Annotated in this window: 60 protein-coding genes, 2 tRNA genes, 1 rRNA gene and 2 pseudogenes; 35 read left to right on the forward strand and 30 right to left on the reverse strand. The window is 40.9% G+C overall.

What is annotated here, in order from left to right; all coding sequences use genetic code 11:
• Positions 1–1,077: 1,077 nt before the first annotated feature.
• Both C5471_RS06455 and C5471_RS06460 read left to right on the forward strand, forming a co-directional pair.
• Positions 1,078–2,445 (forward strand): pyridoxal-phosphate dependent enzyme, encoded by a 1,368-nt coding sequence (locus C5471_RS06455; RefSeq protein ID WP_133816266.1) that lies wholly within the window; start codon positions 1,078–1,080, stop codon positions 2,443–2,445.
• 21 nt (positions 2,446–2,466) lie between these two features.
• Positions 2,467–3,621: a trans-sulfuration enzyme family protein gene (locus tag C5471_RS06460; protein WP_133816267.1), complete on the forward strand. Its 1,155-nt coding sequence runs from the start codon at positions 2,467–2,469 to the stop codon at positions 3,619–3,621.
• A 95-nt stretch (positions 3,622–3,716) separates the two neighbouring features.
• Here the strand turns inward: C5471_RS06460 and deoD are convergent, their stop codons facing one another.
• The 4 genes from deoD to deoC all read right to left on the reverse strand — a co-directional run bounded on the left by deoD (position 3,717) and on the right by deoC (position 7,979).
• The gene (gene deoD, locus C5471_RS06465; protein ID WP_133816268.1) at positions 3,717–4,433 is read right to left on the reverse strand and encodes a purine-nucleoside phosphorylase; all 717 of its coding nucleotides are present in this window, start codon (positions 4,431–4,433) and stop codon (positions 3,717–3,719) included.
• 76 nt (positions 4,434–4,509) lie between these two features.
• Positions 4,510–5,733 carry a phosphopentomutase gene (gene deoB / locus C5471_RS06470; RefSeq protein ID WP_133816269.1) on the reverse strand — a complete coding sequence of 408 codons (1,224 nt, stop codon included), beginning with the start codon at positions 5,731–5,733 and terminating at the stop codon, positions 4,510–4,512.
• A 70-nt stretch (positions 5,734–5,803) separates the two neighbouring features.
• Entirely contained in the window at positions 5,804–7,126 is a 1,323-nt protein-coding gene (gene deoA / locus C5471_RS06475) for a thymidine phosphorylase (protein WP_133816270.1), read from the reverse strand.
• 73 nt (positions 7,127–7,199) lie between these two features.
• Positions 7,200–7,979, reverse strand: a complete 780-nt coding sequence (deoC, locus tag C5471_RS06480; RefSeq protein ID WP_133816271.1) for a deoxyribose-phosphate aldolase — start codon at positions 7,977–7,979, stop codon at positions 7,200–7,202.
• A 666-nt stretch (positions 7,980–8,645) separates the two neighbouring features.
• Here deoC and C5471_RS25260 point away from each other — a divergent pair.
• The 7 genes and pseudogenes from C5471_RS25260 to C5471_RS06510 all read left to right on the forward strand — a co-directional run.
• A pseudogene (locus tag C5471_RS25260) lies at positions 8,646–8,855 on the forward strand (contractile injection system protein, VgrG/Pvc8 family); the annotation flags it as partial.
• A 42-nt stretch (positions 8,856–8,897) separates the two neighbouring features.
• Positions 8,898–9,893 (forward strand): annotated as a pseudogene (gene tssI, locus C5471_RS24250) (type VI secretion system tip protein TssI/VgrG); the annotation flags it as partial.
• Positions 9,893–10,387, forward strand: coding sequence for a DUF4123 domain-containing protein (locus C5471_RS06490; protein ID WP_207627239.1), 495 nt, complete (start codon positions 9,893–9,895; stop codon positions 10,385–10,387). The pseudogene tssI and the gene C5471_RS06490, both read left to right, overlap by 1 nt.
• Positions 10,384–10,725 (forward strand): hypothetical protein, encoded by a 342-nt coding sequence (locus C5471_RS06495; protein ID WP_133816272.1) that lies wholly within the window; start codon positions 10,384–10,386, stop codon positions 10,723–10,725. The genes C5471_RS06490 and C5471_RS06495 overlap by 4 nt, the downstream gene beginning before the upstream one ends.
• 1 nt (position 10,726) lies before the next feature.
• On the forward strand, positions 10,727–11,503 hold the full coding sequence (locus tag C5471_RS06500) for a restriction endonuclease fold toxin 5 domain-containing protein (RefSeq protein WP_133816273.1): 777 nt from the start codon (positions 10,727–10,729) through the stop codon (positions 11,501–11,503).
• A 12-nt stretch (positions 11,504–11,515) separates the two neighbouring features.
• Entirely contained in the window at positions 11,516–12,238 is a 723-nt protein-coding gene (locus tag C5471_RS06505) for an Imm52 family immunity protein (RefSeq protein ID WP_133816274.1), read from the forward strand.
• Between the two features lie 45 nt (positions 12,239–12,283).
• The gene (locus C5471_RS06510) at positions 12,284–12,550 is read left to right on the forward strand and encodes a PAAR domain-containing protein (RefSeq protein ID WP_242688601.1); all 267 of its coding nucleotides are present in this window, start codon (positions 12,284–12,286) and stop codon (positions 12,548–12,550) included.
• A 501-nt stretch (positions 12,551–13,051) separates the two neighbouring features.
• Here the strand turns inward: C5471_RS06510 and C5471_RS06515 are convergent.
• From C5471_RS06515 to C5471_RS06555, 9 genes are all read right to left on the reverse strand, one after another.
• Entirely contained in the window at positions 13,052–13,453 is a 402-nt protein-coding gene (locus C5471_RS06515; protein WP_133816276.1) for a type II toxin-antitoxin system VapC family toxin, read from the reverse strand.
• Positions 13,453–13,698, reverse strand: coding sequence for a type II toxin-antitoxin system Phd/YefM family antitoxin (locus C5471_RS06520; protein ID WP_133816277.1), 246 nt, complete (start codon positions 13,696–13,698; stop codon positions 13,453–13,455). Before C5471_RS06520 ends, C5471_RS06515 begins: the two co-directional genes overlap by 1 nt.
• A 399-nt stretch (positions 13,699–14,097) precedes the next feature.
• Positions 14,098–15,366 carry a NupC/NupG family nucleoside CNT transporter gene (locus C5471_RS06525; protein ID WP_207627243.1) on the reverse strand — a complete coding sequence of 423 codons (1,269 nt, stop codon included), beginning with the start codon at positions 15,364–15,366 and terminating at the stop codon, positions 14,098–14,100.
• A gap of 301 nt (positions 15,367–15,667) precedes the next feature.
• Positions 15,668–16,441 carry a TatD family hydrolase gene (locus C5471_RS06530; RefSeq protein ID WP_133816279.1) on the reverse strand — a complete coding sequence of 258 codons (774 nt, stop codon included), beginning with the start codon at positions 16,439–16,441 and terminating at the stop codon, positions 15,668–15,670.
• A gap of 4 nt (positions 16,442–16,445) precedes the next feature.
• Positions 16,446–17,510 (reverse strand): DUF6363 domain-containing protein, encoded by a 1,065-nt coding sequence (locus C5471_RS06535; protein ID WP_133816280.1) that lies wholly within the window; start codon positions 17,508–17,510, stop codon positions 16,446–16,448.
• Between the two features lie 181 nt (positions 17,511–17,691).
• Positions 17,692–18,069, reverse strand: coding sequence for a BON domain-containing protein (locus tag C5471_RS06540; RefSeq protein WP_133816281.1), 378 nt, complete (start codon positions 18,067–18,069; stop codon positions 17,692–17,694).
• Positions 18,070–18,377: 308 nt separating this feature from the next.
• On the reverse strand, positions 18,378–19,967 hold the full coding sequence (gene prfC / locus C5471_RS06545; protein ID WP_133816282.1) for a peptide chain release factor 3: 1,590 nt from the start codon (positions 19,965–19,967) through the stop codon (positions 18,378–18,380).
• 156 nt (positions 19,968–20,123) lie between these two features.
• A complete protein-coding gene (gene rimI / locus C5471_RS06550) occupies positions 20,124–20,570 on the reverse strand; it encodes a ribosomal protein S18-alanine N-acetyltransferase (RefSeq protein ID WP_133816283.1) in 447 nt (148 codons plus the stop codon).
• The gene (locus C5471_RS06555; protein ID WP_133816284.1) at positions 20,539–20,952 is read right to left on the reverse strand and encodes a DNA polymerase III subunit psi; all 414 of its coding nucleotides are present in this window, start codon (positions 20,950–20,952) and stop codon (positions 20,539–20,541) included. The genes rimI and C5471_RS06555 overlap by 32 nt, the downstream gene beginning before the upstream one ends.
• Positions 20,953–21,090: 138 nt before the next feature.
• Here C5471_RS06555 and rsmC point away from each other — a divergent pair, with 138 nt between their 5' ends.
• From rsmC to C5471_RS06570, 3 genes are all read left to right on the forward strand, one after another.
• Positions 21,091–22,107 (forward strand): 16S rRNA (guanine(1207)-N(2))-methyltransferase RsmC, encoded by a 1,017-nt coding sequence (rsmC, locus tag C5471_RS06560; protein WP_133816285.1) that lies wholly within the window; start codon positions 21,091–21,093, stop codon positions 22,105–22,107.
• Between the two features lie 173 nt (positions 22,108–22,280).
• Positions 22,281–22,367: transfer RNA gene (locus C5471_RS06565), tRNA-Leu, on the forward strand.
• Positions 22,368–22,415: 48 nt separating this feature from the next.
• Positions 22,416–22,502, forward strand: a tRNA-Leu gene (locus tag C5471_RS06570).
• Positions 22,503–22,559: 57 nt separating this feature from the next.
• Here the strand turns inward: C5471_RS06570 and C5471_RS06575 are convergent.
• The 10 genes from C5471_RS06575 to C5471_RS06620 all read right to left on the reverse strand — a co-directional run bounded on the left by C5471_RS06575 (position 22,560) and on the right by C5471_RS06620 (position 42,917).
• Entirely contained in the window at positions 22,560–22,826 is a 267-nt protein-coding gene (locus C5471_RS06575; RefSeq protein WP_133816286.1) for a DUF1435 family protein, read from the reverse strand.
• A gap of 112 nt (positions 22,827–22,938) precedes the next feature.
• Positions 22,939–23,673 (reverse strand): aspartate/glutamate racemase family protein, encoded by a 735-nt coding sequence (locus C5471_RS06580; RefSeq protein WP_133816287.1) that lies wholly within the window; start codon positions 23,671–23,673, stop codon positions 22,939–22,941.
• 91 nt (positions 23,674–23,764) lie between these two features.
• A complete protein-coding gene (locus tag C5471_RS06585; protein WP_133816288.1) occupies positions 23,765–24,949 on the reverse strand; it encodes an MFS transporter in 1,185 nt (394 codons plus the stop codon).
• Between the two features lie 130 nt (positions 24,950–25,079).
• Positions 25,080–27,212: a hypothetical protein gene (locus C5471_RS06590; RefSeq protein ID WP_133816289.1), complete on the reverse strand. Its 2,133-nt coding sequence runs from the start codon at positions 27,210–27,212 to the stop codon at positions 25,080–25,082.
• A 28-nt stretch (positions 27,213–27,240) separates the two neighbouring features.
• A complete protein-coding gene (locus C5471_RS06595; RefSeq protein WP_133816290.1) occupies positions 27,241–29,013 on the reverse strand; it encodes a carbamoyltransferase family protein in 1,773 nt (590 codons plus the stop codon).
• A 166-nt stretch (positions 29,014–29,179) separates the two neighbouring features.
• Positions 29,180–37,333, reverse strand: coding sequence for a non-ribosomal peptide synthetase (locus tag C5471_RS06600; protein WP_166295725.1), 8,154 nt, complete (start codon positions 37,331–37,333; stop codon positions 29,180–29,182).
• A 185-nt stretch (positions 37,334–37,518) separates the two neighbouring features.
• Positions 37,519–38,274 carry a pentapeptide repeat-containing protein gene (locus C5471_RS06605; protein ID WP_133816294.1) on the reverse strand — a complete coding sequence of 252 codons (756 nt, stop codon included), beginning with the start codon at positions 38,272–38,274 and terminating at the stop codon, positions 37,519–37,521.
• A gap of 746 nt (positions 38,275–39,020) precedes the next feature.
• Positions 39,021–40,577, reverse strand: a complete 1,557-nt coding sequence (locus C5471_RS06610) for a tryptophan halogenase family protein (RefSeq protein ID WP_133816295.1) — start codon at positions 40,575–40,577, stop codon at positions 39,021–39,023.
• 433 nt (positions 40,578–41,010) lie between these two features.
• Positions 41,011–41,445, reverse strand: a complete 435-nt coding sequence (locus C5471_RS06615) for a hypothetical protein (RefSeq protein WP_133816296.1) — start codon at positions 41,443–41,445, stop codon at positions 41,011–41,013.
• Between the two features lie 266 nt (positions 41,446–41,711).
• A complete protein-coding gene (locus C5471_RS06620; protein WP_133816297.1) occupies positions 41,712–42,917 on the reverse strand; it encodes an MFS transporter in 1,206 nt (401 codons plus the stop codon).
• 368 nt (positions 42,918–43,285) lie between these two features.
• Here C5471_RS06620 and C5471_RS06625 point away from each other — a divergent pair, with 368 nt between their 5' ends.
• Complete coding sequence (locus C5471_RS06625; RefSeq protein WP_133816298.1) at positions 43,286–44,233, forward strand: fucose-binding lectin II; 948 nt, start codon at positions 43,286–43,288, stop codon at positions 44,231–44,233.
• Between the two features lie 424 nt (positions 44,234–44,657).
• On the forward strand, positions 44,658–45,689 hold the full coding sequence (locus tag C5471_RS06630) for a fucose-binding lectin II (RefSeq protein ID WP_133816299.1): 1,032 nt from the start codon (positions 44,658–44,660) through the stop codon (positions 45,687–45,689).
• A gap of 242 nt (positions 45,690–45,931) precedes the next feature.
• On the opposite strand, the gene C5471_RS06635 is transcribed toward C5471_RS06630, so the two are convergent.
• Positions 45,932–46,828 (reverse strand): hypothetical protein, encoded by an 897-nt coding sequence (locus C5471_RS06635; protein WP_242688602.1) that lies wholly within the window; start codon positions 46,826–46,828, stop codon positions 45,932–45,934.
• A gap of 431 nt (positions 46,829–47,259) precedes the next feature.
• Here C5471_RS06635 and C5471_RS25050 point away from each other — a divergent pair, with 431 nt between their 5' ends.
• From C5471_RS25050 to C5471_RS06665, 6 genes are all read left to right on the forward strand, one after another.
• A complete protein-coding gene (locus tag C5471_RS25050) occupies positions 47,260–48,960 on the forward strand; it encodes a fucose-binding lectin II (RefSeq protein WP_133816300.1) in 1,701 nt (566 codons plus the stop codon).
• A 102-nt stretch (positions 48,961–49,062) separates the two neighbouring features.
• Positions 49,063–50,082: a fucose-binding lectin II gene (locus C5471_RS06645; RefSeq protein WP_133816301.1), complete on the forward strand. Its 1,020-nt coding sequence runs from the start codon at positions 49,063–49,065 to the stop codon at positions 50,080–50,082.
• Positions 50,083–50,597: 515 nt separating this feature from the next.
• The gene (locus C5471_RS06650) at positions 50,598–51,185 is read left to right on the forward strand and encodes a hypothetical protein (RefSeq protein ID WP_339959227.1); all 588 of its coding nucleotides are present in this window, start codon (positions 50,598–50,600) and stop codon (positions 51,183–51,185) included.
• Between the two features lie 570 nt (positions 51,186–51,755).
• Positions 51,756–52,034, forward strand: a complete 279-nt coding sequence (locus tag C5471_RS06655) for a Tc toxin subunit A-related protein (RefSeq protein ID WP_166295729.1) — start codon at positions 51,756–51,758, stop codon at positions 52,032–52,034.
• 58 nt (positions 52,035–52,092) lie between these two features.
• On the forward strand, positions 52,093–56,559 hold the full coding sequence (locus C5471_RS06660; protein ID WP_133816303.1) for a SpvB/TcaC N-terminal domain-containing protein: 4,467 nt from the start codon (positions 52,093–52,095) through the stop codon (positions 56,557–56,559).
• A gap of 61 nt (positions 56,560–56,620) precedes the next feature.
• Positions 56,621–59,485, forward strand: a complete 2,865-nt coding sequence (locus tag C5471_RS06665) for an RHS repeat protein (protein ID WP_133816304.1) — start codon at positions 56,621–56,623, stop codon at positions 59,483–59,485.
• 149 nt (positions 59,486–59,634) lie between these two features.
• On the opposite strand, the gene C5471_RS06670 is transcribed toward C5471_RS06665, so the two are convergent.
• The gene (locus tag C5471_RS06670) at positions 59,635–61,239 is read right to left on the reverse strand and encodes a toxin (protein WP_133816305.1); all 1,605 of its coding nucleotides are present in this window, start codon (positions 61,237–61,239) and stop codon (positions 59,635–59,637) included.
• A gap of 888 nt (positions 61,240–62,127) precedes the next feature.
• Between C5471_RS06670 and C5471_RS06675 the strand changes: the two genes are divergently transcribed.
• Both C5471_RS06675 and C5471_RS06680 read left to right on the forward strand, forming a co-directional pair.
• Complete coding sequence (locus C5471_RS06675) at positions 62,128–62,337, forward strand: hypothetical protein (protein WP_133816306.1); 210 nt, start codon at positions 62,128–62,130, stop codon at positions 62,335–62,337.
• 8 nt (positions 62,338–62,345) lie between these two features.
• Positions 62,346–62,450, forward strand: a complete 105-nt coding sequence (locus C5471_RS06680) for a DUF3761 domain-containing protein (protein ID WP_339959228.1) — start codon at positions 62,346–62,348, stop codon at positions 62,448–62,450.
• Positions 62,451–62,526: 76 nt separating this feature from the next.
• Here C5471_RS06680 and C5471_RS06685 read toward each other — a convergent pair whose 3' ends face one another.
• Positions 62,527–63,195, reverse strand: a complete 669-nt coding sequence (locus C5471_RS06685) for an epoxyqueuosine reductase QueH (protein ID WP_133816307.1) — start codon at positions 63,193–63,195, stop codon at positions 62,527–62,529.
• 196 nt (positions 63,196–63,391) lie between these two features.
• Here C5471_RS06685 and C5471_RS06690 point away from each other — a divergent pair, with 196 nt between their 5' ends.
• The 13 genes from C5471_RS06690 (at position 63,392) to C5471_RS06750 (ending at position 80,781) form a co-directional block, all read left to right on the forward strand.
• Positions 63,392–64,585 (forward strand): benzoate/H(+) symporter BenE family transporter, encoded by a 1,194-nt coding sequence (locus C5471_RS06690; protein WP_133816308.1) that lies wholly within the window; start codon positions 63,392–63,394, stop codon positions 64,583–64,585.
• Positions 64,586–64,732: 147 nt separating this feature from the next.
• Positions 64,733–65,719: a hypothetical protein gene (locus tag C5471_RS06695; RefSeq protein WP_133816309.1), complete on the forward strand. Its 987-nt coding sequence runs from the start codon at positions 64,733–64,735 to the stop codon at positions 65,717–65,719.
• The gene (locus C5471_RS06700) at positions 65,719–66,864 is read left to right on the forward strand and encodes a BamA/TamA family outer membrane protein (protein WP_133816310.1); all 1,146 of its coding nucleotides are present in this window, start codon (positions 65,719–65,721) and stop codon (positions 66,862–66,864) included. Before C5471_RS06695 ends, C5471_RS06700 begins: the two co-directional genes overlap by 1 nt.
• Positions 66,861–67,982 (forward strand): DUF4056 domain-containing protein, encoded by a 1,122-nt coding sequence (locus tag C5471_RS06705; RefSeq protein ID WP_133816311.1) that lies wholly within the window; start codon positions 66,861–66,863, stop codon positions 67,980–67,982. The genes C5471_RS06700 and C5471_RS06705 overlap by 4 nt, the downstream gene beginning before the upstream one ends.
• Before the next feature lie 826 nt (positions 67,983–68,808).
• Entirely contained in the window at positions 68,809–69,387 is a 579-nt protein-coding gene (locus C5471_RS06710; protein ID WP_133816312.1) for a fimbrial protein, read from the forward strand.
• A gap of 67 nt (positions 69,388–69,454) precedes the next feature.
• Positions 69,455–70,156, forward strand: a complete 702-nt coding sequence (locus C5471_RS06715; RefSeq protein ID WP_133816313.1) for a fimbrial biogenesis chaperone — start codon at positions 69,455–69,457, stop codon at positions 70,154–70,156.
• A 22-nt stretch (positions 70,157–70,178) separates the two neighbouring features.
• Entirely contained in the window at positions 70,179–72,653 is a 2,475-nt protein-coding gene (locus C5471_RS06720; protein WP_133816314.1) for a fimbria/pilus outer membrane usher protein, read from the forward strand.
• Between the two features lie 11 nt (positions 72,654–72,664).
• Complete coding sequence (locus C5471_RS06725) at positions 72,665–73,744, forward strand: fimbrial protein (RefSeq protein ID WP_133816315.1); 1,080 nt, start codon at positions 72,665–72,667, stop codon at positions 73,742–73,744.
• Between the two features lie 1,278 nt (positions 73,745–75,022).
• Entirely contained in the window at positions 75,023–75,823 is an 801-nt protein-coding gene (locus C5471_RS06730; protein WP_133816316.1) for a protein bax, read from the forward strand.
• Positions 75,824–76,006: 183 nt separating this feature from the next.
• Positions 76,007–77,428 (forward strand): MBOAT family O-acyltransferase, encoded by a 1,422-nt coding sequence (locus C5471_RS06735; protein ID WP_133816342.1) that lies wholly within the window; start codon positions 76,007–76,009, stop codon positions 77,426–77,428.
• A complete protein-coding gene (locus C5471_RS06740; RefSeq protein ID WP_133816317.1) occupies positions 77,415–78,551 on the forward strand; it encodes an SGNH/GDSL hydrolase family protein in 1,137 nt (378 codons plus the stop codon). The genes C5471_RS06735 and C5471_RS06740 overlap by 14 nt, the downstream gene beginning before the upstream one ends.
• Positions 78,538–79,758 carry an SGNH/GDSL hydrolase family protein gene (locus C5471_RS06745; RefSeq protein WP_133816318.1) on the forward strand — a complete coding sequence of 407 codons (1,221 nt, stop codon included), beginning with the start codon at positions 78,538–78,540 and terminating at the stop codon, positions 79,756–79,758. The genes C5471_RS06740 and C5471_RS06745 overlap by 14 nt, the downstream gene beginning before the upstream one ends.
• Positions 79,759–79,857: 99 nt before the next feature.
• Positions 79,858–80,781, forward strand: coding sequence for a GNAT family N-acetyltransferase (locus tag C5471_RS06750; RefSeq protein WP_133816319.1), 924 nt, complete (start codon positions 79,858–79,860; stop codon positions 80,779–80,781).
• A 146-nt stretch (positions 80,782–80,927) separates the two neighbouring features.
• Here C5471_RS06750 and gntU read toward each other — a convergent pair whose 3' ends face one another.
• From gntU to rrf, 4 genes are all read right to left on the reverse strand, one after another.
• Positions 80,928–82,265, reverse strand: coding sequence for a gluconate transporter (gene gntU, locus C5471_RS06755; protein WP_133816320.1), 1,338 nt, complete (start codon positions 82,263–82,265; stop codon positions 80,928–80,930).
• The gene (gene gntK, locus C5471_RS06760) at positions 82,265–82,804 is read right to left on the reverse strand and encodes a gluconokinase (protein ID WP_133816321.1); all 540 of its coding nucleotides are present in this window, start codon (positions 82,802–82,804) and stop codon (positions 82,265–82,267) included. The genes gntU and gntK overlap by 1 nt, the downstream gene beginning before the upstream one ends.
• Before the next feature lie 167 nt (positions 82,805–82,971).
• On the reverse strand, positions 82,972–83,967 hold the full coding sequence (gene gntR / locus C5471_RS06765) for a gluconate operon transcriptional repressor GntR (protein WP_133816322.1): 996 nt from the start codon (positions 83,965–83,967) through the stop codon (positions 82,972–82,974).
• An 836-nt stretch (positions 83,968–84,803) separates the two neighbouring features.
• Positions 84,804–84,919, reverse strand: a 5S ribosomal RNA gene (rrf, locus tag C5471_RS06770).
• Positions 84,920–84,924 lie beyond the last annotated feature (5 nt).

Raw genomic sequence — 84,924 nt, forward strand, 5'->3', positions numbered from 1 at the left:
GGGAAAGCGCTTTAATATCCGTTTATTCGGGTGATGTTATTTTACGTGCGATTTCTTTTCAACTTTGGATTAATGGTTAATGATTTTCGATTAAATGCCATTAATGGTTATTTTTAAAGGTTGCATTTATTAAATTAAATCCGCTTTTGATATAAAAGTTTTAATGCTTTGGTATTCGCGTTTTTAAATGATTATGACAGTTAACCTGTTATCGGAAGTCGTTTTTTTACTCGATGGATTTAATGGGTATAAAGTTTTAACCGTTGTTTTTATCCCTTTTAACACCTGATTTTTGTTAAGTTTAATCATCATCGGATATCGTGTTTTATGTTTAACGAACACGGATCATATTCACTTTTTATCTTTTCTGATGCTGTTAAATAACTGGCGAGAAAGCGCTTTAATATCCGTTTATTCGGGTGATGTTATTTTACGTGCGATTTCTTTTCAACTTTGGATTAATGGTTAATGATTTTCGATTAAATGCCATCAATGGTTATTTTTAAAAGTTGCATTTATTAAATTAAATCCGCTTTTGATATAAAAGTTTTAATGCTTTGGTATTCGCGTTTTTAAATGATTATGACAGTTAACCTGTTATCGGAAGTCGTTTTTTTACTCGATGGATTTAATGGGTATAAAGTTTTAACCGTTGTTTTTATCCCTTTTAACACCTGATTTTTGTTAAGTTTAATCATCATCGGATATCGTGTTTTATGTTTAACGAACACGGATCATATTCACTTTTTATCTTTTCTGATGCTGTTAAATAACTGGCGAGAAAGCGCTTTAATATCCGTTTATTCGGGTGATGTTATTTTACGTGCGATTTCTTTTCAACTTTGGATTAATGGTTAATGATTTTTCGATTAAATACAATTAACTCTCCTGATGAAAAGTTGCATTTATTGAGTTAGGTAAATCCACACTTCTAAACGTCTACACCTCTTTACATCCAAAATAAAATTAACATATGCCATTTGGCTATATATGGTTGTTATTCATTCTTTCAAAGAAACATATCTACAGAGTTATCCTTTATAACTATCTGAATATAACGGATTATCTGGAGATGATATGACCACATCACGCTCTGTTCTCGATATGATTGGCAATACCCCGTTGCTGGAGTTAACGCATCTGAATACCGGCCCGTGTCAATTATTTATTAAGTTGGAAAATCAAAACCCCGGGGGTTCGATTAAAGACCGCGTTGCACTTTCAATGATCGAGCAAGCGGAAAAGCAGGGGCTGCTTCAACCTGGTGGGACGATTGTCGAAGCCACTGCCGGCAATACCGGTATCGGGTTAGCCCTGGTTGCCTCCCTGAAAGGTTATAAGCTGATTCTGGTCGTTCCAGATAAGATGAGCCGGGAGAAGGTGTTTCACCTGCGTGCACTAGGTACCGATGTGCGTCTGACTCGTTCTGATGTCAGCAAAGGCCATCCAGAATATTATCAGGATTATGCCCTGCGTCTGGCTCAAGAGATTCCCGGCGCTTATTACATCGATCAGTTCAATAATCCGGCTAATTCAGCGGCTCACACCGCTACCACCGGCCCGGAAATCTGGCAGCAAATGGATCACCACGTTGATGCAGTGGTGATCGGTGTCGGTTCAGGCGGTACGCTGGGCGGTCTGAGCAATTATTTTGCTCAAGTTTCACCGGAAACCGAGTTTGTTCTGGCAGATCCGAACGGTTCTATCCTGGTGGACTATATCGAACACGGTAAATATGGCGAGGCCGGGAGCTGGCAAGTGGAAGGTATTGGCGAAGATTTTGTTCCTCCTCTCGGCGATTTCAGCCGGGTGCACCATGCATATCGTGTCAATGATGCAGAAGCTTTCTCCAGTGCGCGTGATCTACTGCTAAAGGAAGGTGTACTGGCCGGCTCTTCCAGTGGCACTTTACTGGCGGCCGCACTGCGTTACTGCCGATCGCAATCTACACCAAAACGCGTGGTTACACTGGCCTGTGACAGCGGAAATAAGTATCTGTCAAAGATGTTTAATGATTACTGGATGCTGGAACAAGGGTTCCAATCACGTGTGCTACAGCACGATCTGAGCGACTATATCACCTACCGTTATCAGGATGGCGCTACGGTTTTTGTGTCGCCGGAAGATACATTGAAAACCGCTCATACCCGAATGCGCCTGTATGAGATTTCTCAGTTGCCAGTGCTGAGAGATGAACAAGTGACAGGCATTATTGATGAGTGGGATTTGATGCACACAGTGCAGGCTAATCCACTCAATTTTACCCTGCCCGTTAGCCACGCAATGACTCATCAAGTGAAAACGCTGGATAAAAACGCTTCTTTGCAACAATTGATGGCAACTTTCGATGCCGGGCATGTGGCGCTGATCGTCGATAATGGCGGTTTCCTTGGGCTGGTGACTCGCACAGATGTGCTGAACGCATGGCGTCAGCAACTTAATTGATCTTTTTGCAGGAATAATTCTATGACCAAGTTTGATACCAAGACTGTTCACGCCGGCTATACACCCGATCATACCGGCGCGGTAATGCCAGCGATTTATGCAACTTCAACTTATGCCCAGTCAGCTCCCGGCCAGCACACTGGTTATGAATATTCCCGTAGTGGCAACCCGACGCGTGATGCGCTGGAAAACGCTATCGCCGAACTGGAAAACGGTAAGCGGGGGTATGCGTTCAGTTCAGGTCTGGCTGCTAGCTCCACGGTGCTGGAACTGCTGGATAAAGACAGCCATTTGGTAGCAGTAGATGATCTGTATGGTGGTACCTATCGGCTGCTAGAAAAAGTACGTCGCCGTAGCGCGGGTTTGCGTGTCACTTATGTTGAGGCACATGACATTATTGGCCTTGAAGCCGCAATTCGTCCCGAGACAAAAATGATCTGGGTGGAGACACCCACTAATCCACTGCTGAAACTGGCCGATCTGGCTGCTATCGCGCAAATAGCACAACGACACGGTATCATCAGCGTGGCAGATAACACTTTCGCCTCCCCGTATATTCAACGCCCGCTTGATCTGGGATTTGATATCGTGGTGCACTCAGCAACCAAGTACCTTAATGGTCATTCCGATGTTATCGCAGGGCTGGCCGTCGTAGGAAAAGATGCAGACCTGGCCGAAAAGCTCGGTTTTCTGCAAAACTCGGTGGGTGGCGTGCTCGATCCATTTAGCAGTTTCCTGGTATTACGCGGAATGCGTACGCTTGCTCTGCGTATGCAGCGTCACATCAATAGTGCGGAAAAGATCGCACACTGGCTGGCGCAACAGCCGCAGATCGAAACTGTTTTTTATCCCGGTCTCCCTTCCCATCCTCAACATGAACTCGCAAAGCGCCAGATGAAGGGCTTTGGCGGTATGATTTCCGTTCATTTAAAGGGTGATGATGATTATGCCCGTCGACTGATTCAGGAGCTGAAATTATTTACACTGGCGGAAAGTCTGGGCGGAGTGGAAAGCCTGATAGGCCAACCATTTAGTATGACTCACGCTTCTATTCCGTTAGAAAAGCGTCTTGCTTCCGGGATTACGCCACAGTTAGTGCGGATTTCAGTGGGTATAGAGGATGCGGAGGATCTCATCGCAGATTTGGCTCAGGCATTAGAAAAAGCAGCTCAATAAAAGAGAGAAAAAGAGAAATGCCAGTCAATCGCTTAATTGACTGGCATTAGCTAAAAACCGTTCTTTATTATGCAACCGAAAATAAAGAGCAGGAGTTATTTATCACCCAACAGAACAGATTCCAGCGCGATTTCAATCATTTCATTGAACGTTGTCTGACGTTCTTCTGCAATAACGTGTTCACCTGTACGAATATGATCAGAAACGGTACAGATAGTCAGTGCTTTTGCGCCATATTCAGCAGCAACACTGTAGATACCCGCTGCTTCCATTTCTACACCCAAAATACCGTACTTTTCCATTACATCGTACATTTGTGTATCGGGTGTATAGAACAGTTCAATAGAGAAGATGTTGCCTACATGCGCTTTAATGTTTTTTGCTTTAGCGGCATCAACTGCATTACGGACCAGATCGAAATCAGCAATCGCAGCAAAGTCATGATCTTTAAAACGTATGCGGTTAACTTTGGAGTCAGTACAGGCACCCATGCCAATCACCACATCACGCAATTTAATGTCGTGACGTACCGAGCCACAGGAACCCACACGGATCAGGACTTTAACGCCAAAATCGGCGATCAGCTCTTTCGCATAGATAGAACAGGATGGGATACCCATACCGTGTCCCATCACAGAAATCGGGCGGCCTTTATAAGTCCCGGTGAAACCCAACATGCCGCGAACATTATTTACCTGCCGAACATCTTCCAGAAAAGTTTCAGCAATGTATTTTGCACGTAATGGATCACCCGGCATTAAAACAACATCTGCAAAATCACCCATCTCGGCATTAATATGAGGAGTGGCCATAATTAAGTTCCTTGTTTTTTATTTAATGATTATTTTAGTCAGCATATGACTGCCCGAAAGCAGCCAGCAATCAAACTCAAAACATAGATTTGCCGTATTCCATTGGCGACAGATCAAAATATTTAGCCACTGTCTGTCCAATATCAGCAAAAGTTTCACGGTGCCCCAGTGATCCGGGTTTCACTTTTTGCCCATAAATCAGCACCGGAATGTGTTCACGAGTATGGTCAGTACCAGGCCATGTTGGGTCACAACCGTGGTCTGCTGTCAGGATCAGGATGTCATCCTCTCGCACCAATTTCAGCATTTCAGGCAAACGACGATCAAACAGTTCCAATGCAGCGGCATAACCCGGAACGTCACGGCGATGACCGTAAGCAGAGTCGAAATCGACAAAGTTAGTGAAGACGATGGTGTTATCACCCGCTTTTTCCATCTCAACCAGAGTTGCGTCAAACAGTGCGTCAATACCGGTCGCTTTCACTTTTTGCGTAATACCGACGTTTGCGTAAATATCCGCGATCTTGCCGATAGAAACAACTTCGCCATTTTTCTCATCAACCAATTTTTTCAGTATAGTTGGAGCCGGTGGCTCTACAGCCAGATCATGACGATTACCAGTACGCTCGAAATGACCTGCTTTCTCACCAACAAATGGGCGGGCAATCACGCGACCGATATTATAATCACCGTCAGTCAGCTCTTCACGGGCGATTTCGCACAGTTCGTACAGGCGATCCAAACCAAAAGTCTCTTCGTGGCAAGCAATCTGGAATACCGAGTCAGCCGAGGTATAGAAAATCGGTTTACCGGTTTTCATATGCTCTTCACCCAGTTTATCCAGAATGACGGTACCGGAAGAGTGGCAGTTACCCAGATAACCCGGCAGGTTTGCGCGCGCGACCAGTTTATCCAACAATCCTTGTGGGAAGCTGTTTTCTTCATCTTTGAAGTAACCCCAGTCAAACAGAACCGGTACACCGGCAATTTCCCAGTGACCTGACGGTGTGTCTTTACCGGAAGAGAGTTCGCTGGCATAAGCGTAAGCACCGATAATGTCTGCGTCTTTATCCAAACCTACAGGGAAAGTTCCACAAGACTCCTCAGCCGCTTTACCCAAACCTAAACGGCTTAAGTTCGGCAAGTTCAGAACTCCTTTACGGCCAACATCGGCATCACCACGGGCACAGACTTCTGCAATGTGTCCCAGGGTGTTAGATCCTTTATCACCAAATTTTTCGGCATCTTCACTGGCACCAATGCCAAAAGAATCCAATACCATGATGAATGTACGTTTCATAATTTTCTCCTGCGTCAAGTCACGCTAACAATGCGGAAATGCCACCGTTATTTAATAATAAGTATGGTTATTACTCGCTGATTTGGCGATAAACCATTGGTGTGGCTGGTTTAGCATCCATGCCCAGAACGATAGCTTTACGTACTGCCGCCGCCGCTTCCTGCCATTCGTTTTCATTGTTGGCATGAATAATAGCTAAAGGGGTATCTGCATTCACTTCTGAACCCAGAGCAACGATATGACTCAGCCCCACACTGTAATTGATAAGATCTGTTGCCTTACGGCGTCCCCCACCAAGGGAAACCACAGACATTCCCAAAGCTCGGGTATCCATATCTGTGATAAATCCATGCTGTTCAGCCAATACCGGTTGGCTGAAAACAGCGGTTGGCAAATAACGGTCATAACGCTCAACGAAATCAACCGGGCCTTTTTGTGCAGCAACCATGCGACCAAAGATTTCTGCTGCTTTACCGTTATTTAATACAGACTGGAGTTTATTGCGGGCATCTTCACGATCTGTTGCCAGATTACCGGATACCAGCATTTCAACACACAGTGCCATTGTAACTTCGAGTAAACGTGGATTGCGATATTCACCCGTTAGAAAGCGAACGGCTTCACGAACTTCAAGCGCGTTACCCGCACTGGACGCCAGAACCTGATTCATATCCGTCAACAGCGCAGTCGTTTTGCAACCTGCGCCGTTTGCGACACTAACAATAGATTCCGCCAGTTGTTCCGATTCTTTATAAGTCGGCATAAACGCACCAGAGCCAACTTTGACATCCATTACCAATGCATCCAAACCCTCAGCCAGTTTTTTGCCGAGGATAGACGCGGTGATCAAGGGGATAGAATCCACCGTCGCGGTAATATCCCGAGTTGCATAGAAGCGTTTGTCTGCCGGCGCCAACGAATTGGTCTGGCCGATAATCGCGACACCAACGTCCTGAATAATGTTACGAAAGCGCTTGTCATCAGGAAAAATATCAAATCCTGGGATCGCTTCCAGTTTGTCCAGCGTACCACCGGTATGACCCAAACCACGGCCGGAGATCATCGGAACATAACCACCACAAGCCGCCACCATTGGGCCAAGCATCAGGGATGTGACATCACCGACACCGCCGGTTGAATGTTTATCCACAACCGGGCCATGCAGATTTAAGCTTTGCCAGTTCAACACCGTACCGGAATCACGCATTGCCAGAGTCAGAGCCACCCGCTCTCCCATCACCATATCGTGAAAATAGATAGCCATCGCCAGCGCAGCAATCTGCCCTTCAGAAACGGTATTGTCACGCACCCCATTAATGAAAAAGCGGATCTCTTCTTCACTCAGTGGATGCCCATCACGTTTTTTACGGATAATTTCCTGTGCCAGAAACAAAGCATTCTCCTTATCATGATTAAAATCGGGAAAGGTTCAGCCATTACGCACCAACGGGTACGGTGTATGATTATCAGTAATTGCTGCTTTGTTTTTGCCCCTGATGACCCAGAGTGTTCAGCAAACTCCCCAGCAAGCTGGAAGCACCAAAACGGAAATGGCGGGCATCAACCCATTTATCACCCATAATGCGATCAGCCAATGCCAGATATTGTGCTGCTTCTTCCGCGGTACGCACGCCACCCGCCGGTTTGAAGCCAACGGTTTCACCCACTCCCATCTCATGAATAACCTTAATCATGATTTCAGCACTTGCCAGTGTGGCGTTAACCGGTACTTTGCCGGTGGACGTTTTGATAAAATCGGCACCGGCTTTAATTGAAATTTCAGCCGCTTTACGGATCAGCGATGCTTCTTTCAGTTCACCTGTTTCGATAATGACTTTTAGCAAAACACCCGCTTCCGCGCAGGCTTCTTTACAGGCTTTAACCATATCAAAACCAATTTTTTCATTACCGGCCATCAATGCGCGGTATGGGAAAACCACATCAACATCATCCGCACCATAAGCAATCGCCGCACGGGTTTCAGCTACAGCGATCTCAATATCGTCATTACCGTGTGGGAAGTTTGTCACTGTTGCAATACGGATTTCAGGGGTGCCCTGTTCACGCAGAACTTTACGCGCCAGAGGAATAAAACGCGGGTAGATACAGATAGCCGCCGTGTTACCCGCTGGGCTTTTCGCCTGATGACAAAGCGCCGTCACTTTTTCATCGGTATCATCATCATTTAGTGTCGTTAAATCCATCAAAATCAGCGCACGCTGCGCTGCTGCGGTTAAATCGGTCATAAAACTCTCCAACGTTATTATCGCGGCCGGCTTCACGCCGAAACCCCACATTTTCTTAAACGATTGTTTGTTGGCGAGCGGACTTGGTTCCTTGAAGACGTAGCAGTGGTATGCCCACGGCGACGGTTGAACTCCTTCTCACCGCACTATGCTCTCTTCGGCTTATGGTCCTTAATGCGAGCTTCGCCTTTATTCATACAATATCGGCATATTATTATTTGAACATTTAAACGTTCAAATAATCGTGCTAAACATCACACTAACACAATGTAATTTGCAAGATAGCAATTTCATATGTGACACAAATCACATTAAAACAGATTTGCCCTCTGATTTATCTGCAAATTGAGCCTTCTTACCAGCAGATGATACACGATAAAAAATATAACTCACTCCCAGACAAAAATTTTGGATATGGAAACATGTTTTTTCATTATTAATTCAGCCGAGCTGTACTTTTTTCATTCAGCATCCAAATTGTTTATTGAGTTTTTCGATTAAAAAATAACACAATAGATCCTTTTTTAATCATTTAACTTGGGTTATATTGCAGTCTTATCACTCAATATTAGGTAATAGTTGCTTTTGGTTAATGATTTTGGTTCAGAACGAAGTGGACTGCTCTTTACGTTCACTGCGGGCGATCTCCCAGAAAAAACATTTGCGGTGGCTGAATTCTCTTTACAGGAAGAATTATCCGAACTGTTTACCCTCTCTTTAACTCTGGTCAGTAAACGGGCGGATATTGATCTGGGATCACTGCTATTACAATCGGTGAAGTTCCAGGTGATTTTCAACGGCGTTGAACAACGTCAGGTCAGCGGCATTATTGCCCAGGCGGTACTGGGTGATTCTCATACTCACCGCACAATTTATTATCTCACCGTCCGGCCTGCGCTCTGGCGGATGAACCTGAGTGGGGGATCAGGAGCTTATCTGCATAACGAATTCAGTTTTATTTCCGGTTATAAGGATTGGCGAGCGCTATATCGCTACAAACCGCTGGCGGATGGTGATGAAGTCGCCACCGTGGTGGGCCCGGCAGGGGAAGAGATTTATGTCAATGAAGACGGTTGTATCCGCATCCATTTTCACTGGGATCGTTATGATAAGGCCGATGAAAACGCGTCTTGTTGGGTACGGTTCGCATAGGGTTGGAATGGCAGCGGTTACGGTTTTATGGCGGTTCCCCGCATCGGTCAGGAAGTGATTGTCTCCTATCTGAACGGCGATATTGATCGGCCAATTGTCACCGGCTGCACCTACAACGGCTTAAACCGGCCGCCGCTGAATTTACCCGCCGAAAAAACCCGTACTACCTTTAAAACCCGGACTCACAAAGGGAAAGGTTTTAATGAATTGCGCTTTGAGGATGCAAAAGACCAGGAAGAGGTATTTATCCATGCTCAAAGAGATATGAAAACTCAAATTTTAAATGATGAAACAGTCGATATTGCAAATAATCGGCTTCATCATGTGAAACACGATGTCCATTTACGTGTTGATAATGAATATCGTGTTTTAGCTAATAATGATATCTCCGTTTCGACCGGGAAAAAATTGCATGTCAAAGCCGATGATGCGGTATTAATGCAGGGAGGAAATGAAATTCATCTGCGTTCAGGAACCACCTTGGTCATTGATGCAGGCGGTGAATTAACTCTCCAGGCGGCAGGGCATTTTATCAAAATCGATGCGGGCGGTATCAGCAGTAGTGCAGGAATTAATTTTGGTAGTGGGGCACCGGGTATAGGCTCTGGTTGGGGAGGGAAATTGCCCGATATGCTACAAAAAGAGATGGAACAGGTGAGTGTCGATATTCCTGCACAAATACCGGGCAAGGGGCTGTGCATCAGTTGTTTGCTGAAAGCAGAACTGGAAGGGGCAACAACGATTATCAGGAAGCAATCATAATGTTGGAATTAAATGAAAAGCTAATGAGCTATCAGAAAGAACACCCTGAAACCCGGCTTTATGCGCTGGTAAATGGCCTGCAATATGAGCGCTATTTTCAGGCGAAAATTAAATATATTGCTGGGGTAAATAATCCGTTATTTCGGCACTACCCTGATTCAAAAATTGCGTTTGCAGGCCCTTGGTTATTTGATCTGGAATACGAACATCATTGGCGTGATAAATTATCCATGCTAGCAGATACCTATCCTTCTGTATCGTGGATATTGACACCTTTATCATTAGATCAATTGACCCGGCATCTGGTGCCTTATTTAAATGTTCAGTTGCCGACAAAACAAACCGCACTTTTCCGTTTTTATGATCCTCGTGTTTTACATCGAATTCGTGACATTTTCGATGATGAACAACGAGTGGCGTTTACGCATGGAATTAATCAATGGATTTATCAACATGATACCGCTTATTATTCAGTAACAGGAGTAATGTTATGATTGAATTTACTCAGGTACAAATCGATAAATTCAATAAATTAGAAAAAGATGAATTTATTGAAAAAATAAGAAATCAAATTTTATCTGAACATACAGATTTGGTTTCCGAACACGAGTCTCTCAGTCACCGACTGAGAGCGGCTTATGATTATTTATTGGAATTAAACTTTCAAGAGCAAAATATGATCCAGTCTTATTTATATCTGGTGGCCTTTAATCCCGATTTTCAGTATGTCTCATCAATTAAATCGGCACTCGAATCCCCCGGTCAGAAGCCAGAGCAGCAATTTAAGGACTTTCTTCGTATTGCAAAAAACAAAATGAATAGGAGACATTAATATGCCAATACCTTTACTGGCCCCTGTCGTGGTGGGCGCGGCTGAATATGCTATCAGTGCCTGTGCCGGGGTATTAATTGCCGTTGGGGTGATGGAAGCGGGTAAAAAGAGTTCAGTGGAAGAGGATGACAGCATTATTCGGCATAAGAAAACGGATTTTGTGATAAGCCCTGAAATCACGGATGAAGATCGAAATATTGTCTGGAGCGAGGAAGCCCATGCGGACTTTTGGGAAGATGACGACCTGGATGAGGGGCCGGTTGATACCTCTGCGGTTCAAGCCAAAACTGCCGCCAAAACAGAAGCTTGTGAAAGCACAGAAAGGCAGAAAGTGTGTGAAGCATGTCTGGCTATTCCGGTGACCAGTGAAAAGTATCGCAAGGTCAGTCGCTGGAGCACCATCACCATTAACTATCAGCGATTCATTGCCAAAACCCGCTATGACCCAGCGGCGCAGATGATTCAGGAGTTTCAGTGCCTAAAAGTAACATTTGATGGTTGGCAACCTACACGTTGTTTGTTTCTGGAAGCTAAGGCGCGGTATGACCAGTTTTTTGATAATGAAGGTAAACCTAAAAGCTGGTGGAAGGGTGAACGTTCCGGAGAAAAACAAGGTGCCCGGCAACAAGGGGTATGTAATCTATTAAATGGCACGCCTCATGTGGAATGGCATTTTTTGCAACCCCTCAGTTACCATTATTTTCAAAGGATATTTTTTAGACATAAAAATATTAGTGTTTGTTATACGCCATGTCCTGAGCTGAATGATATTATTTAAAAAGAGGTTAAGATGACAATAATTCGTATAGAAATCAATGTCTATTGTGAGCATAGTGAATCTATTACCGTTGATGCAGCGTTAACAGATTTATTCCATATCACTCGACAACTCGATACTGTTTTTAATCAGGAAAAAACATGGCTCTTGCAAGGTTATTCCAGAAAAGAAGCCCTAAAATATAAAGTCTTTGATGAGACGGGACCAACTGAGGTTGCAATAAAAGATTTTGAAAAGTCCTATAAAAAAGATTTTCCTTTGTTGATTGAAGGAATGTGGGACGGTGAAAAGGATGAAGTGTCTAGCGGAATTAGTTATCGTAAGATGGCAATTGATTGCCCTAATTGGGTTTGGTTAGCGCTTAATCTGAGAATTGACCGTAATCAGCTTGATGTTTGTCGGTTAATTGATTTAATTAAATATCTGGCTGTGACCCGTTATTCACCTTATATCCAAGTAGAGACAAACGAATACACATTGCGGAATAAACAGGTTTTTCCCGACCGTCTCAGTGTTGGCTGGATGCTGTATCAACCGAGAGTCATTGATAAATACTACCTTCCTATGGCGGAAGACGTCCTTCCCGTTTATCAACATGATGAGCAAATCGGCACATTGATTATCACCAAAAAGGGTATTTTTAACGGTGAAAATCAGGACGATATTGATAAATCCAATGACATTGAAATTCAGTTAGTGGATCTGGGATTGCTACCATTAATGACTGAAATTTAATGGTAACGATATTATTTGCCAATGGTAAAACGACGGGGAGCGTTAATGTCAAAAACCGTTATCTTGCTGGGTGATATGACTGATCATGGCGGTAAAGTGATTACCGCTATTGAGCAATATACTTACAACAGTATTTCTATTGCAGGTAAAGGAGATTGGGTTGAATGTCCCCAATGCAAAGGGGCTTTTCCTATCATAGAGGGGAGCAACGCGCTGCAATATAAAGGCAAACCCATTGCGCTTGAAGGAATGCAAACAGCCTGTGGGGCCACATTAATTGCCAGCCAGCATGAATTTACGCTTATCAGTTAATGAGAATGTCATTCGGGACATTTAAATTTCTAACCAAAATCCATAACCATAGCTTAAAGATTTTCTTAATCTTGGCAAAACAAAATGAATAGGAGACGTTAATATGCCAACATACACTGAACCTTAAACATTAAGCCTCTCGAAAATACCCTCCAACTATTGTCTTTATTGGATTTTCTTTGAGGCAACTTCAACGCATTTCTGGAGAGATATTTCAGGGTCCAATCCAGACGGTGTTCTATTTCCGACCCGGCATGATGAATCATCGCGCCCAATATCGGTAACATTTGACGCAGGCAACCAATGGTACAGTGTTGAAATAGATACACCAAGGTTTTTGGCAACGTCCCTGGGAGAATAGAGGTTTGAGGAATAATAGAACCAAAAACGCCGTCAAGCGGTCATTTTAAATAGCCAAAAATTAACCAGCCAATTTACATCGCTGATTGCCGTTTTTAGCCGCCTCATTTACGATAGCCAAATGATCTATACTCATTTTGGCTATCTGTTAGGGATTACAGTAATGTAATCTTTGACAAAATCTATCAACTTGCTATCACTAGTGATTAGTGGGATCTTGTTGTGTTTCGCCTGAGCGACAATCAATCGGTCAAACGGATCTTTATGTAAATTTTCCGGTAAATCACATACAACGAGCGTATGATCGCTTTTAATGGGGATTTCAATCAATCCAGCTTCAAACAGTCCATCCCTGAACTGTTCGGGATCTACGGAAAAATTAGGCTTATTCAAATTGCTTTTAATGACCACTTCCCATATTGACGCGGCACTAAAACAAAGGGTTTTGTCGGTATCTTCCAGAAGAGCAACAACACCCGTTTTCAGTTTTTCCGGTTCATATGCCATAAACAGCAAGATATTGGTATCTAACAGCAATTCCATTAAGAGTATTTTCCTTCGAACATGTCAACAATTTCGGCTCTGTTCATATCGTCAAAATTGGTGGGAACACGACCTTTGCCTTTGAGGAAACCCAGTTTGCGCTTAGGCTTCTCTTCTCTGTATGCGATGATTTTAACCAGTGCATGACCATTCTTGGCGATTATCACGGGTTCTCCAGTGCGAGTAACTTCCTGAACAATTTTGGATAGGTTAGTTTTCGCATCGTAGATGTTGATTTTTTCCATGACATCCCCTCTTGATATAGACACTTTCAATATATTTGCTTTCATTGGTCTAGTCAACTTGGTTAGGACAAATTATAGTTTGTAGTAGGTTATCTCAATATAATGTTTTCCCCGATCGTCTCAGTGTCGGCTGGATGCTTTACCAGCCCAGAGTGATTGATACATCCAATGACATTGAAATTCAGTTAGTGGATCTGGGATTGCTACCATTAATGACTGAGATTTAATGGCAACGATATTATTTGCCAATGGTAAAACGATGGAGAACGCTAATGTCAAAAGCCGTTATCTTGCTGGGTGATATGACTGATCAGTTTCCCCAAGGAGATCGGATGAAGATAAAACCGGAAGGAAAATGGATTGCAGGCGGGATTATCCCACCTGCATGTTGCAACAAAGTTACAGCGCCAAGAAGAAACCCGCAATGGTTGCACTCATCAGGTTGGATAATGTACCTGCTATTACTGCTTTCATCCCCAGACGAGCGACATCCCCGCGACGACTTGGGGCCATACCGCCCAACCCACCCAGCAGGATAGCGACAGAAGAGAGGTTAGCAAAGCCACACAGTGCAAAGGAGATGATGGCTTTGGTGTGACCTGACAGAACCTGTAAACCCGCAGCCGCAACCACATCATCCGATTGCAAATATGGTTTGAAGTTCATAAAGGCAACGAATTCGTTCACAACCAGCTTTTGACCGATAAAGGAACCGGCAACTGTTGCTTCATTCCACGGAACACCAATCAGGTAAGCAATAGGCGCACAAACCCAGCCCAGTACCAATTCAAGAGAAAGTTGTGGGTAATTCCACCAGCCGCCAACACCGCTAAGAATACCGTTTACCAACGCAATCAAGGCAACAAATGCCAATAACATTGCCCCTACGTTCAATGCTAATTGCATCCCAGCAGCAGCACCAGAAGCGGCTGCATCAATGATGTTAGCAGGGCGATCCTCTTCCGCTACCAGTGACATGGCATCAGCTGTATCACGGGTACTTTCAGTTTCAGGTACTATCAGTTTAGCGAATAGCAGACCACCTGGAGCCGCCATAAAGGAAGCCGCAATCAGATATTCCAACGACACGCCCATTGATGCATAACCGGCCAGTACAGAACCCGCAACCGATGCCAGTCCACCACACATAACGGCAAATAGTTCAGATTGGGTCATAGTGGCTATATAAGGACGAACAACCAGTGGTGCCTCAGTTTGGCCCACGAAAATATTCGCTGTGGCGGACAAAGATTCGGTACGTGAAGTGCCGAGAACTTTTTGCAAAGCACCACCCAATATTTTGATAACGAGCTGCATAACACCGATGTAGTACAAAACAGCAATCAGTGAAGAGAAGAAAACGATAATAGGCAGTACACGCAAGGCGAAAACAAAACCACCACCACCACCAAACAGTTCAAACATTTTGGGGGAAACTAATCCACCAAAAATAAAATCCATTCCTTTCTGACCATACTGGATAACACTGGAAACTCCCTCAGACATACCCATTAATATTTTCTTGCCTGCGGGAACATAAAGTACAAAAGCACCGGTAGCAACCTGAATCAAAAAAGCACCAAGGACGGTACGAAGTTTAATAGCACGATAGTTACTGGAAAAAAGTACAGCGATCAAGATCAGCACTACCATCCCGACCAGGCTCATAAAGAGTTGCATTGGAAGAATCCCTGTTCACTTAATAATAAATTAAATATGTCAGTTAGAGTGTAAATGTTCACTGACACTGTTTCGGCGCTGATTATACTCAGTCATCGGAATGAACAAGCTATCTACATCACAAATACCCACCGAAAAAAGCAATGGAAAAGCGATAAATGTGATGTAAATCACATAAAATTGCAGAAATAATCGGCAATAAGATAATCTAACCATCGGGATGGCAAAATAACAAACAATTAAGGGATGATTATCAAGTAAGCGTAGTTAAAGTTTTATGATATACCACTCAACTATTCAACCCAAATAACTCAACACTGTTACTATAAAGCTGAGCGGCGATTTCGTCAGGAGATTCACGGCGAAGCTCACATAATGAAGCAAAAACCCCGGCAATTCTTTCCGGTCGGTTAGGTTGTCCCTGAAACCCAAAAAGTGGCATATCCGGTGCATCAGTTTCCAGCACAAGAGAAGTTAAAGGAAGTTCAGCAACTGCGCGACGGGTTTTCTGTGCTCTTTCATACGTAATGGTTCCCCCTACCCCAATGTTGTATCCCAAACGGATAAAAGCCTCTGCCTGAGATAAACTACCGGCGAATCCATGTATCACGCCAGTACGAGGGAGGTCGATTCTTCTCAGGATCGCAGCCAGTTGATCATGGCTTTTTCTGGAATGAAGTATGACGGGTAATTCACACTGTTTTGCCAGCCGCAATTGAGCGAGCAGTAATGCTTTCTGTTTTTCAAACTGAGGGTCAGCCATATAGAGATCAAGGCCAATCTCTCCGACAGCCACCCGCTTTTCACTTTTCTGTTTCAGTAATCGCTCCAGATCCGCAAGATGCGATTCCTGATGTTCATCGATATAAAGAGGATGCAAACCCAGCGCCGCATAAATCTCTGGATAAACACGAGCCAGTTCAAATACCCGTTGCAAATTTTTCCCGCTAACAGCAGGAATAATAATTTTATCCACACCATCCTGTGCCGCCCGTTGCAGACTCCGCTGTTCGTCATCACGAAACGGGGGAAAATCAAAATGGCAGTGGGTATCAATAAACATGAAACTATCCGTTATTCATCTGTTCTGGCGACTCTGCCAACGTAGTTGGCGGTTGAACCAAAACGCTATTTTCTTCACTCCGGCGCAAAACATGACGGCTCAAACGATAATTTTTACGCTCCGCCATACCAAACTTATCACCAACAAATGCCTGACCAACCGTCGCCAGGAAATAGCGACCACAACGACGCCCAAGATGATAATCCTTATTCAGTGCCGACAAACGACTGCCTAATGCACTGGCCGTTAATGGCGCAGGCGGATAGATTTCGAAAATCTGTACATTATCAGGTGGATTCTCAATAAATTTCTGTGTGCGGTAATAGCTTTTCGCATGTTGCTGTAACATCCGTACCATCTTTTGCAGGCTGCTATCCCCCAACCAGCGTTCCATCCGTTTCATCCAATCAGGCGTGTAATAGAGCTGCGAAGGAACAGTGCGGATCACCACTATCGTATCAGCACCACGGCGATACGCCTCTTCCACAGGAATGGCGTCACTGATACCACCATCATAATAAACGACATCATCAATCGTCACACCATTGCGATAAAGCCCAGGAATGGCACTTGATGCCTTAATCACTTCCAGCCAATTCTTCCCGTCAGGATGAAAATAGGTTGGTTCAAAATTATCTGAACGACACGCGCACATATAAAATTCACATCCGGCGTCAAATTTGCGTAAAGCGGCGGGGATATCCAATGGAAGTTCCTGAAAAACGGTCTGCAAAAACCAGTCTAAATCAACTAAATGACCACCACGAACAAAACGCAGAGGGTTAAAGAAATCAGGTCTGGTCGTATAACGGCTGATAGCCCGCCGGGCATATCCACGCTGCCCGCAAATATAGGCCGAAAGGTTCTGAGCACCCGCAGAAGTACCAAGCAATAGATCAAACGGGTTAAATTCAACACGCATAAATTCATCCAGTACACCCGCAGTAAAAATGCCACGCTGTCCCCCACCCTCACAAACAAGTGCAACCTTTCCAGATTTAATATGCGATTTATATTTATGGGATAATAGATCAATATTTCCCAAAGTTATCGGTATACGTTTCCCCACACAGTCCCCCAAGAAAATAAATGACGGATAGAGAGCATAACTTGAGAAGTTATTATCCGTCATTATATTATGGTGCTACGTAGTCAATATTTTGATAAAAACCCCTGGTGAGGGCACATATCCGATTAGTACAAAACAAAATTATTTGAATGGAAAACAACCACCAAATTAGAAAAACATATTATTTTTTTATGGTCAGACCGTTTTGAATAGATTTGACCCCTTTCACTTTAGAGATAACATCCAACACTTTTCTGGATTGCTGCTCGCTTTTCACAAAACCAGAAATATAAACAACGCCTTTTTCTGTTTTTACCGCGATACCGGTGCTGTTGATACCTTTTTCCGCCAACAACTCACTTTTGATTTTTGCTGTGATAGCACTATCATCCATGTAACCATCGACGCTTTTCATGGAGTCATCGATTTTCTGACCAGCACTGTCAAGTGCTTGTGTCGCTTTATTTTTAAAAGACTCTTCCGCCAGCACACTACTGCTGACCAGGGCTGTACCCAAAACAACAGCCATCAATGTGTAAGTCAATTTAACATTCTTCATCTTATACCTTCCTTTTTGTCGGTTAGATTTCTGAATCTATAAAGCCATGCAAACTGTCTTTGCATAAAGACATCTAAACAAAACCACAATCCGCATTAGAATTAAAAATAGCTTATTACCTCCAATAACTAAGTTAAATTGGAAAATAAAAACATCAATACAGCGAAAGACGAAGAAATAATAACAGGAAAATTAAGCAAAGCGCTATAAAATAAGACCAATCTTACCGACTAAAATTATAAATTATTCTTGTGTTACATATATTTTTGTAAAGAAAAAGGCTAACCTATTGTTAGCCTTATAAAATATTAATGTTCCCGTGTCTTGCGGAAATTGACGTCAGGATAACGTTCACGAGTCAGATTCAGGTTAACCATAGTGGGTGCAATATAAGTCAGATTTTCACCCCCATCGAGCGCCAGGTTTTGTTCATTCTTACGCTTAAACTCTTCCAGTTTTTTTGCGTCATGGCACTCAACCCAACGAGCCGTTGAAACGTTTACCGGTTCATATAAGGCTTCAACGTTGTATTCACTTTTCAAACGGGCAACAACCACATCAAACTGGAGAATACCTACCGCTCCCACAATCAAATCGTTATTTACCAGTGGACGGAATACCTGTACCGCGCCTTCCTCAGAGAGTTGAACCAATCCTTTCAGCAGCTGTTTCTGTTTCAGGGGATCGCGCAGGCGGATACGACGGAATAATTCCGGAGCAAAGTTAGGAATACCGGTAAATTTCAGATCTTCCCCTTGAGTAAAGGTATCACCAATCTGGATTGTGCCGTGGTTATGCAGACCGATAATATCTCCTGGGTAGGCATGATCCACATGAGAGCGATCACCCGCCATAAATGTCAACGCATCAGAAATCACCACATCTTTCTTGGTTCTTACCTGACGCAGCTTCATGCCTTTTTCATATTTACCTGACACCACACGCATGAAAGCCACGCGGTCACGGTGTTTAGGGTCCATATTGGCTTGGATCTTAAAGATAAATCCGGTGAATTTATCTTCCTGAGCGGAGACTTCCCGCGCATCGGTCTGACGAGGCATCGGCGCAGGCGCCCATTTAACCAAACCATCCAGCATATGATTAACACCGAAGTTACCCAACGCGGTACCGAAAAATACCGGTGTCAGTTCACCTTGCAAAAATGCCTGATGATCAAATTCATGGGAAGCCCCCTGAACCAGTTCCAGTTCCTGACGCAATTGTTCAGCCAGATCTTCACCAATCGCCACATCCAGCTCAGGGTTATTCAGCCCCTTAATAGCGCGAACTTCCTGAATAGTATGACCCTTTCCGGTCTGATACAGATAAGTTTCATCAAGATAGAGGTGATAAACCCCTTTGAAATATTTACCACAGCCAATCGGCCAGGTAATTGGAGAACAAGCGATATTCAACTCATTTTCCACTTCATCCATCAGTTCCATTGGATCACGGATATCGCGATCAAGCTTGTTCATGAACGTCAGAATTGGAGTATCGCGCAGACGGGTCACTTCCATCAGTTTACGTGTACGATCTTCAACCCCTTTAGCGGCATCAATGACCATCAAACAACAGTCAACAGCCGTCAATGTACGGTAAGTATCTTCGGAGAAGTCTTCATGCCCCGGCGTATCAAGCAGGTTAACCAAACAATCGCTATAAGGAAACTGCATCACAGACGTGGTAATGGAGATACCGCGTTGCTTTTCCATTTCCATCCAGTCAGATTTAGCGTGCTGATTTGAACCACGGCCTTTTACCGTACCGGCTTTCTGAATCGCCTGTCCGAACAGCAACACTTTTTCAGTAATAGTTGTTTTCCCTGCGTCAGGGTGAGAAATGATCGCAAAAGTTCGCCGTTTAGCGACTTCCGGCTGAAAAGGGGAATTTGACATCAATAACAATCTTCTGCTTTGTAAACGGGCTTGTACTCAACATTAGACGCTTCCCCGCAAGGAAAACAGCTGCCAAACCCGTGGGTGAATGAAAAATTGGCGCTCATTTTCGCTGAAATTGGTGCTATAAACAATCAATCAATTTTATCGCACTTATTACGCAAATAACGGCAACGCCATGATGATGGCATCTTCTTTACCTGTCACAGTAGGATAGTAATTCTTACGGACAGTCACTTGATTAAAGCCTGACTGCTCATACAACCTGATAGCAGAGCAATTCGATTGTCTTACTTCAAGCCATAAAGTATTAATTCCCTTCCCCGGCAAAATGGTTATTAAATACTCCAGTAGCGCTTTACCATAGCCTTGACCTTGATAGTCGGGATGAACAGCAATATTAAACAAGGTGGCTTCATCTAATATCAATTGGGTTACAGCAAAACCAATAAGCTGTTCATTAATCACTATTTTATAATTCAGATACCGTTTGCCCTGATTACTGAAAAATGTTTTTTCACTCCACGGAAACGCATGACTGGCTTTCTCAACCAGAAAAGCGGACGGGAGATCAGCGGGAGTTAATAGAGAAATGTTGTTCATGTTGCGAAATCTGCCGCCAAAGGGAACGTTTTGCCTTCCCGTCACAATATAAATCATTTAATGCAGGGCTTCTCAAAGAAATTCCCTGCCATGATAGTGTAATATCCACCCCCAACAGCCAACATGGGCATTGAACCTGTTCCGGTAACATCGCAATATTATCCGATGTAATCCAGTAAACAGAGGATTTATCCAGCCCCATAGCTGTGAAAATATCTATTAATAATGAATTAGTTAAATCAATTTGGTCATTAGTAATAATCAGCAGACGGGTGGTATCGGGTAAGTGAACGGCTAACTCACCTTGCAAAACCGCTGGGTTACGCAAGCCCCATTGGGTAATTCCCAATTGAGCTAATAACCTGTCGCGCCGGGTTACCATATTTATTCACCTGCTGTAAAAAATAATCAGTAATATGTTATCAGAGGCCACTACCTGCGCCAATATTGGGCTGTAGATTTACCCGTCCCTGATACTTGACACAAAACATAAAACAGAACACAAAGGAGCTATAGACAAATGTCTGCGTTAACCCCCGCCAGCGAAGTTATTTTGCGTCACAGTGAACAATTTGGTTCTCATCACCTGCTACTCGCCGGTGATATCCAAGACACACTGGCAACCCAAATTGATGCTACCAGTGTGCGAGTACACACTAACCAGTATCATCACTGGCAATCACTGATCCGTACTCTGGGCGATAATGCCTTGTTTGGTTTGGTAGCAGAAAAGGGATTTACCCAGAGTTGTGACACACTGATCTACTACTGGCCCAAGAGTAAGCAGGAAGCTCGCTTTCAGTTACGCAGCTTGTTTTCTGTTCTGCCAAAAGATATTGATATTTTTGTTGTCGGTGAAAACCGTAGCGGAGTACGCAGTGTAGACAAACTGATGGAAGGAATGGCAACTTTCCGGAAAATCGACAGTGCCCGCCGTTGCAGCCTGTTCTATGGCCGGCTGGAACATGAAGTGCTGTTTGATCAGGAAAATTGGTGGAACAGTTATCAGGTGGAAAACGTTACGGTGAATACTTTGCCGGGGATATTCAGCCAGGATGGACTGGATGTTGGTAGCCGTTTATTACTCTCCACTTTTGACAAACCTCTCTCTGGCAACTTACTGGATATCGCATGTGGTGCTGGTGTTCTGGCTGCCGTACTGGGTAAGAAAAACCCTGAGTTAGCGCTCACTCTCAGTGATGTCAATGCAGCGGCTATCGCTTCCAGTAAAGCAACGTTAAAAGCCAATAAGCTGAAAGGTCATGTTGTAGTCAGTAACGTTTATTCCAACATTGAAGATAAATTCAACTGGATTATCTCCAATCCCCCCTTCCATGACGGGCTGAAAACCAATCTACAAGCAGCGGATGACCTGATCCGCCAAGCGCCTAACTACCTTAAACCCGGAGGCAAACTACGGATTGTCGCCAACGCTTTCCTGCCTTATCCCGATTTACTGGATAAAACTTTTGGCAATCATGAAGTCATTGCTCAGACGGGTAAATTTAAAGTTTACCAGGCAACGAAAAAATTCTGATTTGTTCAGCCTGCCCCTGGCCCACGGACAGGCTGTTTTAACAAAATCGTAAGGAGCGATGATTTTTACGGCAATCATGCGACGCTGTAATAAATAATGATTGACGCAGGCTGCAAAACCTCTAGAATTCGCCCCCATGCTATCAAGCGACTGGCTGGATAGTGTCTGAATTTGCGAGGGTGGCGGAATTGGTAGACGCGCTAGCTTCAGGTGTTAGTGTCCTTTCGGACGTGGGGGTTCAAGTCCCCCCCTTCGCACCAAATCAGACAACCGCTGATTAAATTCGGCAACAAGAAATGACAGTACCTGCGAGGGTGGCGGAATTGGTAGACGCGCTAGCTTCAGGTGTTAGTGTCCTTACGGACGTGAGGGTTCAAGTCCCTCCTTTCGCACCAATCTGTTCATTTTCTGCATTAATCTTCCTCCTCACCCGTTTTTCCTTCAACAAAACATCAAAAACAGCCAAACCGATGCGCCCCAGCTAATAAGACACACAACACAGCAAACCCCGATGGAATTAACAAAAAATGGCGTGACTTCTGGTTCAGCAACATAAATAAAGTCAGCAGCATTGCGACGACAACCCCAATTTTAAGCTGCCCAACCCCTGGATTGATGATGACGAATAGCATTCCGGCCAGACTGGATAACCCCATTCCCCACAAACTGGTGATTCCCTGCCAGAAAAACGATCTGTCTCTATCTTTAACCCTGATCATAACTTGCACCAAATCAAATGATAATGATTACCAATATCATATATGAAAAAGTGTCAAGCACAAGCCAGTTGCAATCATGAGATAAGAGGATTACTCAGCATGGCAGACAAGGTCACTTAATACAGCTAATCACTCTTTCCCTTAAATTCAACTTTGGGTACTCCAATCGGCTATGCGTAAGACCAGCTCTTATCATCATTTGTAAATAGCCCAATGCGACTGCTGAAGGGTCAATTACTTGGATTGGCGTTCCTATTGCTTCCATTTCTTTAGATAGATACTTCGCCATTCCCATCATCCCGGTACAACCTAAGACGATGGCTGTTACACGGTCTTCACTCACCATCTTTTTAATTTGAGCAAGTAGCACCTCTTCTAGCTTTCCTGGTACTTGATGCAATTCGTCAATAGGTTGATTCATACTACGAATACAGGCCAACTGCTGGTGAATACCAGCCAGAGTCGCAAGGTCTCTAATCAAACGTGCGCAAGACTGGGTAATTGTAATAATTCCCCAACACTTCGAAATCATTCCAGCACTTAACGCAGCAGGCTCGAATCCACCAACGATAGGAATATCAACTAGCTCTCTCGCAACAGAAATAGCTGGATCGCTTACACAACTCACGAAAACTCCATCATATCCTTCCTCTTCAGACTTGACGATCTTGCTGACAATCTCAGGTGTTGAATATATCTCATCGTAACGAGACTCGATCGAAGGCGAGCCAGACGCCAAATTAACAACAGTAACTGATACGTCCGGTGCAACATAGGGAGTAAGCTCTTCTTGTATTGCTGAATTATATTTTGATGTCAGCAGTGGAACGATAACTTTAATTCTCATAAATGATCTCAATAAAATAAATATCAATAAATAATCAGTGTCATTAGCAAGATAATTTAATTAACTAACATGTGACCTACCGTTAATTTCTCTACTTACATCTTCTCAAATCAATTAAAACGAATAATGAAAATAACAGTCCCACAGAGATTATCGATGATACTGTGATTGCTGAATTAAATAATTCTCCAGTAAATGCCCACCCAGAAATAAAGACACTGAGACTGAAGAATATAAGCCGAAAAAAAGTTAATAAGGATGAGGCAGTGCCAACTAATTTAGGATACAACGCTAAAGAACGAGAGAACACCATACTATATTGAAAAGCAGAACCAATACAAATAACGGCCATTGATAGCGTAAAAGGTATTGCAGACTTAGGATAAAGATGACCAAATATAATTAATAAACTGCAACCTATCAAACAGATTACAATACTTAAACAAATACAATTAACTGAGCCAATATTTCTATTCAAAGCACCTGAATAGAATCCAGCTACCGCTAAACATATTCCTAATATCGCTTGGTGTACTGCAAATACGTAGTAGCTCATTCCCATTTTATCTATATATAAGAAGGGGACAACAGATACATAGGCAATACATGCAGACACTAATAATCCAGGAGTGAAAGCATATATTAAAAAACGCATATTGAATATAAGTTGATGATAATCTCTCACAACGTCACTTACACTCAACTTTGTCGTATTATGATTTGTTTCAGGAATGATGAACACCGCTATCAGAGAAAGAAAGCTCAGTAAAGCTATTAAGTGGTAGACAGACCTCCAACTGTAATGCGCAACAATAAGAGAGCCCACAATAGGCGCTATAATGAGGGCCATTGAAATTGCTGAGTTAAGAATACCAAAAACCTGTACTGACTCCTCATCTTTATAGGTATCAGAGCAAATAATAAACCCCACAACCCAAATAGCACCGCACCCTACTCCTTGGATAAACCTAAATAAGTACAATTGGCTAAGATCACCCACAGTCGAACAGCCTACACTACCAATAAAGAATAGAGTGGCTCCAATTAAAATTATCTTTCTTCGCCCGTATGATTCTGAAAGGGGACCAAATATAGGCGTGAATATACACAACCCTAGGAAGTTTACAATTAAAGTCAATTGCACTGCCGATTCAGTGGCAAAAAAGAATCCCAGCATTTGAGGAAATGCGGGCAAAGTGATATCAACTTCTACAAATGATGGAACCATTCCAACAATAAGTACTATAGGGAGTAGCCTCAACATTAACGGCGGCATAAATAAGTTCACCTCTGATCATTGTTAGTCCTATATAATATAAACACAAAGAGCTGCCATCAAACAATACCTATAAACTAGATTTGTTGAATGGATGGCAGATCATGAAGATATTATATAAAGATCCAGATTATTGTGAATAAGAAACTTTCAATGAGAATAATTCACCAAAAACCGGAAATATTTCGATCTTTAAACCTTTATTGTATCGAGAGGATATGTTCAACACTTCCTTTTCTTCATCCTGTGCCAATTTAGGCCATTCCAAGGTAACTGTGTTAAATCCTGGCTTAGTGAGAAAGCTTGGGATAATTAACTTGTAATGGGACCATGCCGATGATGGCTCCATTTCTGCAAGCAACTCACCGTTCATTAAAAGCCTGATTTTACTTTTTTCGATATATTTCTGGACCCTGCTCGTAATCTCCATATTTAGATCATGACTACCGCTGGTGATCAGCGTAAATGATGATGTCGGCCACCACGATTTAAAGTACGGCAGGCATCTCCGTGTATTGACCTCAGGATCTACAGAAACTCTAATGACAGCACTCACTCGATCAATATATTGCGGTTCTGTCAAATCTATGCCGTGTTTAAGTTGGTCGATGTAGCTCTTTTGATAAAACTCTTTTAAAGCCTTACCATTACGGCCGTGCTTATCAAATATTTCACAAATTGCGTCAATAGTTTGCGCATCTGCGCCAGGCGACGCTTGAGCTACTGGAAAGTCGAGTGGAGAATTGACAAGTTCAAGTAACTTTTGCCCTGCTCGACTTAGACTAAATCCCTCACCTTTCTCACAACTTCTGGCTTTAACATAAAGCTCCATAACATCCAATATTTCTGCCGAGTACTGAACGGCTTTTTCAAATAATTTAACGATCCGCTCTCTTTCTGCTACTTCATCAAGTGGTCGATTTATATGGCTGTTGTATAAAGCGGTGTAAAAATAAGAAACCGCTAAATCATATGAGGATACGTTCAATTCAATGGCTTTTCCTGCCATTACCTCCCAGTTTGCGTCTGGCTTATCTTTTCCATGATTCATTAGCCATTCTGCTATAGGAGCCATCGCAACTTTGAAACCTTCTGGTGTCATATGGCAATAATCAACAAAAAGTGAATCATCCAGTACACTTGAGCCTAAATACTGAGAGAAATAATATTCCAGATCGATGATTTTAATACCGACGCGTTGTTGGATAATACGCTCTTTAACAAATGATGGGGTACCTGGGAATGATGTTACAAGATCATACATTAACGAATAACTGCATTCTGCATCCAGGTATGACTTAGCTTCTTCAGCACGATTCAATGCAATCAAGCTATTAGCCACAATACGGTTAGAAGTGGCTGCAATACCGCCATCAATATTGATCATATTTAGGCCCAATGCCAAAGCCTCAACATACTGTCGGTTCATTATTGCTTGTAATGCATTTCGGTATAATTCATACCATTCAGCAGTTTTGCCATTACCCAACCAATGAAGAGGTGTTTTACGCTCCCAATCTGCGTAATTTGATGCAGGTAAAGCAAAAATAAATTCAGCGCTGCTTTCTCTAGATATCGCCTCCATTCTATTTATTAATATTTCTGCATTCTTTTCTAACTTTTGCCTATACTCAACCGCAATGCCATTGGGGCCTGAGTTTGCAAGCACATTGGCATAATTTCTACGTCTTTCTAAAGGTGCATCATGCTCAAACAACACATCTGAAAACCAATTGTTACCAGCAAGAATAATCACATAGTCCGGTTGTAATTGTAAACTCGCCTGACAAGTCTCTAATAACCCGCCTGCATTTATGCAGCTTTTTGCAAGATCAATAACTTCCCATTCGATATCGGAATTCTGGTTAAGTAAGTGAGCTAATGTTTTAGCTGGCGTAGTATGGGGTGAGAAAAACATGCCTAACGCAGCAGATTCGCCGATAAGACATACCCTTTTCACCCCTGTTACCTTACCCACTATCAATTGCTGCCGTGAACTCTCCCAAAAAATGGAATCAGACTGCTCGCGCCTTATAAACGTAATTTCATCATCAATTTTCGTTGGATGCCATGTACCAATAGCAGTGTATCCGTCAATATTTTCATTACATTGAGGAATATTATTAAAAAGCGCCGTATTGTTATTTTCTTGATCCTTATTAATCAAATAAATCTGAGCCAATCGCATAATTTCCAAGGCGTTTTCTTTATTATCAGAAAGAAACATAGCTAACTTATCAGTGTTAACGTTAGATTGATTCATATTATTTTCCTAAACACTTAAGTTTATTTTAGATAAAGGTATAGATAGCTTCTATAGATTGCCCGGTGAATAGATCATGAGGCGGTTTAATTAAGCTAAACTCTCTTTCGGCCATCTTGGGAAATGCTTCGGAAAGCATAGAGCGATCAATAATAAAATCTTCCAGTACTAATACATCAATTCCTGAATTACCGAAACATCTTATCGCATCAAATGGGGTACAAACGATTGGCTCTCCTCTAATATTAAATGAGGTATTCACTAATATTGGACAATTCGTTGCGTTATAAAACGCTTTCAGGAGAGAATGAAACTTTGGATTAATATCAGCAGCGACGGTTTGTGGTCGGCAAGAACCATCAATATGAGTGATTGCGGGTAAACTTAAATCTGACGTTACCTGACAAGTTTCAAGCATGAATGGAGTTGGGATTGATAATTCAATATGATTCGCCGCTTCCTTTTCCAGGATGGCTGGCGCAAATGGCCTAAAACCTTCTCTCTTTTTAACCAATGCATTTAGCCGATCTCGCATGGCAGGATCTCTTGGATCCGCAATAATACTTCGTGCTCCTAAAGCACGTGGGCCGAATTCCATTCGACCTTGAAACCAACCAATAACTTTGCCATTTGTCAGCATTTCGACAATAACTTGTTCAAAACCCTCTCTATTTCCCCGAAAATCTAAAGTTTCAATTTCCATTGAAGTTAGCATTTCCAATATTTTTTCATTATCAAACTTCGGGCCGAGATAGGGGTTTGTAAATGGCTGGTAACTATGTCGTTTTCCGGTCATCTCAATATGAGCTAATGCAGCCGCACCCAAGGCGGAACCCGAATCTCCGGCTGCAGGGGGAATAAAGATATTCTTAAATAAACCTGTCTTACGGATGGCCTGTGTAGCAACACAATTTAGTGCCACACCTCCCGATAAGCATAAGTTTGTCGAATCGATTTTTTTACTCAAGTCATGAACTTGCTTGATGAGAATCTCCTCCAGAATAACCTGCAAACTTTTGGCTAAATCCATGTGATGTTGCAACATCACAGATTCTTGCTCTCTCGGAGGAAAGCCAATCAAATCGATAAATGCATCCGTATACATTCTATTCATCTGGCTAAAGTCAAAGAATTTCATGTTCAGCTTAAAACTAAGCTTTTTCTCCATACTGAACATTTCTCTCAACTTATCGGTATATATCGGATTGCCATAAGGCGCCAATCCCATGACTTTATATTCACCACTCAGTACTCTGAATCCTAGATAGTTAGTTATGGTGCTATAAAAGAGACCGACCGAATTTGGATATTCAATTTTACCGAACAAATTAATGTCATCGCCTTGAGCATACCCAAAAGTAGACGTCTCCCATTCACCGACGCCATCAGAAGTTAATATGGCTGCGTCAGTAAAGCCAGAAAATAGATAGCTTCCGGCGGCATGTGCCATATGATGATCGTAGAATTTGATCTCTTTCTCATATCCCAATATTTCAGTGATATCACGAAATGGCTTATGGCAATCCAGCCAATGAAGACCGTTGGCAGCAGAAAAATTAAAACCAGAAGCGAGTTGCCGGGATAGCTTTTTATACGGATTTTCATAATAAGCGATACAGTCGATATCAGTAATATCAATCCCACCCTCCTCTAAACAATACCTGAAAGCTCTAACTGGCAGTCTGGAATCATTTTTGAATCTGGAAAATCGCTCTTCTGAAACAGCCGCTATCAGTTGACCATCACTGATCAGAGCACAAGAAGAATCATGAAAATTTGCAGAAATACCAATTATATTCATAGCGTCATACCCTATTTTTGCTAGAGATTATTTTAATAAAACCGCTGTTTCATATCTTTTTTCATTTACAAAATTAAATCCTGGTGACATATTTGTTACATATCCTTATTAATAAAAACAAGAGTATGTAATAATTATATAAAATCAGCTCACGCTATTAATGATTCTAATCCATCAATTTATTTATTATCGCAGAAATAGCGTCAATATTAGGTTGGAACATCATCGACATATGATGACCATCAATATCTTCAATGATGAGGTCACCAGAAATATGCTGGCTCCAACCCAAACATCTTTCTTTAACCTCATTAGGAGATACCAACATCTCCTCCATATGTGAACTATCCTTAGCCCGGAAGAGAATAGTGTCAATGTTTACAGTATCAGCTGTGTATTTTGATGACACTTTGGAGTTGATCAGGCAAGTGTCAATCATGCGTTCAAGCATAGCTACATCAGCATCTGGAGCAAATCCACCATGTTCTTTAATGATATTTAATACAGCATGAAGTATCTCGTTGTTGGTCAGTTTACTCATGCTTTTTAAATCAACATCAATATGCATGCCAAATTGCCCAATAATTTCCTCCAAGCAAAGATTAAGAATTTTCACCATATTTAACTCTTTATGAACTTTACCGGGTGCCGCACTATCAAACAGAAATAGCTTAGACACTTCATGACCACTTGATTCAAGTTGCCTTGCCATCTCAAAAGCTATTATTCCACCAAAAGACCACCCTCCAAGCACAAAAGGGCCCTGTTCTTGAACTTTTAACATTTCATCAATGTACATTGAAGCCAGCACTTCAACAGTATCTATTGGTTCATGTATCCATTGCTTGTTAAGTGAGGGTGATTGGAAAGCATAAAGCGGACTAGCTAGCATTGTGGCTAATGGGATATAGCACATTGCGCTGCCACTCAGAGGATGAACGATAAATACAGGTTTATCATTAGACTTATTTTTAGTGAGAGGTATTAAAGTACGACTTGTATTATCTATATCATTTCCCTTTATTTTTAATGCCAGTGATTCAATATTTCCTCCATCATATAAAGTATCTAAAGATAAATGCTTGCCAAATTTTTTATTAATCTCAGAAAGTAAACGGACCGCCCGGAGGGAATCACCTCCACTTTCAAAGAAGTTCATATCTAATGTTGGATTATGAAATCCGACAACTTCTTCCCAAATAAGGCAGAGTGACAGCTCTACATGGTCTCGGGGATAACGTAAACAGCTACCTTTACTGTCTGGTTCTATTTCAATCTGATTTAGCTTATTTCTGTCTACTTTACCATTATTATTCAATGGTAAGACATTTAGGACCTTGATCATTGAAGGAACCATATAAGCTGGCAGATTTTCAACCAAGTATTTTCTTATGATACTTATTGGTACACTACGATGTCCTTTGTGAAATTCGATAAATGCTATTAGTCGTTTATTTCCAGGTGATTCTTCCTGAACTAAAACAATAGCAGCCTTTATCAAAGGATGCTTTCTCAACGTACCTTCTATTTCTCCAATTTCTATTCTAAATCCCCGGATCTTAACTTGATGATCAGTTCTGCCCATAAACTCTAGATTACCATCAGCTAAATATCTAACAACGTCTCCGGTACGATAGAGTTTATCAAATCGTTTGTCAGAACCTAACCTGTTTTTTAAGAAGTGGCGTTCCGTTAATTTTGGATTCTTCCTATAACCTTTTGACACTCCTGCGCCACCAATATATAACTCACCTTTGGCTCCGATTGGGAGAATCTTTTGCTCACTATTTAAAACATAAAATTGCGTATTCGTAATCGGCCTACCAATTGGAACCCTCTTCGCGTCTTTAACAAGCTTTTTAACATCAAACCATGCAGATGAACATGTCACTTCTGTCGGGCCATAAGCGTTAATAAAACCTCTTGGTGGCGCTTTACTTTCCAAAACAGATCGTGCTTTTGTCGGATCAAGCGCTTCACCACCAACAACGAGCAACTTAAGTCCCCCAAAACTTTCCGGCAACTCGGTGGCAATCGTATGATAAAGCGCTGTAGGAAGATAAAGCATAGTGACTTTTTGTTGCTTGATGAAAGCGGCAAACTCCTGAGGGATCAGCTTCATAGAATCGGGAACAACAGTAATAGACGCGCCATGCAATAGTGGTGTCCAAATTTCCCATGTGGAAATATCAAACGCAAAGTTATTAACTTTTGCAAAAATGTCTTCTTTATCACATTGCATATGATTAGTGTTACAAACTAGAGCGGCGACATTGTAGTGTTGAGTCTGAACTCCTTTCGGGATACCTGTAGATCCTGATGTAAAAATCATATACAGAATATTATCGGAAGGAATGGAATGTGAAGGAGCTGTTTCTTTGTACTCTTTAAACAACTGCTGCTCTTCGTCAAGCAATATTAGATTAATACCACAATGTGCAACTGCTTTAGCTAAAGTTAATTGAGTTAAAACAGCAACTGAGTCACTATTTTTCACTATAAAATCGATTCTAGCAGCTGGAAGAGTAGGATCTAATGGTACATATCCTGCCCCTGCCTTCACAATACCTAATAAACCGACGAACATTTCGATAGATGGCTGAACACACAATCCAACCAAATTGCCAGGATTGATACCAGAATGATTTAAATAGTGTGCCAACTTATTAGCCCTTTTATTTAACTCTTCATATGTTAAATATTTATCTGCAAACTTAACTGCAATGTTATTAGGATATAATTCAACCTGTTCTTCAAAGATCTCATGTAAGGCTTTATCTGTTGCCACAGGTCCTCTTACATTATTCCACTCTTTAACGAGCTTATTTTTTTCCTCATTATCAACCAATTCAATATAATCGATATTTTGTTCTGGATTCACTAAAATATAATCAATCACTTTCATATAATAACGAAAAAGTCGATTTACTGTATCTTCATCAAAAAGGTCTACCTTATACTCAATATACCCATTAATCGAACTTACATCAGAAAATAAGGCCAAACTAACGTCGAACTGAGCGTAACCTGGATCCAATAATAACCATTTCCGCTCTGTACCATCAATATTAAGATAGCTCCTTTTTCCATTATAAAGAGAAAAGAAAATATTAAATAATGGATTTTTATTTTTCTTACGGCCAGAGCATATTTCTGAAACGACTTCATCAAAGGGGATATCAGAATGTTCAAATATATCAGCTAATTTATTTCGTATTAATTCAAGATAATTGAGAATGGTCGTCTGTTTAAAATCATTATGTCTTGTCACAACGACATTGGCGAAATTTCCTATGACATTCTCGATAGCACTATGATGTCGTCCAGCCACAACAGTACCAATAGTGAAATCATCTTCACCGCTGACAATATGAATAAGAACCGAGAAGGCTGTAATCATAATCTCAAATTGGGTGAATCCATTGTTTTTCGAAAACGCATCAAGCTGAGTTATAACTTTTTCCGGTAATTTAAAATAGAATCGACAACCTTTATCACTGATATTAATCGGTGAAGCATTCCTTAGCGTGATATCAACTTCAGAAGGCGCACCTTCTAACTCATCACGCCAAAAATCTAATTTTTTAATACGCTTTGATTCATCCATAAAGGTATTATACCAGCGCATATAATCAATAGGTTGTATCTCAATCACAGGCAGAAAAATACTTTTTTCATTTAAATAGTAAGAATAGAGATTGCTAAGTTCATTGATAAATATGTTTGCAGAAGAGGTACCATCAGCAATAATATGATGAAAATTCCAAAAGAGAATATATTCATCATTATTAATCATCAGTAATACTCTGAATAAGCAATCTTTTTCTAAATTAAACGGCCTGGCTGATTCAGCCTCTATAAATTTTTTATATTCTTCTGAAAATTTTTGTTCAGAAATATTATTAAAGTATAAGACCCTAGGTTTAAATTCTGAAATTGGTGAAATTTTTTGATAAGGAACACCATCCAGTGCATAGAATGTTGTTCTTAAAGATTCATGGCGTTTAAAAATATCACTCAGTGCTTTCTCTAAACTATTCAAGCAAACCTTTCCCAATAACCGAACAGCTTCAGGGCAGTTATAAGCGGAAGACTGCGGATTGAGCAGGTAAAGATACCATAAATTTTCCTGTGTTCCTGATAAAGGAATCAGCCCCTCCCTTGAAGTCGAGGTCGGTTTTTCTATATAGATACTTTTCCCTTTTTCTTCAATAATTTTAGCCAATCCTTGTATTGTTGAATTTCCCAAGAAATCACTCATTTTAATATCTACTGAAATGATCTCTCTTAACTGAGTAATTACTTTGACAGCCGTCAGAGAATGACCACCAATTTCAAAGAAGTCTGTATGATCATCATTTACCTGTCTACCAAGCACTTCTTGCCATATATAGCGAACTTTGCCTATCGTTGAAGAAGTATCAATTTTTGAAGTTTCTATTTTACGCGAATCAACAATGTCTGGCAGAGCACGAATATCTAACTTACCTGTTGAAGTTAAAGGGAGAGCTTTTAGCTCTACAAATAAACTTGGCACCATCTCCTTTGGTAAATGTTCTTTTGCAAATTGTCTAAGCTGATTTTTATCAACTACCTCGTCTTCAAATGGAACATAGTAAGCAACCAAGAACTGATTTACTTTATCTTGATCATTGCTTCTTAACGCGACTCTGAGTTGCATGATAGATACGTGGCTTTCTAATACGTTTTCTATCTCTCCCGGCTCTACCCTGACACCATTGATCTTAATCTGCTGGTCAATTCTCCCTAAGAATTCCAGCCCACCTCCAGATATAAAGCGGGCTTTATCACCACTTTTGTACATGAATGAGTCTTCATCCTCTGTAAACGGATTCCTAATAAACCGGGACTCAGTCAACTGTGGTCTTAACAAGTACCCATTCGCAAGAGGCTTCCCTGCAATATACATTTCTCCAGGTACACCAATAGGGACTTGCTGCATATCATGGTCAAGTATGAATATCTGCCTATGCGGGCAAGGGAGACCAATATAAGTCGATGATTGTTGTTCACCTATTCTGCATTGCCAATAACTGGTATCAATAACTGCCTCAGTTGGCCCGTAAAAGTGATATAGGTTTACCTTTATCTTTGACTGTATCGCATCTCTTGCGTTATTAGGCAGCAATTCCCCACCAGTAATAATGCAGGTTAGAGAACTACATTTCTCAATATCTTTCTCATTGAGCAGCAGGCCAAGCTGAGTAGGCGGAATTTGAAGGTGAGTGACATCGTACTTAATCACCGTATCCACGACTTCTTTTGGATCCCAATTAAATTCATTGTCACCGTTAACAACCAATGCACAACCCGCCGAGAATGCGCCAAAAAACTCCCATATAGCAACATCAAAATTCGGTGCCGCCGAATATAACAATCTATCACTTTCACAAAGGTTTAAAATTGCCCGACGGTTTTCGAGTTGTAAACAAAGTGCACTATGGCTCACCATTACACCCTTAGGTTCGCCAGTAGAACCAGAGGTAAACGAAATATAGGCAATAGAATCGGGTGCAGCCAAGCTATTCATTGTGATAGAACTTAAGTTACCAGATTTCAATTCGCTATCAATTTCAATAACGTATTCGCCAAACTCTTTTGCAATATTTGCAAGTGAACTCTCACTAAGGATAATTGAACAATCAGTGTTAGAGACTATCTTTCTATTTCTCACCACAGGATGCCTTACATTAAGCACGACAAAAGTGGCTCCCATCTTAGCGATAGCTAATAAACTAGCTATTAAATAGGAAGTTCTCCCCATACAAAGGCATATAACATCACAAGCCTTTACGCCGGCGTCTCGCATAATAGCCACTATCTGATTCGTTTTTTTCTCTAATTGCTGATATGTAAGATTTTCATCAGAGCCAGCTAATGCTATACCTTGAGGATTTGATTCCAAGCATTGATGAAACAAATCAGATAATGTTTTATCCTTATTTTTAGAAATATTATTTGTCTCACTATATTTCTTAATTTCTTCCTTTTCGTTATCAGGGATGATGGGTAAATTTGCCACTGACCTATTTAGAATTTGAATTGATTCAATTAGTTCAATTAAATTGCCTGCTCGTCGTTTAATAGTATCTTGGCTAAAAGCATTAGAATGAATCCATGTAATTGAGTAATCATTATTTTTCTCTTCGAGAACAATACAAATGTCAACACCATTTAGATCTTTATATTGAGGGAAAAGTCCAATACAAAAACAAACTGTGGTTGTAGCCAATCTCAGTAATAGGGAATGACTCTCTGATTTCCCTATTACATCCACAATCGCTTCACTCGGAGTTGACCACTGCTTTATTTTACCGCTTAGAGTAACTAAGTTATTTTCAATTGAATCGTTAGGCTTATATTGGTAGGTAAAAAGACATGTCGAATTTTCCTTAGCATCGAAGATGAGTATCGATATAGATTCTTGATTAGAGATTCTGGCCAAAAATACAAAAAGCGAAGTCAGTATTACTTCTGCTGTAGATCTCTTATTTAATTTAGCTATTTTTTTAACTTCAATTTTTGTTTGCTCTTTAAGTAAGGTAGTTGTCCTACTTCTCGTCAATGTAAACGCTGAAGATAGCATTGAATCTTTTATAAGATTTACTAATGGTGCTCTATTTTCCTCGATATCATTATAAAATCTTTTCGCTTCATCAATCAATAGACTTTCTTCATTATTGAAATACTCCTTTGAAAGAAATGGATCAATCTTACTTAAATCTGTAGCGATTGTCTCGTCTAACGAGCCGATCTCAAAACTATAGTTATCAATCTTCTCTGAAATATATTTTATCTGACTCTTAGAGTTTGTTCGACTTAAGTTAATTTTGGCTGAGGTAAATTCTTTATCATAATTATCCTTTATCCAATCAATGATAGTGTCTTGCCTTGAAGGGCATCGATGCTCTATGCATGCATGTAAAATAGCCCAAACTGCAACTTGGCCAATATAATAATAAGCCGCTTCAATTCCATTCTCCTTAGTTTTGCACAAGCTTGTGATTTCATTTATTGATGAATACAGGCGGCCCCAAATTTCTTTAGCCTCAAGTTTTCCAACAAAATAAAATTCAGTTTCCAAATCTTTAGTCGTTAATCTTGCCCCCAGTTCCATTAACAATGTTTCAGTTGGCCCTTCACCTATTCTCAAAAATCGACTATCTCTAAGTAAACCAGATGCTACATTTCTTTCATCTAACCCTCGCGCTCCCATCAATTGAACTAAATTATCCGTAGCTTTCCAGGCAAACTCAGACCCTAGAACTTTCGCAGTAATACATAGGCTAGCAGGAACAAATACACCATGATCTAAATCGTCACATACTTGATCAGATAATGTCACCACACTTGTTATCGCATGAATTAACCAACTCAATTGCAATTCTGTAACTGGATTATTTATCAGCAATCCTGTACCAATTTGACGCTGAGAAGCAAATCTATACATCAATTGGGCACAACGTTTCATTACTCCAATTGTTAGTGAACTAGCTAGTGCACGCCCAGAAAATAAACTGCTCTCGGCAACTTGCATTCCTTTTCCCAATTCACCTAATAACTGAGTATTTTTCACAACAACATTGTTAAAAGTGACAGTACGTAAACCGAGACCTTGAACACCCAGGTTATTCTGCTCATCACCAACATCTATACCAGGAGCAGACGCTGGAATTGCAAAGCAACTAATTCCTGATTCACAGTCGAACTGATGTTTTGCAAATACAATAAACACACCAGCAAGAGAAGCCCCGCCTAACCAACATTTACTACCATTGAGTACCCATGAATCTTTATCGCATTTTATCAGGGTTGATTCCATACCTCGTGGATTCGAACCTGCAGCGGGTTCACTAAGTGCAAAGCATCCAATCATCTCACCAGTTGACATTTTCGAGAGATATTCCTGCCTTATCTTTCGACTGGCATGTTTGAATATTGAATGACTACATGAGTGCTGGAGTATAATGAAAGCCGCAAGAGTAATATCTATAGCCGCTAACTGCTCAATGACTTGAGAAGTTTCTGATACAGGAATATCGATGCCGTTGAATTCTGCCGGAATTTGCATCCCAAAAAGTCCAAGCTTCCCTGACTGATAAATAAACCACTTCGATATTTCTTTACTTTTGATTAGCTCATAATCTGATTTAGCAGTTAATTTTAGCCAGTTTAATAGTTTTTTCGTTTTAGGGTCAATCTGAACTCTATTACTATCTTGGCATTTTTTATTGATATCTTTTCCTACCAAAATATCTTTTGAAGATCCCAATTCAATAATATCTTCTCTTACTTTCATTTTTCACCTAACTCCTATTTGTACTTTTTCCCGAAAAACGGACATGAAAAAATCGGCAAATTATAAAATTATTATGAAAATTTAATAATCAGGAGAATCTCCAACACAATAGATTATGAAAGAGTGTCATTTCCTCTATCCCAAGCAGCATTATTTTGATTACTTTATATAGTGTGATTTTTATTTCAATTATCTGGGTGAATGATAAATCCCATATCTTCCATCAGAGGAATCATTTGCCATTCAAATATTTCAACTCCAGAAAAATCTAATGTTCTCACATCTATGTTAGAAATCTCTGCATTTCTCAGATCAGCTTTAAATATTGACATTCCATCATACCGTGATGGAGAAAAAATGGTATTGGTTAAGTTTGCACCTTCAAGGTTTGCTCTTGACAATACGACTGAAACTAAATTGCTTCCTGACAAATCGCACTTTTCAAGATATACCCCTTCAAAGTCTGAATACTTAAAATTTGATTTTATTAATGTTGCTGAACTGAATATCACTTTTCGACTGACTATTTTCGTAAAGTCAGCAAGTTCAAAATGACACCCCTGAGCCTGACATCTATCTATTGTTATATCGAATAACTCAGAACGATAAAAATTACTTGTTGAAATATCACAACAAAAAAACTTCGAATGACATAATTTTGCACTATGAAAATCACAACCTTTTTGACTCTCTTTATTATAAAATAATGTATTCTCAAATTCACCATTTGAAATATTTGCTTCACTAAAGTTGCAGTTAAATACTTGACAATTTTTTAACTGCAAACCATTTAAATCTGCACTTGAAAATTTCGAATCAGTGATAACACAGTTTTTAAATATCAAGTTTGGTTGATACTCATTACTCCAATCCAATTTATTAAATTTTCTACCTTCAATGACACCGGTTATTTCCGAAATATCCAACGTATATTCAAACATATTAAAACTTCTCAAATGCGATGATTCATAATAATTAATACGCACTCCAAGCCATAAACTGCATGACAAAAGCAAATTTTGATAAATGATTTTCCAATGAAATCCTCAACCCCGTATCCATTATCTTATCACCCTTCTCAATTATCTATATACCCTTCATCTTTCAAGTTGCTGCTTTGTTGGCTGCGTTCACTTGCCGCCGCGCTGCAACTTGAAATCTATTGGATATATATACATCAATTTGAGAGGGATGTATTGAATAAATTGAAGGAACTCATAAATACCACAGCTCACCACCATTCTCCTGATACTGTCTTTAGCACCAAACTAGAGTAAGTAAATCAACTCACCGTAAACTCAACAACCACCAACTAAAGTTGGTGGTTTTAACCTTTCATATGAAAGAATAAAAAAATCCTAAAGAAATCGAGCTTATGATGCTCCGATCAATACACAGCCAACCCAGCAAGGATTAATAGATTGCCAAAAACGATCAGACACACGGTGAAGTACGCTAAACACATTGGGTTATATAACTAATGAGAACTCATCTGATACTTTGCCTTTCTCTTGGTACGCTACCGCCCTTAGATTACCGAGGATCTAAATGCCGTATAAAGAATTTACTAATAACTTTTTAGTATTATGTAGGTTATCTGGATAATTAAGCTTAATCTCAATTAAGATCCTTTTTCAGCAAGGTCTTACTCTTGCTTAATACAACTAGGCGCCAGTTTTTTTATCTGTTATCCGTTTTTACCTTCTGAACTATGTAGATATTGCAAATATTCATAGCATGTTGGTAAGCCACTTATTATTTTTCTTGCTTTAACATAATGTTGTAATAATATTTCATCCGCTTTATCAGGGATCATTAATGATAATGCTGGTTTACTAGTCAATGGCCCTGAACCCAACCCTAAGATCATTGTATTCCACGAATATTCTTCAAAGCCGTGATAGAAAGGATAGATAGTATCTTTATCCAATAAGTGATCCTTAGCTAACATTATTTTTTTTAAGAGCTCTTTAGGTAATTCAATATTTTTCCATTCTTTCCAGTATAAAGTATCATTACGCTGTGCTAGCGAAAAATGAAGCAACAGAAACTCTTTAACACCATCAACGACGCGATTAACTCGTGTATTATATTCTTCAATTAGTGGTTCATTACTGCCACTTCTTGGAAAAAATCTAACGAGTTGTTCAATTCCATGTTGAATGAAAAAAATACCAGTTGATTCTAAAGGTTCAACAAATGCGCTTGATAATCCAATAGCGACACAATTCTTCACCCAAGAACGGTTGCTACGACCAATTCTCATTCTAATATGATTTGCCGCACAATCTGCGTTTTCATATGGAATTGATCTTCTTAGTTCAGCTTCAGCTTCTTCAGGGCTTTGATATTCATCACAATATACATACCCATAACCATTTCTTTTATATAAAGGAATTGTCCAACGCCATCCATTAGACATAGTACGAGCAGTTGTATACGGTTCAATATCACGAGTATCCTCTCTAGGTACTCGTAATGCTACTGCGCGGTTGTTTTTCAATACATCAGAGAAACTAATAAATGGTTCATTCAATGCTTGATTAATTAATAATCCTTTGAATCCGGTACAATCAATATAGAGATCAGCCTTAAGTTTTCCACGTATTTTTGTTTCCAAATACCCAATGTTTCCACTCTCATCAATTTCTACATGGGTAACATCATCTTCTATATGGCTAACACCTCGATTCATTGCATAACGTTTGAGAAAATTCGCAACTTCGTCCGCATCAAAATGATAGGCATATGGGAACTGAGCCCGCTGTTCTGCTAATGTTGATTGACCAAGCGATTTATCAGAAGATTGAGCAAAAAGCGAGCCATCTAGTCTTCTAGGAGATCGTTTAGCTTCACAAAGGTGAGGTGTCAAAAAAGTTGCATAATCAAAACCTTGGTTTGTCGTACTTTTTCTTAACCACCATTCAGAAATGGGAAAGCCTTTAACTGTTTCCCAACGTTCAAAGGGATGATAGAAATGATTATCTTGACCATCCCAATTCTCGAATCTAATTCCTAATTTATAACTTCCCGCACATTTAGCTAACCATTCACTTTCATCTAAACCAAGATAATCAAAGTAATGACGGACTGTACTGAATGTCGCTTCCCCCACACCTATTTTTTTTACTTTCTTCGATTCCAAAACTGTAATATCGACATTTTGAACGAATGCTTTCGATAAATAAGCCGCCGTCATCCAACCAGCTGTACCACCACCAACTATTAATACTGATTTTATCATGTTGTCTCTACTTATTAAGATATTCAGATAAAAGCATACAGAATAATAAATTCAATTATTTGAACTTATATCTGTAATTAATTTAGCAATAGAATCAAATTTGCTTCTGATTTTACATAAATTTTCAACTTATTATTTAGACATGAGTAATCCTTTTTTATACGCTTATTTTATTTAACAATATCAGCTTCGTATCAAAAATGTAAACCTTGTTGAGTTAATTTTGTGATCATTATTGGGGTTCCGGCTGAGTAGACCCGCCGGTTACCCGGTCGGGCCCGAGAGCAAGTAACCTGCCTGCTAATCAATAAATCTGGATCATAAGCAGGAAAATCAAAAAGACTAAACAACACCCGGAGAAATATTTCCGTTCCAATGAATGTATATGGATACAATACTTTATCCGATATATTTAATATCTTATAATTCGATGCTATATCATTTTCAGGTCAATATTATTATCATTAAATTCTAAAGTCAGTATCTTATTACCTCCACCTCGGTTATTGCCAGGGAGCTCTAATGCATCATCATAACTGAATGTTCTATTTAAAGAGTATTTAACAGCATTTTCATTCGGTGGATTCCAATAATCCTGAAATATCCAAATATCAATCTCAGATTTACATTCTCTTCCAGTATAGATATGAATTGCTTTATTGGGCTCATACTTATCACCTATCCAAGGAGCCCATAAATCACCATGCCATTCAGACATCTTATCCACAGTAAAATTCTTTCTGGCAATATATCCATGCTCAATTACAAATATGCAAGGCGTTTTATTATAAATGGATTTAATATTTGTTACTCCCGCGATAATACTAACAGCTGGTTTATTCTTAGTGTCAATTAATTTCTCTTCCATTTTATTCACCTATATTAATTAATAAGTTCAATAATAATCATGATAGGATTTCTAATAACATCATCCTTTCGCACACTCTCACCCAGCATTGGCTCAAATTATTCTCTAATGATAATTTCCTCCAGTGACATTATACTTTCAACAGCATACCACTTTTATTAATAACGCCAATGATCTTATATCAATGATTAGCCTTAAACTTAAATATAGCTCAAAATCGCTATTTTACCATTAAGGCTAGATCACATATCTATCGTTATTTTCCTTTAACTGTTACTGTAAGCATTATTCATTAAACTCTTAGAATCTCTTTTCAACACTTGAGCTAGCTTTCTTACATATATCGGTAATATTAGAGCGCTAATCATAGACAATATGAAAATAGGCTGTACGCTTTCAGCCGTAATCGCTTTACCGCTTAAAAAGATGGAAGAGAAGAAAAACACCACACCGGCACCCAAATTGGATAACGCCATCTGAAGGGCACCAAAACCTGCACGATTTTCAGGCGTCGAAGCATAAGAAGCCAGCACGTTGGCCGCCATAACCTGCACGTAAGTCGCGAACATAAAAAGGGCAAAGAATATATATCCATTCATTTTCCCCATCAATCCCAGAAGGATATTAACAATAAATAAAGCCGCCGCCACAATAGTTATTTTCTGAGGAGAATATTTATCACAAAGCTTTCCAGTCAAATAAGTGCCAAGCCAAGAAGCCAGACCACCAATAAAAAATACGAGTGAAACCCGCTCTTCCGGAACATAAAACACATTTGTTAATAGTGGAACAAGTATCGGAATAAGCATGAAGGGGCTAAAATTACTGACTCCACTAGCTAACCCGGCCAATGCTATTTTTTTGGTCAGCACAATTTTATTCTGGCTATTCTTTATCTTCTCTTTTCCTGGAATAAAGCAAAGGATCAGAGGCAAACTCACGATGCATAAAATAACGATCAATAAAAAAGGAATTTTCCAGGTGAAATTCGTCGCCAGATATAAACACAACGGCATACCTAAAATACTCACGAATGAAAAAGATGAAAACGCGATCGCTAATACCCTTCCCCGCATATTTTCTGGGGAGTTATTCAGTAAGATCCCAATCCCAACCCCCAATGTCACTCCACCAAACAGACCGGCAATCATACGCAGCAGAATAAGTTGGTATGGCTCTGAGGAAAAAATTGTCAGGAAAGTAATCAGACCAAGAAGTAACGTGTTTAAAATGAGAACCTTTCTTTTATTAAAGCGATCGAGAAAGAAAAAAGATGCCAGACCAGAAAAGACTGAGGCGAGAACATAAGTACCGGCAATCACCCCCGCCATAGTCACAGGCATGTGAAAATCATCGCACATATACACAAAAAGCGGAGTCACCATCATGTACTCCAACGCATTAATAAATTGAACTAATGCGACAACCATTGCAATAATAACTATCTGATTAATCTCAATTAACTTTGACATTATGAATTCCAATTTCAGTTGACGTAAATTTCATCGATGTAATGAGCAATTTACCTCACTCACCGATCAAAGCAAAGCGCTGTGTATCATCACAGTCGGTGCCTGATGTAGCCAGATTTCTGAAACGACACCGAGAATGGCAAAACAGAACCATCAAACAACGGCAATTTCAGGGACCCATTCATTGTGAGAAGCAAGTGACAAACTCTTAGCCTTTTTCCAATAGTCATTAATATTGATACTTAGCACCTATTGGGATAGGCAGTTAATCGGCGGGAATTGATCTCTATTATCATCCCCACTAAAGACCATAAAAAAGCGAAATATCTTGATTATTAAAAACAAGTGACAAACCTTGCGGAGGAATAATGGATAATGTAATTAGATATGGCGATACCGTAAAAATATTGAATAGCTATCAAAACTGGAATGGGGGATATCTCAGTGTATATCAGAATGATACTCGACCCGGAGCCAAACATAACGTGGTCACAGTAACTCCCTCTTATTCTAATCCAGGTGGAATATGGCGAATAGAGTCAGGAACAGGAAAACCTATCGGCAGTGAGATAATAAACAATGATACTATCTTGCTTCACAACCGCTATAACTGCGATGGTGGTTACTTAGCTTGCTATGGCAATGCTGATCCACAGAAGGAAATACCGGAAATCTATCGAGTCAACACCTCCGATATTAATCTCCACCCAAAATCAACTATGTTATGGTATATTAATCAGCATTCCATTTCTCAGGATGGGAAAATTACAGAAGCAGGTATTTACGCTCTCTTTAATCGATATGAAACAAGGGGATTCCTTGATACACATGGCGATGCTACCTTCCCGAATTCGAAATATCAGGTACTGACTTCTGGATCGACTCGCCGCTTACCTGGTACTGGCCTGTGGAAACTCGAGAAAGTCACTGATCCTTGCTCTCCTGACAAACCATCCAATTGTGGCGGAGAATGTGGTACCAATGACACAGGTAAATATTGTTTCCAGGTGCCTCAAAGTATCCGGTTTGGCCTGACAGCTTACGATAATACGAGCACTCATCAGCAAACGGTAAAAGTGTATATTGATGACCTTCTGATAGATACACTAACCGGCAAAGAAACGACCACCAAATCCTATACATCAGGTACAGGCAAAATCTGTATTGAAATTGAAGGAAATGGCAAACCATGCAAACTTCGTTATTCCTATAACACACTTGAAGGAAAACCAGGAGCAGTCATTATTGGTGCTGAAAATGGCACCAATAATAACTACAATGACAGTATGGTGGTATTGAACTGGCCGTTGTTGTGAATTAAATATTTTTTAATTAATGACATTATCGGTAACGCTAAAATTCATCAATAAATTGAGGCGGCATTATGCCGCTTCTTGTTATATCGAGAACATCATTAATATATAACCCAACATCACCTAAAAAATAAAAACACATCTAACAAAATTCCAACAGAAATATAAAATATCGCTTCAACCATTACCAGATAAATACAACTACGTCACTTGTCACATATTTATATTTTCGCAAAAAACCAACATAATTAAATCAATCAACAATCTATCAACATATAATCTTGCCTATAAGACACCAATGGGATTAATATCATAAACACAAACCTTTTTGTAACACCAGACATATAATAAACATAGTGAAATTAAAACAAAAAAAGTAGATTTGAACAACACGTTAAAGTCTAATTACCTCAAAGGACATATAATAATGGATACAAATACTTACCTCTTCCTCAATGCAGAAAATATTAAATATTATGATAATCCACAGATAAATAAAGGAACCGCTCCACAGCCGATCAGTAAAGATTGGCCCAACCTTCCTAACGAGTTTCAAAGGCATATTGACGATGTAATTAATTTAAATGGTTATTTGTATTTTTTTAAAGGCTCACAATACCTTAAATTCGATATAGCGAAAGCACAGGTGAGTGAGGGACCAAAACCCATTGTGGACGGATGGCCTGGATTAAAAGGAACCGAGTTTGAAAATGGGATAGATGCAGCCACAGAATGGGTGGACACAAAACAAGATATTGTTTATTTTTTTAAAGGAAGCCATTATGTCGGATATACCATCAGCTCACACACAATTAATATGAATACTATCTCAGCCGGATGGGGAACAACTGAAAAATACGCAGAGTACAGTAATAATCTGGATTCGGTTATTCTATGGAGAAATATTGCCGGCTCTATTATTTATTTTTTCAAAAACAATAATTACATCCGATATAATACGAAATCAGGCACCATTGATGGAGGACCTACACCCACCCAATCTGGTTGGCCTGGAGTAACCTTCAACAAAATTCAAGCCGCAGTATCAGTTGACTCAGATTTGCTAGGCAAGAAGCGGGACAATAATAGTGGAAATTGTGGTGTATGTGGTACCAATGACACAGGTAAACACTGTTTTACATTACCTCACAGTATCAGATTTGGCCTGACAGCCTACGCTAATGCGAGCCATCAGCAAACTATAAAAGTGTATATTGACAACCTTCTGGTAGAGACATTGACCAGAAGAGGAACAGATAATGTCATTGGCGTTAAAACCTACACATCAGGTACAGGTAAAGTCTGTATCGAAATTGTAGGGGATGGCAAACCATGCAAACTCCGTTATTTCGATAATATCCTTGACGGCAAACCAGGAGCGGTTATCATCGGTGCCGAAAATAACAACAGAAATAACTATAATGATAGCATAGTAGTATTGAACTGGCCGTTGTTGTAAATTACAAATTTCTTTGTGAATTTCACCACATATAGAAATAAAATTCATCAATAAATTAAAGCGGTATAATACCGCTTTTTTATTACATATCACATTTATCTCAACTCATGATTTATTTAAAGTTAGACAATCCTAATATTTCCAGTGTAACTATTCTTTCTCTGATTTAAATATGGGGCTAAGAAAAAGCCCCTTTGTATATATCACATAAGATGATTAATAACCAGATTCAACACGCCATCTTAAAAATCTTGAAAAAACATAGCACGATCAAACGGCGTTCTATAAAGCGAATTCTGTTGATCTATTGTAGTAGCGTCAGAAGACATTCCAAACATGATCCCAATCTGGCCTGACACAAGATTTCCAGTCATCAGCGCATTCATATTATATTGGCAAAGTTCTACCTTCCATTTATCTGCCACCGTGTTATACCACTCAACTATTAATGTACCGTTATTTTCAGCTAACAGTCCAATACGCCAGCGTGACCAAGCATTTTTCGGCCATTCATAACTCAGTGCAACACCAGAATGAGTATTACCCAATGTCGGTTGTCCTTTATAAATACCATCCGTTTGTTTGCCAACAAAATTTACTGACTGAATCAAATTAGCTGCTTGAAGATTCCAAACCATGGCATAAGGTGTCGCAGTGTCAATCGAAGTCCCTGACGAAATGTTTGTCGGCATCCATTGCGGCTTATTTTGATACTTTCCACTCAAGTGAATCGCCATATAGCCGTAACCAATATCTGCATATGTACCGCTTGCATGAGTTTGTTTAGATAGCACACACACTGTGATTTCAGGGTATGGATTACAGAATAAGTCAAGCTCACAATAACAGTGTTTGGCATTAATAGGTGTATCTGCTGCAATCCCAAAACATTGACCACCAGGGCTAGATTTAGTCAAAGTTTGTGACTGGAAAGCTCTCCTTCCTCCAACAGTAACTACATCCCAAGTACTCGTCACACGGGCTGAATTCTTAAACAATACTCCAGCTCGCGGTGTTGTAGCATCAACCCACCGACCCATTGGATATAGATTTGGCTCCCATACGGTTATTGGAACCGCGTTAGAGTTAGATGAATTTTCAATTAAGATTCGATGTTCATTTTGTTCTAATTTCATCATTAAAATATTCTCCTATAAAAGGCACAATTACACATTAACTTTTATCTCTCAGCGAGAGTTCACTGTTAATTCAAAAATAAACAAACACCTTCATATTTATTGAAAAACGAGTTAACCCTGCTTTGGTTAATAAACGGTAGATTCACATAATAAGTTAAACATCATTGAAGGTGATGTTATCAGGGCAGCATACACAATTACAAAATAATCAACAACATTAAATCTATTAACGAGTTACTAATATATAACCTTGCTTATAACCTATCAGAGACATTAAATTCAACAATATAAATTCTCCTATGCGCTAAACAGGTAAACAATATGACAGAATTAAAACAGAATATATTAAAATCACTCTTACCCTATTTCAGTTATAAGAAAGAAATTGAAATAACACACTAAAGTCTAATCACCATAAAGGATATATAACAATGAATACATCCAGTTATCTTTTTCTTAATGCAGAAAATATTAAACATGATGAAAAATCGTATGAAGCAGAGACCGGCTATCCCCGACTTATAAATAACGACTGGCCTAGTCTTCCTATTGAATTTAAAAGGAATATTGATGATATTATTAATTTAAATGGTTATTTGTATTTTTTTAAAGGCTCTCAATATCTCAAATTTGATATCGCAAAAGCACAAGTAGTCGATGGACCAAAACCCATTATAGACGGATGGCCTGGACTAGCAGGGACTGAATTCGAAAACGGCATAGACGCAGCAACAGAATGGCCTGATATAAAAAAAACAGGTATGACAGATGTTGTCTGTTTCTTTAAAGGCAGCGATTGTATTGAATATACTGTGAGTTCACATACGATTAGCAAGAAAACTATCGCAGACCGATGGGGAATAACAGAAGAATACTCAGAATTTAGTGAAAATCTGGACGCAGCTATTTTATGGGTAAACATTGGCAGCCCTTTTCTTTTTCTGTTCAAAGACAATGCTAACATTCGAATTAATCTGAAATCGCATACTATCGATGGTCAAGCACCTATTGCCGCTAATTGGCGCGGAGTCACCTTCAAAAGAGTTCAAGCTGCAATATCAGTTGATACGGATTTATTAGGCAGAGACAGCGATAATGGCAATGACAGTAATACAAACACCTATTTATTCCTTAATTCAGAAAATATTAAATACAATGACCCTTTAGATAAAATAGACACTGGTTATCCCCAACCTATCCGTAACAATTGGTCTAACCTGCCTGTCGAGTTTCAAAGACATATCGATGATGTAATTAATTTAAATGGCTCTTTGTATTTCTTTAAAGGCTCACAATATCTTAAGTTTGATATCGCAAAAGCACAGGTGAGTGACGGCCCTAAACCTATTATCGATGGATGGCCTGGATTGGCAGGAACTGAATTCGAAAATGGGATAGATGCCGCTACAGAATGGATAGATGTAAAAAGAGATATTGTCTGCTTCTTTAAAGGCAAAGATTGTATCAATTACACCGTGAGTTCACATGCCATTGACAAAAAAACCATCACAGAAAGATGGGGGATTACCGGGAAATACGCAAAATTCAGCGCAAATCTGGATGCGGCTATTTTATGGCGGAATGCCGGTCCTTTTATTTACCTTTTCAAAGGCAATGATTATCTTCGATTACATTTGATGGTGGATACTATTCGTAGTCAACTCGCCCCTATTCAAACTAAATGGAAAGGCGTCACTTTCAATAAAATCCAAGCGGCAGTATCGGTTGATGTAAATGCATTAGGCAACGAGAGCAGTGGAAGTTGTGGCGGAACATGCGGTACCAATCACACCGGTAAACACTGCTTTCAATTACCTCACAGCATCCGGTTTGGTCTGACAGCCTACGTTAATACTGCTGCTCATCAGCAAACAATAAATGTGTATATTGACGGCCTTCTGATAGACACATTAGCCGGCAAGGGAACAAGCCACATAATAAATGTCAAAACCTATACATCAGGTACAGGAAAAGTCTGCATCGAGATTACCGGAGATGGCAAACCATGCAAACTCCGTTATGCCGATAATACACTCGACGAAAAACCGGGAACAGCCATTATCGGTGCCAGCAATGGAACCAATAACAATTACGACGATAGTGTGGTGGTATTGAACTGGCCGTTATCATAAGATGAAAATATATTGTCTATGATTATCAATAAATTGAAGAGAAAAATTCGATAAATAAGTCAAAATAGCATTCAGAACAGCCATCTTTAAGGATATATACTAATGAATTCAATCACCTATTTATTTCTTAACACAGAAAACATGATATACAATGACACCCTAAATAAATCAGAGGCTAACTATCCTCAACCTATCAGTAACGACTGGCCCAATCTTCCCGTCGAGTTTCAACAAAATATTGATGATGTGATTAATTTAAACGGTTCATTATATTTTTTCAAAGGGTCACAATATCTTAAATTCGATATAGCACAAGCGCAGGTAAGTGATGGACCGAGACCCATTGCAGATGGATGGCCCGGATTAAGAGGTACCGGATTTGAAAACGGCATAGATGCAGCCACAGAATTGACAACAAATACCATTTGTTTTTTTAAAGGCAAAGATTGCATCGATTATACAATGAGTTCACATACAGCCAATAAGAAAACTATCTCAGACCGATGGGGAACCACTGGCAAATACTCAGGATTCAGTGAAAATCTGGATGCGGTTATTTTATGGAAGAATATTACCGGCTCTATGATTTATCTTTTCAAAGGCAATTCTTACATCCGATATAACACGAAGTCGAATGCTATTGATGGTGGACCTACCACCATTCAAACTTATTGGCATGGAGTGACTTTCAACAAAATTCAAGCGGCAGTTTCGGTTGACACAGATCTATTAGGCAGTAACAGTAGTGGAAACTGTGGCGGAACATGTGGCACCAATAACACCGGTAAATACTGTTTCCAGTTACCTCAAAATATAAAGTTTGGTCTGTCAGCCTACGTTAATACCGATATTCATCAGCAAACGATAAAAGTATATATTGACGACCAGCTAGCAGATACATTAACCGGTAAAGGCGTAAATAGCGTATTAGGCTTCAAGACCTACCCGTCAGGCACAGGTAAAGTCTGCATTGAAATTACAAGTAATGGCAAACCATGCAAGTTGCGTTATGCCTATAACACTCTTGACGCAAAACCAGGAACAGCCATTATCGCTGCGGAAACCGGGACCGCCAATAAGTATAACGATAGCGTAGTGGTGTTGATCTGGCCGCAGGCGTGAATCAAGAAACGTATCACTGCGGCAAATTCAGCAATACCAGTAGAAATGAAATTTATCCATTAATTGAAGCGACGTTATGTCGCTTTTTGCTGTGCTCCACGATAGATATATCAGTAAAAAGATGTTTCCTTTATAGCTATAGTGCACTGTGATAAACAGAAAAAATAATATTTCAACTTTTAGGTAATGTAATAAGCTGAAAAAAAACTGCTATCCGCCAAATAACGCCTCATTTGATAAAAATTAACTTTTTTATCTTTTCTTTTTCTATCTCCCATTGATATGAATATTTAGCAATGCAGGAATTCGACCCTATTTCAGGCCCACAAGGGATCACAGAAAAGGCGAGATAACCCGCTTGTTACGATAGCCAAATTCTGAAATGACACCAGAAATATATGCAGAAAATAGCATTATCGAATGGAAAGTAATTTCAGTGAGGTATCAATTATTCAAAGAAAAATAACATACTTGCCGAGGAAATGATGGAAAATATACTTAAATATGGAGATACCGTGACAATATTAAACAGCTATAAGAACTGGAGCGGTGGATATCTCAGTGTATTTGGCAACGGTAATAAACCCGGTACCAAATATGCCGTTGTAACAGTAGATGCATCTTTAGCGATTTATGGCGGAGCGTGGAGAGTTGAGTCAGCAACAGAAAAACCTACCGGTAGTGAGATAATTAATAATGATATTATCTTACTTCACAACCTGTATTACTGTGATGGCGGTTACTTACGGTACTATGATGTGGTGGATCAATATGAGCTATCAACGGAGATACACCAAGTCTACACCTCAGATATCCGCAAAAGAGCAACCTTGGAATGGGTTATTTATTGTGAAACAACACCGCCAAATGGAAATATTAGAGAAGGCGATAGTATCTCTCTTTATAATCAATGGGGAAACAAAGGTTTCCTTGATACCCATAATCATGCCGGAGACACCGGTTCACTATATCAAGTATTTATGTCCAATAATACTGCCCGTAAAAGCCATACCGGTTTGTGGAAAATGGCGAAGGTGAATGATCCTTGCCCTCCCCCTGATGTATTAACCAATATCATGCCATTGTGGCGCAAGATGCGGTAACAACAAGCATCGTTATAACTCAAATGAAGCTGGCAAGAGCGAATAAAACCGGCTTTTGGGCGTTTTAGCCAGCAAATAGACAGAGAGGACATTTAATCACTAAACGCATGAAAAATATCAATAAATTTTCTGAAAGAAGATCAAAAACGCCCCGATAAATACAAGCCTGATTATTTTCAGGCTCAAACCGTTACGTGGTTTCTCCACGGCCATCATTAGATTAATTTTTTATTCCTAGATTAATAAAAAATGAGCTTAACATAATAAGCTCCCGCACTATAAAGTCATCCCTCTATCAATTAGAAACACTTACCAAATAGTGAAGTGAATCTAATACCTAAGATAAATCATGGATTAGTCCATTATCATAAATTAATTTTTATAACGCCTTTTGCCATAAGCATACTGGATAGAATTTCTCGTGTAGGTCATTTTATCCATCCATGTACCATATTAAATGAATTAGCAATAAATAAGTAAAAACAGAAAGGAATACTTATGAATTGTCACACAAAGAAAAAGAGTGGACGCTGCAACGGGATATTGCTAATAACGAAATAACACAACTGGATGGCTGGCCGTCTCTCCGCACTCTATTATCAGATGTCCGATGCCACGCTGACAATAGATGCGAAAATCGCCACCTTATCACACGGTATGAACGACGATGGCCGGTTTGTTACCAATTTCAACAACAGTCGTTTCCTGCCTTTTGAAGGCAGAGAGGTGACAACCGGCACGCTGGCGCTCAATATTTTTCATGCCGGTAAGGAAGGATCGCAACATGATCTGGTTGCCAACTTGAGTGACATCATTGTGCATCTGAATTACATCATTAGAGACGCGTAAATTTCTTTTCTTTGTCTATCACAGGTCCCTGTAAAGGGCTAGTCATAAGGAGTATTTTATGCAGGATTCATCAGAAGTATCGGTTACAACGCTGTCACTCCCCAAAGGCGGCGGCGCTATCAGTGGTATGGGTGAAGCACTTAACGCCGCCGGTCCTGATGGAATGGCAACTCTCTCCCTGCCGTTACCTCTCTCTGCCGGGCGGGGTACTACTCCTGGGCTATCGCTGACTTATAGCAGCAGTGCAGGCAACGGACCTTTTGGTATCGGCTGGCAATGCGGCGTTACAACCATTAGCCGACGTACTCAACACGGCATTCCACAGTACGATAATAACGACACATTTTTATCCCCGGGCGGCGAGGTGATGAACATCGCCCTAAATGATCAGGGACAACCCGATATTCGACAGGACGTTAAGGCGCTGCAAGGCGTTACCCTGCCGGTTTCCTATACCGTGACCCGCTATCAGCCCCGCCAGATACAGGATTTCAGTAAAATAGAATATTGGCAACCGGCCTCTGGTCAGGAAGGACGCGCGTTCTGGCTGATATCGTCGCCGGACGGACAATTACACATTCTGGGAAAAACAGCACAGGCTTGCCTGGCTAATCCGCAAAATGACCAGCAAATCGCCCAGTGGTTATTGGAAGAAACCGTGACGCCGACCGGTGAGCATGTCAGCTACCAGTACCAGGCCGAAGATGAAGCTAATTGCGACGATAACGAAAAAACACGTCACCCGAATACCACAGCACAACGCTATCTGGTGCAGGTGAATTATGGGAATGTCAAACCGCAAACCAGCCTGTTTATATTGGATAACACACCACCTGCCCCGGAAGAGTGGTTATTTCATCTGGTCTTTGACCACGGTGAACGGGACACCTCACTGTATACCGTACCAACATGGGATACGGGTACAGCGCAATGGTCTGTACGCCCGGACACTTTCTCCCGTTATGAATACGGTTTTGAAGTGCGTACCCGCCGCCTGTGTCAGCAAGTGTTGATGTTTCACCGCACCGCGTTGCTGGCCGGAGACGTCGGTACAAATGACACGCCGGAGCTGGTCGGACGCCTGATACTGGACTATGACAAAAATGCCGGCATCACCACATTGACTGCCGCCCGTCAATTGAGCCACGAACCAAACGGCAATCCCATCACCCTGCCCCCTCTGGAGTTAGCCTGGCAACGCTTCGACCCTGAAAAAATACCGGCCTGGCAGCGGTTCGATGCGTTGGATAATTTTAATCCCCAGCAACGTTATCAACTGGTTGACCTGCGGGGAGAAGGGTTGCCGGGCATGTTATATCAGGAACGTGGTGCCTGGTGGTATAAAGCGCCACAACGTCAGGAAGGCACAGACAGCAATGCCGTGGCCTACAGCAAAATAGCGCCGCTGCCCACCCTGCCCAATTTGCAGGAGAATGCCTCATTGATGGACATCAACGGGGACGGCCAACTGGACTGGGTGGTTACCACCTCCGGTATTCGGGGATACCACAGCCAACAACCCGACGGTAAATGGACCCACTTTACGCCAATCAATGCTTTACCAATGGAATATTTCCATCCACGCGCCCAGTTCGCCGACCTTGTCGGGGCAGGCTTATCCGATTTGGTGTTAATCGGGCCGAAAAGTGTACGTCTGTATGCGAACCAGCGAGATGGCTGGAGCAAAGGTCAAGATGTGTCCCAATCCGCAGGTATCACCCTGCCGGTCAGCGGAACCGACGCCCGTAAACTGGTGGCATTCGGTGACATGCTCGGTTCCGGCCAGCAACATCTGGTGGAAATCCATGCTAACAGCGTCACTTGTTGGCCCAATCTAGGACATGGCCGTTTCGGTCAGCCACTGACCCTGCCAGGATTCAGCCAGCCCGAAAGCAGCTTTAACCCTGAACAGTTGTTTCTGGTCGATATTGACGGCTCCGGCACCACCGACCTTATCTATGCTCAATCCAACTCCCTGCTGCTTTATCTCAACCAAAGCGGTAATCAGTTTGATGCCCCACTAACATTAGCTTTGCCTGAAAGGGTGCAGTTCGATAACACCTGTCAGCTACAGGTTGCTGATATCCAAGGGCTAGGAGTAGCCAGCCTGATTTTGACCGTGCCTCATATGGCACCACATCACTGGCGTTGTGACCTGTCACTGACCAAACCCTGGTTGTTAAATGTGATGAACAATAACCGGGGCGCACATCACACCCTGCATTACCGCAGTTCTGCCCAATTTTGGCTGGATGAGAAATTACAGCTCACTCAAGCAGGCAAGTCACCAGCTTGCTACCTGCCGTTTCCGATACATCTGCTATGGCATACCGAAATTCAGGATGAAATCAGCGGTAACCGACTCACCAGTGAAGTCAGCTACAGCCACGGCGTCTGGGATGGTAAGGAGCGGGAGTTCAGAGGGTTTGGTTGTGTCAGACAGACAGATACCACGACGTTTTCTCACGGCACCGCACCGGAACAAGCCGCACCGTCATTGAGTATCAGTTGGTTTGCCACCGGGATGGATGAAGTAGACAACCAGTTAGCAGCAGAGTACTGGCAGGGAGATACTCAAGCTTACACCGGATTTGAAACCCGCTATACCATTTGGGACAATGCCAGCCAAACAGACAAAGTGTTCACCCCCAATGACACACAGCGTAACTGGCTGACCAGAGCACTTAAAGGCCGGCTGTTGCGCAATGAGGTCTATGGTCTGGACGGAACAGATAATCAAACAATCCCTTATACCGTCAGTGAGTCGCGCTATCAGGCACGGTCTGTTCCCGTCAATAAAGAAACTGAATTAGCCGTTTGGGTCACCGCCATTGAAAACCGCAGCTATCACTATGAGCGTATTGCCAGTGATCCACAACTCACCCAGCATATCCAACTGCAACAAGATATTTTTGGTCAGACGCTGCAAGCCGTTGATATTGCCTGGCCGCGCAGAGTAAAACCCGCTGAAAATCCCTATCCGCCGACGCTGCCGGATACACTGTTCGACAGCAGCTATGATGACCAGCAACAGTTGCTGCGTCTGGTTCGGCAAAAAAGTCACTGGTATCACCTGATTGACGGAGAAAACTGGCGGCTGGGTTTACCTGATGCGCAACGCAGTGATGTTTACACCTATGACCGGACTAAAATTCCGGCAGAAGGGATTTCGCTGGAAGTATTGCTGAAAGAAAATGGCTTGCTGACAGATGAGAACGCTGCTGTTTATCTGGGACAACAACGAACATTTTATACCGCAGGTCTATCAGAAACACCGCTGGAAAAACCGACACTTCAGGCACTGGTGGCATTCAGCGAAACTGCCATAATGGACGAAACTTCATTGCAGGCTTACAAAGACGTCATGGAAGAGCAAGAGCTGAATACCGCACTGACACAGGCCGGTTATCAACAAGTAACACGGCTGTTTAATACCGGATCAGAAAGTCAGGTATGGGTGGCTCGTCAGGGATATACCGATTACGGTGATGCGGCCAAGTTCTGGCGGCCTCAGGCTCAACGTAACTCATTACTAACAGGGAAAACTACCCTGAAATGGGATACCTATCATTGTGTAGTAACACAAACTCAGGATGCCGCTGGCTTAATCACCCAAGCCAGTTACGATTATCGTTTCCTGACACCGGTACAACTGACAGATGTTAATGATAATCAACACATTGTGATACTGGATGCACTGGGCCGCGTGACCACCAGCCGATTCTGGGGCACGGAGTCCGGACAAGCCACAGGTTATTCAACACCAGCAGAGAAACCCTTTACGCCACCAGATTCCGTTGATAAAGCGCTGGCGTTAACCGGTGCACTTCCCGTTGCTCAATGCATAGTTTATGCCGTTGACAGTTGGATGCCATCACTATCCCCGTCTCAGCTTTTCGGATCACCAGAAGAGGTCGAAACCCGGTGGCAGCAACTGCGTGCCACCCAGGTAGTCACCGAGGATGGGAAGGTGTATGCACTGGGCAGGAAACGCGCGGCAGACAGCCAGAAACTGACTGTTCATGAAGCCTCCTTATTGGCGGATATTCCCCGTTTGCCTCCACACGGGCTGATGATCACCACCGATCGTTACGACAATGAACCTCAGCAGCAGCACCAACAAACGGTGAGTTTCAGCGACGGTTTTGGTCGGTTACTCCAGAGTTCAGTTCGCCATGAATCCGGTGATGCCTGGCAACGGCAAGAGGATGGCGGGCTGGAAGTGGATGCTAATGGGAAGCGGGTCAGTGCATCAACAGATACCCGCTGGGCCGTTTCCGGTCGCACGGAATACGATGACAAAGGTCAGCCGGTGCGCACTTATCAACCCTATTTTCTAAATGACTGGCGCTATGTCAGTGACGACAGCGCACGCGATGACCTATTCGCCGATACTCATCTTTATGATCCATTGGGACGTGAATACAAAGTCATCACCGCGAAGAAATACCTGCGGGAAAAACAGTACACCCCGTGGTTTATCGTCAGTGAGGATGAAAACGACACCGCGTCAAGAAACCCATAATTTTACCCGTTGCCCCGCAGTACATGGCGGGGCAGTATCTATCAACATGAGGAATAGAAACATGACACTCTTTTTTAATCCGGCAACCTTTGCCGGTACTCCTACTGTCAACGTTCGGGACAACCGTGGCCTGACTATCGGTGAAATCAGTTTTCACCGCACCACCGCAGGGGGTGATACCGATACCCGTATCACTCGTCATCAGTACGATGCCTATGGATATCGGATCCAAAGTATTGATCCACGCCTGTATGACACGATGCAAACTGATAGTTCAGTGAAGCCCAATTTTACCTGGCAGTACGATCTGACCGGCAATATCCTGAGTACAGAGAGTGTTGATGCAGGCCACACTGTCACCTTCAATGATATTGAAGGCCGCCCGGTACTGACAAAAACCGCAACCGAAGTTATACAAACCCGGCAATATGAAGCCGCTTCCTTGCCGGGTCGCTTGTTATCAGTCACTGAACAGGTATCTGGAAAAGCAACTGCACGCGTGACTGAACGCCTTATCTGGTCCCGGAACACACAGGCAGAAAAAGACCACAACCTTGTCGGCCAGTGTGTAAATCACTATGACACTGCGGGACTAACCCAGTTAGAAAGCCGGTCACTAACCGGGACCGTCTTATCACAATCCCGTCAATTGCTGTCCGATAATTATCAGGCAGACTGGAGAAATGATAACCAAGACACCAACCAGAGCCGCCTGGACAGCGAGACCTACATCACACAAAGCGCCTTTGACGCTACTGGCGCGTTACTGACGCAGACAGATACGAAAGGCAATATACAGCATCTGACCTACAATATTGCCGGACAATTGAACAGCAGCAAGCTGACAGTAAAAGACCAGGGTGAACAGATTATCGTCAAATCCCTGAATTATTCAGCCGCTGGGCAGAAACTGCAAGAAGTACATGGTAACGGTGTGATGACCGAATACATTTATGAACCGGAAACACAACGTCTGATTAGCATCACCACCCGCCGCATCTTAGACAATAAAGTGTTACAAGATTTACGCTATGAATATGATCCAGTGGGTAATGTCGTTCATATTCGTAATAGTGCAGAAGCCACCCGTTTCTGGCGCAATCAGAAAGTGGTACCGAAGAATACCTATAGCTATGATTCTCTATACCAGTTAGTCGAAGCAACTGGCCGGGAAATGGCGAATATCGGCCAGCACAATAACCCGCTACCCTCACCTATTCTGCCTTCTGACAGCAATACTTACACTAAATATATCCGTACCTATACTTATGACCGTAGCGGCAATCTGACGCGAATCCAACACATTTCACCCGCCATCCAAGGCAGCTATACCACAAATATAACGGTTTCAAACCGCAGTAACCGCGCAGTGTGGAGCACATTGACCGAGAATCCAATGCTTGTGGATGATTCGTTTGACGCTGGCGGCCACCAGAATACATTAGTACAGGGGCACCATCTGAGCTGGGACACTCGCGGTCAATTGCAACAAGTGACACAATCAACTCTGGGAAACAACATCAATAGTAATAAAGAGTGGTATCGCTATGGCAGCGATGGGATACGATTACTGAAAATGAGTGAACAGCAAGCCCGGTACCCCACCTACCAACAGCGAGTCATTTATCTGCCAGGATTGGAGCTGCGAACAACTCAAGATAGCGCTATCATCAAACAGGACTTACAAGTCATTACCGTGGGTGAAGCCGGTCGCGCACAAGTACGGATACTGCACTGGGAAACCAAACCACCAACAGATATCAAAAACAATCAAGTACGTTACAGCTACGATAACCTTACCGGTTCCAGCCAGCTTGAACTGGATCACAAGGGGATAATTATCAGCCACGAAGAATACTATCCATTCGGTGGTACGGCTTTGTGGGCAGTGAGAAACCAAACTGAAGCCAGTTACAAATTTACTCGCTACTCAGGCAAAGAACGGGATGCTACGGGGCTGTATTACTATGGTTATCGATATTATCAGCCGTGGGTAGGGAGATGGCTAAGTGCGGACCCTGCCGGAACAGCGGATGGGGTAAACCTTTACAGGATGGTTCGGAATAATCCGGTGACATTACATGATCCGGATGGATTAACACCGGAACAGTGGCATACCCGGGAAGCATTTAAGCAATTACCTTTTAGCGAGCATAGTTTGGGTACACGCGATGAACTTGCACCAAAAATATCAGGCACGAACAGTTTATGGCATGAAGCTTATCGTGGGCCGACCAAGGAACGGGAAACATCGGCTCTCTTTAATGAATTACCTTTTGCAGAACCTAAAGTGGCAACGGCTGAAGAAATTAACCTGCATGGCATAACAACTGAAAACGTCACTGTTTATCGTGTGGAAGTGGCGCAACAATCAGAGAAGTTTCTTTATACCGGGATTACCGGTACCGGAGGCGTGAAAATAGCGATTCCCAACCGGAATAACGAACATGGCGGCAAAGAAGACTACCTGAATAAAACCATGCCAGGCGAGGCGCAGAAGAGAGGTGGATGGTATCACTTCTCTAAAAATTATATTGCTGCCAATAAGGGTAAATCCAGTGGCAATCTTGCATTCTATAATTTCGGCAACCCACGTCGGGCATTACAGTTTTACGAGCAAAAAACTGAAAACCCCAAAGAAAAACTGCCGTTTGTTATAAAATCATTCGAGATACCTTCCGCAGTGTTTAAAGCAATTGCAGAAGATGCCATTTTAGAAAAGGACTACAAAAAGCTCCCGACAGCACCCATGAATGTCGATGTTGCAGCATTTAACCAACTTGGCCTACAACCTCACCACGTTGATTTACTCGTTGGCTCTATTATTCCTAAGAGTGGAAGAGTCTATTCGGAAAGTGAGCATTGGAAGTTAATGGATAAGCCATCTCAGGTTACCCGCCGGCCACTGTTGCGTGGCAGACAATAACGAAATAGCCAGCTCATCCCAAAAAGTTTGAGCTGGCATCGTTGCAAATACGAATATTCAGCATTTCCGGTATGTTTTGCTGCCCTTATATAATCATGCAGGTCGCCTTCAAAGGAAACCTGCATACCCTCAGAATTAAAAATGAAACATCAATCCTGACTTTTTCTCTTGGTAAAAGCCGGGACAGGCTCAGGTGTCGGGACAGAGCTATCACAATGATAATGCTCTCCTGTCAGTCCTATTTTTTTACAGGCAATAGACAAAACATCATTAGGTGTTGCCCACTCAGCTTTCCAATTATTTCCGTCATAACGTTCCTTTTTAAACAGATCCCACATAATAAGGCCTGTTTTACCGTATTTGATCGTACCATCTAATATGCTGTTGAGCTTGGCCTTGGTGAGCGGTAAATTGCCGGTTGCAGGTTTACCCACTTCAAATCCTACTGTAATCGGTGGCAAAACCAATAACTTTCGCGGTTGAACTGATGCTTGAGCGTAATTACGCGCTCCTTTCAGTTTGACATGGAAAGTCACAACTTCATTACCTGATTTAAGCCAGTTAATATATTGACCATAATAATACTTAACTTGTCCGGGCAGGTCACAAGGAATATACGTTTCACCTCCGCCGATAAATCCACAGTCTTTTTCACTCAAATCATAAGTCATCACACCAATATAGCTGAGTCGGTTGATAATTTTGGGGTAACTCAGCGCGGTATTATAAATCAAACCATAGAGATTTCCCCCCCACCAGGCACCACCATAAATATCACTGTTCCTCGCGTTGGTTCCCCAGTTAGCGGACATATTCGGGATACCCCCAGTTGCAGGGCCGGCGGTACTTAACTGAAGCGATGGTTTAACCGCATTAATTGAGGTGTAAAAAGACGTTAAAATAGCGGCAAATTTATCCACGGTTGCAGGCATCGCGCGGGGAATTCTTTCTGCGCCAGGGACAATATTCATTGACGCATCATAAACATAACCACCTAACCCCTTTGACATTAACGTTGATGTCATAAGAGTTTCACTGTTATTAGAGGGAACCTTGATTGAGTCAGGCGTTAATTTCCAGCTTTTGGCATTAATATCAGCATGCCAAAACTCTTCGTAATCCACATCAATCCCTGCTACATCTAAATCAGCAGCCAAATTAACAATATTTCTATATGCATCATCTGCCGCCTTACCCGTAATACTACTATCAAAACGGGGAATTTTAGTCATTGGATTAGGGAAAATATCATAGACCGCACCCGGTTCATTACCACAAGCGTCTTTTTTCTTGGCGGTTATATCATAAATTTTCGGATAACAACTAAAGTTCCACCCGCCTACAGCAATATAAGTACCCACTCCATGAGATTTTAAATCAGCGATAATACCTTTTAATGCCATAAAATCAGACCTGGCATTTTCAGCTTCTCCTGTGCTAATAGTTTGACCAGAGATACAGGTATAACCAAACAATCCTGAACATTTCAGGCTGTTTTTCTCATAATTAACCAAACCAGGCTGGACAAAAGACAACACCAGCGTATTAAAGTTACTCTTGTTCTTGGCAATATCTCTGCTTAATTTTTTAAAATTATCCAGGCTGGCATAATATTCTTGAGTATCAACCTGTGCAGCAGGCCCACTCAGATAATATGCAGTTATTTTAGGATTGGCGGCAATAACATTTCCTGACATGAAAGAATATAATACCGTACTTGCTAATAAACATCGGTTTAATTTGTATTTAGACATACATCTATCTCCACTTGGTTAACATTACTTTTCTGACTACAGCCAATGAGTTACCATGACGTTTCATTGCCTTTTCATCATGAACGGTATACGTTTTTCCCTAATAGAGCGTTAATATATTCAGCGTGTTACTATCCACTGTGATGTAGTTACTGAACGGCTAAATTCGCATTAATTATTTCAATGCATCAATTTAATAATAGTGTAGTTTTAACCGTTGTCCACAAATGACATAGAATTAGTTGTAATAATATTCCACCCCATCTAAATAAAAAACATTATTATAGGATGATCCCCCTAAATTATATTTATTTTAATTATTGCAGAAAGAACCCCTTGGAGATAACTATTTATTTCTACAACTTAATGCCATTTGTCATTATATATCTCCCATAGTGTACACTTAATAAGAGTCTGGCATTTTTCTTTGTAAGTATGGCAATGAATTATTCCTTCGTAAACATGACTATTCTCTATAATTCACTGGCACAAGATACAGGGAGACAAACCTAAACACTGACGAAAAACAGTCGAACAATAGATTGGTCAATGACCAACAAAGCATGCCACATTAGCTATGCCAATGAATGTCCGGTTATTAACGACATCGCCTGAAACAATCGCTCATTAATCAACCATAAAAAACCATTGCCATTAAACCGACGATCCCTGTTATCAGGCAAACCATGCCAAAAAACTTCAACGGTTCTTCAACAAATTATAAAAAACCATAAAAAAGTATTATCTTAAATTTGCTGAATTAATGATCACAAACGTATACTCACTATGCATTAAAACAAATCTGGAATATCAAGTAGCTTGTTAGGCAGGCGCTAAAAATGTATCCCAGCAAATGAAACAACAAAGTTAAAACACAGGAAAATTATCATGACACGTTTAGGCTTATCTATAACTGCATTATCACTGTTATTCTCTGGCGCAGTATTAGCCGCACCAACCACATCTGCAACCCAATCTTCGGATACTCAGGTTACACCTTCCCATATGGAGAAAACTAAATCAGGCAAAGCCACTTCTAAAGAAGGCAAACAACATCCGCATCATAAAGCGACAAAAGAAGCAAAGAAAACCCACTGAGTTCTCCCATCGCATCTGAGGCAACCGCACGCTGTAGAGATGGTTCTTTCAGTTACAGCCAACATCGTAGAGGAACTTGTTCCCATCATGGTGGTGTCGATAAATGGTTATAACACGGGTTTGACAGTGTAATAGTCGTAAATTCAGGGGGGACAAATCCCCCCCTCTCAACATATTAAAGTAAATGGTTTAACAAGCACCTTCTGTATCGTCATCACCATAATATTTCACACCAATTCTGATAATATCCCGCCCATGAGACTTACGGTGTTTATTACTGTCACGCAATGAATAGATACAACCGCAATATTCCTGCTGGTAAAATCTTTCCCGTTTACTGATCTCAATCATCCGGGCAGAGCCACCTTGCTTACGCCAGTTGTAGTCCCAATATTTAACCCCCGGATACTGACTTGCAGCCCGTATTCCACAATCATTTATTTGCTGCATATTTTTCCAGCGGGAAATACCTAAAGAGCTTGAGATCATGCTGAAATTGTTTTCATAAGCATACAAAGCAGTGCGCTCAAAACGCATATCAAAACACATCGTGCAGCGAACACCTCTTTCCGGCTCCCATTCCATGCCTTTAGCGCGTTCAAACCAGTTGTCGCTGTCATAATCCGCATCCACAAATGGCACATTGTGTTGTTCTGCAAAGCGGATATTCTCTTCTTTGCGGATTAAATATTCCCGTTTTGGATGAATATTAGGGTTATAGAAAAAGACGGTGTAATCAATACCAGAAGCATGTAACGCTTCCATCACTTCACCAGAGCAAGGAGCACAACAAGAGTGCAATAATAATCGTTCCGCACTATCCGGTAACGTTAAAACAGGGCGAACAAAGTTTTCCATTGGGCAGGCTCCAAGAATTAATTATAAAAATAGTTATTTTAGCCGCAAATCTTTCGACAAGGAATTCATCCGATGGCTTACTTGTCTTTACAATAGTAGTAACTGCTCCCCGCCCTAAAGAGGGTTTACGGGGCAATTGCTAAATTATAGACAAATTCAGATTCTTTTAACCAAAATAATTTAAATGGAGACCACGATGCACCATACAATTTCCCTGCGCGACCTCTCTTTTCCGGCAATTATAGCCGGATTTGTCGCTGTTTTGGTTGGATATACCAGCTCGGCGGCAATTATCTTTCAGGCGGCGGAAGCCGCAGGAGCCACAACCATGCAGATCGGTGGCTGGCTGAGTATGCTGGGACTTGGCATGGGTATCAGCTCGCTGGGGCTATCGCTTTATTACCGCACACCAGTCCTTACTGCATGGTCAACGCCAGGCGCAGCGCTGCTGGTGACAACCATGCCAGGAACATCAATCAATGAAGCCATTGGTATATTTATCTTTGCTTCTGCCCTGATCTTGTTATGTGGTATTACCGGCCTGTTTGCACGATTGATGAACTATATTCCACAGGCACTTTCCGCAGCAATGCTGGCTGGAATTTTGTTGCGTTTTGGCCTTGATGCCTTTTCTTCGTTTTCAGTCAATTTTGTACTGACTGCCGGAATGTGTCTGACTTATCTGCTAACACGCAGATATTTATCCCGCTATGCCATTGTGTTAACCCTGTTATCAGGGCTAATTATCGCCTCTTTACAGGGCGATATTCATTTTGAACAACAATCAGCTGTCGCCTTTGCTATTCCTGAATTTATTGCACCTAGTTTCACACTCTCTTCATTATTGAGTGTAGGCGTCCCATTTTTCATTGTCACAATGGCCTCTCAGAATGCGCCCGGCATCGCCACACTGAAAGCCGCCGGATATCAAGTCTCGGTTTCATCATTGATAAGCTGGACAGCGCTGATCGCACTGATCTTATCTCCTTTTGGTGGCTTTTCCGTCTGTATTGCCGCCATTACAGCCGCTATTTGTATGAGTCCGGAAATCCACTCCGACCCTAATCGCCGTTATATGGCCGCTGCCGCTGCGGGTGTGTTTTACCTGATCGCTGGCCTGTTCGGTGGCTCAATCAGCATGTTATTCAGCGCACTACCCACTGCTCTTATTCATACCATCGCCGGATTGGCTTTACTTGGCACAATTTCTGGCAGCCTGCTCCAGGCATTGCAGAATGAGAAACAACGGGATGCGGCGGTAATCACATTTTTAATCACCGCTTCCGGCGTAACACTACTTGGCGTAGGTGCTGCATTCTGGGGATTAATCGGTGGTGTAATAACCATGCTCCTTTTATCTTTGCCTGGAAAAAACAAGTCCGCTCATTAAACGTACAGTAAAATTATAGTTTTCAGCACCTTATGATATTTATTATCCATAAAACTTGTGATAGTTTGCCGGTGCTTCTGTACTCTGAAAATGATGATGGGACATCAACAACCTTAATCTATCTACTCGCAAACCGAGTTTTCTATTATGAAACTTTTTGATATTAGTAAGTTAGCTGTTATTTCATCATGTCTGGCAATCCCTTATAGCTATGCGGATGACCGCCCCATTCTTTCTCTTTCTGTCAGCCAGTCCGGTGGAAGTCAAACGACTGCCGATGGTAGTTTATCCAGAAAACCAAATAAACAGGAATCACGTGTACTTCCTCTTTGGGGTGATGAGGCCAGAGCCAGAGGTTATGACTTACCGGAGCCTTTTGGTGCCAGTTACGGTTATATGAATATGCGACAAAATATCGTCGTAGATGAAATTAAAATTATTATACCGGACACCCCTGGATTTGAAGACATACTGGGAATTAAAACAGGCAAAACCAGAGAAAAGAATGAATCGCATATGCTCAAGCTAGATACTTGGGTTCTGCCTTTTCTGAATATTTATGGCGTTTATGGTTGGACAAAGGGTACATCGAAAACCAATATTGAGGGGATCAGCTTTCTTGGTTCTACTGTTCCTGGAATGAAAGATATTCCCTTCGCACTGGATTTTAAAGGTAAAACCTATGGTGGCGGTTTGACTCTCGCGGGGGGTTACAACCAGTTCTTCGGTACGTTTGATACCAACTATACCTACACCAATTTGGATATTCTCGATGGTAAAATCAACGCCTTGGTCGTCACGCCACGTATTGGTTATGAATTTATATTCCAGCCAATCATCCCAGGGCAAGGAAATACCAAATTACAGGTATGGACCGGCGGCATGTACCAAAGAATTACTCAGGAATTTGAAGGCAATATCAGTAATCTGAATTTACCCCCCATGTTTGACAGATTGGTAAGTGCATTTGATGATTACGATAGTATGAAGTTCAAAGTAAAACAGCATGTTGCTTCCCGCTGGAATAATACCGTTGGAGCAAGGCTGGAAGTCACGCGCAATTTCAATTTACTGACTGAAATTGGCTTTAACAAACGTAACAGCTGCTATATTTCAGGTGAGTTCCGCTTTTAATGAAAATCCGCTGTACTTTATATGGGCTGGCTTTAGCCAGCTTTTTTATTTCTGATTTCTCGTATGGTCAATTGCCACTTAGCAGGGAAAAAATCGACGGCTGGCTGGAAAAATTAGGTGGCAGTAATACCTATGACAACAGTAAAGCCATTGACTGGGGCATTTTGCCTGGTCCTTTTTATACCCCTGAATTAGGTGCTGGCATCGGTGTTGCCGTCGTTGGGCTTTACCGGCCAGATGATCACGACCATACCAGCCAAATCTCTTCCCTTTCCCTGAATGGATTTGCCTCTTCAACAGGTGCTTTTGGATTCACATTTGATAACTACAGTTTTTTTGCTGATGATCAATGGCGTTTTTTTCTTTCCGGCACACTGAATAACGTTCCTACCTATTACTGGGGAAGCGGATATGACGCAGGTAAGGTAGATGATAATAAAGAAAAATACCGATCACAGGAACTACGCCTGCAACCCAGAGTGCTCTATCGGGTTGCTGATTCCACCTATTTGGGCGCTGGCTGGGATTTTTCATCGCTATACGCCAAAAATCCTGATAATGGCGCGAAAAAACTATTCGCCGCAGAAAAGGACGGACAATCCATATTAAGTTCAGGTGTCAGTGCCTATTTCAGTTATGATACGCGTGATTTTCTGCCTAACGCTCATCGGGGACAAGTTCTTGATCTTACCCACACCCATTTTTCCCCGGCATTAGGCAGTGACCGCCGGTTTAACACCATTGATATGCAATACAGCATCTATTACCAATTAAATGAAAAATCAGTACTGGCATTCAATAATCATGGCCGTTTCGCTGATGGTCAAGTGCCGTGGAATAGGCTGTCGATGCTAGGTAGCAGTAACCGGATGCGCGGATATTATGAAGGAAGGTACCGGGACAAAAATGTTATCAGCACCCAACTGGAATATCGACGCAAACTGGACTGGCGACACGGATTTGTCTTGTGGGCGGGAGCTGGCACCATGAGCCATTACGCCGAAGATATTGGCTCAGGAAACTGGCTCCCCACCGTTGGGGCAGGATATCGCTTTGAATTCAAACCTAAAATGAATGTAAGACTGGACTTTGGGATCGGTAAAAAAAGCAACGGATTTTATTTTCAGGTGGGAGAGGCTTTTTGAAATTGCGTTTATGGATTGCTGCTCTAACTTTAGTTGCAGGATGTCAGGGAACTTTTTCACCAATTGTTCCAGTACAACCTGATCTCAAGAGTGAAACAACCGCCGAAGCAACCCGTGCATGGCCTGCTCTTGACCCAATCCGCTCTCCCGAAGGATTAAGAGCCTGCTGTGCTTTTGGTTATGATTTGAAAACACAATTATTGGCTATTCCAGTCCCTTTTTATCAAATAGCTAATGTGCTGGATGCCGATGATCTTGGCGAACATCATTATAACAATAGCTTTTTTGGCACCGTCGCTTCATTAACAGGAATCAGTAATGAAAAAGTAGGAATAATATATACTCGCAGAGGTGGATTCATTGATATTTCCCATGTGCGGGATACGGCTGATAATGCCGTTTTTCTGTTCAGCCAAATTTGGCCTCGTCTTGGGGAAGAGTGGCAAATAAAATTAGGCAACGAATTAGCATCACGCCGCATCCAGTTTTATCAATTCACACCACCAACTGCGATCGAACAACGTTATACCCTAAGTGCTTATCTGGCGGTAAAACTGGCTTTTGAACTTGCCGCATGGCATGAAATTGCCCAATGGTATGGTTACCAATCTGTACCGGGGTTTTCTGAAAAAGTCTCTGCGTTTTCTCCTGAAGATCTCTACTCTAATTTGCTGGGCGCGCGTCTTTCCCTTTCATTGATATTGGCAGGACAAGTACCTTCAATGAAGCAATACCGCTTATCAATGCAAGCTATTTTGCCGCCTGCACTGCATGAACTGAAAGCCCTCTCCTCTGATGAAACCCGGAAAATGTTTGAACAGATCGATGGTATCTGGTGGGACAGTAAACGTCGTGTGCCTGATAAGCGCTTAGTTCTTCAACGTGATTATCATACTCACAGCGATCGTACACCGAATAGGGTACCGTCAGAGCAGCAATATCCACTCAGGCTTACTTTGCCACAACAATATTCTGGCTACATATTATCTGAATTGGCCGAATTACAATTGTGGCCCAGCCACCAAATGAAAGAGCTTCCAGTGCCAGAACGCTACTGGACTGTTCTTGATTTCCCACAATTAGCAGAAAAAGCGAAAGAGCAGCAAGAAAATTATTGACCCATATATTTTTACTAACTGCTCCTCTTCACAAAGAGGAAAAAAACCTTAGATTACTATTTCTCAAATAATAATCCCATTTAACTATAATTGATTATTATCATAATGTCACATCACAATATAAAATCAACATCATCTATAATAAAAAAACCATACCAATCACAGTCAACAAAGAAAAGCTCGCATTAACAAGACATTATTTCATAAGATAAAAAAATCGTATTGAAATATTTACAAAGATAAAAATCCAATAACCAGATGATATAAAATAATTAATATTAAACAACATTTAAAAAATAAATAAAAAAATCACAAAAACATTAACTAACAAAACAAACACAAACACAAACACAAACACAAACACAAACACAAACAGAAATAAAATGCAAAAATACCAAAACAAACAGATTATAATTCCGAAATATATTCAAAAATAGAGTATTTTTGTTACTTTTACGATGTAAAAAGAGGTTTATTCTTAATTTGACTTAAATAATGCAAATGCCTTCTTAAATAAATCAAACCTGTCTATAATGTATATTCCCTAGTTATAAACATGCATGAACAATATCAGCTGCATCTAAGTAGATAAAATAATAAGTTACATTATAAAAAATTAAATTCACTCAAGCCAGCTTAAGTTACCGAGTTATTTTCAACCATATAATATATTGATTTTTATTTTAAACTTATAAAATCAAACTCATTCTATAGATAGATACAGGCATTATTTTTAAATCTTTCTAATGTATTAGGGGATTCAGGGCCCCTATCTTTGCCCCCTGATAAGATCAATTAAAGATATCCCTACTCCTGGAGAGGAAAAATGAATAAACTAGCATTATCCACTGCCGCCGCGCTTATTTTTACAGGCTCTGCTGTTGCGGCTGATAATTCTGCCGGCGGTACATTACATTTCTCAGGTGCAGTTACTGACGCCACTTGTACTATTAACGGTGGTGTCTCAGCTAATCTGACAATAGTATTGGCACCTATCTCAGTCGCCCAAGCCGGACAAAAAGAAGGCTTGATTGATTTTGGTAAGAAAGCGTTTTCACTGGAATTTTCTAACTGCCAGTCCAATGCAGTTGGTTTCGACCCAGCAACCTCCATGTTGAAAATCCACTTCTCATCAGCACACGCCATTGCTAACGATGGTAAATACCTGATGAACCAAGAACTGAATGCAAGTGGCAAACCTAAAAACGTAGGTATCGCCATTGCTAAATATGCAGAAGAAAATACCCCGATCATACTGAATAAAGCTTTTGATACAGGAATCAAGGGCTCTACTCCAGCGCCTGAAATTATCGATTTCTATGCGAAATATTATAAAGTAGGCACTGCTGATGCGGAACCCGGTAAAGTAATAACAACGGTGACTTATCACGTTGCTTATTTATAATCATTTACTACAACAAATAAAGCCTATTTATCCAAATAGGCTTATTTACTTTGACGAAAATAACGTTATGAAGAAATTATTTCTAGCTACATTATTCTCGGTAATAGCTTTATCTGCACATGCCAATATCGTTATTAATACAACCCGGGTTATTTATCTGTCCGGTAATAAAGAGGTATCTGTTCAATTATTAAATACAGGCGATCAACCTTCTCTGGTACAATCCTGGATAGATGATGGCGATCCTAATTCAACACCAGAAACAGCTAAAGTCCCCTTTCTGCTCACTCCCCCAGTAGTTAAAGTTGATGGCAATAACGGCCAGCAATTGAGAATAAAGCACACTAATAGCACCCTACCTACTGATCGTGAATCGCTATTTTATTTAAATGTTCTGGATATTCCCCCCATTGCAGAAAACATTGCCGATAAAAACGTCATGCAGATTGCTATTCGTACCCGGATCAAATTTCTCTACCGGCCCGAAAAGCTCTCTATTTCACCTCAACAGATCGAACAGCATGTTGCATTAAAACGCGATGCCAACCAACTAAAATTGGAAAATTCATCACCCTATATCCTGAATATCGTCGGTCTTAAATCTTCCAATACGCAACCTAATTTATTAAACGAAGGAACCATCATCAAACCGTTCTCTTCTCATTCATTCAGTACCAATGAAAAAGTAAAAGCAGGAGACAAATTAATTCTGGCTATTGTTGATGATTTTGGTGCTATAAATAAATTAACTTTACCATTTCAACAGTGATATTACTGGCATAGCATAGAACATGATACGAAAAAAAGTTAGCCCGTTAACTCTGATCATCACCACTATCCTGTATACAGATTGCTTATGTTATGCCGCAACATTTAATACTAGTTTTCTGGCCGGCGAATCTGCAAAAGCGGATTTATCCCGATTTTCTGCTGCTTCAGGACTCCCCGCCGGCCACTACGATATTGATATATACCTGAATAATGATTGGAAAGGACGATTTGATATTAATATCCAAAACGATGGCAAAGACATCTACTTATTAACGGAAGATCTGCCGAGACTGGGGATAAAAATTGATATAAATCAATTAACAACAGAAAATTTATCTAAAGGTGAAGTTCTTCTGACTAAAATAATACATGAGGGAAAAGCTAATCTTGATGTTCCTAAACTCAGCCTGCATCTGGTCGTTCCTCAAGCTTATATTAAAAATGAACTGAAAGGTTATATCGATCCTGCCTTCTGGGACAGAGGAATTCCAGGCGCAATGCTTTCCTATAATGCCAACTATTACCATACTCAAAACAGGAATAAACAGAACAGTCACTATGAGAATGAAGATAATGCTTACGTGTCACTTAATAGCGGTTTGAACCTATTTGGCTGGCAATTACGTGATCAATCCTCTTATTACTATACACGTTCAAGTGGCAATAAATGGAATCATAATACCCGTTATCTGCAACGGGGCATTTCATCAATTAACGCAGAACTTCGCATTGGTGATAGCTATACATCAAGTGATCTATTCGATTCTTTCCGTTTCCGGGGTATCAACCTGAAAACAGATATGCGCATGTACCCCGATGCCTGGCAAGGGTTTTCCCCTATCGTCCGGGGAGTTGCACAAACTAACGCTCTGGTAAAAATCTCTCAGAATAATATTGTTATTTATCAAGGCAATGTACCACCTGGCCCCTTTGCCATTGATACTATTTTACCAACAGGTTCGGGTGGAGATTTATTTGTCGAAGTCACAGAAGCGACAGGGCGTACCAACAGCTTTACCGTTCCCTTTTCATCTGTTCCTAATATGATGAAAGAAGGTCTTGGCAAATACGATATCAGCGCAGGTAAAACACAAATCGCCAATAGTCGTTATAAACCAAACTTTTTCCAAGCCAGCTATCAATATGGCTTTAATAATGTCCTGACAGGTTATACCGGCACCATCATCAGTAAAGATTATTACTCATTGCTGTTAGGCAGTGGTTTTAACCTACCAATTGGCGCTATCTCACTTGATATTTCACGATCCAGTGCCAAATTTGATAATAGCCCAACGATGAAAGGCCAGAGCTACAAAATGTCTTATAGCCGCTATATTCCACAAACAGGAACGAATTTCTCTCTGGCAGCTTATCGCTATTCAACTAAAAACTATCTGAACCTGATCGATGCCATTAATCTACATGACTGGATAAGCAACGGATATAACCAACAATACTATTCTCACCAGAAAAATACCTTCAATATCAATTTGAACCAGAGTCTTGGTAACGGTGCGGGTTCACTTTTTCTTTCAGGAACATTCCGTGATTATTGGGGAACAAAGAACAAAAACAGAGAGTATCAAATGGGGTATTCCAACAGTCTGGGGAAAATCAATTATACCCTGACGGCAAGCCGTGTCCGATACAATATCAATGAAACAGAGAATAAAGAGGAGCAGCGCTATTATCTGACACTGTCTGTTCCTTTTGAGCTGTTTGACTCTCCAGCCTATCTGACAAGTAATATCTCAATCAATGACAAGCATTACAACAACAGTGACTTGGGATTGAGTGGCAGCGCAGGCCAGAACAACCGCCTGAATTACCACGTCAATATTTCAGATCAGAAAAGTGGTTCCACAACAACCAGTGCAAATCTGACCTATAAAACATCCGCTTCCACACTGAATAGTTCTTATAGCCAATCCAAGGATTATCGCCAGATGGGGATGGGTGCAACAGGCAGTTTAGTCGCTTACCGGGGTGGAATTCTAGCCGCAAATCAAGTTGGGGAAACCTTCGCAATCATTGACGCACCAGGCACCGTTAACGCTTCTGTAAATGGTGATAAAAGCATGGTAACCAATAACAGCGGTAAGTTGCTGATACCTTATCTTTCTCCTTACCGTAAAAACGCCATCATGCTCGATACCAGTGAAGTACCAGAAGGGGCGGCTGAACTTATCGGTAACATCAGAGACGTTGCGCCCTATTCCGGTGCCATTACCCATCTCGGATTTAAAACAGACCAGCGGAAAATTTTTATTTTCTACGCCACTCAAACCAATGGTAAACCTCTGCCTTTTGGTACTGAAATTGTCGATTCAGAAGGTAACAGCCTGGGATATATTGGTCAGGGTAGTATGGTTTTCCTGCGAGTAGAGAAATTACCACAGCAAGTTTATGTCCGTATCGGTCAGTCAGGCGAAAAGAGCTGCATAATAAACAATCCACAACCTGAAATGGATTCAACCGCCAATATTTGCCATTAGGGGAAAAAATAATGAAACTTAAGCTATTGTATCTGACGGCTTTAATTACTCTGGGTGGCAGCAGTATCGCTTATGCGGACTGTAAACCCAATCATGCAATAACCGCACCGGCAATCACAATTAATATGACAGATAATCTCTATCTGAACAGTAATGAAACTTGGCTATTGCACACCCGGTATTCCGGCTATTTTACATGTACTAGAAACGCATTATGGAAACAAAACTCCGTTGCCAATGGTTCTCCTTTTACCAGAAACAAGGTTGTTTTGGGATTCAATGGTGGTAAAGATTATGTAGAAGTGGCTATCACAGATCTTTCTCCCAGCGGTACTATTAGTCTGGGAAACAGTAATATGACATATCCGGCCAGCAAATTACAGGCACAATTTACGCTTAATGTTAAGCTACTGAATGGCAGACCCGGCGGTAATAATATTCACGTCTTTTCCGGCAATAATGCAACATTAAAAACAGCTGTTATTGCAATGGACACCACTAATCTAGGGATCCTTGACGCCATTGTTCGTTTTGCTACAGATTTCCTAACCTTTATGCTCACCTGGGTGTGGCCAACTCATTCTGAAGATATCTATTATCAACCGGTCACCATGATTTTTGATCGTCAAGAGACAACTTGTAACTTCTCAAATGCGGGATTAACCGTGAATCTGCCGAAAGTTAACCGCACGGCACTACTTAACGGAACAAATAGAGGAGAAACACCTTTTACACTCAACTTTGCCTGCGATTATCTCAAAAACGGTAAAACCTCACGTTCAGTTAAAGCCTACCTAAGCAGTAATAATTTACTACCAAACGACAACCAAACGTTAATTGATAGCAAAGCAGGTGCCGCTAAAGGCGTTGGTATCCGTGTCTCTCAACAAGGTAATTCAACACCCATAATTTTCAGCGCTTCGCAATCTTCCTCTCGCGGAGCAACAGAGTTATTCAGCAAAAATGCCGGCAACGTTATCGATAAACACTTTACAATCGATTTTAATGCTTACTACCACGTTTATGATCCCCAAAACATCATAGCAGGGGAATTGAAAGCAACGTCTGTTCTGAACTTTGAATACAATTAACCCGAAGGCAAGGGAAATGTCCTCTATATCTCTCGGCTCAACCAAAAATTTATGTTTCAATAAGTAATAATGTGTAACAAAGTGTTTCTGAAAGAAAAGCTATTTACATTTACAACTTACTCAGAACTTATGTAACATAATGATAATTATAATATTAGATAATCACGCATACTCACTTAATTTCCTAATAAAGTGGTACGATTATCTGAAAAATAGAAAAAAACATATCATCATTTACCAAAAGTATAAAAAAACAATACAAAATCTATATCTTTAATTTTTATTTAAGACATGAAAAAACTCATAAAAACCTTTACATTTAAATATATAAAATGGATAACAATCAGGCAAAAAAACAATACAAATAATAATGAAAAAACATAAAAAAACATAAAATTAAACATATTAAAAATAAAATAATCAGTTTAAAATCAAAGGTATAAATAAAAAATAAAGAGATAAAAAAACAAGTCATTAGACATTGACATATTTATATTCAACACAAAAATATAATAAACACAAATTATTCGTTCGCAAAAAAATATAAATTATATTCAAAAAAACACTACCGATATAAAAACCAAGAGATAGATATTTATATTATAGACAAACAAATCATTAAAAAACCATTATTTTCATATATCCCTATATTATTGTGTTATATATAACATCTATCCAAAACAGATAATTGTAACACATTGTTACTTATTTTAACTTAACATTCAGAACCATATCGAATATCCTGCATCGCGCCAAACCAATGATAATGGGTATATTATAAAATCAACTCAAATCTGACAGATACAGCTCAACTTTAACTCACAGAGGAAAAACCATATCGGTAACAGGTTATCTTTTTATGAAAATGATACTTATTCTTATAGCGGCAATATTAATATCAATTAGTTTATTACTCGCTGCGGTGTTTTTACGATTGGCAGTACTGTAAATAAATGGGATCGAACTGAGTTCAATAATTTTGGATACTCTACCAGCTGGTTTACAGATCATTTTTCTTTTAGAAAAAATCTCTCAGGCATGAAATGAACAAAACAATCATTATTATACCTGATGAATAGCCCGGTTCAGGAAAGCAACGTTTTGTACAACAATGACAGATAACCATCTATAAATTAATAAAAAACTATAGAATAAATTAGCAAAATAACAACTTTCATTACAGAAAATAAATTTATGAATTACTAATAACTCTGGCTATGCTGGATTTATTTTGCTAGCATTAGGTTGTTTTTTATTCAGAGCAAACGAGGAAAAGCAATGCCCTCTCAAACGACGAGGACAACTGCCATCTTCGCTTTCTTTATTTCACTATTGTTTTCCGCTTTTAGTCACGCATCAACCAGCACCGCTAAAAGCATGGAGTATTCTCACAATGGCGCACAAAGCAATTTGCCAGATTTGCGAAAATACCCTTCGGGCATCCCACGTAAGAAAGCGTTTTTAAATGTAGTTGTCCCTGTAATTGATAAACACAATCAACGAATTATGCAGGAACGGAAATGGTTACTGGAACACCAGAAAGCCAAACATTGGTCCACTCAGGATATCAGGTTCCTGCAACGTATTTGCAAAAACTACAACGTGAGCTGTAGCAGCTCGCCTAAAAAAGTTAACTGGAACAAGCTACTGAGCCGTGTTGACATCATCCCAACCCATTTTGTCGCAACTCAGGCGGCAACAGAATCTGGTTGGGGAACGTCTAAACTTGCACAACAAAATAACAACTTGTTTGGTATGCGTTGCGGTAACAACTGTAAGAAGACCCGGGGTAAGATAAAAGGTTATTCCTCCTATCCGACTATCAATGATTCTGTCGAAGCCTATATGAGAAATATGAATACCCATAACGCTTATGAATCATTACGTGTTTCACGCGCTAAACAGAGGAACAGCCAGGAATCGCTGAATACCAGCAAACTGATTGATAATCTTGAAGGATATTCACAATTAGGTTCTACTTACAACAGCTACCTGCATAAAGTGTTTAACAGCAACAAAGGGCTTATTACCCAAGCACAAGAGTTCGCTAAAAACGACCATAACGAAGGTGTCAAATAAGTATGAACCCACAGATATAGCCCCAGAAGCCAAAATTATCCGTTTCATAACAAAGGTATGAAGCGGATGATTTTTTACGTTCACCAACATGTCTTTCTCATTGATAGAATATTTAGATTAGATATTATAATATCGCTCATTATTACCCTTGTATTGCGACAAGATGATGAGCCAGAGTTTAATATGAATTTCTTTTCTTTTGAGTTTCTTGGGTCCTTTGTTGGCCTCTTTCTCTTGTATTGGATGCTACAAAAAAGCGCGAAAGCACAAAACTACTTGTTGATAATCGCAAGTTATCTGTTTGTCTTTTCTTTTAATCCACTTTTCGCCGGCATCTTATTTGGCTATACGCTATTTATCTATCTTTTAACAAACATAGCTGGCAAATTTCTATCCGACCGTATCACATTTACCATTCTGACGATAGGTATTCTGGGATGCTTCACTGCATTCAAATATTACTCTTTCTTTCAGGAAAGCCTGCAACAAGCGTTTGCCAAATTTGGTTTATCCATAGATTTACCCATACTAACATTACTACTGCCTTTAGGTTTATCTTTCTATGTATTTCATTCCGTCAGCTATGTCGTTTCTGTCACAAGAAAAGAAATTCCCCAAGCATCATTCCCTGATGTCGTTTTATACCTCTGCTTTTTTCCCAGTATTGTTGCCGGACCAATAAACCGAGCTAAAGATTTTTTACCCCAAATACAGATTTCATCAAGAGTGATCATTGAACCATCAAGAGCAATATTGCTGATTGCACTGGCAATAACTAAACTATTCCTGTTCAGCTCTTATCTATCCGAAAATTATGTAAACCCAGTTTTTGATGACCCTGCCAGCTACAATGCCGGGCAAATCCTGGTTGGTATTTATGCCTATGCCTGGCATATCTATTGTAATTTTTCTGGCTATACCAATCTTGTTACCGGGTTAGCGCTACTCCTCGGATTCAGGGTACCTGAAAACTTTAATGCCCCTTATCTGGCGGAAAACTTACAAGCTTTTTGGCGCCGTTGGCATATTAGTTTATCTGAATTTATCCGTGATTATGTCTACATTTCTTTTGGCGGTAATAAGCAAGGATTTATACGTAAAAATCTTAATTTGTTTGCCGCTATGGTCATCTCCGGTTTATGGCATGGTGCCGGAATTAACTTCATTATCTGGGGAGCTATTCATGGGTTAGGATTAATTATCCTCAATGTTAAATATCAGTTATTTTCTTCAAAAAACAAAAAAAACGAAAACACGCCCAAAAATCCAGTAACCTCATTTTTATCCAGAGTGACCACTTTTCACTTTGTCTGTCTGGCATGGATTTTCTTCCGTTGCCCTACTCTGGATGATGCCCTGACATTATTAAATCAATTGATATCAACAGATTTATTTCACTCGATAATAGCCAACGGTGGGTTGTTACTGATGTTCTGGGGACTCTTTATTATTTATCCGTGGCTGATTAATCTAAAAATAGCCGTTGGGAAAATTCATTCTCAGATTTCATGGAGATACTACCCAATACCATTAGCGATTATTCTGACTTTAGTATTTATGCTTTCACCACAAGGAATGCCAGGATTTATCTATGCTAATTTCTGAATTCAAATCCAATTTAAAAACTGCCGGGCAAGTCATTTTTATCGTGGTATTAACCAGTCTACTGTTAATCTGGCTGAATCATCGTTCACTGGATAGATTCTGGCAACAGAAATACCACCAGCAAAGCCTGTGGGCAGCCTTACAAGGTAACCCACTCTGGGATTTAGGGGATAATCTGGAACAAGGCCTACTCGCTGCGGGAGAAGCGTTCATCTTACATACTACCGGCAATAACAGTGACAATTATCAGCCAACTTCCTTGGAAGCGAATATCATCCTTCCCGCAGGTTTTCAGATCGGGCTGAGACTCCTAGGTGGTTATACCTCTCCTATAGCAAATCTTCCGGCAACTTTCCCTGAATTATTACAAAAATCCCCTCATACTAATTCTGTCGGTTCATCGGTGTTCCACAATTCAGGCAATAATGTTCATTCCAGTCTAGTTATCACCAAAACCAATGTGACGCTGACAGCCAAGGATAAAGTGCTTTTTACCGGAGACTCAATGATGCAGGGCATTGCCCCCCATCTGAAACGTCGGCTCTATCAGGATTACGGTATTGCAAGTATTAATCTCAGCAAACAAAGTACTGGGCTTGCTTACCCCGGTTTTTTTAACTGGCCGGAAACTATCAATAAGGCATTGGAAGCTAACCACGATATCAAGCTGGTTGTTATCTTCCTGGGGCCAAATGACCCCTGGGATATGCCACCAAAACATGGAAGCACCTACCTGAAATTCGCAAGTCCTGATTGGGAAAACCTCTATCGCCAACGTATCGACATGATCCTTACCGAAACAAGTAACCACGGAGCTGATGTTATCTGGGTTGGCCCTCCCAATATGCGACAGAAAAAACTCTCTGCTAATATGGAATATCTAAGATCATTGTATCAATCAGAAGTAGCGAAAGCCGGGGAAATCTACGTTTCTGTTAACGACATTTTTAAATACCATACGGATGATTATTCTGATTATATTGGTGACAATAGTAACAAAATTAAACTCAGAAGCGGCGATGGTATACATTTTAGCTTGAAAGGCCAGCAAACTATCTCGGACAATATATTCTCATTGATTGAATTTATTCAGGAACCAGCCAAACATAATGGAAAGACTTAAACAACTCCTGCGGCGATATCACTCTATCGGCCTTGGTCTGGTCATCACGCTCTCTTTAAGTCTGATATCATGCCATAAACAAAAGCCAGAACCATTGTCAACGCAACAGTCGGCAAAAGCAAACCAGCAGTTAACAGACTTTGGTGAACCCAATCTCACTTTACTGGTAGATAAACTTCACAACAGCCGTCATAATCAACTGCATTTTGTTCAAATAGGTGATTCCCATACTGCCGCAGACTTTTTTACTGGCAAACTCCGCTCTTTATTACAACAACGTTTTGGTGATGCCGGTATTGGCTTTATCAGCCCAATAAATGTGCCCGGCCAACGTAGCTCAATAATCAATATGACAGGCAATAAGCGACAATGGGAACTCACGACCAGTCGCAAAGATAATCGGCCCGATTTCCCTCTCGGTGGTGCAATTGCAGAGCCCGATAGCCAAACAAGTCAATTAACGTTGGCGCTGTTTTCACTATCTCGTGATCGCTATCAACTTAAAACGTTATACCAAGCAACGGATGATTCTCAAATTCTGGTTCAGTCTGCAACCAAGAGAATACTTAAATTACCCGTAACTCACGGTCAATGGCAATTTTCCACTGAAGAATCGATCACGTTCCCGGTTAATATTATGGCGATACAGAATAATCAGTTAAAATTAGGCGGTTGGTTTATCAAACGGAAACAGCCAGGTATTATGTTGTCCGCTTTAGGTATTAATGGTGCAACTATTAGCATGATGGATAAATGGCAGCCACAATGGATGAATACATTAGCGCAAATGCACCCCGATATGGTGATCCTTGCTTATGGCACTAATGAAGCATTTAATGATTCTCTAGACTTATCAAATTATCGTCAGCAACTGGAAACCAAGATAAAACAGATCCGTCATCAGTTACCACAAGCAGTTATCCTTATTATTGGCCCAGGTGATTCCTTGCAAAACAGTCAAGCAGCGAATTGTACAACTCAACAACCCGCAATGTTGAATGATGTCATCCGTATTCAGCAAGAAGTCGCTCAGGAACAGCACACACTATTCTGGAACTGGCGTGAATATATGGGAGGAAAGTGCTCAATTAGAGGCTGGGTACAACAAGATCTTGCTCGCCCAGATTATGTTCACCTTTCAGCCACCGGTTATCAGCGCAGTGCTGAAGCTTTATATCAGCAATTAATAAATGTTCTCGATCAATAAGCAACAATGAAGCTTCATTGGGAATCGTACTAAATACCAATAATGAAAAATAAGTTTACACCATCTATAACACATAGCGTTAAAAAGAGTATTTAAAATATGACTTTTTTAAGAAAGTATCCCAGAGGTTCTGTAAGAAGATTCATTTCCGGTTGGAAAGAATGTAGTTTTGAACGTTACCAACAAGCCTATTCTCTTTATGGAGGTGGAATATCTACTCATCCCAATATTGTAAATTTTTTAAACAAAAAATCTGGGAATGGTTTCATCTTTTACGTTAAAGAAAACCCAAAAACAGAAAACGTTATCGAAGGTGCATACTTTACATGCAAAGATCATCATCTGGCAGCAAGTCATCAAAACAACTACCACTTCTTCACTTATGATGAAATTATCTTTCCTATCGCCAAACATCTAAAAACCATAATCCCAGGGAGATCTAAAACCATATCGCTCCTGCACAAAGAAAATTTTATCAACGTTTGCTATGGGCGGTTAAACAAACGAACAGTCTGTCTTGCTAAAGAGAATTTTTCTTATAAAACAAAAAGAAATCGAAGTAATGAAATTAACAAATTTAAACGTTCTGGCGGGGAAATACATCAAATTAACGATTTTACCTGTCAAGAGTTCGTCGATATTTACACGACACTGTACGAAAAACGCTGGACATATAAAACGCATAATGAAGAAGAGAAAGAAAAATTAATTGAATTATATACTGAACTCAAACAACATCTGTACGGGAATGTATTAACTATCAATGGTGCCCCGGTAGCCTACGATCTCGTCATAAAAGCAGACAGTCCCCAGTGGATTTCATTTGACGCAGTAGACGGTGGACTCGATCCCGAACATTCCGATCTCAGTGTTGGCAGTATTTTAATGTGGTTAAATATTCAGAACGCTTCAAATCTCTGCCAGCAACATCAAAAAACGATGCGTTATTCTATTGGCAGACCTTCTCTTACCTATAAAGATCGCTGGTGCAATCGTCATCCATTAGTAAGAAGCTTATTCTAGTTTCATCAATATCTTTAACACAACTAACCTATAATGGCCGTTTTCATAGAAAACGGCATTAATTCAACACCCCAAAAAAGTACTTTACGTTTTAGCTGGTAACATCTTCATTCTTATAACAGCACCTTAAAAATTCAGAAGGGCCATTACATCATGGCAAAGAAAATCATCCCAACAGCAGCTCCCGTTGTGCCAAGAATAGTTTCCATAATTGACCAAGTTTTCAATGTTTGAGATTCTGTCGCGCCAGTAAATTTACCGAACAACCAAAAACCAGAATCATTAACATGGCTCAATATCAGAGATCCCCCCGCAATACAGATTGAGAGAGCTGCAAGTTGGGCCCCAGAATACTCCAATACATCAACAACCGGCAGAATCAGACCAACAGTTGTCAGGCAAGCAACAGTCGCAGACCCTTGAATCACACGCACTATACCAGCAAGGATAAAACACGCTAACGCAATTGGTAGGCCCGCACCAATCAATGCATCCCCCAACGCCGGACCAACCCCAGAATCCACTAGCACTTGTTTGAATACACCGCCTGCCCCGGTAACTAACAAAATAATTCCAGCAGGCTGAATAGCCGAAGAGCAAATATCCATTACTTTTTCTTTACTCATCCCACGACGAATTGCCAAACCATAAATGGTAATCAGACAAGCAGCCAGAATCGCAGAAAATGGATGACCGATGAATTTAAGCCATAAATACAATTCAGAGCCTTGTTCAACAAAACGCTCACCAACAGCCTTTAATCCCACCAAACCCAAAGGGAACAAAACCAGCGACAAGCTCAAACCAAAAGAGGGCATCGTGCCTTGACCAAGACTTGGTTCATTTATATCAGCGGGTAAATCCAAGGTAACATATTCACTAACAAAACTACCAAAAATTGGGCCAGCCAGTAACATCCCCGGAATCGCTGCACTGATACCAATCAGGATCATCCAGCCAAAATCAGCATTCATCTGTGAAGCCAACAACATCGGAGCTGGACCGGGTAACAGAAACGCTGTGGCTGCCGCAACACCGGCAAACAAAGGAATAACCAGTTTCACTACGTTACCGCCAGTACGGCGCGCGACTGCAAACGCCACACCAATTAATAAAACAATCGCTACATCAAAAAAAAGTGGTAAAGCACAAACCAGACCAGCGATCCCCAATGAATAATGAGCACGGCTTTCACCAAAACTATTTAGTAATTTAATCGCAATCTGATCCAGCGCACCTGTTTCATGCAGAACCTTACCAAACATCGCTCCCAGTGCGACAACAATTGCCAGAAAGCCTAATGTTCCGCCCATTCCTTCTTGCATTGTTTCGGTAATTTTATCCAATGGCATACCAGAAAAAACACCCGCCCCCATAGATACCAGTATTAACGCAACAAAAGCATGTATTCTGGCCTTCATCACCAAAAACAGCAGTAAAAGAACAGAGCCAACTGCTGTCAGCACTAAGGTTAAAGTACTCATTATTTTTCCCCTGAAATGACACTATTAATTATTCTTATTGAGTGATTAATCACTTCATCAAGAGACGATCTAATATCAATCAGATAAACATCTTTTTCATCTCTACCCGGTTCTTCTAATGCCTCAAATTGAGACACCAGCATTTGAGGTTTAAAGAAATGATCTTTACGTGCTTTCAACCGATTTTCAATTAAATCAAAGTCACCTTTCATATAAAGAAATGACAGATTCTTATTATTATCACGCAGCATATCCCGGTAATGCTTTTTTAACGCAGAACAAACAATCAGGGAAACTGGATTTGTGCGTTGCATAGCAAAAACCGCATCATTTAGTGATTTCAACCAAGGCTTACGATCTTCATCATTCAGTGCATAGCCTTTAGCCATCTTATTAATGTTAGATCTCGGGTGTAAGAAATCACCATCCAAAAAAGCGGAGTCCAGTTTATAAGCCACAGCATTGGCAACAGCAGATTTACCACTGCCTGATACCCCCATAAGCACAAAAACGTGATTCGAATGCTGGGTATCTCTCATATAAATTCCTTAGCGCAGATATTTCACCCACAAAATGTTACCGGTAACTGTTATCGGTAACATTATCAGAAGTAGAAGTAAACTTCGCAACAACACGGAATATTCAAGAAATGGAAATGTGATGTTTTTCACAAATTAATTCAAAAAATGTAAATCCAGTTGACCGATTAAATACTTTCTCCTAAGGATAACTGAAAACCGATATCGATCATTTTCTGTGGTAAATGTTCACCTTTCAGCCGTGCCATCAATAATCCAGCAGCTTTCCGTCCCATTAAGTCACGAGGTGTCAACACACTGGCAAGTTTTGGTGTCATCACCTGACCAACATCGTGACCATGAAAACCAGCTATCGCAATATCATGCGGTACAGCTATCCCCTGACGTTGACACTCAAAAATTGCTCCGATAGCGAGGTCATCATTGGTACAAAACAGGCCATCCACATCAGGATACTTTGTTCGTGCTTCATTCAGTAGTTTGCCCCCTAAGGTGTAAGAAGAGCTGTCAGGTGTCATAACCTTACCTGGCTTTAAACCTACGCTTTTCATTGCAGCTTCATAACCTTCCAGGCGAATAATGGTCCTTTCATCCTGCCTTGCGCCAAGATAAATCACCCGCTGGCAACCACGCTCAATCATTGCCATGGTCATCTGTCGGGCTGCTTCAAAGTTATCAATACCGACTGCCGTGTCGATACAGGGAGAAACACAGTCCATCAGCTCAACGACAGGGATCCCGGCTGTTTCCAGCATCTTCAAAGTTCGCGGTGTGTGAGTACGTTCAGAAAGAATCAAGCCATCAATATTGTAGGAAAGCAGGGAAATTAAACGTTCTTCTTCCTTCTCTGAATGGTAACCATAGTGAGCCAGCATGGTTTGATAACCATTACGATCTGTCACATATTCGATACCACGGATAACTTCCGCAAAAACCTGGTTAGTCAAAGAAGGCAACAAAACACCGATAGCATGACTAGTAGAATTAGAAAGAATATCCGGAACTCGGTTCGGGATATAACCTAATTCATCCAAAGCATCAGCTATTTTCTTTCGCAATTGCTCAGAAACTTGTTCAGGGTTACGCAAGAAACGACTTACTGTCATTTTTGTAACACCAACACGATCAGCCACATCTTGTAAAATAGGACGTTTTTTCTTCATATTTCAATACAATACAAAATTAATAAAAAAGTTTAGGATAATAAACACACCGCTATGACATATTTATACACTATCAGAACACGCTTTTTTTGAGTTTAGTCTGGTAGTGGAACAGTGATCCCGATTTATTATCTATTCAGACTCTGTAGGATGATTTCCAATCAAGATATAATGTGAAATACAACGATAACACTTATCTACAATTCCAGCAAAAATGTAAGATTCAACAGGCAATGTTTTCTACAGTATTTGTCAGTTTATCCCAGATAAGACTAAAACACTAAATTACTGATTAACCTGCTGCCACTGGCATTATCAGGGCGAGAGCATGAACGTTCTTTACTCTGAAAAAATAATATTTTTTAGCAAAAATGTCTTTATTTTGTATAAAAATAAATATATCTGTCTGCATCAAAACCGTCATTTACCCACATTAAAAAGAGCATTCCGGCCAGAATATCAGTCCGTACTAATACAACTGTATTTCTAAATACTATTCTAACTAATCATACTGATGATAATATTTTACATAACCAGAATAATGACAAAACTGATTATTCCGGTTTTGGTTGTGATGAAAATGGAAAAATAAGTAATTAATTATCGTCTAGGACTGATTACAGTTTCTTTTCTATCAGCTTTAACATGCTGGTTTAAGTTATTTTTTATGTCTGCTACTGCTATAGCGTATTTTGATTATTAACATACTGATGGGCTACCTGTTGCCAAAGCGGCATATCCATCAGATGAAAAACTGGGGTCAGTCAGTCAATAAAATCATCCCCTAAAACGCAAAAACCCCCAGCTGACGCTGAGGGTTTCTACTTAAGATTAAAGCCTGGCAGTTCCCTACTCTCACATGGGGAGACCCCACACTACCATCGGCGCTACGGCGTTTCACTGCTGAGTTCGGCATGGGGTCAGGTGGGACCACCGCGCTATCGCCGCCAGGCAAAT

Source organism: Photorhabdus tasmaniensis, assembly GCF_011189505.1.
GTDB lineage: Bacteria > Pseudomonadota > Gammaproteobacteria > Enterobacterales > Enterobacteriaceae > Photorhabdus > Photorhabdus tasmaniensis.

Coding starts and splice junctions, on each gene's coding strand:
- C5471_RS06455 (WP_133816266.1), top strand. CDS start 1,078: ATGACCACATCACGCTCTGTTCTCGATATGATTGGCAATACCCCGTTG.
- C5471_RS06460 (WP_133816267.1), top strand. CDS start 2,467: ATGACCAAGTTTGATACCAAGACTGTTCACGCCGGCTATACACCCGAT.
- deoD (WP_133816268.1), bottom strand. CDS start 4,433: ATGGCCACTCCTCATATTAATGCCGAGATGGGTGATTTTGCAGATGTT.
- deoB (WP_133816269.1), bottom strand. CDS start 5,733: ATGAAACGTACATTCATCATGGTATTGGATTCTTTTGGCATTGGTGCC.
- deoC (WP_133816271.1), bottom strand. CDS start 7,979: ATGACCGATTTAACCGCAGCAGCGCAGCGTGCGCTGATTTTGATGGAT.
- C5471_RS06490 (WP_207627239.1), top strand. CDS start 9,893: ATGTTGGAATTAAATGAAAAGCTAATGAGCTATCAGAAAGAACACCCT.
- C5471_RS06495 (WP_133816272.1), top strand. CDS start 10,384: ATGATTGAATTTACTCAGGTACAAATCGATAAATTCAATAAATTAGAA.
- C5471_RS06500 (WP_133816273.1), top strand. CDS start 10,727: ATGCCAATACCTTTACTGGCCCCTGTCGTGGTGGGCGCGGCTGAATAT.
- C5471_RS06505 (WP_133816274.1), top strand. CDS start 11,516: ATGACAATAATTCGTATAGAAATCAATGTCTATTGTGAGCATAGTGAA.
- C5471_RS06510 (WP_242688601.1), top strand. CDS start 12,284: ATGTCAAAAACCGTTATCTTGCTGGGTGATATGACTGATCATGGCGGT.
- C5471_RS06515 (WP_133816276.1), bottom strand. CDS start 13,453: ATGGAATTGCTGTTAGATACCAATATCTTGCTGTTTATGGCATATGAA.
- C5471_RS06520 (WP_133816277.1), bottom strand. CDS start 13,698: ATGGAAAAAATCAACATCTACGATGCGAAAACTAACCTATCCAAAATT.
- C5471_RS06525 (WP_207627243.1), bottom strand. CDS start 15,366: ATGAGCCTGGTCGGGATGGTAGTGCTGATCTTGATCGCTGTACTTTTT.
- C5471_RS06530 (WP_133816279.1), bottom strand. CDS start 16,441: ATGTTTATTGATACCCACTGCCATTTTGATTTTCCCCCGTTTCGTGAT.
- C5471_RS06540 (WP_133816281.1), bottom strand. CDS start 18,069: ATGAAGAATGTTAAATTGACTTACACATTGATGGCTGTTGTTTTGGGT.
- prfC (WP_133816282.1), bottom strand. CDS start 19,967: ATGTCAAATTCCCCTTTTCAGCCGGAAGTCGCTAAACGGCGAACTTTT.
- rimI (WP_133816283.1), bottom strand. CDS start 20,570: ATGAACAACATTTCTCTATTAACTCCCGCTGATCTCCCGTCCGCTTTT.
- C5471_RS06555 (WP_133816284.1), bottom strand. CDS start 20,952: ATGGTAACCCGGCGCGACAGGTTATTAGCTCAATTGGGAATTACCCAA.
- rsmC (WP_133816285.1), top strand. CDS start 21,091: ATGTCTGCGTTAACCCCCGCCAGCGAAGTTATTTTGCGTCACAGTGAA.
- C5471_RS06575 (WP_133816286.1), bottom strand. CDS start 22,826: ATGATCAGGGTTAAAGATAGAGACAGATCGTTTTTCTGGCAGGGAATC.
- C5471_RS06580 (WP_133816287.1), bottom strand. CDS start 23,673: ATGAGAATTAAAGTTATCGTTCCACTGCTGACATCAAAATATAATTCA.
- C5471_RS06585 (WP_133816288.1), bottom strand. CDS start 24,949: ATGCCGCCGTTAATGTTGAGGCTACTCCCTATAGTACTTATTGTTGGA.
- C5471_RS06590 (WP_133816289.1), bottom strand. CDS start 27,212: ATGAATCAATCTAACGTTAACACTGATAAGTTAGCTATGTTTCTTTCT.
- C5471_RS06595 (WP_133816290.1), bottom strand. CDS start 29,013: ATGAATATAATTGGTATTTCTGCAAATTTTCATGATTCTTCTTGTGCT.
- C5471_RS06600 (WP_166295725.1), bottom strand. CDS start 37,333: ATGAAAGTAAGAGAAGATATTATTGAATTGGGATCTTCAAAAGATATT.
- C5471_RS06605 (WP_133816294.1), bottom strand. CDS start 38,274: ATGTTTGAATATACGTTGGATATTTCGGAAATAACCGGTGTCATTGAA.
- C5471_RS06610 (WP_133816295.1), bottom strand. CDS start 40,577: ATGATAAAATCAGTATTAATAGTTGGTGGTGGTACAGCTGGTTGGATG.
- C5471_RS06615 (WP_133816296.1), bottom strand. CDS start 41,445: ATGGAAGAGAAATTAATTGACACTAAGAATAAACCAGCTGTTAGTATT.
- C5471_RS06620 (WP_133816297.1), bottom strand. CDS start 42,917: ATGTCAAAGTTAATTGAGATTAATCAGATAGTTATTATTGCAATGGTT.
- C5471_RS06625 (WP_133816298.1), top strand. CDS start 43,286: ATGGATAATGTAATTAGATATGGCGATACCGTAAAAATATTGAATAGC.
- C5471_RS06630 (WP_133816299.1), top strand. CDS start 44,658: ATGGATACAAATACTTACCTCTTCCTCAATGCAGAAAATATTAAATAT.
- C5471_RS06635 (WP_242688602.1), bottom strand. CDS start 46,828: ATGATGAAATTAGAACAAAATGAACATCGAATCTTAATTGAAAATTCA.
- C5471_RS25050 (WP_133816300.1), top strand. CDS start 47,260: ATGAATACATCCAGTTATCTTTTTCTTAATGCAGAAAATATTAAACAT.
- C5471_RS06645 (WP_133816301.1), top strand. CDS start 49,063: ATGAATTCAATCACCTATTTATTTCTTAACACAGAAAACATGATATAC.
- C5471_RS06655 (WP_166295729.1), top strand. CDS start 51,756: ATGGCTGGCCGTCTCTCCGCACTCTATTATCAGATGTCCGATGCCACG.
- C5471_RS06660 (WP_133816303.1), top strand. CDS start 52,093: ATGCAGGATTCATCAGAAGTATCGGTTACAACGCTGTCACTCCCCAAA.
- C5471_RS06665 (WP_133816304.1), top strand. CDS start 56,621: ATGACACTCTTTTTTAATCCGGCAACCTTTGCCGGTACTCCTACTGTC.
- C5471_RS06670 (WP_133816305.1), bottom strand. CDS start 61,239: ATGTCTAAATACAAATTAAACCGATGTTTATTAGCAAGTACGGTATTA.
- C5471_RS06675 (WP_133816306.1), top strand. CDS start 62,128: ATGACACGTTTAGGCTTATCTATAACTGCATTATCACTGTTATTCTCT.
- C5471_RS06685 (WP_133816307.1), bottom strand. CDS start 63,195: ATGGAAAACTTTGTTCGCCCTGTTTTAACGTTACCGGATAGTGCGGAA.
- C5471_RS06690 (WP_133816308.1), top strand. CDS start 63,392: ATGCACCATACAATTTCCCTGCGCGACCTCTCTTTTCCGGCAATTATA.
- C5471_RS06695 (WP_133816309.1), top strand. CDS start 64,733: ATGAAACTTTTTGATATTAGTAAGTTAGCTGTTATTTCATCATGTCTG.
- C5471_RS06700 (WP_133816310.1), top strand. CDS start 65,719: ATGAAAATCCGCTGTACTTTATATGGGCTGGCTTTAGCCAGCTTTTTT.
- C5471_RS06710 (WP_133816312.1), top strand. CDS start 68,809: ATGAATAAACTAGCATTATCCACTGCCGCCGCGCTTATTTTTACAGGC.
- C5471_RS06715 (WP_133816313.1), top strand. CDS start 69,455: ATGAAGAAATTATTTCTAGCTACATTATTCTCGGTAATAGCTTTATCT.
- C5471_RS06720 (WP_133816314.1), top strand. CDS start 70,179: ATGATACGAAAAAAAGTTAGCCCGTTAACTCTGATCATCACCACTATC.
- C5471_RS06725 (WP_133816315.1), top strand. CDS start 72,665: ATGAAACTTAAGCTATTGTATCTGACGGCTTTAATTACTCTGGGTGGC.
- C5471_RS06730 (WP_133816316.1), top strand. CDS start 75,023: ATGCCCTCTCAAACGACGAGGACAACTGCCATCTTCGCTTTCTTTATT.
- C5471_RS06735 (WP_133816342.1), top strand. CDS start 76,007: ATGAATTTCTTTTCTTTTGAGTTTCTTGGGTCCTTTGTTGGCCTCTTT.
- C5471_RS06740 (WP_133816317.1), top strand. CDS start 77,415: ATGCTAATTTCTGAATTCAAATCCAATTTAAAAACTGCCGGGCAAGTC.
- C5471_RS06745 (WP_133816318.1), top strand. CDS start 78,538: ATGGAAAGACTTAAACAACTCCTGCGGCGATATCACTCTATCGGCCTT.
- C5471_RS06750 (WP_133816319.1), top strand. CDS start 79,858: ATGACTTTTTTAAGAAAGTATCCCAGAGGTTCTGTAAGAAGATTCATT.
- gntU (WP_133816320.1), bottom strand. CDS start 82,265: ATGAGTACTTTAACCTTAGTGCTGACAGCAGTTGGCTCTGTTCTTTTA.
- gntK (WP_133816321.1), bottom strand. CDS start 82,804: ATGAGAGATACCCAGCATTCGAATCACGTTTTTGTGCTTATGGGGGTA.
- gntR (WP_133816322.1), bottom strand. CDS start 83,967: ATGAAGAAAAAACGTCCTATTTTACAAGATGTGGCTGATCGTGTTGGT.